Consider the following 115343-nt stretch of genomic DNA (forward strand, 5'->3'; position numbering starts at 1 on the left):
TACTGCAGGGGGGACCCTGTGGGAGAGTAGGACGCCGCCGAACAATTGTTGTGGGAATGCCCCGTACCAGTCATGGTACGGGGCATTCCTGCGTTTTAGAGCAATTTTCAGGAGATGTCCGGTTACCCCCTTGCGTCCAGGTGACGATGCTGAGGGTAAGGTCAGGAGGCATCGTCGGCATTTTCCACACAGGAGGCCCCCGGGTGGAGGTCCAGGAGACTCGCGTTCAGACGGACCGGGTGCTCACCATCCCGAACATTCTCAGCATGGCCCGCCTCATCGGCGTCCCGCTCTTCCTGTGGCTGATTCTTCGCCCCGAGTTCGGGGGGCCCAACAGCGACGGCTGGGCCCTGCTGGTGCTGATGCTGAGTGGTGTCAGCGACTACCTCGACGGCAAGCTCGCACGCAAGTGGAACCAGATCAGCAGCCTGGGGCGGCTACTGGACCCCGCCGCGGACCGGCTCTACATCCTTTCCACCCTCCTCGGGCTCACCTGGCGGGAGATCCTGCCGCTCTGGCTCACCGTGGCGCTGTTGGCCCGGGAACTGGTGCTTCTGGTGATGGTGGCAATCCTCCGCCGGCACGGCTATCCGCCTCCCCAGGTGAACTTCCTCGGGAAGGCGGCTACGTTCAACTTGATGTACGCCTTCCCGCTTCTGCTCCTCAGTGACGGAAGTGGATGGCTTGCGTCACTCGCCGAAGTTTTCGGATGGGCGTTCGCAGGATGGGGTACAAGTCTCTATTGGTGGGCAGGAATCCTGTATGTGGTCCAAGTCCGCCGGCTCGTCAAAGCGGACACCGTGGCCGATTGAGCTCGTCGCAGTGGTGCCATGCAGAGTCGCTGGTCCACACCTGACGCCAAGGGGCCACTGTCCGGACGGGTGAAGTCGGCGAGACCGTCTCTTCAAGGAGGACGCTTCCGACATGAAGGCCGTCGTGATGGCCGGTGGCGAAGGTACTCGACTTCGTCCCATGACCTCTAGCATGCCCAAGCCGCTCCTGCCGGTCGTAAACCGGCCGATCATGGAGCATGTGCTACGGCTGCTCAAGCGTCATGGGCTCAGCGAGACCGTCGTCACCGTGCAATTCCTCGCCTCCCTCGTCAAGAACTATTTCGGCGACGGAGAAGAGCTCGACATGGAGCTCACCTACGCCAACGAGGAGAAGCCGCTCGGCACCGCAGGGAGTGTGAAGAATGCCGAGGAAGCCCTCAAGGACGACACCTTCCTCGTCATTTCCGGTGACGCCCTCACCGATTTCGACCTGACCGATCTCATCGCTTTCCACAAGGAGAAGGGCGCACTGGTGACGGTGTGCCTGACCCGTGTGCCGAATCCGCTGGAATTCGGTATCACCATCGTGGACGAGGAAGGGAAGGTCGAACGCTTCCTGGAGAAGCCCACATGGGGTCAGGTCTTCTCGGACACCGTGAACACGGGCATCTATGTGATGGAGCCCGAGGTCTTCGACTACGTCGAAGCGGATGTCTCGGTGGACTGGTCCGGTGACGTCTTCCCTCAGCTGATGAAGGAGGGCAAGCCGATCTACGGCTATATCGCCGAGGGCTACTGGGAGGACGTGGGCACGCACGAGAGCTACGTCAAGGCCCAGGCAGATGTGCTCGAGGGCAAAGTCGACGTCGATATCGACGGCTTCGAGATGTCACCCGGTGTCTGGGTGGCCGAGGGCGCCGAAGTGCATCCCGACGCCGTTCTGCGGGGCCCCCTGTACATCGGTGACTACGCCAAGGTCGAAGCCGACGCCGAGATTCGCGAACACACCGTCGTCGGATCCAATGTGGTCGTCAAGACCGGCGCGTTCCTTCACAAGGCCGTCGTCCACGACAACGTCTACATCGGCCAGCACAGCAACCTCCGCGGCTGCGTGATCGGCAAGAACACCGACATCATGCGCGCGTGCCGGATCGAGGACGGCGCGGTCATCGGCGACGAGTGTCTCGTCGGCGAGGAATCGATCATCCAGGGCAATGTGCGGGTCTATCCGTTCAAGACCATCGAGGCCGGCGCTTTCGTCAACACCTCGGTGATCTGGGAATCCAGGGGCCAGGCACACCTCTTCGGAGCCCGTGGTGTCTCCGGCATCCTGAACGTCGAGATCACGCCGGAAGTGGCGGTGCGGCTGGCCGGCGCGTACGCCACGACCCTGAAGAAGGGGTCCACCGTCACCACGGCGCGAGACCACTCGCGTGGTGCCCGCGCGCTCAAGCGGGCAGTGATCTCCTCGCTCCAGTCCAGCGCCATCGACGTACGGGACCTGGAGAATGTGCCGCTGCCTGTAGCCCGGCAGCAGACCGCCCGCGGCAGTGCCGGCGGCATCATGATCCGTACCACCCCGGGTGTGCCCGACTCCGTCGACATCATGTTCTTCGACGAACGGGGCGCCGACCTGTCGCAAGGCGGTCAGCGAAAGCTGGACCGGGTGTACGCGCGGCAGGAGTACCGCCGTGCCTTCCCCGGAGAGATCGGGGATCTGCACTTCCCCGCCAGCGTCTTCGACTCGTACACCGGCTCGCTGCTCCGCAATGTCAACACGACGGGGATCGCGGACGCCGGGCTCAAGGTCGTGGTCGACGCGTCCAACGGCAGCGCCGGCCTGGTGCTGCCCAGTCTGCTGGGCCGGCTCGGCGTCGATTCGCTGACCATCAACCCGGGCCTGGACGAGTCCCGCCCGACCGAGACGGCCGAATCACGCCGCTCCGGACTGGTCAGGCTCGGCGAGATCGTCGCCTCAGCGCGTGCCGCGTTCGGTGTCCGGTTCGACCCCGTCGGCGAGCGGCTGTCGCTCGTCGACGAGCGGGGCCGGATCATTGAGGACGACCGGGCCCTGCTCGTGATGCTCGATCTGGTCGCCGCCGAGCGGCGCAGCGGGCGGGTGGCGCTGCCCGTGACCACGACGAGGATCGCCGAGCAGGTCGCGGCGTACCACGGGACACAGGTGGAGTGGACGACCACGTCGCCGGACGATCTGACCCGGGTGGGCCGGGAGGATTCCACGATCTTCGGCGGTGACGGGCGCGGAGCCTTTATCGTGCCGGAGTTCAGCAGCGTCCTCGACGGTACGGCCGCCTTTGTGCGGCTGATCGGCCTGGTGGCCCGTACACAGCTCACCTTGAGCCAGATCGACGCCCGGATCCCGAGCGCCCACGTGCTGCGGCGGGATCTGGCGACTCCGTGGGCCGTCAAGGGCCTGGTGATGCGCAGTGTCGTGGAAGCGGCCGGGGACCGGCAGGTGGACACGACGGACGGCGTACGGGTGGTGGAGGCCGACGGCCGGTGGGTCATGGTGCTTCCGGACCCCGCGGAGGCCGTCACCCATCTGTGGGCGGAAGGACCTGACGACGCGTCCGCCCAGGAGCTGCTCGACGAATGGTCGGCCGTCGTGGACAGCGCCGGTCACTGAGCACCCGCAACCGGTGTGCCGTAGGGCGGCTCATGCCGCCGTACGGCACACCGGTGGGGCCATTCGGAGGTAAGGTCGCCGACGTGCGACGATGTGCGGCATGTCGCAGCACCCCCCCAACCGGAGTACCGCCTCTCCGCCGCCGCGTCCCGACGCGTCGATGTCGCTGCTGAACAATGTGATGGACCACAGTCTCGACGAGGGTTACGCGGAGGCAGCGGCCCGCAGGGACGCCGAGGAAGGCGGACTTCCGCGTACGCTCCGGGCCAAGCTCGGACTCGCGGCGGGACTGGTACTGGCCGCCCTGGTGGTCACGGTCGGCGCGGCCCAGGCGCGGATCTCCGCCCCGGTGGTGGCGAAGGAACGCGAGGAACTCATCGACCGGATCGACTCGGAGACCTCCACGGCCGACTCGTTGGAACGGACGGTGGAGAAGCTCCGTACCGAGGTCGGCGAGCGTCAGCGCGCGGCACTGCGGGAGCACGGCGGCGACCAGGGCGAGTTGGTCGCTCTGCTCTCCGGAGCGACGCCCGTGCACGGTCCGGGCGTGAAGCTGGTCGTCGACGACGCCAAGAACTCAGAATCGGATGGCGGCGGACCGCGCGAGAGCAGTAGCTTCTCCGACACGGGCCGGGTGCGCGACCGGGACATGCAGCGCGTCGTCAACGGCCTCTGGGAGTCGGGCGCGGAAGCGATCTCGATCAACGGACAGCGACTGACCTCGCTGTCGGCGATCCGGGCCGCGGGTGACGCCATACTGGTCGACAACAGGCCACTGGTGCCGCCGTACACGGTGCTCGCGGTGGGGAACGGGAAAAAGCTGAGCACCAAATTCCAGGACAGCGCCGACGGCCAGTATCTGCACTCTCTACAGGAGAGCTTCGGCGTCCGTACCAGCATTTCCGAGCAGGAAGAGGTGCGTCTGCCGGCCGCGCCGAGCCTGATCGTACGTACAGCAGAGCCGAAGGCCACCGACGCCGGCAAGGGCAACGGGCAGAGCACGGCCGACAGTGGGAAGGGCACATCGTGATCGCCGTACTGGGCCTCGTCGTGGGAGTCGTGGTCGGACTGTTGGTCCGGCCCGAAGTACCGGCGGTGGTCGAGCCCTATCTGCCGATCGCCGTCGTCGCGGCTCTCGACGCGGTCTTCGGTGGCCTGCGGGCCATGCTCGACGGGATCTTCGTCGACAAGGTGTTCGTCGTCTCCTTCCTGTCGAACGTCGTGGTGGCCGCGCTCATCGTCTTCCTGGGCGACAAGCTGGGCGTGGGCGCGCAGTTGTCCACCGGCGTGGTGGTCGTGTTCGGTATCCGTATCTTCTCCAACGCTGCCGCGATCCGCCGGCACGTGTTCCGGGCGTGAGGCCGATGAGCAACGGAGAGACACCCAAGAACGAGGACGGCAACGCGGACGGCCCGGAGGGCACACCGCCCACCTCGCCGGAGCCGGAACCCCAACAGCTCACCGGACGCCAGCGGTTGGCGGACGGCCTGTGGCCGCCGCGTGTCACGCGGGCTCAACTCGTCGTCGCCCTGCTGCTGTTCGTGCTCGGTCTCGGACTCGCCATCCAGGTACGGTCCAACAACGACGACAGCGCCCTGCGAGGCGCCCGTCAGGAGGATCTTGTACGGATCCTCGATGAACTGGATGACCGTACTCAGCGTCTTGAAGACGAGAAGCAGCGCCTCGATGCCCAGCGCACCGAACTGGAGACCAGCTCGGACCAGGCCGAGGAGGCGCGTAAGCAGACGAAGGAGAAGGAGCAGCAGTTGGGGATCCTGGCCGGCACGGTCGCCGCGCAGGGGCCCGGTATCACGCTGACCGTCAATGACCCGAACGGCACGGTCGAACCGGACATGCTGCTCGACACGGTCCAGGAGCTGCGCGCCGCGGGCGCCGAGGCCATCCAGGTCAATGACGTACGGGTCGTCGCGAATACGTATTTCTCGGGTACGGGCGGTGACCTCCGGGTCGACGGCAGGGCGGTCAAGGCGCCGTACCACTTCAAGGTCATCGGTAAGCCGCAGGATCTGGAGCCCGCCCTGAACATTCCGGGCGGGGTGGTCCAGACGCTGGAGAAGGAGCAGGCCACGGCCACGGTGGCGCGGGCTGAGAAGATCATTGTGGATGCCTTGCGACCGGTGAAGCGCCCTGGCTACGCTCGGTCGTCATCGCAGTGAGGCGGGGGCGCATGGCAGCCGCCGGACGCGGGCATGAGGTTGCGGGGGGTCGCCGCACGAACAGTGCGGTGTGTGGTGGAAACTGTCCGGTGGTTACGGACGTTGTCAAGATGTCCGGGTCGGCAGGTGTGTTCATTCAGGGTTCGTCCTGCCCCACGGGCGGGTCTGTATCGGTCAAGGGGAATCGCCCGTGAAGTTGTTTGGGAAGTTGTTCGGCAAGAGTGCGCGTGAGGACAGTGGCGGCTCCGCCCGCCATCGCGCGTCGCGTCATGGCGGGAGCGAGGAACCGGGCGGCGAGCGTCCGCTCTTCCGTGACCAGGTGGGTGGTGAGGCCCCCGGCGCGTCGTCTGTTGACCCTGCCGGTCCCGGCCGCATAGGTTTCGGGGATTCATCTGCCCCTGGGGGGCAGCCGCGGCAGGAGGACCCGTCTATGTCGGCCTTGCCGGTCTGTACGAGGTGTGGGCACCGCAATGCGGAGGCCAGCCGGTTCTGCTCCAACTGTGGTGCGCCGCTGCGAGGCGGGGTGCCCCCGGAGCGTGCTTCGGAGACGACCTCGACGATCTCCATCTCGGGCATCGAGGCGTACGACTCCGAGGTGACCGGTCAGACGTCCGTTCCGTCGCTGACGCCGGAGGCGCAGGCCGCCGTCGACGCGCTGCCGCTCGGATCGGCGCTCCTGGTGGTGCGCCGCGGTCCGAATTCGGGCAGCCGCTTCCTGCTGGACGGCGAGCTGACCACGGCCGGCCGTCATCCGGAGAGTGACATCTTCCTGGACGACGTGACCGTGTCGCGTCGCCATGTGGAGTTCCGCAGGGGCGCGGACGGCCATTTCACGGTCTCGGACGTGGGCAGCCTGAACGGTACGTACGTCAATCGTGAGCGGATCGACTCGGTCCTGCTGGCGAACGGCGACGAGGTCCAGATCGGGAAGTACCGGCTGGTCTTCTACGCGAGCCAGCGGGGCGTGTGACCCTCAGGGAAGGTCCATGCTGCGAACACCGAAGGGCGGTGCCGATCACGGCACCGCCCCCACGGGCGACCCGCTGGTGAGTATCGGCGCGGTGCTCAACCGGCTGCGGGACGAGTTTCCCGAGGTATCCATCTCCAAGATTCGTTTCCTGGAGGCCGAGGGCCTGGTCGAGCCGCGCAGAACCCCCTCCGGTTACCGGAAATTCAGTCCCGAGGACGTCGAGCGCCTGGCACAGGTGCTGCGGATGCAGCGGGACCACTACCTGCCTCTGAAGGTCATCAAGGAGCACCTCGACGCGGTCGCCCGTGGCGAGCGTGCGCCGCTGCCGGGGCCGCAGCGGGAGCTGCTGCCGGAGGGCAGCTGGGAGGCGGAGCCCGGACTTCCCACGGCCGCGCGGATCGGCCGTGCGGAGCTGCTGGCGGCGGCCGAGGTCGACGCGGACGGTCTCGCCGAGTGGGAGTCGTACGGCCTCATCACACCGATGCCGGACGGCGGATACGACGCCGAGTCCGTCACGGTGGCGAAACTTCTCTCGGATCTGGGGAAATTCGGTCTGGAACCCCGGCATCTCAGAGCCATGAAAGCGGCCGCCGAACGTGAGGCCGGACTGGTCGAACAGCTGGTCGCGCCGCTGCGCCGACACCGTAATCCGCAGACCAGGGCCCATGCCGAGGAGACCTTGAAGGAGCTGGCGGCCCTCTCCGTGCGGCTGCACGCGGCACTGGTCAGATCGGCTCTCGGGGTCCATCAGCAGTGATCATGGTGGAGCCCGACTACCCAAACCGGCCGGGCACGTCCTAGGGTTGCTGTGTGAACGAGCTCGACGTTGTGGGTGTCCGGGTGGAAATGCCCTCCAACCAACCGATCGTGCTCCTGCGTGAAGTGGGAGGCGACCGGTACCTCCCTATTTGGATCGGACCGGGGGAAGCGACCGCCATTGCCTTTGCCCAGCAGGGCATGGCTCCGGCCCGGCCGCTGACCCATGATCTCTTCAAGGACGTGCTGGAAGCGGTGGGCCAGGAGCTCACCGAAGTCCGGATCACGGACCTGCGTGAAGGGGTCTTCTACGCGGAGCTGGTCTTCGCGAGCGGGGTCGAGGTGAGCGCCAGGCCGTCCGATGCCATAGCGCTCGCGCTGCGCACGGGCACGCCGATCTATGGCAGTGACGGGGTTCTGGACGATGCCGGCATCGCCATCCCGGACGAGCAGGAGGACGAGGTGGAGAAGTTCCGCGAGTTCCTCGACCAGATCTCTCCGGAGGACTTCGGAACCAACAGCCAGTGAGCGGCCGATGAGCGTTGCGCGGGGCTCCATCAGCGCATTCGATCAGCCTTTCCCCGCAATAGGGCACGGGAAACCACACTCAGGGTGATTATCACTCGGCGTGGCGAGTGTGGCGATCGTTGACGCACCCCTGGTGACTGCCTACCTTCGACAAGGCAGGTCAAGGACGGAGGGTCGGCGTGAGAAGCAGCGGCGACGGTACGGCGGCGAGCGGGCCGTATCCGCTTCACAGCAGTACGGCCGACCTCGGTGCGGATACGGTCGGATACCGGGGCCCGACCGCGTGCGCGGCGGCGGGCATCACCTACCGCCAGTTGGACTACTGGGCGCGTACGGGGCTGGTCGAGCCGAGTGTCCGTCCGGCATACGGATCGGGCACCCAGCGGCTCTACAGCTTCCGGGACGTGGTCGTCCTCAAGATCGTGAAGAGGTTCCTGGACACCGGGGTCGCTCTGCAGAACATCAGGGCGGCGGTCCAGCACCTGCGGGCCCGTGGTTTCCAGGACCTTGACCGGATGACGCTCATGAGCGACGGTGCGACGGTCCATGAGTGCTCCTCGCCCGACGAGGTCGTGAGCCTGCTCCAGGGCGGTCAGGGGGTCTTCGGGATCGCCGTCGGCGTGGTGTGGCGGGATGTCGAGGCAGCGCTGTCGCAGCTCCACGGGGAGCGGATCGACACCGGCGAGACGCTGGTCGGGAACAACCCCGCCGACGAACTCGCCAGGAGGCGCCGCGACCGGGCGGTCTGAGTGACCGGATCCGGGCGCCCAGGTTGGCGGGATCAAGCGGTTCGCGCGGGGACGCATGCGGCCCCGCGCCGATTCGTCGGCCGATTGTCAGTGGCGTGAGGCAACATCGGCAGTGTGAGACCCGCGCCGACCATTCTGCATCTGGACATGGATGCCTTCTTCGCCGCCGCCGAGCAGGCAGCGAAACCGAGTCTGCGCGGAAAGCCTGTGGTGGTCGGCGGGCTGGGCCCCCGCGGGGTGGTCTCGACGGCCTCGTACGAGGCGAGACGGTTCGGGGTGCATTCGGCGATGCCGATGGCTCAGGCCCGGCGTCTGGCGCCGAACGCCGCCTATCTCGTGCCGCGCTTCGCGCTCTACCGCACGATCAGCGAGCAGGTGATGGAGCTTCTGGGGAGGCTCTCGCCGTTGGTGGAGCCGCTGAGCCTGGACGAGGCCTTCGTGGACCTGGAGGCGGGAGGTTCGGCGGATGACACGGAGTCCGCGCTGGCGGCCGGTGAGCGGCTGCGCAAGGACATCAGGGCGACCACCGGGCTCTCGGGCTCGGTGGGGCTCGCGGGGTCCAAGATGCTGGCGAAGATCGGCTCGGATCAGGCCAAGCCCGACGGCCTGGTTCTGATAGAGCCGGGTACGGAACGGGAACTGCTCGGCCCCATGCCCGTACGGATCCTGCCCGGGGTGGGGCCGGCGACCGGGGAGCACTTGCGCCGGGCCGGGATGACCACGGTCGCTCATCTGGCCGAGGCGGGCGAGGACGAGCTCGTACGGCTCCTGGGGAAGGCGCACGGCGCCTCGCTGTACCGGATGGCCAGGGGGGACGACGACCGGCCCGTGGTGTCCGAGCGCGATGCCAAGTCCGTGTCGGTCGAGGACACCTTCGATGTCGACCTGCACGACCGGGCCCGGGTGCGGACCGAGGTGGAGCGGCTCGCGGACCGGTGTGTGGAGCGGCTGCGGGCGGCGGGACGTTCGGGGCGGACCGTGGTGCTCAAGGTGCGGCGGTACGACTTCTCCACGCTGACCCGCTCGGACACGCTGCGCGGGCCCACGGACGACCCGGGAGTGGTGCGGGAGGCCGCCGCGCGGCTGCTGGAGTCGGTGGACACCACCGGCGGGGTGCGGCTGCTGGGAGTGGGCGTGACAGGTCTCGCGGACTTCACGCAGGAGGATCTCTTCGCCCAGGCTGCGGCCGACGAACTCGCCACCACTCTTCGTGAGCCGGGCGCCGAGGCCGCGGCGGACATGGGGGCGCGGGACAAGGGCGCGGCGGATGCGGAGCAGGGGGTCGTGGGCGGGGCGGTGGCCACGGGCGGGCCCATCGTGGCGGAGGACGGGGTGGGCCCTGTGTCCCGGGCGCCGGAGACCGGGGGAGCGCCGCCCGCCGAGGTGTCCGTGGCGCCCGAGGAGCGACGATTCCCCGCCGGGCACGATGTACGCCACGCCGAGTTCGGGGCGGGCTGGGTGCAGGGCAGCGGGCTTCGGAGGGTCACCGTGCGGTTCGAGGAGCCGGGGTCCGCGCCGGGGCGGGTGCGGACGTTCTGGGTCGACGATCCCGATCTGGAACTCTCCGAGCCGCTGCCCCTGGTGCCGGCGGCGCCCGACGAAGCGGCGGACCGGGCGGACCGTAGGACGGGTCAGTCGTCCTGGCCGGCCAGGCGTCCGAAATCGCGCTGGGAGTCCTGATCGGACAGAGAGGCGGGCGGCTCCGGCGGCTCGGGATCAGGAAGAGCCAGACCGTAGTGGTGGTAGAGCTGGACTTCCTGCTCGGGAGAGAGGTGGCGGCCGACGCCGAAATCGGGGGCGTCCTTGATCAGCGCACGCTCGAACGGGATCCGTAGGCTGCCGTTCAGCAAGGAACTGGGCGCGAGGGGGACGAAGGCGTCGCGGCTGAAGAACCCGGTGCGGACGGCCGCCCACTCCGGTACTCCGGTGGCATCGTCGAGATACACCTCGTCCACCGTGCCGAGCTTGTGTCCGTCCTTGTCGAAGGCCTTGCGCCCTATCAGACTGCGCGGATCGATATCGGTCTCCACGGTCCCTCCAATTGGTCGCAACCGCTGCTAAACACTACAAAAGTGCAGAATGGGGGTGTCGGCCACTCGAAAGTTGTGGGCAAAGGTGCGCTGGTAGGCTGGCAAGCGGCTGCTGACCCCGTGCGGGAGAGTTCTCCGGTGAAATTGCCGGAGGCGCCGAAGGAGCAACTCCTCCCCGGAATCTCTCAGGCCCCCGTACCGCACGGACGAGGTCACTCTGGAAAGCAGGGCGGGCGCCGGACGGCTCCCGCTCTCACCGACGGTGAAAGCCGGACCGTTTCACGACGGACCGGTGAAGCTCTCAGGTCGAGATGACAGAGGGGGAGGCCATCCGGGCACCCGCGCCATGGTGCCCCTCGCAGGTCGTGACAGACCAGGAGGCCTCTCAATGACCGCCAACCGCATTCCGCTCTCCCAGCTGGAGCGAGGCACCCCCTTCGAGCAGCGCCACATCGGGCCCGACGCTGAGGCGCAGGCGAAGATGCTGGCGCAGGTCGGGTACGGGTCGCTCGACGAGCTGACCGCCGCCGCGGTGCCCGACGTGATCAAGAGCACGGAGGCGCTGGCGCTGCCCGATGCCCGTACCGAGGCAGAGGTCCTGGCCGAGCTGCGGTCCCTCGCGGACCGGAACAAGGTGCTGGCGCCCATGATCGGCCTCGGCTACTACGGCACCTTCACGCCGCCCGTGATCCTGCGCAACGTCATGGAGAACCCGGCCTGGTACACCGCGTACACGCCGTACCAGCCGGAGATCTCGCAGGGCCGTCTCGAGGCGCTGCTCAACTTCCAGACCGTGGTGGCCGAGCTGACCGGCCTGCCCACGTCGGGTGCCTCCCTGCTGGACGAGGGCACGGCGGCGGCGGAGGCCATGGCGCTCTCCCGCCGCGTCGGCAAGGTCAAGGACGGTGTCTTCCTGGTCGACGCCGACGCCCTGCCGCAGACCGTCGCCGTGATCCAGACACGTGCCGAGCCGACCGGCGTCGAGGTCGTGGTCGCCGACCTGAGCGAGGGAATCCCGGCCGAGGTCGCCGAGCGGGGCGTCTTTGGGGTGCTGATCCAGTACCCGGGCGCCTCCGGGGCCGTCCGGGACATCGGGCCGGTGGTCGAGCAGGCGCACGGTCTCGGCGCGATCGTCACCGTCGCCGCCGACCTGCTCGCGCTGACGCTCCTCACCTCCCCCGGTGAGCTGGGCGCGGACATCGCGGTGGGCACCACCCAGCGCTTCGGGGTGCCGATGGGCTTCGGCGGACCGCACGCCGGATTCATGGCCGTCCGGGAGAAGTTCGCGCGCAACCTGCCCGGCCGGCTCGTCGGGGTCTCCGTGGACGCCGACGGCAACAAGGCGTACCGGCTGGCGCTCCAGACCCGTGAGCAGCACATCCGCCGCGAGAAGGCCACCAGCAATATCTGTACCGCGCAGGTGCTCCTCGCCGTCATGGCCGGGATGTACGCGGTCCACCACGGCCCGGAAGGGCTGCGGGCCATCGCGCGGCGCACGCACCGGTACGCGGTGCTGCTCGCCGAGGGGCTGCGCGCGGGCGGCGCCGAGGTCGTGCACGGCGCGTACTTCGACACGCTGACCGTCCGGGTCCCCGGCCGGGCCGCCGAGGTGGTCTCCGCCGCCCGCGAGGGCGGGGTCAACCTCCACCTCGTGGACGCCGACCAGGTCTCCCTCGCCTGTGACGAGACCACCGGGCGGGCCCAACTGGCCGCCGTGTGGACCGCGTTCGGTGTCGACGGTGACATCGAGGAACTGGACGCGGCCACGGACGACGCCCTGCCGGACGCCCTGCTGCGGACCGACGACTATCTGACGCATCCGGTCTTCCACCAGTACCGTTCCGAGACCGCGATGCTGCGTTACCTGCGCCGGCTCGCCGACCGTGACTACGCGCTGGACCGGGGCATGATCCCGCTCGGTTCCTGCACCATGAAGCTGAACGCGACCACCGAGATGGAGCCGGTCACCTGGCCCGCGTTCGCGGCGCTGCACCCCTTCGCCCCGGCCGGGCAGGCGCAGGGCTATCTGACACTGATCCGTGAGCTGGAGGAGCGGCTGGCCGAGGTCACCGGTTATGACGCGGTGTCCCTCCAGCCCAACGCCGGTTCGCAGGGCGAGCTGGCCGGGCTGCTGGCCGTACGCGCCTACCACCGGGCCAACGGCGACACGGGGCGCACGGTCTGTCTCATCCCGTCCTCCGCGCACGGCACGAACGCCGCGAGCGCGGTGATGGCGGGGATGAAGGTCGTCGTCGTCAGGACGCGTGAGGACGGCGACGTCGACGTCGAGGACCTGCACGCCAAGATCGAGCAGTACGGCGACGAACTGGCCGTGCTGATGGTCACCTACCCGTCCACGCACGGTGTGTTCGAGGAGCACATCGGCGACGTCTGTGCCGCCGTGCACGACGCGGGCGGTCAGGTGTACGTCGACGGCGCGAACCTCAACGCGCTGGTGGGGCTGGCGAAGCCGGGCCGGTTCGGCTCGGACGTCTCCCATCTGAACCTGCACAAGACGTTCTGCATCCCGCACGGCGGCGGCGGCCCCGGTGTGGGGCCGGTGGGGGTACGGGCCCACCTCGCCCCGTACCTGCCCAACCACCCGCTCCAGCCCGCGGCGGGGCCCGAGACGGGCGTCGGGCCGATCTCGGCGGCTCCGTGGGGGTCGGCCGGCATTCTGCCCATCTCCTGGGCGTACGTACGGCTGATGGGCGGGGAGGGCCTCAAGCGCGCCACTCAGGTGGCCGTCCTCGCCGCCAACTACATCGCCAAGCGTCTCGAACCGCACTACCCCGTGCTCTACACCGGTCCGAACGGACTGGTCGCGCACGAGTGCATCGTGGATCTGCGGCCGCTGTCCAAGGCCACCGGCGTCAGTGTCGACGACATCGCGAAGCGGCTGATCGACTACGGCTTCCACGCGCCGACGATGTCGTTCCCGGTGGCGGGCACGCTGATGATCGAACCCACGGAGAGCGAGGATCTGACCGAGATCGATCGCTTCTGCGAGACGATGATCGCGATCCGTCGGGAGATCGAGAAGGTCGCGTCGGGCGAATGGCCCGCGGACGACAACCCGTTGCGCAACGCGCCGCACACGGCGGCCACGTTGGGCGGGGAGTGGGAGCACCCGTACAGCCGCGCGGAGGCGGTCTTCCCGACCGGGGTCGCTGCCGCGGACAAGTACTGGCCGCCGGTCCGCCGGATCGACGGCGCGTTCGGTGACCGTAACCTGGTCTGCTCCTGCCCGCCGCTGGACGCGTACGAGAACTGACGCGGGCCTGGTGCCGCCACGGCACCGCAACGGGCCGTTCGCACGGGGCCGTTCATGCGTCGGGGCCGGTGCGGAGGAGACTCTCCGGGCCGGCCCCCGTCATACCGGCGGCGGTTACGCCGCCGTCACCACCTGGTCGCCGCGCTGCGGCCGATGAGGGTCGATGATCTTCCCGTCGGGCAGCAGTTCTCCGGTGTCCTCGAAGAGCAGGACGCCATTGCACAGCAGGCTCCAGCCTTGCTCCGGATGGTGCGCCATCAGTCGTGCGGCGTCGTGGTCGGCGGAGTCGGCTGGCGGGCAGGCTGGTTGGTGCTGGCACATGGGCGGGTTCTTTCGCTGTGTCGTGGTGAGTGTCCTGCGGCTCGATGTGTTCATGGCCGCCCCCCGTATCTGTCTGGTCCAGTCCTAGTGTTGCCCTACGGACGGCAATCCGCAGGGATTTCGCGGCAGCACTTCCTTCTGCTTAAGGACGAGTCACCCGGCCGGACGGTTCAGCTCAACTCCGCCAACTTTTCGGGTGGTTCGGGGTGGCCGAACCGGGCTAGTCCGGATGGGTACGACCGTGCCCCGAGACCGCTGGGGCCCCGGGGCACGGGTGGTGCGGAACGTTCGGCTTCAGGCGCTTCAGGCGCTTCAGGCGCTTCAGGCGCTTCAGGCGGGAGTGCGCAGGAGCGGCGCGGGGGAGAGCCGTAGTCCGATCATCGGCAGCAACTCGGCCACCCGGTGCGGGCGGTGGGCCGCGATGCCCGGTGGGGCCGGTGCGAGAGGTACGAGGATGTCGGCCGGCGCGGGCGCCCCCGAAGAGGCGTCGGCTTCCGTGTCCCCGTGCAGCCAGAGCGTGAGCATGTACAGCTCGGGTACCGACAACAGCCGGGGCTGGTAAGCGGTTCCCAGGCTCTCGGCCTGACGCAGCGCGCGCTCCGTGGCGGTGATGTAGGGGCCTTCGAAGAAGCGCGAGAAGGCCCAGCCGTCCGCCGTGAGCATCGTGTCGGCGGCGGCCACGGCACGGTCGCCGCTGCGGATGACGAAGCGCCAGCCGGTCAGCCTGGTCCGTGGCGTACTGCCCGAGGCCGACGGCGCCCGGTCCACGGGGGTGACATGGTCGAGCACATGGACGGGCAGGGGCAGTTCGGGGCTCAGCGGTCCCTGGACGGACTGCAGAGCGGGGGTGCGGGCATCGCGCACGGCGGTGGGGGAACTGAGTGCCGCGAGAACGCTGCGCAGGGCAGGCGCGGGAGCCGGGGGAATATGCAGCGGCATGGTGGGTTGCCTCTCACTTCAGGAGACAGGGTGATGCGCGAAATGGAGCGTGAGCGGGTGCGGACGTCGCTGTCAGCGTGCGGGGTCAGAGGTGGGCTTGCGGGCCAAAAGGCCGGACGCCGACTCTCTGCCTCGTAGGCGGAGTTTATACGACATGTGTTCACACCATGTTTCTGCTAGCTCTCACAGATATTGCGAACAAGTCGCTATCCGGACCATCTCCCGCGGGTTTTCTGTTGATAAACAGTGAGCCCAGGCCGCTGGCCTGGGCTTACCCTTCTCCTGGGTACGGCCGAAACTCGTCGGTAACTCGGTGGAGTCTTTTACTGGCGGTCGGGCAATGGAAACAGAGTGCCCCGTCATGCCAAAGGAATGTGCCGAACGACCGAAGTCAACACTGTAGTGGTATCAGAGCGCCGACGGGGACGTTACGGATCACGCGGTGTGGGCATTATCGATCGTGACGCGAGCGCCCGTGCCGCGGGCCGCCCACTCGAGGAGGGACACTTCGATGGGGGAGAAGGTCGAGGCGGGCGGTTCCGACCTGTCCGATCGGCAGAAATACCGCAGGAAGTTGCAACAGTGCCTGGCGGTGCTGGAGCGGCTCCTGGCGGACGAGAGGTTCGACCGGCCCAAGAACCTGATGGGGCTGGAGATCGAACTCAATCTGGCCGGCTCCGACGGGATGCCGCGCATGATGAATGCGGAGGTGCTGAAGCGCATCGCGAGCGGTGATTTCCAGACCGAACTCGGAATGTTCAACATGGAAGTAAATGTCGCTCCGCACAGGATCGGCGGCCGGGTTCTCGATCAGCTCGCCGAGGAACTGCGTACCGGCCTCGGATATGCGCACCGCAAAGCCAGCGAGGTGGACGCGGGGGTCGTGATGATCGGAATTCTTCCGACCCTCACCCAGCACGATGTGGTCTCCGCGAATCTCTCCGATGTCCACCGCTACACACTGCTCAACGAGCAGATGGCCGCGGCGCGGGGCGAGGATTTCACGCTCGACATCGAGGGCGTGGAGCGGCTGTCGACCACGTCGGCGTCCATCGCGCCCGAGGCCGCCTGCACCTCTGTGCAACTGCATCTCCAGGTCACCCCCGACCGGTTCGCCGATGTGTGGAACGCCGCCCAGGCCGTGGCATCCGTGCAGGTGGCACTCGGTGCCAACGCGCCGTTCCTGTTCGGCCGGGAGCTGTGGCGGGAGTCGAGGCCGCCGCTCTTCGAACAGGCCACCGACACCCGGCCGCCGGAGCTGAAGGCACAGGGCGTGCGCCCACGGACCTGGTTCGGCGAGCGCTGGATCGACTCCGCGTACGACCTGTTCGAGGAGAACCTGCGCTACTTCCCGCCCCTGCTGCCGATCTCCGGCCATGAGGACCCGCTGCGTGTGCTCGACGCCGGCGGGGTGCCGGACCTCCAGGAACTGGCGCTGCACAACGGCACCGTCTACCGCTGGAACCGGCCGGTGTACGAGGTCGCCGACGGCGTACCGCATCTGCGGGTGGAGAACCGCGTCCTGCCCGCGGGCCCCACGGTCACGGATGTGATCGCCAACGCCGCCTTCTACTACGGCCTGGTGCGCGCGCTCGCCGAGGACGCCCGGCCGGTGTGGAGCAGGCTGCCCTTCGCCGACGCGGCCGCGAACTTCGACGCCGCCTGCCGCTACGGCATCGAGGCCGAACTGCGGTGGCCGCGTCCCGGGCGGGCCGCCGGGATCACCACGGTGCCGGTGGTGAAGCTCGTACGTGACGAACTGCTGCCCCTCGCGGCGGCCGGACTCGACGCGTGGCAGGTCGAGCCCATGGACCGCGACTTCTATCTCGGTGTGATCGAGGAGCGGTGCAAGCGGCGGGTGAACGGAGCGTCGTGGCAGGTGGACACCTTCCACCGGGCGCTGGAGGCGGGGCTGGACCGGGACGCCGCGCTCGCGGCCACCACGCGCCGTTACTGCGAGCTGATGCATCAGGGGGAGCCGGTGCACACCTGGCCGCTGGGATTCCCGTAGCGCTCCCGAGGGAGGCTGTGCCGCCGGGCCGGGTGGCTCATCGCGATGCGCGGGTCGTCGCGATGAGCCATCCCGTGCGGCCCGCCGAGCGGCGGACCGGCGCCCGGCGCCCGTCCGCCCCGGGCGTCAGGACTCGTGCGCGCGGCCCATCGCCATGATGGCCCGGAGGATCACGGCCTGGATGTCGGCGGGGTCGGTCACCTCGTAGCCCGAACCCTCGGTCGCCTCGGCGATCTCGCCGACCTCGCCCCGGTCGGCGTCCGGTCCCACGGCGACCGCGATCAGCGGCACCGGACGGCTGGGATCCGCGAGCTTGCGCAACTGCTTGATCAACGTGCCGCGTGAGATGGAGTCGTCGTCCTTGTTGGAGCCGTCGGTGAGGACGATGACCGCGTTGAACTTGCCGCGTACGTAGTCGGCCTGGGCCTTCTTGTAGGCGGCCAGCGTCGTGTCGTACAGACCGGTGTCACCGCCCACGATGGGCTCGAGCGCGTCGATGGCCTCCGACAGGCGTTCGCGGTGGGTGCCGCCGTCCGTCACCGGTGCGCCGAGCCGGGCCGTCCGCTCCAGCTCGCGGTAGTCCTTGGAGCCGTCCAGGCGCGTGCTGAACTCCCACAGGCCGATCTCGTCCTCGGCGGTGAACGTGGCGAGAGCCCGGAGCAGCGCGGCCTTGGTGAGAGCCATCCGGTTCTGGCCCTTGCGGCCCGGCACGGGCGCCGCCATCGAACCCGAGGCGTCCACGACCGTCGTCAGCCGCGCGCTCTGCACCGACACGGCCCACAGGCCGAGCGTCTGCTGGAGGCTCTCCGCGGACGGTGGTCCCGCGTCGCCCTTCTCGTACGGCTGGGGTGAACGGCCACCGGCCATACGGACCAGGGCGGGCTTGACTTGGCTGTCTCCCGTCCGGAAGCCGTGGCTCTCCAGTGTGCGGTACGACGGTTCCTCGCCGAGCAGGGCGATGAACCGCATGGCGGCGCGGCTCTGGTCGGTGGTCAGCTGGGTCTGGTCGACCAGGTTGTAGGGATAGTCGAGTACGGGCGCGCCGTCCGTCGGATAGAAGAGTTCGAGGTTCGCGGCGCCGTCGCTCTCGGAGTTGTGGGCGAACGCGGCCTGTTCGGAGAGCAGCACGGCACCGTTGCGGCGGGGGTTGTCCTTCTCCGTGACCGAGTCGTTCAGCGCCAGGGTCTGCGGCACCTGGGTGTCCGAGTCGGAGACGCGCCGGGTGAGGAGTTTGGCGGTGGCGGCGGTCCGGGTGTCACCGCCGGGGCCCTCCTGCCGTGCGGACTCGGCGATGCTGCTGAGCGCGAGGAGTCCCGTGGCGCTGCGGCCCGGGTCGGCCGAGCCGAGGAGGAGCCGGTCCGTACCGGTCGCCGCGCTCGCCACCTCGGCCCACGTGTAGGTCTTACGGGGCCAGCCCAGCGCCTGGGCGGAGGCGGGCACCGCCGCCAGTGTCACGGGAGAGGCGGCCACATTGCCGGCCGGGGTGAGCGGCACACTGTCACCGAAGTCGCCGGCGCGGTCCACCCAGACGTCGGAGTCGGGTACCCAGACCTGGAAGTCGGGGGTGCGCGAAGCGTTGGCGAGCGCGTCCGCGACCTTGTAGTTCTCGCGGGCCGTGACGCGGATGTCGAGGCACCGGTCGTCGGAGGTCACCCTGTCCCGCCTGGCCCGGTCGGCGACGCCGCGCAGGGCCGGGGCGATATCGGGGGACGCCACGAGGTCCAGCCGCACGGGGTCGCTCTCGCACGAGTCGGCTAAGGAGAGCAGTCCGCTCTGTGCCGCGATTCCTGTTCCCGCCGCCACGGCCAGCACGAGTGCGGTGGCGAGGGTGACGTGCTGACGGCGCGGCGAACGGGCCCTGCCCGCGTTCCTCGCGCGTCTGTCGGGCAAGCTGTGACGTCCCATGGTGGGGGAGCCCCTCCTTCGTGAAGGGTGAACAAGGGCCGGGAGGATGAACAAGTGCCGGGAGCATGGACAAGGGGCCGAAGGACGGACGGGCAGGGCTACGCCGCTGTACGGCGTCCGCCCCCGGCCTGTCTCGTGCGATCTTCGTACCTGCATTCGAGACCCTAGCGGCGCTGTGACGGGCATGATGGCGGGATTACTCAACTGGAGGCAGGTGTGCAGGCGGAGGCGGGCCAGATGGCCGGTTCTTTTCCCCAGGAGGCCATCTCACGGAAGACCTTGCGCTCCGAGACGGTGCTTGTGCTGGCGCTCTCGCTCGGCGCGAGCGGTGTGTCGGCGCTGATCAGTTTTATTGGTTCGCTGACGAAACCGGAGTCGCTGAACAGTCAGGCAGCCACGCTCAATTCGTCGGCGGCACCGGGCCGACCTTGGCTCGATCTCGCCTGGCAGCTGTTCGGCATCAGCACCGCGCTGGTGCCGGTCGCCCTGGTCGCGCATCTGCTGCTGCGAGAGGGCAGCGGCGTGCGCGACATCGGCTTCGACGGGCGCCGGCCCTGGCCGGATCTCGGCCGCGGAACGCTGGTGGCGGCCGGTATCGGCAGCGCCGGGCTCGCGTTCTACCTGGTGGCGCAGGCGGTCGGGTTCAATCTGACGGTGGTGCCGGAGTCGCTGCCCGACGTGTGGTGGAAGTTCCCCGTGCTGATCCTCTCCGCGGTGCAGAACTCCGTGCTGGAGGAGGTCATCGTCGTCGGGTATCTGCTGCGCAGGCTCGGACAGTTGGGGTGGACGCCGATGGCATCGCTGGCGGCGAGTTCGGTGCTGCGCGGCTCGTACCACCTGTACCAGGGGATCGGCGGCTTCATCGGGAACATGGTGATGGGCGTGGTGTTCGTGCTCCTGTACCGGCGCTGGGGGCGGGTCGGTCCACTGGTGGCGGCCCATGCTCTGCTCGACATCGGAGCGTTCGTCGGGTACGCGCTGCTGGCGGGGAAGGTGGGCTGGTTGCCCACGGTGTAGGTCCTGTCGGTGTGGTCGGCGGGGGTCGGTGTGGTCGGTGTGGTCGGTCGGGTCGGTGTGCGGGTGCCGGCGAGGGGCGTACGGGGCGCCTCGGTTCCGTACGCCCCTCGATGCGGCCGCGAGCAGGGATGTCCCGTTGTCTCAGGGCGAGCTGAACAGCTCGCCGTCGATGACCGTCACCGCCCGGCCCGTGAGCAGGGTCCGTTCGCCGCGCAGCGCGGTACGGACGAATCCCGTACGGGCGGAGGCCTGGAAGCCGGTCAGCTCGGCCCGGCCCAGCCTGGCGGACCAGAACGGGGCGAGTGCCGTGTGGGCGCTCCCGGTCACCGGGTCCTCGTCGATGCCGACACCGGGGAAGAAGCACCGCGAGACGAAGTCGTAGCCGGCGCCCGGATCGTCGGCGACGGCGGTGGCGATGACGCCGCGCCGGGAGAGCGCCGCGAGTGAGGCGAGGTCGGGCGCGAGGCCGCGCACGGTCCGCTCGTCGGCCAGTTCCACCAGCAGATCCCCGATGTCCTCGGAGGTGTCGTGCACCGCGACCGGCTCGGCGCCCAGTGCGGCGGCGATCCCGTCCGGGACCGGCACCGGGGTGAGTGCGGACGTCGGGAAATCGAGAGTGAGAGAGCCGTCGTCGTGTGTGGCGGCGCCGAGGATCCCGGGGCGGGCGGCGAAGCGCAGCGCGCCGGTCGCACGTCCGGTGGAGTGCAGCACATGGGCGGTGGCCAGGGTGGCGTGACCGCACATGCCCACTTCGGTGGCCGGGGTGAACCATCGCAGCGCCCAGTCGGCGTCGCCACCGGCGGGCAGGGGGTGGGCGAAGGCCGTCTCGGAGAGGTTCACCTCGGCCGCCACCTGCTGGAGCCAGGTGTCGTGGGGAAAGGCGTCGGAGTCCAGGAGCAGCACTCCGGCGGGGTTGCCCGTGAAGGGACGGTCGGCGAAGGCGTCGACGATTCGAATCCGCATGCCCGGAGCGTACGAGGCACGGGAACCCGCGCGCCAAGGCCAATCCGGAGCAGTTGGCCCCGCGACGGTGGCCGGCCGTGGCCGGATGGGAAACACCGGTCGGTGGCACGGCCGGCCACCACAGGGCACGAACGTCGGCGAGGCAGGGCCTAATACGCGTTGATCGACCGCAGCATGTTCAGGCGGGCCGCCCGCCGGGCCGGCCAGAGCGCCGCCGGCCCCCCGATCGCCAGGCCGAGCAGCAGGAACAGGCCGAGCCGCGGCCAGGGGAGCACGATCTCGTACTGCGAGAGCGAGGAGCCGGTGAGGCTGCCGCACGCCCAGGCCAGGAAGATCCCCGTACCGATACCCAGGGCCGCGCCGAACAGCAGGCCTTGGAAGGTGTCGCCCTTCGACAGGCCGGTCTCCTCGGCGAGCTTGCCGGTGACGCCGAAGAGCCGGGTGGTGACCGCCCCCGCGAGCCGGATCAGCGGCCGGGACAGCAGCGGTGCGATCACGATCATGCCCGTCATCGTGAGCACCGAGCCGAGCACGGCGCCGATGAGGTTGGCGTCGGCTCCGTCCGTGCGCGTGGAGACGTACAGCATGATCAGGACACCAGCGCCGGTGAGCAGCACACCCAGGCTGTTACGGAGCACCATGCCGCGCTTCGGCGGCGCCTGGTCGACGGTACTCAGTGCCTCCACCGGTGCGATCTTCGCGGCCTTGCGGGACGGCAGCCAGGCGGCGAGCACGGTGACGCCGACACCGACCACGAGGGACCACACGAGCGTGGCCGCGGAGATGACCAGGGGGCCGTCCGGCAGACCCGCGCCGCTCGCGTTGAGGAGCGGCCTGAGGCCGGTCGCGATACCGAGCCCGAGCGCGAATCCGGCCACGGAGGCACCGAGTCCCAGAAGCCCGGCCTCGATAAGGACCGCGCGGACGACCTGGCGGCGCGAGGCCCCTACGGCGCGCAGCAGCCCGGTCTCGCGGCTGCGCTGAGCGATCAGCATGGTGAAGGTGTTGGCGATGATGAAGACAGCGACGAACAGCGCGATCCCGGCGAAGGCCAGGAGCATCCGGGTGAGCCCCTTGGCTTCCTCGGCGATCTGCTTCGCCTGCTCGTCCGCGAGCTGAGCGCCGCTGGTGGCGGTGATGCCCTCGGCGGGCAGCAATTGGCGGATCTCGTCGGCGAGTTCCTGATCGTCGGTGCCGGGCGCGGAGCCGACGGCCAACTCGTCGAACCGCCCCGCCCGCAGGAAGAGCTGCTGGGCCGTCCTGGTGTCGAAGAGCGCGAGGGTGCCGCCCGCCGTCACGCGCGGGTCGTCGGTCTCGACGGTGCCGACCAGCCTTTTGGTGAGTGCGGGGCCCTCGACGGCGAAGCGGACGGAGTCACCGATGCCGTAGCCGGCCTTCTCGGCGGTACGGCGGTCCAGCGCCATCTCTCCGGCGGCGGTGGGGCCGCGTCCGGAGCTGACGGGGAAAAGGCTGTCCCGGTCGCTGTGGCGTGTGTCCGGTGCGTAGTTGGTCGCCAGGTTCTGCCAGCAGTTGTCGGCGTTCACCGGCCGGCCGTCCTTCGCGGCCAGGGTGGCGGTGCCGTTGACGACGGGACGCCGGGACGTGACGCCGGGAACAGCACGGACCCGGTCGGCGAGATCGTCGGTGAGTGCTGTGGACCGGCCGTCGTACGTCTGGCTGCCGGGGTCCCACGCGGACTCGGCCTGTACGGATACGGCGACGTCCTCGAGGTTCTTGGCGGAGGCACCGCGAAGGGCCTGGGTGACGGTGTCACCGAAGACGAGCGTGCCGGAGACGAAGGCGACGCCGAGCATGACCGCGAGGGCGGTCATGACCAATCGGGATTGGTGCGCGAAGACGTTGCGCAGGGCTGTACGCAGCATGGTGGTGGTCCCGCTTCTGGGGTGTGTCGCTTCGGAGTGTGTGGCGGAAGTCCGGGCGGAGAAGGGGAAGTTGGATCAGCTGGTGCGGTCCTTGGTGTCGAACTGCCTCATCCGGTCCAGGACGCTCGGGGCGGTCGGTGCGAGCAACTCGTCGGTGAGCCGGCCGTCGGCGAGGAAGACCACGCGGTCGGCGTAGGCGGCGGCCGCCCGGGTCATGGGTGACCATCACGACGGTCCTGCCCAACTCCCATACGCAATGGCGCAGGAAGCCCTCCTCGGGGCGGACGGCCGGGTCTGTCCTATGGCAGAGACGATGTGCGGGTGTCCTGCGGCAGGGACAGTGGGCGGGGCCGCTGCTCAGGACACCAGCCCCGTGCGGTACGCCAGTACCACCGCCTGGACCCGGCTGTCCGTGCCCGTCTTCACCAGGACGGCGCTGACGTGGGTCTTCACCGTGCCCACGCCGATGCCCAGGTGACGGCCGATCTCCGCGTTGGCCAGGCCCCGGCCCAGGAGCGCCAGGACATCGCGCTCCCGGCCGGTGAGTGCGGCCAGCCGCCGTCCGGGGACCGCACCGGACGCAGCTGCCGACGCGCCCCGCGTACCGCCAAGGCCGTTGAGCATCCGCTCGATGACGGCGCCGGTGACTCCGGGGGAGAGGACGGCGTCGCCCCCGGCGGCGGCCCGAACCGCGCTGATCAGCTCCTGAGGACCCTCGTCCTTGAGGTCCTTGAGGAGAAAACCGGTGGCCCCGGACCGTAGCGCGCGCGTCACGTTCTCGTCGTCGCCGAACGTGGTGAGCATGACGACCTGCGGCCGGGGCCGCAGAGCGAGGAGCCGCTCGATGGCGGCGAGCCCGTCGAGCACGGGCATCCGGACATCGATCAGCGCCACGTCGGGACGGGTCTCACCGGCTGTCCGCACGGCCTCCTCGCCGTTCGTCGCCTCGCCGACCACCTCGATGCCGTCGGCATGACGCAGGATCAGCCGGACGCCGTGCCGGATCATCTCCTCGTCGTCGGCGAGCAGGACCCGGATCGGGCGGTGGTCGGAAGCGGGAAACTCGGTCATGGGGACTCCCACGGCGGTGTCTGTGACACCACCGGTACGGGGAATCGGTCGATGGCGGCCAACGTATCGCCACGGAAGCAGTACCGGACGACCATGAGGTGACCGGGGCCCTCCTCGGCGTCCACGGCCTCGGAGCCCCCGGACCCGGGGGCCGCGTCGGCCAGGGGCCTGAAGTCCTCGTACGGCACCAGCGGGTACATGCAGCTCGTCGCGGACTCCGGGTGGGCCGGCTCCCGGCCGGTCGCCGCCGCGCGCACCGACGCGTGGTCCCCGTACACCGCCTCCTCCACCTTCGTACGGGACATCCCGATCCGGGGCTCCACGGGATCGGGATGGACGGGTTGCGGAAGGCCTGGGTGACCAGCAAGAGGCCGCCCATCATCAGCACGCCCACGCCCACGCCCGCGAGGCCGAGGAATCCGGTGAGGGCACTCACGCCACGGCCTCGGACACCGGTGGGCGCGTTCTCGGAGCGGGATTCGGACGACCTGGATGGTTCGGATGACTCGGATGGTTCGGACGACTCGGACCGTTCGGACGACGACGCACGCGAGGGGCCGCCCGCAGTGGCGAAGCTCGCTCCCGGGTCCGGCTGCGCCGGGATCCGTGCTGTCACCTGGAAGCCTCCGGCCGGCCTCGGGCCGGCCGTCGGGGATCCGCCGAGCAGTGCCACTCGCTCCCGCAGCCCGACGAGGCCGCGTCCCGAGCCCAGGCCGGTCGCCGCTTCCGGGGTCACGGGCGGAAGCCCGTTGCGTACGAGCACGTGCACCTGGTCGTCGGTGTGCGTGACCGCCACGGTGACCCGGGCTCCGGCGGCGTACCGGTGCACATTGGTCAGCGACTCGCGCACCACACGGTGCACCGCACGTCGCACCTGGGCCGCACGGTGCGTCAGGTCGGAGCCGTCCCAGGTGAGATCGACGGGTATGCCGCCGCTGCGCGACTCCTCGGCCAGCGCCTCGACGTCGGACCGGGTACCCGTCGTGTCGGTCAGGGCGTCGGTCCCGGTGTCCCGCCCCAACGGGCCCAGGACACCGAGCACTTCGCGCAGCTCCCGCATCGCGTCTCCGGCGGCCCGGCGCACCAGGGCCGCCTCGTCGCGCAGTTCCGGCGACTCCTTCTGCAGCGCCATCTCCAGGCCGCCCGTGTGCAGCGAGATCAGGCTGAGCCGGTGGCCGACCAGGTCGTGCATCTCAGCCGCGATCCGGGACCGCTCATGCATCCGGGACTCGCTCTCCGCGAGCCGGCGGGCCGCCTCCGCGACGGCGGCCCGTTCCCGAAGGGCCTCCAGCAGCCGGCTCTGCTGTCCGCCCGAGATGCCGAGAAGGCCCGGCACCAGAAGCGTGGTGGCGGCGAGTACGACACCGAGCGCGAGCCCGAACGGGTGGCTGCCGAGCGCGATTCTCGGAACGAAGACGGCGCCGGCCAGCGTCGCCAGAACGGTCGAGGCGAGCAGCACGGCGTTCCGCCGCCGGCGGGCCACCAGTTGCCTGGCCGTGGTGTACGCGATCACGGCGGCCGGCAGTCCGGCGGCGGGCAGCAGCCCCACGACGGCGGAGACGCCCAGCAGACTCACCGTGGGGAAGCGACGGCGGACGGCGAGCAGGGCGAGGACGACGACGGGGAGGAGGATTTGAGTCTCGCTCAACGGGTCGTCCAGGACGACCATGACGAGGAGCATCAGCAGCGCGCCGCCGGTCACCTCAGCGAGCGCGTGCCACCGCCGCCGGCCCTGCTCGCCAGGGGCCGTGAACGCGTTGGGGGACTTGGGCGCCATCGGTCAGTTGTCGGTGGGGGTGGTGTGTGTCTGCTGCGACCTGGGGATGAGGTGCCGCTCCGTCGAAAGTCAGAGGCCGAGAGCAAGAGGCGTGGAGCAGGCGTTGCTCGGGGGCGCCCGGGGGCCGGACGACTGCCAGGACCGCCGTGTTGTCCGTGAGGTCCGGGTCGAAGCCGAAGGGGTACTCGCCGAACTCGCCGAACGTGGGGTGGATGCTCACGGCACTGGTCACGTCGGGCACCGCGGTGTCGACGCGCACGGAGAACACGAACGTGCGCTGGGTGTCCTCCACCACCCGGTACCGCGGGTTGCAGTCGTGGTTTCACCGGAGTCCGGCACCGTCCAGCTCCTGCCTCTCCTGATCGTCCTGATCGCCCACCGCCGTCCTCCGCCTCGACCCTTGATTTACCTATCGATACTCGATAGATTTCCATCGCAACTCGATGGAAGGATGAGGTATGGGAAAGCTGGCAGTGCGTGCGCTTCGCGCCGTGCTCGTGGTGGTGCTCGCCGGCACCGTGCTCGTGCAGGCGTTGATGGTGTGGGTGTTGGTCAGCGGGAGCGATCCGGAGGACGGGTCGCTCCCGCTGACCGCGCTGCGCGTGATCGCGATCCTGGGCATGGGCTCGGTCCAGGTCGCCCTGGTCTGCGTATGGCGGCTGGTGACGATGGTGCGACGTGGAACCGTGTTCTCCCATGCCGCCTTCCGGTACGTGGACGGCGTGATCGGCGCGATCGTGGCGGCTGCCCTCCTGTGGTTCGCGGTCACGGCCTTCAATGCGCCGGGCCAGCGGGACGACCCGGGCGTCACCGTCATCATGGGCGGGGTCGGCGTGGCCATCCTGGGGGTCGCGCTCATCGTGCTCCTGCTGCGGATGCTGCTCGCCCAGGCTGTCGCGCGCGACGTCGAAGCGGCCGAGATGCAGGCCGAGTTGGACGAGGTGATCTGATGCCGATCGTCGTCGACATCGACGTGATGCTGGCCAGGCGGAAGATGTCCGTGGGCGACCTCGCGGATCGCATGGGGATCACGCCCGCCAATCTGGCGGTACTCAAGAACGGCCGCGCCAAGGCGGTGCGCTTCACGACCCTCGCCGCGCTCTGCGAGGTGCTCAAGTGTCAGCCGGGCGACGTGCTGCGCTGGGAGGCCGAGGACGCCGCGGGCGAATGACGTCCCCGGCGGGCGTGAAGGCGCCCGGTACCAGCGGCCCGCGACACGGCACGTGGACCGCATGGACGTGGATCGCCGATCACCCGCGGTGCCGTCCCGATGTTCCACGGAACGGATCAGCTGGGACATGGACCGGATCCCTTGAGGCGGGACAGCGCTCGCGGCCGTAGGGCTTGTCGTGCGATGCATTCCGATATATCGTTGACGCATCGCGACAGATCAACGATGAGGGGAGCGTAGGGATGCGTTCACATGGACACGAGCATGGACCGGGACCCGGTCACTGCGGGCCCGGCCATCCGGGCCGGGGCGACTTCGAGGGGCGGCGCGGGGCCTTCGGCCCGTTCGGTCCGCCCTTCGGGGGTCCGTTCGGCGGTGGCGGCCGGGGGCGCGGCGGCGGCCGGGGAAGGGCGCGGCGCGGTGACGTGCGTGCCTCGATCCTGGCGCTGCTGAAGGACCGGCCGATGCACGGCTACGAGATGATCCAGGAGATCGGCGAGCGCAGCGGCGGGGCCTGGCGCCCCAGCCCCGGGTCGGTGTACCCGACGCTCCAGCTGCTGGAGGACGAAGGGCTGATCACCAGCCGGAGCGAGGGCGGCAAGAAGCTGTTCACGCTCACCGAGGCCGGGCGTACGGAGGCCGAATCGGGCCCCGAGGCTCCGTGGGAAGAGGCCGGTCGTGGAATCGACTGGGACACGATGAACGAGATCCGTCAGGCCGGCTTCGGGCTGATGGAGGCGTTCGGACAGGTCTGGAAGACCGGCACACCCGAGCAGCGCCAGAAGGCGCTCGGAGTCATCAGCGAATCACGGAAGAAGCTCTATCTGATCCTCGCCGACGAGGACTGACCGAGGACTGACCGAGGACTGCCCCCGGTCCCGTCGTACGAGGGCTCTGCGGCCGGCAGCCGCAGGGCCCTCGCGCGTTCGGGGCGCGGCGCGCGTCCTCCCGGGGCGAAAGGAGGGTGATCTCATCCGTAAGGAGGAGAACCCGTCCAGATGTACCCAACTCCGGTGGGACGCCAAGATGCTCCCCGCCGGGGATGCCCGGAGCCGGGGAGGCTGATGGGGTGGGAGTGTGCAAAGCCCTTCATCGCGGATGCCGGAGCAGTTCGCGTCGACGCGTACCGATTCCGTACCCACGCCCGCTGGTTCCGTGGGACCCGCCGATACCGACGCCCGGCTGACCGCGGAGCTGGTGTCGGTTCTTTCCGGCGCGCGCCGCAGGGCGCTGCGCGACGGGGACGCCCAGGTCGACACGGCTCATCTGCTGCACTCGCTGATCGAAGCGGATCCCGAGGTGCGGGCCGCGTTCGACGGCGGCCACCAGGTGGCGCGGGTGCTCGGCTACCTCGTACAGCGCAGCATCGGTTATGGGCTGCGCTGGCAGGGGACGGTCGAGGACTCCGGGGCTGTCCCCGTCGTACGGGACCGTACCGTGCCGGGCTGGGCGCCACCGGCCGTCACCGCCCTGACAGCGGCGATGGAACGCGCCGCGCGCCGCGGTGACCCACGGGCCGGAGGGCTCGATCTGCTCGCCGCGCTGGCCGCCGACCGGCAGTGCCGGGCGGTCGAGGTGCTCGAACGGGCCGGTGTGGACGCACGGTCGCTGGCCGACCGGCTGGCCTGAACGTTTCGACAGGTGTCATCGGGGTGACGCTCCTGTCGCCAGCTGTCATGATGACGTCATGTACGCGACTAAGGGGAGGAGCGTCGGCCTGGGGCTTGCCCTGGGCTCGGCGTTCGCATTCGGTGGTTCGGGCGTCGCGGCGAAGCCGCTGATCGAAGCGGGGCTCGACCCGCTCCATGTGGTCTGGCTACGGGTCACCGGCGCGGCCGTGGTCATGCTGCCCGTGGCCTGGCGCCACCGTGACCTGCTGCGCCGCAAGCCGGCGCTGCTCGCCGGTTTCGGCCTGCTGGCCGTGGCGGGCGTCCAGGCCTTCTACTTCGCCGCGATCTCCCGTATCCCCGTGGGCGTCGCGCTGCTCGTCGAATACCTCGGTCCGGCGCTCGTCCTGCTCTGGGTCCGCTTCGTCCAGCGCCGCCCGGTCACCCGCGCGGCCGCGGTCGGGGTGGTCCTCGCGGTGGGCGGTCTCGCCTGCGTGGTCGAGGTCTGGACCGGACTGCGGTTCGATCCGGTCGGCGTGCTGCTCGCCCTCGGGGCCGCCTTCTGCCAGGTCAGCTACTTCGTCCTGTCCGACCAGGGCAGCGACTCGGCGGACTCCACGCGGGCGGACCCGCTGGGGGTGGTCGCGTACGGGCTGCTCGTCGGGACCGTGGTGCTCACCTTCGTCGCCCGTCCCTGGCGGATGGAATGGTCCGTGCTCGGCGGTGCGGCCGGGATGGGCGGTTCGCAGGTGCCCGCCGCCCTGCTGCTCGGCTGGATCGTGCTGATCGCCACCGTGCTCGCCTATGCGACGGGAGTGCTCGCCGTGCGCAGGCTCTCCCCGCAGGTGGCGGGGGTCGTCGCCTGTCTGGAGGCGGTCGTCGCCACCGTACTGGCCTGGGTGTTGCTGCGGGAGCACCTCTCGGCGCCCCAGATCATCGGAGGCGCGGTCGTGCTGATCGGCGCCTTCATCGCCCAGTCGTCGACACCCAAGGCACCGTCGGGGCCGGTGGCGGGCGGTACGGGAGCCGACGATCCGGCGCGGTTGTCCAGCGGGAGCCCCGCGGTTTAGCGGTTCTCGCGGAACCGGCGGCCGCCTCCCGTGGCTCAGCGCGCGGTTTCGGCCTGAGGCACGGCGGGGCCGGACCGGCCCCGCCGGACGGACCTCTTCTTCCCGCGGATCGCCTCAGCGCGCGGAGAGATAGTCGGGCAGGGCCACAGCAGGGTCGAGATCGTCGGCCGGGACCGGGGTGCCGTAGCCGCGCGTGACGGGGACGACGCCGGTCCAGTACGGGAGCGAGGCGTCTTCCGGTTCGTCGTTGGGGCCACCCGTACGGATCTTGGCGGAGACCTCGTCCAGATCGAGGCCGAGCACGGCGGTCGCCGCGAGCTCGCGGTCGTTGGCGCGGCGCGAGTCGTCGGAGCGGCCGGGCACCGCCTGGTCGACGATCGCGTCGAGTGCGATGCGGCGCTCGTCCGGGTCGGTCACCTGGCGGGCGATGCCATGGACCACCACGGAGCGGTAGTTGATCGAGTGGTGGAAGGCGGAACGCGCCAGCACCAGGCCGTCGACGTGGGTGACGGTCAGACAGACCGCGAGTCCCGGGTCCGCGGCGGCGGTGTCTTCCGTGCCGGGGGCCGCGCCGCCCGGGTGCGCCGACTCCGGCGTCCTCGCCATGCGCAGGGGGCGAGAGCCGGTCGATCCGTGGACGTACAGCCGCTCGCCCACCCGCGCGTAGAGCGTGGGAAGGACGACCGGAGCGCCGTCGCGGACGAAACCCAGATGGCAGATGTACGTCTCGTCCAGTATTCCGTGCACGGTTTCGTGGTCGTACGAGGCCCGCTCCCGGGCGCGGGTGGGGACGGTGCGTGCGGTGGGCCGGTAGGCGGCGGGGGATTCCGGCATGGCGTTCTCCATTGCACTAGTGCATAATGTTGTTTGTGCTAGGAGAGTATCGGATTTCAGGTCGGCGCGCGGCGGAGATTTCCGCCGACGTGGAGCGCGCGGTCGGCGCAGGCGCATTGGTGCCGGGGCAACTACTGCCTCCCATGCGGGAGTTGGCGGCTGATCTCGGGGTCAATCCGAATACCGTCGCGGCCGCCTATCGGACTCTGCGCGAGCGCGGGGTCATCGAGACGGCCGGCCGCAAAGGCAGCCGGGTGCGCCCGCGCCCGGCCAGTACGTCGCGCGGGTCGATCCGGGTCGACCCGCCGCCCGGCGTTCGGGACGTGTCGGAGGGCAACCCCGATCCGGCCCTGCTGCCTCCGCTGCACGACGCTCTCGCGGCCGCCGCGCTCCACAACGCGCAGCAGCCGGGGCTGTACGGACAGGACCCGGTCGACCCGGAGTTCGCCCGGCTCGCCCGTGCCGGGCTCGACGCCGACGGGGTGCCCGCCGGGCCGGTCGCCGTGACCTCCGGCTCGCTGGACGCGATCGAACGGGTACTGGCGGCGCATCTGCGGCCGGGCGACGCGGTCGCCGTCGAGGACCCGGGCTGGGGCAGCCTGCTGGACCTCGTGCCCGCGCTCGGACTGCGGCCCGTACCGGTACGGCTCGACGACGACGGACCGCTGCCCGGTGATCTGGAGCGTGCGCTGCGCTCCGGCGTCCGCGCGGTCATCGTCACCGACCGCGCGCAGAACCCGACAGGCGCGTCGGTGTCCTCGGCGCGCGCCGAGGAACTGCGCGCCCTCCTCGCCGAACGTCCCGAGGTACTGCTCATCGAGGACGACCACGGTCATCACATCGTGGATCTGCCGCTGCACCCGCTCGCCGGGGTGACGGACAGCTGGGTGCTCGTACGTTCCACCGCGAAGGCGTACGGACCGGATCTGCGGCTCGCGGTGGTGACCGGGGACGCACAAACCGTGGACCGGGTGACCGGACGCCAGCGGCTCGGACCCGGGTGGGTCAGCCGGCTTCTTCAGTACGCCGTCGTGCGGCTCTGGACCTCGGGAGCCGTGGACGTGTCAGAGGTGGCGCGGGCCTACGGGGAGCGCCGCGACGCCCTCGTACAGGCGCTGGCGGACCGGGGGGTCGACGCGCGCGGACGCAGTGGGATGAATGTCTGGGTGCCGGTGGCCGACGAGACCGGTGCGGTGGCGCGGCTGCTTCAGGCCGGCTGGGCGGTCGCGCCCGGGGCGCGCTTTCGGCTGACGACGCCTCAGGGCGTACGGCTGACGGTGTCGGCGCTGACGGCCGCCGACATCGAGGCGGTCGCCGACGCGGTGGCAGCCGCGGCGGGCCCGGCGCCCGCGCGCAGTTACGGCTGACACGGCACGGGCGCGTACATGCGGCCCGGCCGCCGTCGGGCAGCCGGGCCGCATGTACGCGGGCACGAGCGCAAGGAAGCGCGGGCGGTCGACGGCTGACAGACTTCACCCGCTGCCGACGAAAAGTGAAGTCTGCCAGCTGTCGGCCGCCCGCGCCCCTGTTACGCGAGTGTGATCGAGTCGCCCGAGACTTTGATGGCGGTGGCGGGCAGCGGCTTGGTCGCGGGCCCGGTCTGCACACTGCCGTCCGTGGCGCTGAACTTGCTTCCGTGGCACGGGCAGTTGATCACCCCGTCGCTGATGCCTTTCACCGCGCATCCCGCGTGGGTGCACTTGGACGAGAACGCCTTGAACTCGCCCGCCGTGGGCTGCGTGATCACCACACCCTGGTCGGCGAAGACCTTGCCACCGCCCTCCGGGATGTCGGTGGTCTTCGCGATGGCGGCTCCCGCTCCGGCTGCTGCACCATCACCACCGGTGGAACTGTCTCCGGTGGCTCCGGTGTCCGCCGAGCCGCCGTTCGTGGCGTCCGACTCCGACCCCGAGTCCGAGCCGCCGCACGCGGTGAGCGCGGCGCCCAGCCCCACCGCTCCCGCCGCGGCCACCACGGTCCTGCGTGCCACGATCCGAGCGGTCCCCTGCGTACCCGTCATCCCCAGCTCCGTTCCGTGCCGGCCCCTCGATCGACCGGGTTCATCAGAAGGTACGGGGAGGGACGCCGGGATGTTCAGATCCCAAGAGTTTTTTAAGAAAGTCCAGTTCGAGGAGGAGAAGGCTGTCGGCCGTCCCCTCCCGGGCGACGAGGTGTCCCGTTCCCGACAGCGGCAGTACGGTGTGCGGCCGGCCCGCGGCGAGCAGCGCGGCCGACAGGCGCAGTGTGTGGGCCGGGACCACATTGTCGTCCGCGAGCCCATGGACGAGCATCAGCGGCCGGGACAGCTGATGGGCGTACGGGGGCAGCGAACTGCGCTCGTACTGGTCGGGCTGGACGTCCGGATGTCCGAGATACCGCTCCTCCCAGTACGTGTCGTAGAGCCGCCGGTCGGTCGGCGGGGCCCCGGCGATCGCCGCGTGGAACACATCGGGACGGTGCAGCACGGCGCCCGCCGCCAGATAGCCGCTGAACGACCAGCCCCGGATGGCCACCCGTCCCAGGTCCAGGGCGTCGTACCGCGCGGCCGCCGCGTGCAGCGCGTCGATCTGGTCGTCCAGGACGGGCCCCAGCCGGTCGCCGACGATCGCCCGCTGCCACTCCACCCCGCGTCCGGGGGTGCCGCGCCCGTCCGTGACCAGGACGGCGAAGCCCTGCTCGGCGAACCACTGGCGCACCACGGTGTGCCACGCGCGCGCCGCGGTCACGACCTGCATGCCGGGGCCCGCGTACGGACTGAGCAGCACGGGCAGCTTGCCCGAACCCGGCTCGTACCAGGACGGCAGATGCAGCTGACTGCGCAACTCCCGTGCGCCCAGACTGAGATGGACCGGTCGAGGAGTGATCAGCGGCTCTTCGGCGAGGACCTTGATCCGGCCGGTCGGTGTGCCGTCGCGTACCACCGTGACGGTGTGTCCGGCCGCGGTCCGGCTGTCCAGCACCAGTGTGCCGCCTCCGGCGGTGGCGGTGTGCAGTCCCGGCTCGTCCGTCAGCCGGACGAAGCCGCTCCCGGAACCGTCCTGTGGTGTGTACGACCAGACATGGGTCTCGGTCGGCTCCTCGCTCGCGGTGAAGAAGACCCGCTCGCCGGCCGTCCCCAGTACTTCACGGACATGCAGTCCGGCCGGGGCGAAGGCGTTCCCGATCCGGATTGTGCGGACGTCGTCGCGTACCACGGACGTCACCGGCGTACCCGAGGCGGTGTGCAGCGGCGTGCCGGGCCGGCACTCCACCCAGTCCTTGTCGGTCGTCACGGACAGCGGCTCGAAGCCACCGCTCGCCGGGTCGACCGCGAGGACCCACATCGTGCGCTGGTCGCGGGTCTGGAGGGAGACGACCGGGCCGACGCTCTCCCAGCCGGCGGTCACGACGTACTCGAAGGCGGGATCGTTCCAGAGGCCGCGCGGGGAGTGCTCCTCGGGTGCCGCACGGGGCAGTTGGACGGGAGTGCGCGCGCCCTCGACCGTGATGAGACTCAGCGAGGTCTCCGCGTTGGGTGTGCCGGCCGCCGGGTAGGGGACCGACCGGGGCGGCCGGTCGGGGTTGGACGGGTCCCCGATGTACCAGCGCCGCACCATCGACGTGTCGACACGCGCCACCAGCAGCGCGTCGCTCTGCGGCGACCACCAGTAGCCGCGTGACCTGCCGATGGACTCGGCGGCGGTGTGGTCGGCCAGCCCGTAGGTCACGTCACGGGTCTCCGGCTCGGCGAGCGGCCGGTCCTCCGTCCTCCCCGTGGTGTCCGCCGGGTTCGCCGGGTTCGTTGTGTCCGCCGTATCCGTTGTGTCCGTGCCGCCGGTCCGTACGACGCGCAGCGCGCCGTCGGTGACATACGCGATCCATGTGCCGTCGGGGGAGAGCCGCGGGTCGACCGCCGGTCCCGCCGTGCTGATCAGCCAGGGAGCGCCACCGTCCGTACGTACCACCCACAGCGTCCCGCCCAGCGAGAACACCGCGAGCCGTGCCTCCCGGTCGGTGGCGTACGCGACCACTCCGGCCGTGTTGGCCCCGGCCCGCGCCCGGCGGATCTTCTCGGCGGCCGGAATCTCATCCGCTCCGGCCGTCGGCGGCAGTGTCCGGGGGTCGGCGAGGATCCGTTCCGCGCCGTTCTCGTACAGCCACAGCAGACCGCACGGATCGCCGCCGGAAACGGACCGTGTGAACAGCACGCGTTCGCCGTCGGGGGAGACGGTGAACTGGCGTGGCACACCGAGCGAGAAACGCCGGGTGCGGGCGAACTGGCGGGGAAGCGCGGTGTTTTCCATGGGCTCCACATTTCGGTTCGGGACAGAGCGAGGCCGGGTCGGTCGGGCGGGTGTGGGTGTGGGTGTGGGTGTGGCGTGATGGTTCTGGTCCCTCCCGTGCGCGAGAGGCGAAAAGCCGAGCGGGTGAGGGACCAAGGACACCAAGGGGACCGAACACGCGGCGGCCCGCGGCCGGGCCCGCGGGGAACTGGTTGTGCACACCACCATGGCGCTTGGATCACACCCGGAGTCGGTCTCTGTCGTCGCGAGCCGGTGTGTGGCGGTACGGGAGACCTACCAAAGGCCGTCGAGGAACTCCGCGACCAGGGCGCCGGCTTCGTGGCGGCATTCCTCGAAGTAGGCGTGGCGTGCCCCGCGGAAGACGTGTGTCCTGGCGTGAGGAATGCGGGCGGCGAGCAGGGAAGCGTTGTCCGGCGGTGTGAGGCGGTCCTCGTCGCCGTGGAGGATCAGAGTCGGGGCGCCGATGCCGGGGAGGACGTCCCAGGCGTTGTGTCCGTTGCTGGCCACCAGGTGGCCGCGCCGGGCGTGCGGGGGCATGTCGGGATCGCCGAGCGTTGTGTACGGACCGGGGTGACCGGCCAGCCAGGCCGGCGTGTACATCAGATCGATGAGCGCTTGCCGTGACGCCGCCGGGTCGGCCTGGACGAGGGACCGCCGTACCGCGATGTCCCGTTCGACGGCGTGCGGACCGCCGGGGGAGGTGCAGCCCAGGACCAGGCGCCGGACCCGCTCCGGACGGCGGGCGGCGATCCACTGGGCGACCCGGCCGCCCATGGACGTTCCGTAGACATCAGCCTTCTCGACACCCAGCTCATCGAGCACGGAGAGTGCGTCGTCGGCGAACTGCTGCGTGGAGTAAGGGCCTTCGGGCCTGCCGCTGGCGCCGGTGCCGCGGTAGTCCATGGTGATCGTGCCGTGCGTGGCGTGGAAGTCCTCGCGTATGCCGTCCCACCAGCGGTGGTTGTTCGCCTGACCGGCCAGGAGCAGGAGCGGGTGTCCGGAGCCTTGACGCTGGTACGCCAGGACAGTGCCGTCCTGGGCGCGGGCAGAAGTGTGCGGCTGTCGGTCGGAATCCGGCATGTGACCAGTCTACGAAGGCCGTCGGTGCTGGTGTCCGGACGGTGGTGTCCGTCCGGACCTCGGGGCGCCGGTCGGCGGAGACGGATCTTTGCGGCGGGGAGGAACGTTCAGCCGTCCGCGCTGGTCCCGTCATCGGTGCTCCCGTTCAGGCGACGCCCATTCCTCCCGGAGCGGCGCACCACCTTGGCCGCGGCGAGCGTCATGGCCGCCACGGCACGGACCCAACGGGCCCGCCACGGTCCGCCCACACCACACATACGCACCCGCCAACGGCGAGCGCCAAGACGCCGAGCAGCACAAGAGTCATTGTATTTCCACCTCTGCATTCGTTCGGTCCTGCTGATCATCGTTCGGATACCTGGGCGCAGCCGCACCGGCACGAGTTTCGAAGGTCCCCATGATCCAGGCGTGGTGAAGAGAGCCTTCTCCGGTCGCGGAGGGGACGTGCGGGTCAGCCGCCCTGACCGGCGCTTCCGATCGGGCCGACCTTCACGGGGGAGCCGGCGCCGTCCGTGACGGGAAGCGTGTCGGCGCCCGGCCAGTCGAGAGTGACCGACTTCGTCTCGTCCGGCGGGGTGACCACCAGCTCCGTGACGCGGACGCCGGAGCCGCCCGAGTCGTTGATCGGGTAATGGATGCCGAAGGCCACCGACTCCCCGTACTTGAGAACGCCCGGGACGACCTCCTCGCCACTGCGCTCCGCGGACAGCGGCCCCTCGCTCGTCTTCAGGCCGACGCCCGCGTACCCGGACAGCGCGCAGTCCCTGCCGCCGCCGTTCTTCAGCTCCACCGCGACCGTGCGATCGTCGTCGCCACCGACGGTGGCGTCGATCGCCGAGATCTCCAACTCGTCGGTGCGGCACTTGCCGGCCTCGCCGTTCTCGTCGGAGCCGGTCCCGGCGGCCGTGCCCTGACCGCCGGGGCTCTCCGCGGCGGAGTCCTTGCCGCCGCTCTGCTCCGAAGTGCCCGAGCCCGAACCGCCGCCCGAGGAAGACGCGGTGGAGGCGGACGACGGGTCGCTCTGTCCCGTGACGCCCTCGTCGTTCTGGCAGGCCGTGAGCGAGAGGCCGGCGGCAATGGCCAGGGCGGCGACGGTGAGCTTGTGAACGCGCATTTCCGCTTCCTCGGTATCGGTTGGGGCCGGCTGCTCGGTCCGAGTCGGTACGAGCGAGCGTTTCTGACTACAGCGAGCGTTTCTGACTACCAGGAGCCGCGCGGCGCGGCGAACGTTCCGCCCAACCGTCCCCTAATACATCCCTGTTACACGCACAGTCAGGCGCAACGCGCACCATCGCCGGGCACCACCGCCGGGCACCACCGCTGGGCACGGCCCCGTACGCACCTGTTCGCTGCCGTCGCCAACTGGGACGGTCCTGTAACCCGGCGCGGTTGACGGACGGGAAACCGCACGGGTGTCTTCCGAAGGAACCGATGCGGCTTGTTGACCGTCTCTCAACTCGTGCGGCGAATCTGAACTCGTGCGGCGAACCTGGCGGTTCCAAGGCCGAGGAAAGGCCAAAGCAGCTCTTTTGAAATGGAGCAGTGCCGCCATAGGATGCCGACGTCGCCGCGATCTTCGCGGATTCGAGCAGGTGCAATTCTGCCTGCCATTCTGTCACATGGAGAAAAAGTTGAAGAACATACGCCGTGCTCTGGCTGTTTCCGCTGTAGGCCTTATCTCCGCTTCGACTCTGGCGCTGGGGGCCGGTACGGCCTCCGCCTCGCCGGAGGGCCCGCGGGAGCCGCAGGAGCCGCGCCACTTCACCAGCGCCCTTGCTTGCCAGACCACCGGCAACACGTGGGCCCAGCAGGGAAAGCTCACGGGCTTCCGTTGTGTCCAGGAGGGCAACTCCTGGGCCCTTTACACCTGGTAGACCCGAGCTTGAGCCTGACGTTCCCTCACGCCTGATCGAGGTGACTGGAACAGGGCACTGAGTCGAAGGGGCGCCCCCTGAAGGGGCGCCCCTTTTGTGTGCGAACAATGTTGACGTGAGTAATGCGCGAACGAAGCGATGCGGGGCGGAGCCCGCGTTCCAGAGCTGTAGCAGTAAATGCGTCATGCCTTGCCTCCGTGGACGGAATCCTCCATCGCAGGTGAGTGTGGACGCTGTCATCGACAAAGAAGGATCGTCGCAGGCATCCACGTCCTGGCCTTGGCTCGCGGTGGCTCGGGCACTCCTCGGCGGCGGTCACCCTTGGTTACTATGCTCACTTCATGCCGGAAGCCGGAAGCCGGAAGCGAGGGGCGCACCGTCACCGACGGGATGCCGGGGAGGCAGGGGGTGCGGCATGGCAGTCGAAGCTCCTGAGATTCCCCAAGGCTGATCGCGCATACTCCCTGGAGTGTGCGTGTCTGGAGTTGACCGTGGATTGTACGGCTAGAGAGTCGGATGGCCTGGGAAAATGCTGACAGAAGTCGAGGCGACTCGCTACGTCACGCCTTTGCGTGAGGGGGGTTCGCTCCCGGGGATCGTCGAGGCCGACGATCTCGGTACGTACGTCATGAAATTCACCGGCGCGGGGCAGGGCCGCAAGACCCTTGTCGCAGAGGTCATCTGCGGTCAACTCGCCCGCAGGCTGGGCCTACGGGTGCCGCAACTGGTGACCATGCGGCTCGACCCCGTCATCGGACTCTCCGAGCCGGACCAGGAAGTGCAGGAGCTGCTGAAGGCGAGCGGTGGGCTGAACCTCGGCATGGACTATCTGCCGGGATCGATCGGCTTCGACCCGCTGGCGTACCAAGTGGGACCGGAGGAGGCCGGGCGTATCGTCTGGTTCGACGCGGTCATCAACAACGTCGACCGCTCCTGGCGCAACCCCAACATGCTGGTCTGGCACGGCGATGTGTGGCTGATCGACCACGGTGCCACCATGATCTGGCACCACAACTGGCCGGGTGCGCAGGCCTCGGCGGCCAAGCCGTACAACGCCTCCGACCACGTGCTCGCGCCCTTCGGGCCCAAGATCGCGGCGGCCGCCGGGGAGTTGGCGCCGCTGGTCACGGAGGAGCTGCTGGTTGAGGTCGCCGCCGACGTACCGGACGCGTGGCTGGCCGACGAGCCGGGCTTCGAGTCCGCCGACGCACTGCGCCGCGCGTATGTGGAGCCGCTGCTGGCGCGGGCCGCGACGATCCACGAGCGCATCACACTCGACGCGCCGGAACGGAGCAAGCCCTCGCAGGCCCCCGGCTGGCTGGTCGACCGCCTCACCCCCCGATCGCACACGAAACGGGAAGCGGGACGGGCCGGGCAGCGCGGCGCGGACGACGCGACGGCCATGGGTGATGCGAAGGGCAGTGGCCGGTGAGCGCGAAGGACGTCTACGAATACGCGCTGCTGCGGGTGGTGCCGAGAGTGGAACGCGGCGAGTACGTCAACGCCGGGGTCCTCGTCTACTGTCGCGCGCGGTCCTATGTCGCCGCCAGGACCCATTTGGACGAGGCCAGGCTGACGGCCCTCGACCCGCGGGCGGACGTCGTGGGGGTACGGGCGGCGCTCCGCGCCGTCGAGGGCGTCTGCCACGGCGGCGACGCGGCCGGACAGGCCGCGGCCGACGACGCGGGCCGGCGCTTCCGCTGGCTGATCGCGCCGCGCTCCACCGTCGTACAGCCCGGCCCGGTACACACCGGGCTGACGGCCGATCCGGCGGCCGAGGCGGAACGGCTGCTCGATCTGCTGGTCCGCTGAGGGGAAGGCGATCGGCCGACGGGTGGCGCGCTCGTCGGCCGCCCGGGTCGCCGCTCACTCCGTCGCCCGGTTCGCCGATCCGGGCCGCCGCCGCGTGTGACGTCCCCGCTGATCGGCCTGTCGGTCCAGGGGCCGTTGACACCGAGTGCCGGGGCTTCTAGCGTCTCGTCTGCTGAAGCTACTAAGCGGTTGCTCAGCGAGTGAGAGCCGCAGGTTCCCAGGGCGAGGAGATCAGGGATGTCCACCACCGAGCAGCGTGTCGCCGTTGTGACCGGGGCAGCGCGGGGCATTGGCGCCGCCACCGCGGTACGGCTGGCGGCCGAGGGCCGCGCCGTCGCCGTTCTCGACCTCGACGAGGCGGCCTGCAAGGACACCGTCGAGAAGATCACCGCGGCGGGCGGCACGGCACTGGCCGTCGGCTGTGACGTCTCCGACAGCGGGCAGGTGGAGGCGGCCGTCGCGCGGGTCGTCGCCGAGCTGGGTGCGCCGACGATCCTCGTCAACAACGCGGGTGTGCTGCGGGACAATCTGCTCTTCAAGATGAGCGAGTCCGACTGGGACACCGTGATGAATGTGCACCTCAAGGGCGCGTTCCTGATGGCCAAGGCGTGCCAGAAGCACATGGTGGACGCCCAGTTCGGCCGTATCGTCAACCTCTCCTCCAGCTCCGCGCTGGGCAACCGGGGGCAGGCCAACTACGCCGCCGTCAAGGCCGGCCTCCAGGGCTTCACCAAGACCCTCGCCAAGGAACTCGGCAAGTTCGGCGTCACCGCCAACGCCGTGGCCCCCGGCTTCATCGTCACCGAGATGACCGCCCAGACCGCCGCCCGGGTCGGCATGGCCTTCGAGGACTTCCAGGCCGCCGCTGCCTCCCAGATCCCGGTCCAGCGCGTCGGAAGGCCGGAGGACATCGCGAACGCCATCGCCTTTTTCACGGGCGACGACGCCGGATTCGTCTCCGGCCAGGTGATGTACGTCGCCGGCGGACCGCTCAACTGACGGCCGGACAGCGCGGCCTGAGACCCCGGCGGCGCGGCCGTGAGCCGAGGCCGGACAGTACGGCCCGCAGCTCGGAGCAAGGAACATGGCGGATCACATGGACGAGGCGAACATGACAGAGCAGCCGCAGGACAGTGGGAAGGTCGCCCTGGTCACGGGCGCGAGCCGGGGCATCGGATACGGCATCGCCGAGGCGCTCGTCGCGCGCGGCGACCGCGTCTGCATCACCGGACGCAATGAGGACGCCCTCAAGGAGGCCGTCGAGAAGCTCGGTTCCGACCGGGTGATCGGTGTGGCGGGCAAGGCACACGACGAGGCGCACCAGGCGGTCGCCGTCGAGCGCGTCATGGAGGCGTTCGGCCGGGTCGACTTCCTGGTCAACAACGCGGGGACCAACCCGGTCTTCGGCCCGATGGCGGATCTGGACCTGAACGTCGTCCGCAAGGTGTACGAGACGAACGTCATCTCGGCGCTCGGTTTCGCCCAGCGGACCTGGCGTGCCTGGCAGAAGGAACACGGCGGCGCGATCGTCAACATCGCGTCGGTCGCGGGGATTTCGGCGTCCCCCTTCGTCGGCGCCTATGGCATGAGCAAGGCGGCGATGGTCAATCTGACCCTCCAGCTGGCGCACGAGTTCGCGCCGGCCGTACGGGTCAACGCCATCGCGCCCGCCGTCGTCAAGACCAAGTTCGCCCAGGCGCTCTACGAGGGCCGGGAGGCGGAGGTGACCGCCTCGTACCCGCTGGGCCGGCTCGGGGTGCCGGAGGACATCGGCGGCGCCGCCGCCTTCCTCACCTCCGACCAGTCGGACTGGATCACCGGGCAGACGCTGGTGGTCGACGGCGGGGTCTTCCTCAACGCCGGAGTGGGGTGACGGTACGGTCGCCGATCTCCGCGAAGCCGCCTGGTAAGGGCCGTTGTCAGTGGTCACCGGTAGGTTCAGTGGCAGACAAGTGATCGCTTACCGGAGGTTGTTGACGTGACCGACACCGACATGCTGCCCGAGTCCTGGCGCGGCGTCCTCGGCGACGAACTGCAGAAGCCCTATTTCAAGGAGCTGACCGAGTTCGTCGAGGAGGAGCGGGCGAAGGGGCCGGTCTACCCACCGCGTGACGAGGTCTTCGCGGCGCTCGACGCCACTCCGTACGACAAGGTCAAGGTCCTGGTCCTGGGCCAGGACCCGTATCACGGCGCGGGCCAGGGGCACGGGCTGTGCTTCTCCGTCCGGCCGGGGGTCAAGACGCCGCCGTCCTTGCGGAACATCTACAAGGAGATGAAGGAGGAGCTGGGCCACCCTGTTCCCGACAACGGCTATCTGATGCCGTGGGCCGAGCAGGGGGTGCTGCTGCTCAACGCCGTGCTGACGGTCCGCGAGGGCGAGCCCAACTCGCACAAGGGAAAGGGCTGGGAGAAGGTCACCGACGCGGTGATCCGCGCGGTGGCCGAGCGGCCCGACCCGGCGGTCTTCGTGCTCTGGGGCGCCTACGCGCAGAAGAAGCTGCCGCTGATCGACGAGGAGCGGCATGTGGTGGTGAAGGGCGCGCATCCCTCGCCGCTGTCGGCGAAGAAGTTCTTCGGATCGCATCCGTTCACCCAGATCAATGAGGCGGTCGCCGCACAGGGCCACGAGCCCATCGACTGGCGCATCCCCGATCTCGGCTGATTCGCGTACGAGGGAGTCGCGGTACGGGGGATTCCCCGGGCCTGCCGACAGTCTCGGGCCGTGTGCCCGAGCCTGAGGGGGATTGCCGGTGACGGCGGCTACCGTCGGATCCGGATCATCCCGGTACGGGCGGCAGCGAAGGCGGCAGCGATGGAGCAGCAGGAGGCGTCGGAGGACGCCGTCATGACCAGGATCGGCCAGGCGGCCATGCTCCTCCACGGCGGTGACCGGGAAGAGGCGCGCAATCGCTTCGGCGAGCTCTGGACGGAGATCGGGGAGGCGGGCGACCCGCTCCATCGCTGCACGCTCGCGCATTACATGGCGGACACGCAGGACGACCCGGGCGATGAACTGGCCTGGGATCTGCGGGCGCTGACCGCTGCCGACGGGCTGACCGGGAGAGCGAAGGACAACGCCCGGGGCGAGGCAGGCGACGGCAGCGGGGAGAACGGGCAGAACGGGCAGAACGACTGGCGTGGGGAGAGCGACGAGGGTGGGGAGAGCGACGGGGGTGAGGCACGGCCGGTCAGGGCAGTTGGTGTCTCACCGGCCGTGCGTTCCTTCTATCCCTCGCTCCATCTCAATCTCGCCGCCGACTACATGAAGCTGGAGCGTCCGGAGGCGGCGCGGCTCCATCTGGACCGGGCGCGTGACGCGGCCGATGCCCTGGGGGACGACGGATACGGGGACGGAGTGCGGGCGGGGATCGACCGGCTTGAGCGCCGGCTGCGCGAGCGGTGAGGAGCATCCGGCCGCCGACGGGGGCGCGGCCGGTCAATTCCGGTATGTCTCGCGGCAGATACGGTCCTGGGGGCTGCCCGCCGGCCAGTCGCCGTACATCTCGCCGAGGGCGCAGACATCGGTGATGGCGGCCGAGGCCGTCGGGAGCCGGAAGGTCCACCGTTGCGCCGGCCGCTCGCCCGGACGCTCCTTCGGCGCGGGCGCGGCTGAGGTGCGTACGGTCCCGGGTGCCCGGTCGGGCGTCGTCCGGTGGACCTCCGGGGAGGGGCGCGGAGCCGGTCGCGGACTCCGGGCGGAGACGGCCGCCTCCAGTGCCTCGTCGGCCGGAGACTGGCCGAACTGCGGTTCGGCGGCTCCCGGCCTGAGGACCCCGCTGCTCGCCCCGGGCTTCGGTTCGGATCCTGGTGCGGGGCGTGGCTGCACGGCCACACACCCGGAGACGGCCGTGACCGCCACGCCCACCAGGACCATGGCTGCGCTTCTTCTTCGGTGCATCCACGCAACTCTGCTGGGTGTGGCAGCCGTTGGGGAGCGGAAGGGCGCCGATTGGCCCGGACGGGTGACGGCGGTCAATCACGCGGGTCCACTCGGTCGTCCACGGTCGTCCGCGGGGGAACCTGTTCCTGGACCGTCGCCTTGAAAGAACGGGTCGAGAAGGCGACCGGCCGGTCCCGGGCCACTCCCACCGGTTTCCGGCAACTCCCGCCCCTCGCCGGTCAACTCCCGCCGGTCTCCGGTCAGTCGCCGGTCACACCGTCGACCCGCTCACGGAGGAGGTCGGCGTGACCGTTGTGCCGCGCGTACTCCTCGATCATGTGGACGTAGATCCAGCGGAGGTTGTACGGCTCGCCCGTGATCCGGTGGCGACGGGGGCCGTCGCCGAGGTCGTCGAGGGCGCGTGAGGCGGCCAGTTCACGGGCGTGGGCGATCTCGGCCCGCCAGGCGGCGTGGGTCCCCTCCCAGGTGTCGTCCGCGCCGGGATGGAAGTCCCCGTCCGGGTCGGCATCGCTGAAGTAGAGGGGCGCGGCCTTCTCGTCGGCCAGTACGTTGCGGAACCAGCCGGCCTCGACCTCGGCCATATGCCGTACGAGGCCGAGCAGGGTCAGGTCCGAGGGTGGGACGGACGCCTCGCGGAGCTGCTTGTCGTCGAGCCCCGCGCATTTCAGGGCCAGGGTCTCGCGGTGGTACTCCAGCCAGCTCTCCAGCATGTCGCGTTCGCCGGCGACGGTGGAGGGTTCGTTGCGCTCAGGTGTCGTCATGCCGGTCATCCTCACGTACGGGCCCCCGCGCGGGCCACGGCTTATTCGCACGAGCGCCCGGCCCCGCCCCTGCTCCGTACCGCGTCACTCCGCGAGGATCGCCGGCCGCGGGCCGTCACCGCGCACGTATGCTTCCCGGACGGCACGGCACGGCACGGCACGGCACGGCACGGCACGACAGCGGACAGCGGTACCAGGCAGCAACAGGCAGTAGCAGGCCGCAGTGGCAGCAAGCGGCGGCAGGCAACGGATTGGCAGGGGAGGCCCTCGTGAAGGTCGGCTGCATCGGGCTCGGCGATATCGCGCAGAAGGCGTATCTGCCGGTGCTGACCACGCTTCCCGGGATCGAACCGCACCTGCACACCCGTACCCCCGCCACCCTGACGAGGACCGCCGAGGCCCACCGCATCCCGGCAGCGCACTGCCACGCCGGTCTCGACTCGCTGCTGGCCCAGGATCTCGACGCCGCGTTCGTGCATGCCCCGACCGCCGCGCACGCCGAGATCGTCACACGGCTGCTCGAGGCGGGCGTACCGACCTATGTCGACAAGCCCATCGCGTACGAACTCGCCGAATCGGAGCGCGTGGTGGGCCTCGCGGAGGAGCGGGGGGTGAGCCTGGCCGTGGGCTTCAACCGCCGTTACGCGCCCGGGTACGCGCAGTGTCTGGAGCATCCGCGCGAGCTGATCCTGTTGCAGAAGAACCGGGTCGGGCTGCCCGAGGACCCGCGCACCTTCGTCCTGGACGATTTCATCCATGTCGTCGACACCCTGCGGTTCCTGCTCCCGGGGCCGGTCGAACACACCGACGTACGGGCGCGGACGCGGGACGGGCTGCTGCACCACGTCGTGCTCCAGCTCTCCGGCGACGGCTTCACCGCCATCGGCATGATGAACCGGCTGAGCGGTTCCTCCGAGGAGATCCTCGAAGTGTCGGGCCAGGACACCAAGCGGGCCGTCCACGATCTCGCGACGATCATCGACCACAAGGGACAGCCGAGCGTGCGGCGGCGCGGCGACTGGGTTCCGGTGGCCCGCCAGCGCGGCATCGAACAGTGCGTCCTGGCCTTCCTCGACGCCGTACGGGCGGGGAAGACGCTCAGCGCGCGGGATGCGCTGCGGACTCACGAGTTGTGCGAGCGCGTGGTACGGGCGGCGTCGGACCAGGCCGCCTGAGCGACCGTACGCCCCTCACGGCGCAGAGCGTCACCAGTACGGCGAGGGCGCCGTGGACCGCCCAGTCGCCGAACCTGACGTACGGAGTCGTGCCCCGGGCCAGCGGGATGTCGTACACGGCGGCCGTGCCGCGGTCCGTCCCGATCGCGCCGCCGACCCGCTCGCCGTTCGGCCCGAAGACCGCGCTGACACCCGTGAGCGTGGCATGCACCATCGGCCGGCCGGTCTCCGCGGCCCGCAGCGCCGCCAGCGAGGCATGCTGCTCCGGCGCCCAACTGTGCTGGAACGACGAGGTGGAAGACTGTGCCACCAGTACCTGCGCACCGTCCGCGACCAGGTGCCTGCTCATGTCGGGGAACGCCGTCTCGAAGCAGACCAGCGGCCCGAACCGCAATCCGCCGCCTCCGGGTCCGGCCCCGTCCCGCTCCCCGCCCGGCAGGGTCATGATCTCTTGCCGGGTGCCGGACACCCGGTCCTCGCCCGCGGCCTTGCCCACCGAGGTGGCCCAGCCCAGCGCGGCACGGGCCGGTATGTACTCACCGAAGGGCACCAGGCGCATCTTGTCGTACGTATCGCCCGTGGGGCCGTTCGGACCGACGAGGACGGCACGTTTGAAGATGCCGACGCGGCCCGACGCGTCGGTGCTGCGGGCGTCCACATTGACCAGTATCTCGGCACCGACCGCGCGGGAGAGCGCGGCGAGGCGCGCTGCCAGATCGGGCCGCGCCGAGAGATCGGAGCTGACGCTGCTCTCGCCCCACACCACCAGATCCACGTCCTGCCCGGCCAGGCCGCGCGTCAGGGCCTCACCGCGGCTGAACCGGCGCTCCACGGCATCGGCCCCGGCGACAACACCCGGCTGCACGACCGCGATCCGTGCCTGGCCCGACTGCTCGGCCCTCGGCACCCAGGCCCAGACCGATCCCACGGTGACGGCGCACACCACGATGCCGATGGCCGCCGTGGTCCGTGCCCCGGTGGCCGCGACCAGCAGGGTGAGCGCGGTGTTCACCGCGACGACCAGCAGGCTCAACAGCCACACTCCGCCCACCGAGGCGAGCCTCAGGGCGGGGGAGACATCCCACTGGCTGGCGCCTATCAGCCCCCAGGGGCCGCCAAGTCCCTGCCAGGACCTGATCAGTTCGATCATCAGCCAGCCCGAGGGCACCACGGCGAGGGCGGCGGCGGCCCGTCCGGCGGCCGGTGCTCCGCCGAGCATGGACCGTACGAGCCATCCCCACGGCGCCCAGAGGAGGCCGAGCAGTGCGGCCAGCACGACGAGGAACACGTGCAGGCTCGGCATCAGCCAGTGATGTACGGCGACCATGAAGCCGAGGCCGCCCAGCCACCCGTCCAGTGCCGCACGACGGGCGGTGGGCGCGGAGCGTATGAGCAGCATCCAGGGCACGAGCGAGACGTACGCGAACCACCACAGCGACGGCGCAGGAAAGGCGAGGGCGGAGAGCGCACCGGCCACGACGGCCGCCGCGCCCCGCCACCATGGCGAGATCAGGCGACTGCGTATCCGTCCGTACCGCGCCCGCGGACGGGACGGCGGTCCCTGAGGCTCCTGTGGGCCGCGCGCCCCGGACCGCCCGAACGGGCCGGGGGGACTCAACTGGCTGTGCCCGTCGGACCGTCCGTGCCTGTCGGGCTGTCCGTGCCGACCGGCCGGAATCCGCATACCGCGCCCCCCTCGTCCTGCCTGATCAGCGCCTTGCCCGATCAGTCGCTCCAGGCTGTCCTTCCCCGGATGCGACGGCGCGAAGCGGGGTCAGAGCACGCCGGAGGAACCCGCGACGCGACGCCACCTCTCCTCGGCCACGACGGTACGGAGCTGCCAGCCCACATCGGCGCGCAGCAGACCGAACACGAACCTGCCGCCGGTCATCAGGTCCTCACCGGACTCGTGGCGCGACGGGTTGAGGTAGTCGGCCCGCATTTCGGCGCGGTCGCCCGGATAACCGCCGAGGTCCTGAATGGTCAGCCGCCGGTTGACGATCAGCTGCTGACGTACGGTGAACGGCCGTAACGTACCGGCCAGCCAGTCGGCGACCTCGGCCGCCGCCCCTTCGATGCCGCCCGCCGCGGTGTAGTCGGCGCGGCCGTCCGGTGTGAACAGGGCCCGGAAACCGGGCCAGTCGGCGTCGTCCATGGTCACCGCGTAACGAGTGATCACCTCATCGATGGCCAGCCGGTCCATCACGGTCGCGAGATCCACACGCTGTGTCATCGGCTCAGTCTCCGTGAGCGGAAGCCTCAAACCAAGAGCTGTGCACACCTGGCGATCACCAGCCAGCCGCGGTGCGATGAACGCCACGGACAGGGCGAGAAGAAGAGGCATACGGAGAGACGACGCGGGTCAGCATGATCGACGTATTGCCACACGAAGGAGTTGTTTGGAGATCACCCCTGTCCTCGGCCGCCACAACGCCTGGCAAGATCCTCGCTTGGCCGGACAATCCGGCTGATACCTATCAGGAGGATCCATGTCGTCAAACAGGCGGAATCGGGTGGGTACGACCTTCGCTGTCGTGGGGACCGCACTGGTCCTGGCCGCGTCGGGACCGATCGCCTCGGCTCAGCCGGATGCGGCTCAGCCCGGATCGAGCCGGGCCGACTCGGTCAGAGCGGTCACGGTGGACCGGCTCAGCCTGCGGCTCGCGTCGGCCCCGGCGCAGGGAGCCAACGTCAAGGGCGGCGGGAGCGAGAACGGTACGGAGGTCATCCAGTGGCCGTACTCCGGTACCGCGAACGAGCGCTGGGAAGCCACGGCGACGGGCGGCGGTTACTACCGGATCGCGTCGCAGGGGAGTGGCAAGTGTCTGAACGTGAGGGGCGGTGGAAGCGCGGACGGGACGTCGGTCATCCAGTACACCTGCGGCTCGGGCGGCAATGAGCAGTGGAAGTTCGTGCGCAAGGGCATCGGGTACCAGGTGGTCGTCCGGTCCAGCGACAAGTGCCTGAACGTCAAGGGCGGTGCCGGTAAGGGGAATCCGCTGATCCAGTACGCCTGCTCCGCCAGCGGCGGCGCCAACGACGTCTGGTTGCCCGTCTGGGAACCGGCTTCCTGATCCACGTCGCCTCCCGCACCGCTCCCCGCGTCCGTGGCGGTCACACTCTCTCCGGGAGCCCCCGCGGCGCGGGCCAGCGTCGGTGCAGGGAGTCGATGCGGTAGTCGTGGCCGTGTCGCCAGCCTTCGTGGGTGGGGACCGCGTCCTGTACGTGCGGGTGCCCGGCGGGGAGTTCGCTGTGCAGGTGGTCGAGACGGTCGGGGTCCGTGCGCGGCCAGATGGCCATGGCGCAGACCGCGGCGGCCAGTCCCACGACGGCCAGTACGGCGGACGCCACGGGCATTCCGGCCGCTGCCGCCAGCCAGCCCGCCAGCGGGTAGGTGAGCAGCCAGCAGCCGTGCGACAGCGAGAACTGCGCGGCGAACGCGGCCGGCAGGTCGCCGGCCGCCGCCGACCGTCGCAGCAGGCGCCCGCACGGGGTGAGGACCACCGAGGTGGCGGCGCCCAGCAGGGCCCAGGCGGCGAGCAGCGCCGGCCAGGCCCAGGGGCCGGGGGCGAGAGCCGTACCGAGGGAGACGGCGGCCAGTACGCAGGGCAGGGCGAAGGCCGCGGGCAGCATCACCGTACGGTCGCCGGCCCGGTCGAGCGCGCGCGGCAGCAGCAGGGCGGCGAGCATGGATCCGGCGCCGTAGGCGCCCAGCGCCAGCGAGACGTCGCCGGCGGCCCGGCCCAGGCCCTCGCGGACCAGGACCACCGTGTTGACGGTGACCATGGCGCCGCCCGCGGCGACCGCCAGGTCCAGGGCGAGCAGCGCGCGGAGCCTGGGGGTGGCGAGGAACAGCCGGGTGCCGAAAGACGCCTGCCTGTAAACGCCTCCCGCGCGTTCCACCGGTACGGGCCTGGGCAGCAGCACCGAGACCACCAGGGCGGCCGACGCCAGGAAACCCGCGGTGGTGCCCGCGAACAGCCAGTTGTACGAGATCAGCGACAACAGCCCGGCGGCCAGTGCCGGGCTGAACAGGCCCTCCAGGTCGTACGCCAGCCGCGACAGGGACAGGGCGCGTGTGTAGTCGGGCTCCTCGGGCAGCACCTCGGGAATCGTGGCCTGGAACGCCGGGGTGAAGGCGGCCGAGGCGCATTGCAGCAGGAAGACCAGGACGTAGACCTGCCACACCTCGGTGACGAAGGGCAGCGAGAGCGCGACGACGGCGCGGGTCAGGTCCATCGACACCAACAGGGCCCGACGCGGGATCCGGTCGGCGAACGCGCCGACGGCCGGGGCGACTCCTACGTAGGCGACCATCTTGACGGCCAGAGCGGTGCCCAGCACCGCGGACGCGTCCGCCCCAGCCATGTCGTAGGCCAGCAGACTCAGGGCCACGGTGGCCAGGCCCGTTCCGACGAGAGCGATGACCTGGGCGGTGAACAGGTGCCTGTACGTGCGGTTGCGCAGCACGGCGAGCATGCGAACGTCCTTGGCCGACGGGTGCGGGGTGCGGCCACCAATCTAATGCACATGTGCGCATTCATGCACACGTTGAGGTGAGGGGCGTGGACGGGCGCGTGAGACGACGGGGTGTCAGTCGTGCCAGGGTCTGCCGGTGACCTGATGGTCGGCGTGGCTGATCGCCTCGACCACCAGGCGGCGCAGGTGCCCGTCCGAGAGGGCGTAGACCACGCGCCGGCCGTCCTTGCGTGACTGCACCAGCTCGGCCAGCCGCAGCTTGGCCAGATGCTGACTCACGGCGGGCCGTGCCGCACCGCAGGCGGCCGCCAGCGCGGTCACATCGGACTCCCCGTGCGTGAGCAGCCACACCAGATGCAGCCGTGTGGGGTCGGAGAGCAGCGCGAAGACCGAAGCCGCGGCGGCGAGTTCGCGGACGCCGGGCGTGTGCTGATGCGCATCGCTCGCTGTTGAGGGTTCTTGGCGTCCGGACATGTACGTATCGTAGGCGCGCCCTCGCTCACCGGCGTCTTCGGCCTCCGGGGCGGCGGCCGGACGGTGGTGTCCGGCCTCCGGGGCGGCGGCCGGACGCCACCGCCCCGTACATCTTCGGGACTACGTGCGGGAGTTACTCGTCGCCACCCTCTTCTTCCTCGTCCTCGAAGGCGTCGCCGATCTCGTCGACGACCTCCGCGGCGACCATGCCGCCCACCACACCGACCGCCACGCCCGCGGCGACACCGGCCACCACGGCGCCGGTGCCCGGACCGGAGTGGTGATGCCCGTCAGAGTGTCCACCGCCGTGGTGTCCACCGCCGTGGTGACCGCCGCCGTGGTGCGCGCCGTGGCGGTCGACGAGCTGCTTGATCCAGGAGTCCACCTCGGCGTTCCAGTCCGTGCTCGCCACGTTGTGGTGGGAGACGGTGAACCGGTTGAGCACATCGTGCCCGTCCGAGAGGACTCCGCCGCGCTTGTCGGCCTCGATGATCACGTCCATGCCGCCGGATGTGGCCAGGAACGTCACCTCGATCTCGGTCACCACATGCGCGTACTGCGCGGGCGGGGTCAGTTCGAGCTCCTGGTAGAAGGGGAGTCGCTGGTCGGTGCCACCGATGCGGCCGAGTTCGAGATCGGCCGATTCGAAACCCCAGCCGAGCTGCCCGAACGCTTCGAGGACGGCCTCCTGGACCGGCAGGGGTGACACGTTCAGCTGGTCGAGATCGCCCTTGTCCTTCGCTCCGGCCACCTCCAGCTCGGTCCGTACCCCCAGGACCACGCCCAGGGCCTGACCGTAGAGCTCGGTCACCGGCGTCTCCCACGGCAGTGTCAGCGAGAACGGGACGGTGTGCTCCGCGTCCTCGGCCAGGCGGAAACCACCGCCGACCGTGACACGGTCGAAGACCACCGTGCCCTCGCTCTCCCCGTCCTCTCCCTCCGCCTCGACACGGGCGACCAGATCCAGCGTGATCCGCTCGATGTGTACGTCCGACTGGCCGCCGCGCAGGCGCACCTGGCCGGACAGGGTGCCGCCCGGTACGGCGGATCCGCCGTCCAGCACGGTGTCGACCGAGGGGCCGCCGACACCGAGGGCTCCGAGCAGTTTCTTGAACACCATTGTGGCCGTCCGCTCCTTCTTGGGCTGTACATCGTCGCTGTGCTGAACGTTCGGGGTTGCCGAGCGCACTCAGAACTACCGCAGAAGGTAAAGCGGTTCCCAAGAGGCGCGCGAAGTGAGCCCATTTTCAGCCACTCTCCGGCTACCTGCGGAACTGCCGTTCCCGGCGGGTGTGACGCACGCCGCTACGGACAGGGGCGGGCATTAATCAACGCGTTACGTTCTGGTTGGCGTGGTGTCACAGTGACCATTGAGGCTGTCTTTACATACGAAGCTCACAGAAACCCGAATCGACCACGGCCCAGAATTCGGTCCTCCCCCCACAATCCGACCAGGATGGGACCACATTTATGGATTTCGCGACACCGCCTTCCCATACGCGCTCCCGAGGGCCTTGCCGAAGAAGCCGAAGCACCGGCAGACCGATCCGCTCCTGACCGGTTGTTCGCACGCCTCCACGCATGGAAGGAAACCCCCAGGTGCTCACTTCGCACCCATCAAGCCCATCGGAAACGTCGGTGGGCTCAACGGCCACAGCTCCGGAACTCTCCGGTCCCGCGCCCGACATGCCCCCCGCGGTGCGTGTGCTGGCGGTCGGTGCGCCAGGGCCACGGCTCGAGTGGCTCACCCGGACCCTGCAGTCGACCGGGCACGAGATGAGCCACGCCGAACCCGGTCAGATCAACGCACAGGTACAGCAAGCTCCCCCGGACGCGATCGTCGCCCTGAACGACGAGCGCGACGGGGTCGATGTGATCCGCGAGGTCCGCGCCGTCCCCGCCGGCCGGGCGCTCCCGCTGCTCATGGTCACCGCCAACCCCGGCTCGTCCGATGTGGTGGACATGCTCCGCCACGGTGCCGACGACTGCGTGGCGGACGGATCGGACGCGGTCGAGCTCTCGGCCCGAATAGAAGCCAAGCTGCGCCGGGTGCCCGTACCGGTCGAGAGCCTGCTCCTCGACCCGCGCACCGGCCTCTACTCCAGCCCGCACTTCCACGAGGAACTCGACCGGGAGTTCCAGCGCCCCGAGGCCAGCCGCCGCGGTGGCGTCATGGTCATGGTCGGCGTGGCCGAGATGGTCGCCCTGGAAACCAGGCTCGGGCCGCGTGTGCGCCGCGAGGTCGCCGAACGGCTGGCCGCCGTGGCGGAGAAGCTCGGCAGTCCGTGCGACCGGCTCGGCTGGGACGACGACGGCCACCTGCTCATGCTGATGCCGGGCATCGACGATGAAGGGGCGCGCCGCAGCCTCGAGCGATTCGCGAGCGCGGTGGCCGGCACCCGGTTCGTCGTCGCCGACGAGAACGTACGGCTGACACCCGCGATCGGCTGGACCCCGCTGGACGGATGCACGGACCACACTCAGGCCGTCGAAAAGGCCCGGGACGCCGTCGACGAGGCGATCGGACACCGGGATCTGCGCCCGGTCATGTACGCGCCGTGGATGCGCGCGGCGCCGGTGCACCGGCGCCCGCGCCGCCTCGGCGGGGCCGTCCGCGCGCTGCTGTCCGCGGCGTCCCCGGTCGTGGTGCTGCTGATCGGGGTGGCCGTACCGTTCCTGCTGTACCAGCAGCTGTACCTGCTGGGCTGGGATCTCGGATCGGCCATGTACTGGGTCGTGGTGGCCGGGCTCGTGGTGTCCGCGGTGCTGATCGTGCTGGAGTGTGTGTACTCGCTCGACGCGACTCCCCGTCCTGACGGGCCGGGAACAGCGGACAGAGCAGCCGCGTCCAACCGGCCCGGAACGCTCACCGCGACCGGTGACTCCAAGGGGCAGAACCGCTCCGCCGGGCAGGAGGAGCGTCCCGAGCACCCCGGGCAGCCGTATCCGCCGGCGAGCGCGGTCATCGCCGCGTACCTGCCGAACGAGGCCGCCACCATCGTCGACACGGTCGAGTCCTTCCTGCGCTTGGACTACCCGAACGACCTGGAGATCATGCTGGCGTACAACACGCCGCACCCGCTGCCCGTCGAGGACACGCTCCGCGAGATCGCCCGCCGCGACCCGCGCCTGGTGCTGCTCCAGGTACAGGGCAGCACGTCCAAGGCACAGAACATCAACGCGGCGGTCACCCGCGTGCACGGCGAGATGGTCGGCATCTTCGACGCCGACCACCACCCGGCACCGAACGCCTTCCAGCACGCCTGGCACTGGCTGTCCAACGGCTACGACGTCGTCCAGGGACACTGCGTGATCCGTAACGGGGACAGCTCCTGGGTCGCGAAGCTGGTGGCCGTGGAGTTCGAGTCCATCTACGCGGTGAGCCACCCGGGCCGGACCCGGCTGTACGGATTCGGTGTGTTCGGCGGCTCCAACGGTTTCTGGCGCACCGACCTGCTGGCCCGGACCCGGATGCACGGGTCGATGCTGACCGAGGACATCGACTCCACCCTGCGCGCGCTGAACGAGGGCGCCCGGATCACCATGGACCGTACGCTCGTCTCGCAGGAACTCGCGCCCACCACACTGAAGTCGCTGTGGAACCAGCGTTCGCGCTGGGCCCAGGGCTGGCTCCAGGTCTCGCTCAAGCACCTGTGGCGCGGCCTGCGTTCGCCGGAGTTCACACCCCGCCAGAAACTGGGGCTCTTCGTCCTGCTCGGCTGGCGTGAGGTACAGCCGTGGCTGACACTCCAGATGCTGCCCATCATCGTGTACTCGGCGTGGAAGGCGGGCGGTGTGACGGAGCTCGACTGGGCGGTGCCGGTCTGCCTGCTGGCGACACTGTTCACGCTGTCGGCCGGAGTGGTCCAGGCCGCGTTCGCCTGGCGGCTCGCCGTACCGGAACTGCGGCGGCGCCGCAGCTGGTTCTGGCGGTACGTCTTCGTCACGACCTTCTTCTACACCCACTTCAAGAACATGCTGGCGCGCCAGGCGTGCCTGAAGGAGGCGTTGGGAGAACGGCAGTGGCGGGTCACACCCCGCGCCGCCGCGAAGAAGGGTGCGGACCGGTCGTGAGCACATCAGCGGTGAACGCCTCAGTGGTGAACGCGTCGGCGGTGAGTACGCCGACGGTGAGCAAGCCGTCGGCCGGGGCCGAGTCGGGGTCGGCGTCCCCGCCCCGCCCCGGCAAGGCGTGGTCCGCCGCCTCCGGTTCGGGGCCCGAGGGCGCACCGGCCCGCAGCAAGGCTCTGGAGATCCAGGGCTTCCGTGGTCTGGCCGCGCTGAGCACGGTCATCTTCCACGTCTGGCAGCTGTACTACCGCTACGACGCGAACGGTTCCCACCCGCCGGTGGACAACCAGTACGTGGGTGCGCTGCTCTCCCTGGAGGTGATCGACCTCTTCTTCGTGCTCTCCGCGTACCTGCTGACGCTGTCGTACGCGCGAGCCGCGATCGACGGCGGATCGACCCGCCCGGCCGGGGTGTTCCTGTTCCGACGGGCGATACGGATCGTGCCGCTGTACTTCACCGCGGTCCTGGTCGTGTGGTCGACCCGTAATTCGAGCCTGCCGGGCAACTGGCTGGATCTTGTCCAGCACCTCACCTTCACCCATGTGTTCAGCAAGGAACAGATCTTCTACACCCTGGGCCCGGTCTGGTCCCTGTCGCTGGAGGTCGTGTTCTACCTCGCGCTCGTGGTGCTCGGACCGCTCGCGGTACGGGTCTGCCGGCCGATCAAGCGCCGGAGCGCCCGGGTGGCCGTGTGCGCGGGAGGCTGCCTGCTGCTGTTCGTCATCCCGCTGGTCTGGATCTCGGTCGCCCACTACGGACTGGCGGTGCCGCACACCAACTGGCCCGTGTACTTCGGCCCGCAGGCCCGCTTCGGCGGTTTCGCCGCGGGCATGGGCCTGGCCGTGCTGATGGTCGCCCTCGGCGACCGGGGCAAGCTGCCGGCCCGCTGGGCGGTGGCCCTCTCGGTGGTCGCGGCGGCGGGCGCGTACTACGTCTCGTTGGACTCGACGGCGGTGAACTTCACGTACACCTTCTACCACCCGCTCACCAGCCTGATGTGGGCGCTGCTGGTCTTCAGCACCATCCACGTGTCCCAACAGGTGCGGTGGCACAGCCTGTTGAGGGCGCGCTGGCTCACCTATGTCGGGCTGGTCAGCTACAGCCTCTTCATCTGGCACGAGCCGGTCATGCTCCAGCTCCAGAAGTCCGGGCTGCTGCCCGCCGATCAGGCGGCCTTCCCCCTGGCGGTGCTGATCGTGCTGCTGGTCGCGCTCCCCGCGGCCGTGCTGAGCTACTGGGTCATCGAATACCCTTCCAGCCTGCTCGGCCGTCTCAAGGACCGCTCCGGGAAGCCGCGTGACTTCTACCCGGACGTGAGCAAGTAGCCCCTACGCGGGACTTCCGCCCCACGCCGAAGGCCCTTCCGCCCCGCACCGCGCCGGGACGGAAGGGCCTTCGGCACAACGGGTCCTGGGAAAGGGCGAGTTCAGGAAGACCGGGACGGGCCCTGCGGAAGGCGCAGCGGTACGACGCCGACACACCGCCCGCCCCGGTCCAGCAGCCGGCCCATGTGCTTGACGGTACGCAGCACCACCGAACGGTCATCGATGGCCAGCCGGGGCAGCCGACGGGACAGATGTGTCTCGAAGGCGTGCACGTCCGCCAGTGTGCGCAGCCAGACGTCGATCACCAGGTTGTGCGGGCCCGCCGTGATCGAGCACGACCGTACCTCCTGCACCCCGGACAGCACGCCGACGGTCTCCTGGAGGTGCTGGGCCGGTACGGACGCGAAGTACACGGCGGACAGCGGCCATCCGGACAGCGGCCGGGCCAGGTCGCAGCGCAGCCGTACCCGTGAGGCCAGCAGCGACCCGAGCCTGCGCCGGACCGTGGTGAGACCTCCGCCGGTCGCCGCCGCCAGATCCGGCACCGACATCCGGCCGTCGGTACACAGCAACTCCAGCAGCCGCGTGTCCAGGGCGTCCCCGCCGATAGCGCCGCCCGGCGAGTTGCGGGCCTGCTCGGCCACCGTCGCGTCGGCAGGGGCCGCCTCGTGCGGCCGGGCCTCTTCGAGCCGCGCGCACTGCGCCGCGTCGAGGCTGCGCAGCCGCCACCGGCTGCCCTCGGTGGGAACACCGGTCGCCACATGCGTACGGGTCGCCCGCACCCCCGGCGTACCCCGGAACAGCAGTGTGGTCAGGCGGGCCAGTTCCTCCAGGCCGCCGGCCTGGACGGCGGCCACCAGATCCCGGCCGCCGGCCGTGAGCTTGACGTTCGCCACCGAGGGGTCGGCGGCCAGGGCCTCGGCCACGTCCTCCCCGATGCCCGGCTCGGTGTCGACCTCGACGATGCCGGACACCACGATCCGGGGATCGGAGAGCTGCGGGTAAGCGGTCACCCAGGCCAGACCCGCCTCCTCCAGCCGCTGCCAACGCCGCGCCGCCGTCACCGGGTTGACCCCGAGCACCTCCCCGACCAGTGTCCAGGGCGCTCTGGGGTGGATCTGGAGCGCGTGCACCACGCCCCGGTCCAGCTCGTCCAGGGCAGCGGGAGAGGCCTGGGCCAGCCGTTGTGTGGCGGAAGACTGCATCTCCATGAGCGGTGTATCCCTGCGCATTCCGGTCCAATGGTGGCGGAAAGCTGCACAGTAACACGTGATTTACCTATACCTCCGACACTCCTTGTACCCGGGGACACAAGCTGCTCCCGGGCCGTACCGCGCCCGCATTTCTTTCACCTGATCGAGGAGTGACACCGATCCCATGACGGATCCCCTGACGACCGACATCCCCAGGACCGCGCTGCGCGTCGAGAACGCGACCCTCATCGACGGCACCGGAGCGGCCCCCGTGACCCCCGCTGTCGTCATGGCCGACGCCGACGGGACCATCACCTACGCGGGCCCCGCCGCGACGGCGCCCCCGGCGACGGACGCCGCACGGATCATCGACGCCGGCGGCCGTACCGTGCTGCCCGGCTTCTTCGACTGCCATGTGCACCTCGCGTACGCGCACGGCTCGCCGCCCAGCCGCCGGGCCGAACTCGACCCCGTTCTCGTCACGTTCGACACCGCCGCGCGGCTGCGTCAGACCCTCGACGCGGGCATCACCTCCGCCCGTGACCTGGGCGGTCTGAGCGCGGGCTACCGCACCGCCGTCGAGAGCGGGCGGATCGTGGGCCCGCGGCTGCACACCGCCGTACGCATCATCAGCCACACCGGCGGCCACGCCGACCTGCGCATGCCCGACGGCACCGACCTCACCGCCGGGATGTCCGAGATCGCCGACACCGCGGACGAGTCGCGACTGGCCGTACGCCGGGTGCTGCGCGAAGGCGCCGACCTGATCAAGGTCTGCGCCACCGGCGGCATGGGCAGCCCCTACGACCAGCCCGACGACGAGGGACTCCTGGAGGAGGAGATCAGGGCCGTCGTCGACGAGGCGCGGCGCCACGGCGGCAAGCCGGTCGCCGCCCACGCCCAGGGCAACGCGGGCATCCTGAACGCCATCCGCGGTGGAGTCACCAGCGTCGAGCACGGCTACGGCCTGGACGACCCGGCCCTGGACCTGGCCGGTGAGCGGGGCGTCTTCGTCGTCCCGACGCTCTCCACGGTGTACGCGGGCATCAACAAGGCCACGATGCCCGCCTACCACTACGAGAAGAAGGTCCGCTGGTCCGGCATCACCAAGGAGAACATCGCCCGCGCCATCGAGCGCGGCGCCCGGATCGCGCTCGGCACGGACGCCGCCGTCGGCCCGCACGGGGTGAACCTGATGGAACTCAGCTACCTGGTGGACCTGGGCATGGACCCCATGGCCGCCATCGTCGCCGGAACCCGCACCTCCGCCGAACTCCTCGGTGTGGCCGACCGGCTCGGCACGCTGGCCCCCGGCCGCACCGCCGACCTGGTGATCTGCGACGGAGACCCGCTCGCCGACATCGGGGTCCTCGGTGATCCCGCCAACATCCTGTGCGTCGTCCAGGACGGGATCATCCGCAAGGATCTGCTGCTCCCGGCCGCGCCCCCAACCGGCAAGGAGTCCTGATGCCCTCACTGGCCGATCCCGCCACCCAGGGCGGCGGATCCCCGGACCGGGGCACCCCGGACCACGACCCCTCCGGCTCCGAGCGGCCCGGCCGGCTCGATCGCGTGCTCTCCGTGATCGAGCGGGCGGGCAACGCGCTGCCCAACCCCATCGCCCTGTTCGCGTCGCTCTTCGCGGTCCTGGCCGCCGTCTCCACGGCGCTCGCCCTCGCGGGCGTCACCGTCACCGTCCCCGGCACCGACGACACCAAGGCCATCAACGGGCTGTTCAGCGGCGCGGGCCTGCGCTGGCTGCTGGAGAACCTGATCCCCAACTTCGCGACCTTCCCGCCCATCGCGGCCGTGCTGGTCATGATCATGGCGGTCGGGCTCGCGGAGAAGGCCGGCCTGCTGGAGACACTGATGCGGGCCACTCTGGCCCGCGCTCCCCGCTCCGTACTGCCGTACGCCGTGGCGCTGATCGCCTGCCAGGCCCACATGATGAGCGACGTCGCCTCCATCGTGCTCCCACCGCTCGCGGCCATGGTCTTCAAGAGCGCGGGCCGCCACCCCGTCGCGGGCCTCATCGGCGGCTTCGCCTGCGTCGGCGCCGGCTACGCCGCCGGATTCACCATCGGCTCGCTCGACGCCCTCTACGTCGGCATCACCCAGCAGGCGGCCTCGGTCCTGCCGGCCGCCGACGGACTCGACATCCACCTGCTCATCAACTACTTCTTCACCGCGTCCAGCAGCATCGTCCTCGGAATGCTCGGCGGATTCCTGATCAGCCGCGTCCTCGAACCGCGCCTGGGCACCTACCGTCCGGCCGACGACGAGCCCGAGAACGAGGACCTGACCCTCACCCCCGCGCAGCGCCGGGGACTGCTCCGCACCGGCCTCGTCCTGGCGCTCTACGCGGCGGCCGTTCTCGTCCTGTGGCTGCCTTCCGGGGCTCCGCTGCGCGGTGAGGGCGGCGCCTTCGTGCCCTCGCCTGTCCTCAGCGGCATCGTCCCGGTCCTGTTCGGCGCCTTCCTGCTGTCCGGACTCGTCTACGGCTATACGGTCAAGTCCCTGTCCGGCACCGAGGACGTGGTCGCGGCCATGTCCGCCTCGGTCAGGAACATGGCGGGCTATGTCGTCCTGATGTTCGTCGCCGCGCAGGTCATCGCCGTATTCAACTGGTCCAACGTCGGTGTGCTGCTGGCGGTGAAGGCCGCCGCGCTGCTCAACTCCATCGGCCTCACCGGCTTCTGGGCCGTCGTCGCCTTCGTCCTGCTGGTCGCCTGCCTCAACCTCTTCATCGTCTCCGGATCCGCCCTGTGGTCCCTGGTCGGGCCCGTCTTCGTACCGGCGTTCATGCTGCTCGGCATGACTCCGGCACTCAGCCAGGCCGCCTTCCGCATCGGCGACTCCGCCACCGGCATCATCACGCCGATGAACCCCTACGTCTTCCTCCTGCTGGCCATGCTCCGCCGCTATGAACCGGACGCCCGCCTCGGCACACTCATCTCCCGGCTCGCCGTGTTCGTCGTGCCGTTCCTGGTGGTGTGGCTGGCGATCCTCGGCATCTTCTACGGATTCGGCCTGCCGCTGGGGCCGGGGGCCGGCATCGAGATGCCCGGCCGCTGAGGGGGCCCTGCGCGATGAGCGGCCGGGCGTGCCGGCCGGGTCAGTACACGTCGCGGACGTAACGCTTGTCCGCCGAGAGCTGTTTGACGTACAGGGCCGCCGCTTCCTCGTCCAGGCCGCCATGGGCGACGGCGATGTCACGCAGCGCGCGGTCGACGTCCTTGGCCATCCGGGAGGCGTCCCCGCATACGTAGAAGTGGGCGCCGTCCTGGAGCCAGGACCACACCTGGGCGCCGTGTTCGCGCATGCGGTCCTGGACGTAGACCTTGGCGCGCTGGTCGCGGGAGAAGGCGGTGTCCAGCCGGGTCAGGGTGCCCTCGCGGCGCAACTCGTCCAGTTCGTCCTCGTAGTAGAAGTCGGTGGCGCGCCGCTGTTCTCCGAAGAAGAGCCAGTTGGGCGCCCGGTGGCCACGGGCGCGCCGCTCTTCGAGGAAGCCGACGAAGGGGGCGACTCCCGTACCGGGACCCACCATCACCATGGCAGTGGCCGGGTCCGCCGGTGGCCGGAAATGGGCCGAGCGCTGGACGTGGACCGGCACCGGGCTGTCGGGAGCGGCATCGGCGAGGAAGGTCGAGGCGACACCCTTGCGCGGGCGGCCCCGGTGGTTGTCGTACCGGACGACGGAGACCGTCAGACCGATACGGTGCGGGTCGGCCAGCGGGCTCGACGATATGGAGTACAGGCGCGGCTGGAGGCGTTTGAAGCAGGCGGCCCACTCCTCGGCCCCGGCGCGGACGGGGTGTTCGGCGATGATGTCGACGGCCTGCCGGCCCCAGGTCCACTGGGCCAACTCGCCCTTGTTGTCCGGGCGGAGCAGCTTCTTGACCGTACGGTCGTGGGTGCGTTCGGCGACCAGGCGCAGCAGGTCGGGGGTGACCCTCGCGATGTCCAGATGGCGGTGCAGGGCTTCGCCGAGCGGCACCTTCCCGAGGCCCGGGACCTCGATCGTGGAAGCGGGGGCGAGGCCGGTCACCGCCAGCCATTCCGCGACCAGGTCCGGGCAGTTCAGCGGCTGTACGCCGAGCGCGTCCCCGGCCTCGTACACGAGGGGGACGTCGCTGTCACGGGTGTCGAACGTGAACCGGCGTACCTCTTTTGCGGCCCCGGGGAGGCTGAGCAGCCGGTTGCCCACCAGCCGGGCGGTGGCGGGCGCGGCTTTGGAGGGGCGGGCGGTCGCTGGTGGTGCCTGTGCCTGTAGCGGGACGGATGACGCGGCAGGGGCATTCGTGGCCGGTTCCGCCGATGCGTCCAGAGCCGTGAGCACCTGGTCGAGCCACTGCCCTACGGGCTGTTCGTAGTCCGGTTCGCAGTCGGTACGGGGGACCAGGCGGACGGCGCCCAGTTCCGCGAACCGTTCGTCGATACGGCGGCCATGGCCGCAGAAGTCGTCGTACGAGGAGTCGCCGAGGGCGAGGACCGCGTACCGTACGCCGTCCAGCCGGGGGAGGCCCGGCGCGCTGAGGGCCGCCCAGAACCGCGAGCCGTTGTCGGGGGCGTCGCCGTCACCGAACGTGCTGGTGACGATGAGCAGGTCGGCCGCGCGCGGCAGGGCGTCCGGCGTGCCGTCGTCCATGCCGAGGAGCCGCGCCTCCCGCCCGTCGTCGGCCAGCCGTCGCGCGGCGGCCGCCGCCACCTCTTCGGCGTTGCCTGTCTGGGAGGCCCACAGGATGACGACCTCGCGTCCGGGCGTGGCACCGGAGGGTCCGTCGGCGGGACGGGGAGAGGCGGGCGCGGGGGAGGGCGGTGCGGCGTCGGGGGCGGGTCCGCCCGGGGAGCGGGAGAACATCCCGGCCAGGACCCCGTTGACCCAGAGGGCGTGATCGGGGGCGAGGGGCGCGTGCGGGGGCAGTACCGGCGTGCCGGAGGCCCAGGCTCCGTGCCCGGCCGCGGGCTCGTTGTCGATTCCCTTGCCGAGTCCGTCACCGAGTCCGGCGGCGCCCATCCCCGCGAGGAAGCCGGACAGGTAGCGGCGTTCCTCGTCCGCCAGTACCGGCGGTGTCGCGTCGGCGATCCCGAACAGACCGGCCAGCACCCCGATCGAGCCACCTGTGCCGGTGGTGCCTGCGGCGCCAGTGTCGTCTGTGCCGCCTGTGGCGGTATCGGTCCCCGTCCCGGACTCGGACCCGTCTCCCGTACGAGAGGCGTGCGGCACCGCCGCGACCCGCGTCAACGACACCGCGCAGACCTTGAACTCGGGCTGGAAGGAGACCGGATCGACCGCGTCGCTGGTGACCGCGTTGACGCTGAGGTACTCGCCGTACAGATCGTTCCAGTGGAAGGGCGCGAAGCAGTTCCCCGGCCGTACGCGGTCGGTCACGACGGCCGGCAGCACCGCCCGGCCCCGCCGGGAGGCGACCTCGACGCGGTCGCCCTCCGCGATCCCCATCGCGTCCGCGTCCCGGGGGTGGATCTCCACGAAGGGGCCGGGGTCGAGTTTGTTCAGCTTGGCGATCCTGCCGGTCTTGGTCAGGGTGTGCCACTGGTGCTGGAGCCGGCCGGTGTTCAGGACGTACGGGTGGTCGTCGTCGGGCATCTCGGCCGCCGGCAGATGCGGGCGGGGGAAGAACACGGCGCGGCCGGAGGCGGTGGGGAAGACCAGCCGGGGCCGCGTCCCGTCCGCCCGCTCGACCAGGGTCTGGCTGACACCGTCGTTGAGATACCTGACCGGGTTGCGGTCCGGGCCGTCCGCGGACGCGCTGGGCCACTGCACGGGGGTGCCGCGCAGCCGCTCGTATGTCACCCCGCGCAGGTCGTAGCCGGTCTTCGGGTTCCAGGCGCGCTTGATCTCCTCGAAGATCTCCTCGGCGCTGCCGTAGTCGAACGCGTCCTCGAAGCCCATCTCGCAGGCGATCCGCGCGATGATCCGCCAGTCCGGCCAGGCCTCACCCGGTGGATCCACGGCCTGCCGGCTCAGCGTGAGATTGCGTTCCGAGTTGATGATCACGCCCTCGGACTCCGCCCACAGGGCCGCGGGCAGGACGACATCGGCGTAGGCGTTGGTCTCGGTCTCGGCGAAGACATCCTGGGTGATGACCAGCTCCGCCGCCTCCAGGCCCTCGATGACCGTCCTGCGGTTGGCCACCGAAGCGACGGGGTTGGTGCACATGATCCAGCACGCCTTGATGTCCCCGTCCGCCATCCGTTGGAACATCTCCACGGTGCCCTTGCCGGACCCGTCCGCGCGCACGGTCCCGGGCCCGACGCCCCACAGGTCCTCGACGAAGGCCCGGTCCTCGTCCACCAGCACCGACCGCTGGCCCGGCAGGCCCGGCCCCATGTAGCCCATCTCGCGACCGCCCATGGCGTTGGGCTGTCCGGTCAGCGAGAACGGGCCGCTGCCGGGACGGCAGATCGCTCCGGTCGCCAGATGCAGGTTGACCAGCGCGTTGGTGTTCCAGGTTCCGTGCGTGCTCTGGTTCAGGCCCATGGTCCAGCAGCTCATCCACTCGCCCGCGGCGCCGATCGTCCGGGCCGCCTCGCGGATGGCGGACTCCGGGATGCCGGTGATCTCCGCGACCGTGCCGGGTGAGTAGTCCTGGAGGAAGGCGGGCATGGCCTCCCAGCCCTCGGTGTGCTCCGCGATGAAGGCCGGGTCGGTGTGACCGTTCTCGACCAGCAGCCGCAGCAGTCCGTTGAGCAGCGCCAGGTCCGTACCCGGCTTGATCTGGAGGAACAGATCGGCCTTGGCAGCGGTGGCCGTGCGCCGGGGATCGACCACGATCAGCTTCGCGCCCGCCTTGACCCGCTCCATGAGCCGCAGGAAGAGGATGGGGTGGCAGTCGGCCATGTTGGAGCCGATGACGAGGAAGACATCGGCGTGCTCGAAGTCCTGGTACGAGCCGGGCGGGCCGTCCGCGCCGAGCGACAGTTTGTAGCCGCTGCCCGCGCTGGCCATGCACAGCCGGGAGTTGGACTCGATCTGGTTGGTGCGGACGAAGCCCTTGGCGAGCTTGTTCGCCAGGTACTGCGCCTCCAGGGTCAGCTGGCCGGACACGTAGAAGGAAAGTGCGTCCGGGCCGTGCCGGTCGAGGATGGAGCGCAGCCGCCGCGCCGTCTCCTTGATCGCGGCGTCCATGGCGAGGGACGCCGGCTCGGCGCCGCGGTCCGACCGTACCGACGCGGTCGTCAGCCGTCCGGTGGCCGCGAGCAGGTCGGCGCTCGTCGCGCCCTTGGTGCACAGCCGGCCGCCATTGGCCGGGTGCGCCTTGTCGCCGGACGCCTTGCGGACGGTTCGCCTGCCGTCGGCACCCGTGCTGACGTCGAGGAGGATCCCGCAGCCGACACCGCAGTACGAGCAGACGGTCCGCACCTGGGCTGCGGTGCTCTCGGCCTGCTGATTCGGTGCGGTCACGGGCGGCCTCTTTCGCGCTCGGACGGTCACGGCCCAGGCCGGTTGGCCTGGGCCGGACTCCATTATTGGACTCGTGTTCGGTTTATCGTCGGACGCGTGTTCACGTACTCGGCTCCCGACCGTACGAAATGCCGGTTACCCAGGTGTCACGCCCGGCGAGTGCGAGCGGTTTCGGCCCCTGCACAGTGGTCCTGACCCCGGCGTGAGGACCGGATCCGTACCGTGCGCGCCACCCCCGCGGTGACCAGAGCCAGAGCCACCAGCAGGGCGCTGACCCACAGGGGCGAGCGGAAACCGAGCCCCGCCGCGATTCCGATTCCACCGAGCCAGGGACCGATCGCGCCGCCCACGTTGAAAGCGGCCGTGGCGAGCCCGCCGGCCAGGGTCGGCGCCCCGGTCGCCGCGTAGAGGGCCCGCGCGATCAGCGTGGACCCGACGGCGAAGGAGAGGGCCCCCTGGACGAAGACGAGAACGACCGCCGCCGCCGGGTGACCGGCCGTGAGCGCGAACACGACCCAGCCGACGAGCAGCGCCACCCCGCCGGTGACCAGGAACGGGACCGGCCGTACGTCGGCGATCCGGCCGCCCACGGCGACACCCACGAACGACCCCAGACCGAACAGCGCCAGCAGGGCGGGGATCCATCCGGAACCGAGTCCGGTGACGGTGGTGAGCAGGGGCGTGAGGTAGGTGAACGTACAGAATGTGGCGCCGTTCACCAGGGCACCCAGCAGCAGTGTCACGAGGAGGCGCGGACCGCGCAGGACCCGCAGTTCCTCACGCGCGCTCGTGCCGACGGAGCCGTCGGACCCGACGGAGCCGACGGAGCCGACGGAGCCGACGGAGCCGGGAGTGCCCGTCCCGGTCGGCACCGCCCGCAGAATCGCGAACACGGCCGGTACCGACACGACGGCCACCGCCCAGAACGCCGAGCGCCAGCCCCATAGTTGGCCGAGCAGCGCACCGGCGGGAACGCCCGCCACACAGGCGATGGTGACACCGCCGAGCAGGGCGGAGGTGGCGCGGCCCTTGGCGTTCGGCTCGACCATCGCGGTCGCGGTCACCAGGGCCACCGCCAGGAACCCGGCGTTGGCCAGCGCCCCGACGACCCGGGTGACCAGCAGGACCCCGAAGCTGGTGGTGACCGCGCCGAGGACATGGACGAGCAGGAAGGTGATCAGGAAGAACAGCAGCGAGTGACGTCGCGGCCAGCGCAGACTCAGGATCGCCATCAGGGGCGCCCCGATGACCATCCCGACCGCGAACGCCGAGGTCAGATACCCCGAGACCGGGATGGATACGTGCAGGTCGCGTGCGATGTCCGGGCCGAGGCCGGACAACATGAACTCGGACGTTCCCATGGCGAAGACCGCCAGTCCGAGCAGGTACAGAGCGAAGGGCATGACAGAACTCCCGCAGCCACGTGAGGAATCGAGAAGATCGACAGAGCGGGCCGGGCAGCACGGCCGGGACATCACGAAGACGCCACTCGGCGGTGGTGGAACACAGCCCGCGCTACGGCGGTTCGGTGGCAGCGCTCAGCGCTCAGCGATCGCGAGGGACCGCGCCCGTGGCCTCATGGGCGGGGGCGGGGAATGCGACGCGACAACGCGAGGAGGCCACCGGAGAGCCGGTGGCTAGAGTCTTGATGCCTCGGGACTGGACACAGGGGGAGTGTAGTCGAACGCCGCCGAGGTGTCGGTTCCGGTAGGTAATACGGTGGTTGAGCAGGCCGGACGTACGGAGATTCCGCCCGCACCCGGCACACCGAGAACGGCGGCCGCACACCGCCGAGCAAGGAGCACGACCATGACCCCCGCCACCCCCGCCGCCGCCCTCGCGCGGCTGCGCGCGACCTTCAACACCGGCCGGACCAAGCCGCTTTCCTGGCGGCTCGGACAGCTCGAAGCGTTGCGCGGACTGCTCACCGAGCGGAGCGAGGAACTCCAGGCGGCCCTCCTCACGGACCTGGGCAAGAACCCCGCCGAGGCGTACCGAGCCGAGATCGGGTTCACCCTCAACGAACTCGACCACACGGTCGCACACCTGGAGGAGTGGCTGCGGCCCAAGCCCGCCGCCGTCCCGGACGCCTTCCTTCCCGCCGGGGCGCAGGTGGTATGGGACCCCCTCGGCGTGGTGCTGATCATCGGCCCGTGGAACTACCCCGTACAGCTCGTCCTCGCTCCGCTGGTGGGTGCGCTCGCGTCGGGCAACACCGTCGTCATCAAGCCCAGCGAACTCGCGCCGGCGACCTCCGCCGTGCTCGCCGAGCTGGTGCCGAGGTACCTCGACAACGACGCGGTGGCCGTGGTGGAAGGGGCGATCCCGGAGACCACCGCCCTGCTGGAACAGCGCTTCGACCACATCTTCTACACCGGCAGCGGCAATGTCGGACGCATCGTCATGACCGCCGCCGCCCAGCACCTCACCCCGGTCACCCTGGAACTCGGCGGCAAGAGCCCGGTCGTGGTCGAGCCGGGCGCCGACCTGGCGGTCACCGCGCGGCGGATCGCGCGCGGGAAGTTCGCCAACGCGGGTCAGACCTGTGTCGCTCCCGACTATGTCCTCGCCATCGGTGACGCGGCGTCGGAGCTGGAGCCACACCTGGCCGCCGCCGTCCACGAGTTGTACGGGGAGGACCCGGCGGGCAATCCCAACTACGGAAAGATCATCAACGAGCGCAACTTCGACCGGCTGACCCCGTTCCTCGGTGACGGACGTGTCGTCCTGGGCGGTGGCCACGACCGTGCGGCCCGCCACATCGATCCGACCGTCCTGGCGGATGTCCCGCCGGACGCCCCCGTGATGCGCGAGGAGATCTTCGGGCCTGTCCTGCCGATCGTCTCCGTACCGGACCTCGACACGGCGATCGCGTTCATCAACGACCGTGACAAACCACTGGCGTTGTACGCGTTCACCGGGACCGAGGAGACCAAGCGGCGGCTCACGGGGGAGACCTCCTCCGGCGCGCTCACCTTCGGGCTCCCCGTGTCTCATCTGGCCATGCCCGAGCTGCCGTTCGGCGGTGTCGGCGCGAGCGGAATGGGGCGGTACCACGGTGAGTACTCGATCGACACCTTCAGCCACGCGAAGGCGGTCGTCGACAAGCCGCTGAACTGACCCCTCGTCCGGGCGCAGACGCCGCCTGAGTCCGCCTGAGTCCGCCTGAGCCTGCTTGAGTCCGCTTGAGGGAGGCGGGCTCAGGCGGCGGAGTCGCTCACGGCATCTCTTTTTTCTGCGCGATCCGCGCAATCTCCTGTGGTGTGACGGCTCTCAGGGGTGCGAGGCAGCTTGTCGACGCCCTCCCCGGGTGGCGCGTCCGAGCCGCGTCCTGTTGCTCCGAAGCGGGCGGCCTAGACAGCAGACGATGATAAAGACTGCGCACAACGCGCGATAACTCTTGCGCACTGCACGCAGGCATGTCATCTTTTCGGCGCGACGTCTTTAAGGCCTGCCAACCCTTCAGGCCTTCAACTGTTCCCGCCGAGCACCTCTGCCGCGTACCTCCGCCCGATCCCGCCCCGGCGGACCAGGAGACCCCCGTATGAGCACCACTCTCATCACCACTCCCACCTTCGCGCGCTTCTCCCGCGAGCCCTGGGTACTCCTCGAACAGGCCGGGGCGGGCCCGTCGCGGCCGTACGAGGACACGGCCCTGCCCGGCGGCGAACTGCTGGAGCGGGTCGCGGACGCCGACGCGCTGGTCGTCGGCATGGACCTGATCACCGCCGAGGTCATCGACGCCGGGGCCCGGCTCAAGGTCATCGCCAAGCACGGGGTCGGCGTCGACACCATCGACCTGGCGGCGGCCCACGCTCGCGGCATCCCCGTCGTGTGCGCGCCCGGCAGCAACTCCCGGGCCGTCGCCGAGTTCACGTTCGGCCTGATCCTGGATGCCTCCCGGCGTATCACCGCCTCGCACCAGCGGGTCCGCGACGGAGACTGGCCGAAGCTGTTCGGGCCGGAACTCGCCGGAAAGACCCTGGCCGTCATCGGCTTCGGCCGCATCGGCCGGCTCCTCACCGGCTACGCCCTGGCCTTCGGCATGACGGTGCTCGCCCACGACCCGTACGTAGGTGACGAGAACATCGCCGCTCAGGGCGCGCGGCCCGGCGGCCTCGACGACTGCCTCGCACAGGCGGACATCGTCAGCCTGCACCTGCCCGCCGACCCCGGCGCCGGCCCGCTCCTGCACCGTCGCCGCCTTGCGTCGATGAAGCCCGGCGCGCTCCTGGTAAACGCCGCGCGCGGTGGTCTCGTGGACGAGGAGGCGCTCGCCTCTCTGCTCAAGGACGGCCATCTCGGCGGGGCGGCACTCGACGCCTTCGCCCATGAGCCCCTCGGCGACAGCCCGTTGCGTACCGCGCCGAACGTGCTGCTCACCTCGCACATGGCGGCGTGCAGTCACGAAGCCAACCGGGCCATGGGCGTCATGGTCGCCGAGGACGTCGTACGGGTCCTGGCGGGGAAGCCTCCGCTGCGTCCGGTCCGCTGACCCTTCCCTTCCCCTCACCCCTTTCTGCTCCCTCTCCTCTTTCTTCTCCCTCTCCTCCCTGTTCCCGTGTCCGGCAACGATGCCGGGCGAACCCAAGGATCTGTCATGCCGAAAATGACGACACCGACAATGCCGGGAACCCCGGTCGAGCCCACCGTGCCGGCCGACCCGTACGCGCTGCGCGCCGAAGACGTCCGCGAAGCACCGACCGCCTTCGCCGGGCGGTTGCGCCACCTCGGCCCCGGATTCGTCCTGTCGGCCGCCGTGGTCGGGTCCGGCGAACTGATCGTCACCACATCCCTCGGCGCCAAGGCCGGCTTCGCCCTGCTCTGGCTGGTGATCATCAGCACCGGGGTGAAGGTCTGGGTCCAGATGGAACTGGCCCGCTGGACCATCCTCAACGGCCGTACCGCGCTGGAGGGTTACCGCGAGATCGGCCCCCGCATCGGACCCGTGAGCTGGATCAACTGGCTCTGGATCGGCATGGACTTCGCCAAGATGTTCCAGCGCGGCGGCATCATCGGCGGCACCGCAGCCGCCTGCTCCATCCTGTGGCCGATCACCGGCGAGGCACTGAGCTTCCGGTCGCTGGCCGTGTGGGCCGTTGTCGTCACCGCGCTCGCCATCGCCCTGCTGGGCACCAACAAGTACGGCATGGTGGAACGCCTCTGCGTCGCCTCGGTCGTCATCTTCACCCTCGTGACCGTGGGCCTCGCGCTCGGCCTCCCGCTCACCGAATTCGGTTACGGAACAAGCGAGTTGGGCGAGGGGCTCAGCTTCCTCATCCCGGCCGGCACTGCCGGAGTCGCCCTCGCCATGTTCGGCATCACGGGGGTCGGCGCCGACGAGATGACGACGTACACGTACTGGTGCCTGGAGAAGGGCTACGCCCGCTGGACCGGCCCGGACGACGGCACGGAGGACCGGGCGCGCCGGGCCGAGGGCTGGCTGAAGGTGATGCGCCTCGACGTCGCGGCGGGCTGGCTGATCTGCACGCTGTGCACCCTCTCCTTCTATGTCATCGGCGCCGCCGTGCTGAACCCGCAGAAGCTGGTGCCCGAGGGCAACTCGATGATCAGCACACTGTCGCGCATCTACACCGACACCATGGGCCCCTGGGCCGAGTACGTGTTCCTCGTCGGCGCCATCACGGTCCTCTTCTCGACGCTCATCGGCTCCACCGCGAGTGTGCCGCGCCTGTGGACCAACACCCTCGGGCTGCTCGGAGTCGTCGACTGGAAGGACGTGCGGGTCCGCCGCCGTACGATCCAGATCCTCACGTACTGCCTGCCCACCGTCTGGGCCGCGCTCTTCCTCTTCGTACAGTCGCCCGTCCTGATGGTGCAGGTCGGCGGACTCGGCGGCGGGGTCTTCCTGCTCGCGGTGGTGATCGCCGCGTGGCGGCTGCGGGCCACCGGAGTGGAACAGCGCTTCCGCGGCAGCGCCTGGCTGACGGTGGCGCTCGGCATCAGCAGCGCCGCCATCGTGTTCCTCGGTGTGTACGGGATCCTCGAAGTCTTCGGTGTCAGCCTCACCGGATCGTGAACCGCCCCTGATACAGCACTCCTTGTACCGATTCCTTGTGCCGCACTCCTTGTACCGACTCCTTGAAAACGGTGCGCGCCGCGCCCGCCCCGCCCCTGACGGGCGAGGGGGACGCGGCGCGCGCGTGGGGGAGGGTTACCGGCTCACCGGTAGGTGAGGTCGGAGGCCGCGTACTTGCAGTACGTGCTGTCGGGTCCGGTGCCGTTCTTCGTCGGCTCCGCACCGGTGTTGTTCCCGATGTACTTCTGACAGGGCACGATCTTCTTGCTGCTGTCCCCGACGATGCTGATACCGCGCAGGGTCAGCGAGTCGCCGTAGTTGGTGTTGATCCCGCCGATGACACTGCCCGGCGCGATGATCTCCGTGTTGGTCACATTGATCGTGCGCTTGTACTGGCTGGAGCAGTTGCCGCAGGAGCGGACGAAGGTCTTGAAGTCCTGGCCGGAGAAGTTGGAGATGTTCAGGGTGCCGCCGCCGTTGAACTGGAAGATCTTGTCCGCGGCCTTGCGCGCGCCACCACCGACGATGTTGAACGTCTTGCCCGTGCCCCGGAAGGTGGCCGCGTCCTCGCCGACGTCCTCCCACCACACGTTCTGGAGCGTGCAGCTGCCGGCGCAGTGGATACCGTCGGCGGCGGGTGCGCCGAGGATGACGTTCTTCAGCGTCGCGCCGTCAGCGAGCTGGAAGATCGGGTCCTGGCCCTCGCCCTGACCGTCGCCTCCGAGGTCGCCGGTGCCGTAGTAGCGCTTCATGCCACCGTCGACGGAACCACTGATGCTCTTGGTGGCGCCGACCGCCTCGCTGCCGTTGGCGGACGGCCAGGTGGCGGCCTCGGCGGTGGGCAGGTTCAGGCCGGAGGGGAGTGCGCCGAGGGTGAGGGCGATGGCGCCGATGCCGCCGGCGATCAACCGGCGCCTTCGCTTGAGGTTCTTGCCCTTGAGGTCGGTCATGTCTGTGGCTCCTTGTGATCCGAGGGTGAGAACTACGTGATTCGAGGGGGAACGTCCGAGGGGGAACTACGGGGTGGTGATGGTCGGTCGCGGCGGCGTGGGCATCTTGTCGCCGATGAAGAAACTGGGGTGCGGCGGCTGGTTGTAGGCGGTGTTCTGCCAGGCCAGCGCCGTCCGGTACTGCCGGTCGTGCAGCAGCGTGGTGATCTTCCGGTCGGTCAGGTGGGGCGTCGAGTAGATGCGCAGCGCCGTGTTGCCGGTGGTCGGCCAGATGACCTCTTCGCGCCAGTCACCGAGGATGTCGCCGGAGAGCGAAGGGGTGGCCTTGGTGCTGTTGTTGGAGTGCACCCCGGACGCGGTGAGCAGCCGGGTGTCCGAGGCGGTGCCGTATTTGTCGATACGGGTGCCGTCGAGCAGCTCGCGCACCGGGTCGCCGTCCCACCAGGACAGGAAGTTCATCGAGGACGGTTTGCGGCCCTTGGTGGCGCCGGACTTGTCGCGTATCGAGCCGTCGGCCGCCGACCACATCTCGGCGCCGTCGCTGCCCGCCCAGATGTCCGCGGCCACGCCACGGCCGTTGTCGCCGCTCGCCGCCGTCTGCCACAGGACCTGGCCGGTCCTGGCATCGGCGAAGTAGGAGGACGGCTTGGACGAATCCTCGTCGACCTTGAAGTATTCGAGACCGGGCCGGGACGGGTCGAGGTCGCCCAGGTGGGCGGCGTCGCCGTGGCCGTTCTTCGTCGTCCACAGACCGGAGCCGTTGTCGTCGACGGCCATCGAGCCGTAGACGATCTCGTCCCGGCCGTCGCCGTCCACGTCACCGATGCTCAGGGCGTGGTTGCCCTGGCCGTCGTAGCCCTTGCCGGTGTTCGTGGAACTGTTGGTGTCGAAGGTCCACTTGCGGGTGAGCTGGCCCCCGGTGAAGTCCCAGGCGGAGATGACCGTACGGGTGTAGTAGCCCCGCGCCATGATCAGCGACGGCTTGTTGCCGTCCAGATAGGCGGTCCCGGCCAGGAAGCGGTCCACACGGTTGCCGTACGCGTCACCCCAGGAGGAGACCGTACCGCGCGCCGGCACATAGTCGACGGTGCTGCGCACCGCGCCCGTCTGTCCGTTGAACACCGTCAGGAACTCGGGGCCGCTGAGCACGTAACCGGAGGAATTGCGGTAGTCGGCGGAGACGTTGCCGATCGCCTTGCCCGTGCCGTCGACCGTCCCGTCGGCGGTCTTCATCGCGACCTCGGACTTGCCGTCACCGTCGTAGTCGAAGACCTGGAACTGCGTGTAGTGCGCGCCGGAGCGGATGTTGCGGCCCAGGTCGATCCGCCACAGCCGCTGGCCCTGGAGGGTGTAGCCGTCGACGATGGTGTTACCGGTCGTCCCGGACTGCGAGTTGTCCTTGGCGTTGGTGGGCTGCCACTTCAGGACGATGTCGAGGTCGCCGTCCCCGTCGAGGTCGCCGACGGAGGCGTCGTTCGCCTCGTACGTGTAGTCCGAACCGGCCGCGGGGGGCGAGATCGGCACATCGAGGTAGCCGGCGCGGAACTGGATCGCGCTGGGGGAGGCGGCCTGTTCCGAACCGTTCACCACCGCGCGCACGGTGTAGTCGGCGGAGTTCGGCGCGTCCTTGTGCAGATAGTTGGTGGTGGTGATCGGCTCGGTGTTGACCTTGGCGGAGCCGCGGTACAGGTTGAAGGTGACGTTGTTCGCGTCCGTGGCCAGCCAGCGCCAGCTGACCAGATTGTCGTTGCCCGTGTGCACACTGACCAGCCCGCGGTCGAGCTGTTCCATCTGCGCGGCGGCCACCGCACGCCCGCCGGACCGCGAAGCGGCCGTCTCCGTGCGATCCCCGGGCTGCGCCGAGCCGGACGCCGCCGTCATCAGGCCGGCGACGACCGCGCAGGCCGTCGCGAGCAGACCCAGCGCCCCGCCAAGGACGCGCGGACGCCCGGGTCTTGGCGGGCGCCCCGGGGCCGCCTCGTACGAACTGACGTTGAACCGCACGGAATCCTCCAGGGGGTGGGGGGAATTGACTCGACTCGCCCCCTAGTCGCCGCCCGCACGGGAAAGGTTGCCGCTCGCGGCACGAGTTTTTCGCCGGTGCCCGGCAGCCTCGTACGGTCCTCGACTTCCGCGCGGCGCACCGTCGCAGACCGGCCGGATGCGGGCTCCGGAGGGTGGGGTGTTGCCCCGGGGGTATGTCACGTATGTCAGGCCGGACCGGTACCGCGACCGGGCAAGCATCGCCGGGAGGGGCGCACGGCCCGGTGGCGACGTGGGTATCGCGGCGGAGGGCGGCGGTCATCCTGGGCCAGGAGAGGGTCGGTATCAGCGTCGCGCACAGACGGGTGAACGGCTACCACGGATCCGAAGCGCCGTACTGGGCGCGGGAGCAGGTGGTGACGGTCGATTCCACTCGTCGGCAGAGTGTCGCCGTGTGGTGCGCTCTCTGCTCCCGGGAGGTACGGGTCATGGTGCGGGGAAGCGAGAACCGGCGGCGTGAATTCGCGCGCCGACAGGCCGCGTGGGTGTTCCCGGCTGCTCCCTTGGGAAGGCGGCGCATCGCGTACGGGGCCCGGCTGACCGCCTGGTTGTGGCTGTCCGCGTGTGTGGTGGGGATCGCCCTGCCGGCCGGGGCGTCGGCCAGTCTGGTGGCGGGGCTCGCGGTGGCGGCGGCTCTGATGGGCGGCACGCTCATTCCGATGGATTCGCTGTACGAGCCCGTGAGTCCGGGCCGGCCCGACATCGCGGACCTGCCGAACGATCCGCCGCACTGCCAGGTCCGGGCGCGTTACCTCTAAGGGCTGTCCCGCAATCCCCGGCGGGCGCACGACGACAGCTACGGCGCCTCGCCGCGTTGTCGGAACGTCCACATACATCCAGTGTGCGGACGCCTCTCCGCCTTGCGATGCACCGCATCTGACGCCGCACGCTGATCCACAAGAGATTACAGGACAGCCCTTAGTGCGCCTATCGGTGACCCGGAATTATATTCCGATGAGCGGGCGTGGTGTCGGTGAATAGTTCCGATGTGACTCCACGCCTTTCCCGGCGTCGGCTTCTGCTTTCCGGTCCGACCGCTCGGCAAACATGAAATATTCCCGCTCTATTGATTTCGGTCATTGAGGCCGACGGGCCGGTGTGTGCGTTCCATCGGCCCGGCGGGCGTGAAGTCATGGGGCGGAACGCCTGATTCCGTCGGCTGGAACCAGTTGTTCTCACCCACGGGCCGCTCTTGTCGCCGGGTAAGTCATCGCAGATCCGCGGCCGGTCGGCCCGCGGTGCGCAGGTCCGCGGTGGCCGGGGATGTTTGTCGGATGTTTGTCTCGATTGCTGGGGGTGGGTTGACAGAGAATCCGGGCGTGGGTGAAGCTCCGAAATGAAGCGCGATCAGCGAAAGAATGCGACAAAGCGGCGATCTGTCGGCGCCGACTGATTCGTATGATCTGAGGAAACGAGCCATCCTCCGCACCATCGTCAATTGGGAGAGGCCACGTGTCCGTCAGTCAGGTGTACGCACGAAAGAATGATGCGCGTCTGGTGAGTATCGTCCTGCCTTGCTACAACGAGGAGGACGTGCTCCGGGAGACGCACTCCAGGCTCATAGGTGTCATCGGCTCCGACCGGAGCGCGGAATACGAAGTGCTGTACGTGGACGACGGGAGCGTGGACGGCACCTGGTCCGTCATCCAGGAGTTCGCGGCGCGGGAACCGTCCGTACGCGCGTTGCGGTTCGGACGTAACTTCGGCCACCAGGCAGGCTGCCTGGCGGGCCTGCGGGAAGCGGTGGGAGACGCCGTCGTCATCATCGACGCGGATCTTCAGGACCCTCCTGAACTGATCCCGGAAATGGTCTCCTTATGGCGGCAGGGCTGGCCCGTCGTGTCCGCCAGGCGCAGTGGACGAGAGGGAGAGGGCTACTTCAAAAAGCTGTCCGCATTTGCTTATTATCGCATCTTGAAAGCGATCTCCGATCACCCGGTCGCGCTGGACACGGGGGATTTCAGGCTGCTCGACAGGAACGTGGTCGATCTGCTGACGGGGCTCGGTGACAACGAACTCTTCCTCCGGGGTGCCATCAGCTGGGCCGGATTTCCGGAGACGGCCGTGGAGTATCAGCGCGGTTCGCGGGCCTCGGGCGAGTCGAAATACACGCTCCGCAAGATGCTGGCGCTCTCGCGGCGCGGCATCATCTCCGGTTCGGCCGTACCGCTCCGGGCCCCCGCCTACCTGGGCCTTGTCTCGCTGGCCGGCGCCGGCGGCATCGCCGTTTCGCGCCGTGACCCCAAGGCTGCGATGACCGCGGCCATGTTCGGGTTCCAGACCCTGGCGATCGGGGTCCTGGGGGAGTACCTGCGCGGGGTGTTCCGGTATGTGGAGGACCGTCCCGCCTATGTGATCAGCGAACGGACTGCCAGCGTGCCGACGGCGGATTCGTCCCCGGTACCGGCCGTCGAGGAGGTGGCGTGATGAGCGCGGCGGCACAGTGGCGTCCGGACGGCGACCGTCCAGAAGAGGCCGGTTCGGCCGAAGCGCGCGCGGCGGACGGCCGTTCGGCGCGGGGCCGGGCGGCGGAGGAGCCCCTCGACGTACTGATCGTCGGGGCCGGATTCACCGGCCTCGCCGCCGCGTTGGAGCTGGCCTCGAAGGGGATCAGCTGCCGCGTACTGGAGCGGGAGAGCGAGGTGGGCGGCCTGGCGGGAAGCTTCGACGTCGGAGGACGGCGGCTGGAGCGCTTCTACCACCACTGGTTCGCCTCGGACGACGACATGCTGGAACTCTGCGCGGAGCTGGGAGTCTCCGACCTGATGGAGCCGCACCTCACCCGCACCGGAATGTATTACGCGAACTCCGTCTACCGGCTGTCCAAGCCGGTCGACGTCCTGCGCTTCGCGCCACTGCCGCTCCTCGACCGCCTGCGGCTCGGCCTGATGGCGCTGCGCGCGGGCCGGGTACGGAACTGGCGCGAGCTGGAGTCCCGTACCGCCGAGGAATGGCTGGTCTCGCTGGGCGGCCGCAAGGTGTACGACATCGTCTGGCGACCGTTGCTGGAAGGCAAGTTCGGCTCGTACGCACCACAGGTCGGGGCGACCTGGATGTGGACCAAACTGCATCTGCGCGGCGGCAGCCGGACGAAATCGGGCAGCGAGACGCTCTACTACCTGCGCGGCGGCAGCGAGGCGCTGCTGACGGCGCTGCGCAAGCGGCTGGCCGAACTGGGCGTGGACATCGTCACGGACGCGCCGGCCGAGACCGTACACACCGATCATGACGGTGTGTCGGGCGTCACCGCCGCCGGCCGGTTCCACCCCGCCCGCCAGGTGCTGGTCACCACCGCTCCGGCGCCGGCCGCCGAGCTGCTGTCCGGACCGGAGGGCGGCCACCCGGCGGTCCCCGCGCTGAACCGCCAGCTGCGGCAGGTGCCCTATCTGGCGAACGTCTGCCTGGTGCTGGAGAACAACCGCCGCCTGTCCGAGACGTACTGGCTGAACGTCAACGACCCGACCTTCCCCTACGTGGGCGTCATCGAACACACCAACATGGACGACCCCTCCCGCTACGGCGGACGGCACGTGGTCTATCTGTCCAAATACCTGCCGACCGACGCCGAGCTGTACCGGATGACGGACCAGCAGGTCTTCGAATACAGCCTTCCCCACCTGCGCCGGATGTTCCCCGGCTTCGACAGGAGCTGGGTCGAGGACTATCACGTCTGGCGCGCGGAGTACGCCCAGCCGGTGATCACGCCCGGCTACTCGCAGACGATGCCACCGCTGCGGACCCGGGTGCCGGGGCTCTATCTGGCCAGCATGGCGCAGGTCTTCCCCGAGGACCGAGGCACCAACTACGCCGTCAGGGACGGCCGTTCGGCCGCCCGGCTCATCGCCGACCGGCTGCGCCACCTGGGCCCTGTCCGGCCGATCTTTGCCGGGCCCGGAACGCCTGGCCCTGGCACGCCACCTCACCGCGTTGCCCAAACGCCCACAGGAAACCACCCTCCGGGCGCCCCGGCGCCTTGCGACGTACCGCCCCGCACGCCCCGGGCTGATCCGACAAGTGCGACCGGACAGGACCTGAGCGCCGACGAGGTGAACCATGGCTGACCTGATCACACTGGACGAGTGCGAGTCCCTCGGAATCGACCGGGTCCACGAGCTGTACCGCGACCACGTCAGCCGCAGCCAGGTGTCGCTCATCGGTTCCTTCGGCTTCGGGCGGGACCTGGTGGATCACGCGGAGGGAGCCTGGATCCACCTGCGGGACGGCCGCCGGATCCTGGACTTCACCGGAGGCGTGGGGGTGTTGAACCACGGCCACAACCACCCCCGCATCCTCGCCGTCCGCGAACGCTTCCAGCGGGAGCGGCGGATGGAGGTGCACAAGAACTTCTTCTCCCCCTACGTGGCGGCCCTGAGCCACAACCTCGCGACCCTCCTGCCCGGGGACCTGAACATCAGCTACTTCCCCAACTCCGGCGGCGAGGCGGTCGAGGGGGCCGTCAAACTCGCGTACAAATATCACGCCGGACACCGGGGCACGATCCTCCACACGGACATCGCCTTCCACGGCAAACTGCTGGGCGCCGGCAGCCTGACCGGCTCCCCCGAGATCCACTTCCCCTTCCCGCAGATACCCGGAACCGACGCGTTCGCCTACGGGGACCTCGACTCCTTCGCCCTCGCGCTGGAGCGGCACCGGGGATCCGACGGGACCAGCGATGTGTACGCGGTCGTCCTGGAACCCTTCAGCGCGTCCAGCCTGCGGGAGTGCTCGCCGGAATTCCTGCGGGAGATACGGCGGATCTGCACCGAACTGGACATCGTGCTGATCTTCGACGAGGTGTACACCGGCTGGGGCAAGACCGGTGAGCTGTTCCACTTCATGCGCCACCCCGGCCTGGTCCCCGATGTGGTGGCCATGTCGAAATCCTTCGGCGGGGGCAAGGCGTCCATCTCCGGCTATGTGGCCCGGGAAGCGGTCTTCCGCAAGGCGTACGACAACCTCGGCGACGCCACCTTGCACAGCACCACCTACTACGGCTTCGGCGAGGAGACCGCCACCGCGCTGGAGGCCGTCGCCGTCGCGGTGGAGGAGGACTTCCCCGGCCGGGCCCGTCGGCTCGGCGACCAACTCGGAGCCGGACTCGCCGACATCGCGGCCCGCCATCCGCGACTGGTGACCGGTACCCGCGGCCGGGGCGCGCTGCACGGACTGTTCCTCAACCAGGGGCCCGGAATTCCCGACCGGATCAGGGCCGCCCTGCCGACATCCCTCGCCAAGGACCCGCAGGCGGTGCCCAAGCTGCTCACCGGAGCCGTGATCGCCGCCCTCTACCGGGAGCACGGCGTGCTGACCTTCTTCGGTTCCAACCGGCGGATCGCCCTGATCGCCTCGCCGCCACTGGTCGCCGGGCCCGTGGAGACCGACGCCTTCCTGACCGCGCTCGACGCGGTACTGAGCAAGGGCGCGGCCCGCCTCCTGGCCGGGTTCGTGAAGGAGAAGGTGACCACCTGATGCGACTGACCCAGACCGTGCGCTCCCGCCCGACGCGATCGACCGCGACCGCACCCACGATGCCGACACGCGGAGGGGCGCTGAGGGCGAGCGGTCTGCCCGCGTACTGGGCACGCCAGTACAGCTGCCTGCGCGACCCGGACGCGGCGGCCGCGGCCGAGACGCATGTCAACAGCATCGTGAAGACCCTCCCGTTGCCGTACCGCCTGGGCTTCACCGTCGTACTGCGCCTGCTGCCCACGGCGTTCCGGCTGGTGACCGGCGCGCGCCTGGAGCGCGCCCCGGCGCGGACGGGCCGCAAGGGGATGGCCCGTCTGGGAGCCCTCCCCGGCTTCGCCGAGGTGGTACGCGCGAGCACCACACTGGCCCTGTACGGAGCACTGGACGGGCTGCCGGTACGGGAGAGGCCCGGAGGCGGGCCGCCGGTACGAAACGACGCGCCGCCGGTACGAAACGACGCGCCGCTGGTACGAAACGACGCGCCGCCGGTACGGGAGATGCCCCAGGACGGGCCGAAGAAGGGGACCGCATGATCCGCGAACTCCTCCGGCCCGGCACACGCGCCCGTGACCTGCCCGTCCACGACTGCGACGTCCTCGTCATCGGATCCGGCGCGGGCGGCGGCACCGCGGCTCTGGAACTGGCCGCGGCCGGGCGCCACGTCACGGTCCTGGAGGAAGGCCCCCGGGTCGGCACGGCCGAACTGGCCGCCGCCACCCCCGCCGAGAACATGCGCCGGCTCTACCGGCAGGGCGGGCTCACCCCCATCTTCGGCCGCCCCACCATCGCGTACGGCGAGGGCCGCTGCGTCGGTGGAACCACCGTCGTCAACGGCGGCCTGTTCTGGGAACCACCACCCGAACTGCTCGACGACTGGGCGAGTGCATCGGGCATCGACGGTTACCGGTCCCAGGACCTGGCCCCCCATCTGCGACGGATCACCCGGCGCCTCGGCGTCATCACCCAGCAACACGGCGACGGCAACCGGGACTCGGAGCTGCTCGCCGCCGGCGCGGACAAGCTCGGCTGGAGCTGGCAGCACGCCCGGCGCGCCGTACGGGGCTGCGCCCACCGCAACCGGTGCACCACCGGCTGCGTCAGCGGCGCCAAGCAGAGCATGGCGCTCAGCTACCTCCCCGAGGCCGAGGCACTCGGCGCCCAGATCGTCCCCGGCACGCGCGCCCTGCGGATCCAGCACGACGGCCGTGACGTACGGGGCGTCCTCACCGTCGACAGCCACGGCCGCCGGTCGCTCTACCGGCCGCGCGCGCTCTTCGTGGCCGCGGGACCGCTCGGTACGCCGACGCTGCTGCAACGCAGCCGGATCCACCCGGACCGCGCGGGGCGTGAGATCGCCCTGCACGTCAACCTGCGTACGGTCGCCCGTTTCGACGAGGACGTCCGGGCCCGCGAGGGCACCATTTTCACCGCCCAGGTACAGGAGTTCACGCACGGCGGTGTGCTGATGATGCCGTCCAACGTCACCCCGGGCGGCCTGGCCGCCGCCCTCGCCTCGCACGGGCCGGGCACCGTCGAGCGGCTGCTCGAACAGATCGACCGGCTGGGGGTGTTCACCACTCAGGTCCGGCCGGCCGGACACGCCCGCCTCACCACCCCGCTGGGCGGCACACTCCTGCGGCACGGGATGACGGCCGCCGACCACGCGGCACTCCGTACCGCCTTCCACGACACCGCACGACTGCTGTTCGCGGCAGGGGCCGTCGAACTCGTCCCGCCGGTCGCCACGGCCGGACCGCTGCGCGACATGCTCGACGTCGAGGAGTTCTGCGCCCGGGTCACCCCGGCGGACTGGGAGCTGGTGTCCGTGCACGGAATGGCCTCCTGCCGCATGGGCCTCGTGGGCCGGGGCGGTGTGTGCGACGCACTCGGCAGGCCCCACGGATACCGGAACGTGCGGCTGTGCGACGCCAGTGTGCTGCCGGGCGGGACCGGTATCAGCCCGCAGGGGACGATCATGGCGTTCGCCCAGGAGATCGCCACCCGCTTCATCGAAGGGGCCGGCAAGGACTGAACAGACATGCAGGGCAACCCCGTCCCCTGTCCTCGTATCTCGGCAGTACCTCGCCGTTCCTCGCCGTTCCTCGCCGTTCCTCGCACTTCGAACCGGAGACTTCATGAGCAGAGCCCCCGACCGCCTGCGGAAACCAGCCGACAGCGAGCGGTTGTTCAGTCCGTCGGCCGTGGTCGCCTCCTGCGTGGGATTCGTCCTCATCGGCGCGCTCCAGTCGCTGTACGGACCCGCCATCCCCGCCTTGCGGAAGGACTTCGGCCTCTCGCCGTCCGGGGCGGGACTCGGCCTGAGCGCTCACTTCATCGGCGGCGTCGTCGGGGTGCTGGCCTTCGACCGGATCCAGGGCCGGGTCGGCAACCGGATGCTGCTCGGCACCTCCTACTCGTTCATGGCGGTCGGCAGCCTGACCTTCGCCCTCGCCCCCAACTGGCCACTGGCCCTCCTGGCGGCGCTGGTGACCGGCTTCGGTTTCGGCGGAATCGACTACGGGCTGAACCAGCTCTTCGCCATCGGCTTCGGACGCCGCAGCCCCGCCATGCTCAACATCCTCAACGCGCACTTCGGTATCGGCGCGATCGCCGGACCCGCGGTGATCGGCCTGCTCGGGGCGGACCACTATCCGGCCGTCTTCGCGGGCTTCGCCGTTCTCGCCGCCTCGCTGCTGTTCTCCCTGCGAGGGGTACGGGACCGCGAGGCCCCGCCCGTGGACGCGGCCGCAGGAATCACGGAGGGAACCACCACGGCGGCCCGGCCGGGCCCGTCCAGGACGCGCCGGACGGGCCCGCTGCTGGGGGCCTTCGTCCTGCTGTACGTCTTCCATGTCGGTGTGGAGGCCGGCGTGGGCGGCTGGGAGCCCACCCACCTGGAGACGGTGGGCTACGGCACGGCCGTCGCCGCGTCCGCCACCTCCGTCTACTGGCTGATGATGACCGTGGGACGGTTCCTGGTCGCGCCGTTGACCCTGCGCTGGTCGGAGCCGGCGATCATCATCGTGAGCTGCGCGGGCATGACCGTATGCCTGCTGCTGGCCGTGGTCCCGGGCCTCGCGCCGTACGCGTACGCCGGTGTCGGTCTGTTCATCGCACCGATCTTCCCGACCGGGCTGCCCTGGCTGAACCGCGCGGTTCCGGCCGCCCGGCGAGGGGGCGCCCTGGTCATCGCCGCGTCGATGGTGGGGGGTGTGGCGGCGGGACCGGCGCTCGGCAAGGCCATCGAACTGTCGGGCGTGCGGGCGGTGCCCGTCGTGCTGGGGGTCCTGGCCGCGATCTGCCTGGTCACGACCTGGTGGCTGGCGCGGGTCACCCGGGGCGGCGGCGAAGTCCTGGTGGCCGCCTCGGCCTTGGCTTCGAGCCCCGCCCCGGACCTGCCGCCGGAGACCGGACCGCGACCGGAGGCGGTGGCAGGCGAAAGAGACCTCTGACCGCACATCACGGCGCTTCCCGATGCCGTACGGGCCCGGCTCGCGGCCACGGATCGGGAAGCGCCCGTCGCGTATCGCCTCGGTCTCAGTCCGCTCGCGGTACGTAGTAAGGCCGGTTGTGAGCGGCGACCGGAGGCGACTGGTACGTCCATGCCCCGGCGGCCGGAGCGTCGCCGATGAGGGTGGTCAGGTCGGTGCCGATCTCCGACGACGCGTCGTGGACACGCAGCCGCACGCGCTCGGCCGCGCCGTCGGCCAACGGCAGGTACTGGTACGGCTGGTAGACGTTCAGCGGGCCGGCCAGCGGGCGGCCCGTGGGGTCGGTGCCGTAGCCGGTGATCGGGGTGTTGTTGACCGGAAGACGGGGCAGCCCCTTCAGATCGGCCTCGAACGAGAACAGCGTCGACTCCCTTCGGTCGAGACCGTCACCGGACGGAGTGAGCGCGGCCTGTTTGCAAGTGACGGTCCATGTGTCGTCGCCGGCCGGGCCGTTGGGCGAGGGCATGACCGACTCGAACCACGCCGGGTACTTGGGCTCTCCGAAGAGCAGGGTGCCGGCCTCGATGGCCAGCGGGTTGTCGCACAGGACATGCAGCCGGGCGATGCCGAGCAGCTTGGTCTGGTCGAAGCCCTGGGCGAACTCCTCGTACGACAGGCGTGCGAGGCGGTCGCCGCTCGCGGTGGGGTGGGCGATGATGCTGTACTCGATCTCCTGGGTGATGCCGCCGCCGTTCGGATACTGGGCGAAGTACAGCTGGTAGTTGACGGTGACACACGCCCGGCCGCCGAAGTCCGCGGCGGTCAGGTCGGGATGGCGCTTGGCGAGCATGTCGCGCACCGGGCCGGGGTCGACCAGGTAGTCCAGACCGATGTTGTGCAGGGCGCCGTAGTGGAAGGGCAGCTGGTACGGGGCCGTGACGGGCGGCAGCGTGAGGTCATGGGCCATGGGGCGGGACTCTCCTCGGACGGGACCCTCGGTCGGGCCGTGAAGGGGACGGTGGACAGGGCCGTGGCCGGAACCCCGGCCGGAGCCGTGAGCGGGGCCGGGCCGCGCGGTTGTCGCGGGGGACCGCAGCCGCACCGCGTCGCGCAGCCCGGTCAGGTCGCGGTGGATCCGCTCGGCGCTGCGCAGGGTGATCGCGGCCATGGTGAGCGTCGGGTTGGAGGTGCCGAGGGAGGGCATGCTGCCGCAGCCCACGGCGTACAGATTGGGGTGGTCCCAGCAGCGCTGCCAGGAGTCGACGACGGAATCGGCCGGGCGCGCGCCCATGATGTGGGTGCCCGCGCCGTGGCCCGCGCCCCGGTAGGCGTACGGCCTGCCCTCGAACTCGAACCACCCGGGCTGGAACGGCCCCGGCTCGTACCGGCTGTGGTCCTCCGCCCCGGCGAGGGCGAAGATCTGGTCGGAGACCGCCTTGGCCGCCGCCATGCCCCGCTTCACATGGTCGGACACGTCGTACGTCAGGACGGGGCGCGGACCGCCCAGCGGGTCACGGTGCCGGTGGTCGAGGGTGACGCGGTTGGCGGGGTCGGCGCTCTGCTCCATCTCGAACTGGAGCGCGAACTGGCGTCCGACGCGGTCCCCGAGGGCCTGCCGTAACGCCGTGCCGAACAGGCCCCGGCCGCCGGGCGCCGCCGGGTCCCCCTGGCGCAGCATGCTCGCGACCTCGTGGTCGGGTGGCCCGACGGCCCACACCCAGCCCCAGTTGCCGATCTCGACACGGAAGGGCGCGCGGACGGCGCGGGCCGGTCCGAAGCGGAACCCCTCCAGGCCGGAGGTGGACCCCGGCCCTCGGTAGGGGCCGGTCCGCTCCGGCATGAGGCCCCAGGTGAGCAGGACCGGATGGTCCATCAGGTTCCGGCCGACCTGGTCGCTGGAGTTGGCGAGGCCGGAGGCGAGCAGCAGCCGCGCGTTCTCGATCGCGTGGGCGGCCAGTACGACAACGCTCGCGCGTACCGTTCCCCGTGTGACGGCGGCGGGGCGCGCGGGGCCGTCGTACCGCTGGTACTCGACGCCGGTGATCCGGCCGGTGGCGTCCGTGAGGACCCGGTCGACCACGGCGCGGGTGAGCAGGGTGACGGAAGGGGCCCAGCGGTCCTGGGTGCGCCGAGGTGTGTACTTCGCCCCGGTGGGACAGATGGGGATGCAACTCGCGCTGCCCTCGCAGACGGGCCCGTGTTCGTCGGTGGCCGAGCTGTTGCGCGCCTGAGGCGTCCCCACGACCCGCAGTGCGGTCGGGTGCGGCTGCGACGGGTCCTGGACGTGCTGTCCGTCGAGCCGTTCGGCCAGCATCCGGTCGAGGTGGCTGGCCGGGACCGGACGGTGCGGGAAGGAATAGCCCTCCGCGAAGGGCAGGTTGACGTGTTCCCGCTGCTCGGCCAGGTCACCGGCCACGCCGAGTTCGCGTTCCGCTGCGCGGTAGTACGGCTCCAACTCGTCGTAGCCGATGGGCCAGTCGCGGCCGTACCCGAGCCCGGCGGTACGGAAGTCCTCCGGGTGCATCCGCGGAGTGAGGCCCGTCCAGGCCGTGCCCGTACCGCCGTTGACCCGCAGATAGCCGCTCGAATAGGGGAGCGGGCCGTTCTGGACGAAGTACCCGTCGGCGCGGTATCCACCGCCGGGCGTGCCGCCGAGGTCCGGCACGTCGGGCGACGGGACGAGCGGATTGCGCGCGATCGCCGCACCGGGGACCTTCGCCGGCGCCGACCGGTAGCGGTCCACGTCCACCGCCCGCTCATGACCCTGGTCGCCGTCGCCCAGGCCGGCCTCCAGCACCAGCACCCGCCAGCCGCGCTCGCCCAGCCGCTTCGCGAGCAGCGATCCCGCGATGCCCGCCCCGACCACGATCGCGTCGAAGTGCTCTTCGCCGTTCGGCCCGCTGTCCTGTCCGCTGTTCCGTCCGCCGGTCACCGGGCCCCGCTCTCGGTCGGCACACCCGACGGTGGCCGGGCCCAGGAGCCGTGGCCGGGCGCCCCGGTCCCCGGTGCGTGGGTGTTGAGACAGCGCCAGACCAGGCCTTCCGCGTAGGAGCGCTCGGACACCACGTAAGAGGAATGACGTGTCGTCATGTTCTGTCCGGGTAAGCCGTGTTCGGGCAGTCCGGGCCAGACGCCCAGGTACCAGAGGTGACACACCGCCCGCGCCAGCTCGACCAGTTCCCCGTCCTCGCTCGTCAGGACCTCGGACAGGCACGCCGCGTCGGTCAGTGCCGCGACCAGCCTGCCGTACGACAGGGTGCCCGCCTCCCGGAGCACGGTCGCCCGGTAGATCTCCGCCATACCCGTCTCCGCGAGTTCGGTGGCGTCGAAGCCTGTCAGCGCGACGGAGAGGCCGATGAACCGCTCGGCGTCCTCTCTTTCGCTCGCGCGCGTGGCGCCGCTGGAATCCGTGCCGTTCATCCGGTGCCCCTGCCGTTCGCTGACGCCATCGGCCGAATCCCTCTCCTCGGGGTGCGCCACCCAGGCCACGTGTACGCGCTGCGATCTCTACCTCCCCACCTTCTCGTTCATGCGCCGACGGCGGGGCGCTTGGACGAAACAGCCACGAACAAGGGGTCTGTGGCGCTACGTTGCCCCGCAAACCACGAGCGGTGGTCACGAACGGCGTGTGATCATCTGCCCATGGATGTGAGCGCGAAGAACGAGATGATCGCCATACCGCCGGGGCAGGTGACGCTGTCGGACCGGCGAACGCGGCGCAGTTGGCCGGTCGAACTCGCGCCGTACCGGCTCGCGGCGGTCCCGGTCACCCAGGCGCGGTACGCGGAGGTCACCGGCCTGCGGCCGAGCACCGCGCGGGGCGACCGGCTGCCGGTCGAGGGTGTTTCATGGCTGGACGCGGTCCGGTTCTGCAACGACCTGTCCCGGCGCGAGGAGTTGACGCCCGCGTACCGTCTCCACGCCGACGCCGAGGGGATCGACTGGGACACGTCCGCCGACGGGTACCGGCTGCCGACCGAGGCCGAGTGGGAGCACGCGGGGCGGGCCGGGACGACCGGCGCGCGGTACGGAGAGCTGGACGAGATCGCCTGGCATCGCGGCAACTCGCAGGAACGCGTGCACGACGTGGGCGGCAGGCAGCCCAACGCGTGGGGCCTGTACGACATGCTCGGCAACGTCTGGGAGTGGTGCTGGGACACCTACGACGCCGAGGTCTACGGCACCTACCGGGTGCTGCGCGGCGGTGGCTGGTTCGACGAGCGCTGGAGCTGCCGGGCCTCGGTGCGGCGCCGCAGCCACCCGACCTTCCGGATCGACGACGTGGGGTTCCGCGTCGCACGTTCCCTCGTGCGCTGACGCGGGCCCCGAGGCCATCGCCGGGAGGGGGGGAGCCGGAGAAGAATGAAAGGGCGGCCGACAAGAAAGGAGTGACCGGGGCCGCCGACCGGTTCGCTAGGCGGCCTCGTCGATGTCGTCCTGAAGGGCCGCGGCCCACTCCAGCAGCAGTACTTCGTACGCCTCGGCAGGCCACGTTCCGTCGGCCGCGTCGACGAGCGCGCGGATCCGATCATTGGCCGCTACGGCACCGGATGCCGAGGAAGCGGATGCGGAAGTGAAGGACATGTGACAACCCTAGAGGCTGTAATGGCGCCGAAACACCGTTCTGGGCGCGTCCTTGCTCACACTTGACTCATACCTGACTACTCGCGGCCCGCCGCCCGGCCGTTCGTGGCCCGTTCCCCGGCCGGTGTCCGTCAGCCCGCCGACTCACCCGCGTGCGGGCTCAGGGTGTCCGTACCGACCAGCACGAACAGCGCGATCCCGAGCAGGACCCGGTAAATCACGAACGGCATAAAGCTCTTCGTCGTGATGAATTTCATAAACCACGCGATAACGGCGTATCCCACCACAAATGCGACGAGTGTGGCGAAAATCGTCGGCCCCCACGACACATGGCCCTCTCCCGCGTCCTTCAGTTCGAAGACGCCCGAGGCGAGCACGGCGGGGATCGCGAGCAGGAACGAATAGCGGGCCGCCGCCTCGCGGGTGTAGCCCATCAGCAGGCCACCGCTGATCGTGGCGCCCGAGCGGGAGACGCCGGGAATCAGCGCCAGGGCCTGGCAGAAACCGAAGATCAGACCGTCCTTGACGCCCAGATCCCTGAGCGACTTGCGCTCCTTGACGGCCCGGTGCCTGGCGGCGGTCTCGTCACGGGCCGCGAGACGGTCGGCGATACCGAGGACGATGCCCATCACGATCAGCGTGACCGCGATCAGTCGCAGATCACGGAAGGGCCCCTCGATCTGGTCCTTGAAGGTGATGCCGAGCACGCCGATCGGGATCGAGCCCACGATCACCAGCCAGCCCATCTGGGCATCGTGGTCACCGCGCATCTCCTTGTTCGTCAGGGAGCGGAACCACGCGGAGATGATGCGGGCGATGTCCTCGCGGAAGTAGATCAGGACGGCCGCTTCCGTACCGATCTGGGTGATGGCGGTGAACGCCGCGCCCGGATCGTGCCAGCCCGCGAAGGCCGCCGTCAGGCGCAGATGCGCGCTGGAGGAGATGGGGAGGAACTCGGTCAGCCCCTGGACGAGCCCGAGGATGAAAGATTCGAACCAAGACATGAAGTGCTACGCCGTCCAAGAAATGGGTGTGCACCGGCCGGCGGGACCACGGCGCGGTGGCGGATTGAGGGGCTGAGGATCGAGGTCGTGCGCAGCGTAACGCCCGGGGGTTACGGGACGGCGGCAGCTCGTGGAGCCACAGGGATACGTCAGGCATACGGCAGGCGTACGGCGGGGGCGCGAGGGCGAGCACGAACAGGCGTGCGGCCAGGGGCGGGAGAGAGCACCGGACAGCGGGCCGACCGGCGACACGTGGCGTCGTACACGGGGTACGCCTGGGGAAAACCTTGATCCAGTCACTAACGGCGAGGGATAGGTCACAGCCGTGTGCTCTGCTGCTCATTCGTTGCGCTGGCCTAAAATCTGGCCATGACGGTCCTGCCTGACGACGGGCTTTCCCTGGCCGCCGAATTCCCCGATGCGACCCGCGAACAGTGGCAGAGCCTGGTGGAAGGCGTTCTGCGCAAAACGGGTCGGGAAGCATCGGGACCGGCTGCCGAGGAAGCACTGTCCACAAAGCTCCAGGACGGGCTCATCACCCGTCCGCTCTATACCTCCGAGGACGCCCCGGGCGACTGCGGCTATCCAGGCTTCGCGCCCTTCACGAGAGGCGGGCGGCCCGAGGGCGCAGCGGTATCCGGCTGGGAGGTACGGCAGCGCCACACGCGGCCCGATCCCGTACGGACCAACGAAGCCGTGCTCAGCGACCTGGAGAACGGGGTCACCTCCCTCTGGCTCTCCGTCGGATCCCGCGGAGTCCCCGTGTCCGGACTGGCCACGGCACTCGAAGGCGTCTATCTCGACCTGGCGCCCCTCGCCCTCGACGCCGGTGACCAATTCGGGCCGGCCGCAGCCGAGTTGTTCCGGCTGTACGACGAGCGGGGCATCGAGCGGCACGCCGCCCGCGGCACCCTCGGCGCCGACCCGATCGGACAACTCGCCCGTACGGGCGAGGAATCGGCCGACCGCACGGAAGAGGCGGTCGAGGAAGCGGCCGGACTCGCCGCGCTCTGCCACCGCGCCTACCCCGGACTGCGCGCCATCTCCGTCGACGCGCTCCCGTACCACGAGGCCGGGGCCTCCGACGCGCAGGAACTGGGCTGCTCGCTCGCCACCGGCGTCGGCTGGCTGCGCGACCTCACCACGGCCGGACTCTCCGTCGAAGAGGCCTGCGCCCAGCTCGAATTCCGGTACGCGGCCACCGCCGACCAGTTCCTCACCATCGCCAAACTCCGGGCCGCCAGGCGCCTGTGGGCCCGGGTGGCCGAGGCCTGCGGCGCCCCCGCGCACGCCGGGGCGCAGCGCCAGCACGCGGTGACCTCACCGGTGATGATGACCCGGCGCGACCCCTGGGTGAACATGCTCCGCACCACGGTCGCCTCACTGGCCGCCGGACTGGGCGGTGCCGACGCCGTCACCGTACTGCCCTTCGACCACGCCCTCGGACTGCCCGACGCGTTCGCCCGCAGGATCGCCCGCAACACCTCCACGATCCTGCTGGAGGAGTCCCACCTGGGACGGGTCATCGACCCCGCCGGCGGCTCCTGGTACGTGGAGCGGCTCACCGACGAACTCGCCCACGCGGCCTGGGAGTGGTTCCAGGAGATCGAACGCGCGGGAGGCCAACGGGCCGCCCTGCGCGACGGAATGGTCGGCGAACGGCTCGCCGCCACCTGGGCGGAGCGCACCACCCGACTGGCCCGGCGGCGCGAACCCATCACCGGCGTCAGTGAGTTCCCCCAGCTCGCGCAGGAACCGGTCGAACGGGACACACCCCCCGAGCCGCCCCGCGGCGGACTGCCGACCGTCCGCCGTGACGAGGCGTACGAGAAGCTCCGCGCCCGCTCCGACGCGCATCTCGCCGCCACCGGCACCCGGCCGCGCGTCTTCCTGGCCGCCCTCGGCCCGGCCGCCGCCCACACGGCCCGCGCCTCCTTCGCCACCAGCCTCTTCCAGGCCGGCGGGATCGAGCCGGTCCACGACCCGGTGTCGGTCGACGCGGACACCGTGGCCGACGCCTTCACCCGCAGCGGCGCCACCATCGCCTGCCTCTGCTCCAGCGACGCGCTCTACGCCGACCGGGCCGCGCCCGTCGCCGAGGCGCTCAAGTCGGCCGGCGCGGCACAGGTGTTCCTCGCCGGCCGGCCCGGCGAACAGCGTGAGACCTATGTACGGGCCGGAGTCGACGAGTTCGTCGTCGCGGGCGGCGACGCGATCGCCGTCCTCACCTCCGTCCTCGACCGGATGGGAGTGGCGTGATGAGGATCCCGGACTTCTCCGAGATCGAGCTGGGCCCCGGCGACCACGCCGCGGCCACCGAGGACCAGTGGCGTACGGCCGTCAAGGAAAACACCGGCCGGGCGGACCACGACCTGTTCTGGGAAACCCCCGAAGGCATCGCCGTCAAGCCGCTCTACACCCAACAGGACCTGGCGGGGCTCGACTTCCTGGGCACCTACCCCGGCATCGCGCCCTATCTGCGCGGCCCGTACCCCACGATGTACGTCAACCAGCCCTGGACCATCCGGCAGTACGCCGGATTCTCCACCGCCGAGGAGTCCAACGCCTTCTACCGGCGCAATCTCGCCGCCGGACAGAAAGGCCTGTCGGTCGCCTTCGACCTGCCGACCCACCGCGGCTACGACAGCGACCACCCACGGGTGACCGGCGACGTCGGCATGGCGGGCGTCGCCATCGACTCCATCTACGACATGCGCCAGCTCTTCGACGGCATCCCGCTCGACCGGATGAGCGTCTCGATGACGATGAACGGCGCGGTGCTGCCCGTACTCGCCCTCTACATCGTCGCCGCGGAGGAACAGGGCGTACCGCCCGAGAAGCTGGCCGGGACCATCCAGAACGACATCCTCAAAGAGTTCATGGTCCGCAACACCTACATCTACCCGCCGACACCCTCGATGCGGATCATCTCCGACATCTTCGCGTACACCTCGCAGAAGATGCCCCGCTACAACTCCATCTCCATCTCCGGCTACCACATCCAGGAAGCCGGAGCGACGGCCGACCTGGAACTCGCCTACACCCTCGCCGACGGCGTGGAGTACCTGCGCGCCGGCCTCGGCGCCGGCCTCGACGTCGACTCGTTCGCGCCCCGGCTCTCCTTCTTCTGGGCCATCGGCATGAACTTCTTCATGGAGATCGCCAAACTGCGGGCCGCCCGCCTCCTCTGGGCCAGGCTCGTCAAGAAGTTCGACCCGCAGAACGCCAAGTCGCTGTCCCTGCGCACCCATTCGCAGACCTCCGGCTGGTCGCTCACCGCGCAGGACGTCTTCAACAACGTCACCCGTACCTGCGTCGAGGCGATGGCCGCCACCCAGGGCCACACCCAGTCCCTGCACACCAACGCCCTGGACGAGGCACTCGCCCTGCCCACCGACTTCTCCGCGCGCATCGCCCGCAACACCCAGCTCCTGCTCCAACAGGAGTCCGGGACCTGCCGGGTGACCGACCCCTGGGGCGGCAGCGCGTACGTCGAGAAGCTCACCTACGACCTCGCCCGACGCGCCTGGCAGCACATCGAGGAGGTCGAGGCCGCCGGCGGCATGGCCAAGGCCATCGACGCCGGAATCCCCAAACTCCGGGTGGAGGAGGCGGCGGCCCGCACCCAGGCGCGGATCGACTCGGGACGCCAGCCCGTCATCGGCGTCAACAAGTACCGGGTCGAGACCGACGAGAAGATCGACGTACTCAAGGTCGACAACTCCTCGGTACGCACCCAGCAGGTCGAGAAGCTCCGCCGTCTGCGCGCCGAACGCGATGAGAACGCCTGCCAGGACGCGCTGCGCGCCCTGACCTCGGCGGCCGAGGCCGGCTCCGGGCCCGGTCTGGAAGGCAACCTGCTCGGACTCGCCGTGAACGCGGCCCGCGCGATGGCGACCGTCGGGGAGATCTCCGACGCCCTGGAGAAGGTCTACGGGCGCCACTCCGGCCAGATCCGTACGATCTCCGGTGTGTACCGGACCGAAGCAGGCACCTCCCCGGCCGTCGAACGCACCCGCGCGGCGGTCGCGGACTTCGAACAGTCCGAAGGCCGCCGCCCCCGCATCCTCGTCGCCAAGATGGGCCAGGACGGCCACGACCGAGGCCAGAAGGTGATCGCCACGGCCTTCGCCGACCTCGGCTTCGACGTCGACGTCGGCCCGCTGTTCCAGACGCCCTCCGAAGTGGCACGCCAGGCGGTCGAGGCGGACGCGCACATCGTCGGCGTCTCCTCGCTGGCCGCCGGGCACCTCACGCTCGTACCGGCCCTGCGCGAACAACTCGCCGCGGAGGGCCGGGAAGACATCATGATCGTCGTCGGCGGGGTGATCCCGCCCCAGGACATCGAGGAACTGCACCGGGCAGGCGCCGCCGCGGTCTTCCCGCCCGGCACGGTGATCCCGGACGCGGCCCTCGACCTGCTGGTGGCGCTCGCCGCATCACTGGGCCACGAGCCCCTCGCCACCGGCACCGAGCGGTGAGCGCGTGCCACCACGGATCGACATCGACAGCTATGTCAAGGGCGTTCTGGACGGCTCCCGTTCGTACATCGCCCGTGCCATCACCCTTGTGGAATCCACCCGCCCCGACCACCGCGGACTCGCCCAGCAGCTCCTGACCGAACTGCTGCCGCACGCCGGAACAGCACGCCGCATCGGCATCAGCGGCGTGCCCGGCGTCGGCAAGTCCACCTTCATCGACGCGCTCGGGACCCTGCTCACCGGCCTCGGCCACCGGGTCGCCGTCCTGGCCGTCGACCCGTCCTCCAGCCGGACCGGCGGCTCCATCCTGGGCGACAAGACCCGGATGGAGCGGCTGGCGGTGGACCCGGCGGCGTTCGTCCGGCCCTCACCCACGGCGGGCACCCTCGGCGGGGTCGCCAAGGCGACACGCGAGACCATCGTCGTGATGGAGGCCGCCGGGTACGACGTGGTGCTCGTCGAGACCGTGGGCGTCGGCCAGTCCGAGACCACCGTCGCCCAGATGGTCGACTCCTTCCTGCTGCTCACCCTCGCCCGCACCGGGGACCAGCTCCAGGGCATCAAGAAGGGTGTGCTGGAACTGGCGGACGTCATCACCGTCAACAAGGCCGACGGCCCCCACGAACGCGACGCCCGCTCCGCCGCGCGCGAACTCGCGGGCGCGCTGCGGCTGATGCATCCGGCGGACGCGGCCTGGACGCCGCCGGTGCTGAGTTGCAGCGCGCGCGAGGGGACCGGTCTGCCGGACGTCTGGGAACGGCTCGAACAACACCGGGCGGTCCTCGACGCGGACGGCCGCCTGGAGCGCAAGCGCCGTGACCAGCAGGTCGACTGGACGTGGTCGATGGTCCGGGACCACGTCCTGGACCGGCTGCGGGAGGACCCGGGGGTACGGGAGCTGGCGCCCTCGCTGGAGCGGGAGGTACGGGAAGGGCGACTGACGGCGACGCTGGCGGCGGAACGCCTGATCGAGGCGTTGGCCGCGGGGCGCGGTGGTTGAGGGGTTGGTGGTTCGGGTGCGGGTTGTTGCCGGGTGCCGCTCCGGGATCATGTCCTGCACTGCATGATTTACGGCGCGTGCGGGTCTCGTAGTTGACGGACGGCCGGTGTGCGCCACACATCACGCTTTACGTTCCGGACACGCACCTCCGGAGGCCCCGGCACCCGCACCCACCACACACCGCGCACCCCCGGCCGGAAGTGGCCCGATACCGGCCGGGACGTGTCGGACGAGGGAAGGAACCGCATGGGTCACGAGGAACCGGTACTGATCGGCCGGGCGGGCCACCTCGCCCACATCACGCTGAACCGCCCGCGCGCTCTCAACGCCCTGACCCGTCCCATGGTGCGGATGATCGACGAGGCGCTGACGGAGTGGAAGCGTGACGACAGCGTCGCCGCCGTGATCATCTGCGGTGCCGGTGAGCGGGGGCTGTGCGCGGGAGGTGACATCCGGGTGATCTACGAGGACGCGCGCACCGGGGGCGACGCCTCGGTCCCCTTCTGGCGGGACGAGTACCGGCTCAACGCCCATATCGCCCGCTACCCCAAGCCGTATGTCGCGCTGATGGACGGCATCGTGATGGGCGGCGGAGTCGGTGTCTCGGCGCACGGTGACGTACGGATCGTCACCGAACGGTCCACCGTCGCCATGCCCGAGACCGGAATCGGCCTGGTCCCCGATGTGGGCGGGACATATCTGCTGTCCCGCGCGCCGGGCGAGCTGGGCACGCATCTCGCCCTGACCGGACGGGCGGTGGGCGCCGCCGACGCTCAACTGTGCGGGCTCGCGGACCACTTCGTACCCGCGGACCGGCTGCCCGAGCTGCGTACGAAACTCGCCGAGGGGGACGTACGGGAGACGGTGCGGCGGTACGAGTCGGTCGCGCCGGAGGGGCGACTCGCCGCGGACCGCGAGTGGATCGACGCCTGTTACGCGGCCGATTCGGTGGAGGAGATCGTCAGCGGGCTGTTCGGACACGGACACCCGGCGGCGAAGGAAGCCGCGGAGACGATCCTGACCCGGTCGCCCACCGCCCTCAAGGCGACCCTGGCCTCGCTGCGCCGGGCCCGGCGGATGAGCACCCTGGAGCAGGTCCTCGACCAGGAATTCCGTGCCTCGTGCGCCGCGCTGGCCACTTCCGATCTGCCGGAGGGCATCCGCGCCCAGGTCATCGACAAGGACCGGACGCCCCAGTGGTCGCCGCGAGAGCTGGAGCAGGTCACCGACACCGACGTGGCACGGTTCTTCGCCCTGCCGCCCGGCGGTGACCTCGGGCTCGCCACGTCCTCGCACGCCGTACGGCCCTGAGAAGACAGAACCCGGCACCGGGTTCGCGAGGTCAACGACCGCCGAGGTGGTGGCGCTTGCGCCAGGCGATCACCGCGGCGGCAAGGCCGGTGACCACGATGAAGCCCATCGCGAGCAGGAACGCGGGCGACGTCGGAGCCGTCGCCCGGCTTCCGGCGACCACGTACGCCGCCGTGTTGGGGACCGAACCGATCCCCGTCGCCAGGAGGAACGGCGCCCACCCCATGCGTGAGACGGCGGCGCAGTAGTTGGCGGCGGCGAACGGCACCCCGGGGAACAGCCGGATCGCCAGCATCGAGCGGAAGCCGTGGCCGCTCAACTGCCGGTCGGCGGCGGTCAGCCAGCGTCCCCGCAGCAGCGGGCGCAGCGCCTCCTGGCCCAGGAAGCGGCCGAGTCCGAACGAGATACCCGCGCCCAGCACCGTCCCCGCGAGCGCGGCGGCCAGTCCGAACTGTGAGCCGAAGAGCGCGCCCGCGGCGAGATTGAGCAGCGGGCGGGGGACGAACGCGACGGCGCACACTCCGTACGCCACGGCGAAGAGCACCACGGCGGCGCCTCCGCCCACCTCCGCCGGCCAGCCGTCCGTCAGCAGTCTCTGCGGCTCGTAGAGCAGCACCAGCGCCGCCGCCGTCCCCAGCACGGCGAGGAGAAGGGAGAACCGCGACCAGGGCGAGAGCAGAACCCGGACGCAGCGGACGGACCGGGCGGAACCCGGACTCGGAGACGGCCGGGCGGCGGTGTCGAGCATTTGGGGAGAGTAACCGACGCGCGCGCGTGATCGCCGTGATGCGCCTCCCGCGCGATCCGGAAAACCATTCGACGCCGCCCGCGCCATGGGCCAGGATCAGCGACATGTCCCGGTACGCCTTCCTCGCAGCGCCGTCCGCAGTCGCGGACGCGCCGAAGGCTGCCGCGTTCCTGGCCCACTCCGCGGCCGCGGCGCCCACCGGCGGCGCCCGAAGCTGACCCTTCCCGGAACGTCCGGCGGACCCCACAGGGGGAGGGTCGGCAAGGCTCAGGGGTCCCTCTCACGCTTCGAGTCCGAGTAGGGAATCATGCCCAAGACGGCATACGTGCGCACCAAGCCGCACCTCAACATCGGCACCATGGGCCATGTCGACCACGGCAAGACCACACTGACCGCCGCCATCACCAAGGTCCTCAGCGACCGGGGGACCGGCACCTTCGTCCCGTTCGACCGGATCGACCGGGCGCCGGAGGAGGCCGCCCGCGGGATCACCATCAACATCGCGCACGTCGAGTACGAGACGGACACCCGGCACTACGCGCATGTGGACATGCCCGGTCACGCCGACTACGTCAAGAACATGGTGACCGGCGCGGCCCAGCTCGACGGGGCGATCCTGGTCGTCTCCGCGCTCGACGGGATCATGCCGCAGACCGCCGAGCACGTGCTGCTCGCCCGCCAGGTCGGTGTCAACCACATCGTCGTGGCGATCAACAAGGCCGACGCGGGCGACGACGAGCTGACCGACCTGGTCGAGCTGGAGGTCCGCGAACTGCTCACCGAGCACGGGTACGGCGGCGACGCGGCGCCCGTCGTCCGGGTGTCGGGCCTGCGGGCCCTGGAGGGTGACCCGCGGTGGATCTCGGCCGTGGAGGCGCTGCTGGACGCCGTCGACACGTATGTGCCGATGCCCGTCCGGTACACGGACGCGCCCTTCCTGCTCCCGGTGGAGAACGTCCTCACCATCACCGGGCGCGGCACGGTCGTCACGGGCGCGGTGGAGCGCGGCACGGTACGGGTCGGTGACCGGGTGGAGGTGCTGGGCGCCGACACGCAGACGGTGGTCACCGGGCTGGAGACCTTCGGCAAGCCGATGGAGTCCGCGGAGGCCGGGGACAACGTGGCGCTGCTGCTGCGCGGCGTGCAGCGCGACACGGTCCGCCGGGGGCACGTCGTGGCGGCGCCGGGCAGCGTCGTCCCGAGCCGCCGTTTCACGGCCCAGGTCTACGTCCTCTCCGCGCGTGAGGGCGGCCGTACGACTCCGGTCACCAGCGGCTACCGGCCGCAGTTCTACATCCGTACGGCCGATGTGGTCGGTGACATCGACCTGGGCGAGGCGGCCGTCGCGCGCCCCGGCGACACGGTGGCCCTGACCGTGGAACTGGGCCGTGACGTACCGCTGGAGCCGGGGCTGGGCTTCGCGATCCGTGAGGGCGGCCGGACGGTCGGCGCCGGCACGGTCACGTCGCTGCTCTGACCCCGGAACGTTCGAGGGCGGGCCGCGCCCGTCTCCCGCACCCGAGGGAGACGGGCGTGGCCCGCCAGGCCCCTTCCCCCGTCCGTACAGGGCGCACAATGGGACGGTGAACGAACCGATCCCCGTCCTGCGTGCCGTGGACCGCGGCACCGCCAAACTGCTGCCCGACGTGGACCGGGAGCGGGCCTGGCTGCTGACGGTCGACGGTGCTCCGCAGTCGTATGTCGACCTGGACGAGCCGACCCATCTGGAGTTCGAGTACGTGCGGCGGCTTGCCCACGTCGTGGACTGCGCGGACGGGGAGGGGGAGCCGCTGACCGTGCTCCATCTCGGCGGCGGGGCGTGCACCCTGCCCCGCTATGTCGCGGCGACCAGGCCCGGCTCGGCGCAGCAGGTGGTGGAGGCCGACGCGGGACTGCTGGCGCTGGTCGCCGAGCGGCTGCCGATACCGGACGGCAGCGGAATCACCGTGCACGGCGCGGACGCCCGCCGCCGGCTCGAACAGACACCGGACGACTCGGTGGACGTACTGATCGCCGATGTCTTCGGCGGCTCCCGGGTCCCGGCCCACATCACCTCCGTCGAGTACGCCCGCGAGGCCGCGCGGGTGCTGCGGACCGACGGGGTCTACGCCGCCAATCTCGCCGACGGGGCGCCCTTCGACTTCCTCCGCTCCCAACTGGCCACCTTCGCCGCCGTCTTCGAGGAGCTGGCGCTGATCGCGGAGCCGTCCGTCCTGCGCGGACGGCGCTTCGGCAACGCCGTCCTGGTCGCCTCGCGCACCGCGATCGACACGGTGGCCCTGGCCCGCCGTACCGCCTCGGACGTCTTTCCCGCCCGTGTCGAACACGGCCGCTCGTTGCGCCGGTTCACCGGGGACGCGGTACCGGTACGGGACAGCGGCGCGGTGCCGTCACCCCGCCCGCCCGACGGCGCCTTCAGCATCGGCTGACGGGACGGGAGACACGGCGAGGGCGGGGGAGCCGGCGGGGCCCGCGATCTTCTCCGTCTCCGTACGGCGGGTCAGCCGGCGTACGTCCGGGACGGCCAGAACCGCGGCCGTCAGCAGCACGATCAGCGCCGCGGAGCCCCACAGCGCGGACGACCGCCCGAAGGCGCTCTCCGTCGGCCCCGCGAGGGCCGTGGCCAGCGGGATCATCCCGATCGAGCCGAACATGTCGTACGAGGAGACGCGGGAGAGCTTCTCCTCCGGGATCTCCTGATGCAGCGCGGTCATCCACGAGACACCGAACACCTCGATCGAGACGCCCGACACGAACATCGCCACCGCCAGGCCCGCGATCGGCAGGGGCACCGCGAGTCCGGCCGCCGGGAGGGCGTACGGGAAGACGCAGAGGGTGCCCACGAGCAGCAGGCGGCGCGGCTTCCAGCGCACCATCAATACGGCGCCGGCCACGGTTCCGGCGCCGAAGGCGGCGAGCGCCAGGCCCCAGGGCCCCGCCCCGCCGAGTTGGTCCCGGGCCACCAGCGGCCCGTACACCGCCTCGGCCGCCACGAAGACCGCGTTGACCACCGCGAACTGCACGACGATGGTCCAGAGCCAGGGCCGCCCGATGAACTCGCGCCAGCCGTCGCGCAGATCGGAGATCATGCCGTCGCCGGGTTCGCGCGGCGGAATGTGGCTGACGTCGAGGAAGGCGCGCAGCGCTCCGGCCACCAGGAAAGCGGCGGAGTCGACGGCCAGGACCCAGCCGGGGCCGATCACCGCGATGAGCGCGCCGCCCAGGGCCGCGCCGCCGATTCCCGCGCCGTGCATCGCCATCCGGTAGAGGGCGAAGGCGCGGCCGGCCTGTTCGCCGGTGACGCTGGACATCAGCATGCCCTCGGAGGCCGGGCTGAAGAAGGCGTGCCCGGTACCGCCCAGAGCGGCCAGCGCCATCATCTGCCACAGCCGGGGGTCACCGGTGAGGACGAGGGCGGCGAAGGCGCCCTGTGACACGCAGTTGAGGGCGTTGGCGGCGACCATCACCCGGTGCCGGGGCAGCCGGTCGGCCAGTGCGCCGCCGACGAGCAGGAAGAGGACCAGCGGAATCGTACGGGCCGCCGCCACCAGCCCCACATCGCCCGCGCCGCCACCGGACTCCAGAACCGCGAACGCCGAGGCGATCAGCGCACCCTGGCTGCCCAGATTGGTGGCGATCGCCGCGGCGGTCAGCAGTGTGTAGTTGCGTCCGGCCCAGGCGGGGCGGCGGGCGCGGAGGTCGTCGGCGGGAGAGGTCACCCGGGGACTATCGCGGCCCCATGCCCCGTTGCCAACCGGTTTTCCCCTCCGTCGCGCACGAGCCGGTCCGTCAGGAGGACGCGTCGGGAGTCAGAAGGACGAGAGGCCGGAAGGAGACGAGAGCCGGAAGGACGAGACGTCAGGACGCCTTCGCCAGCCGGACCGTGCTCATGATCTTCTTGATCGTCTCGTCCGGGAGTTCGTACGGCACACCCTTGCTGGTGTACAGCACCCACGTCGCGAAGTCGCCCTTGGCGTTGGTGAAGGTGAAGGCGATCGACTTGCCGTCGGTGTCGCACTTGTCCTCCTTGGCCACACCCGTGGCCGTGGCCGTCGCGAAGTGACCCTTGAGCCCCGACTTCGTCGTGTACGCCTCGGCCTTGCTCATCTTCACCTTGCCCTTGGCGGCGACCTCCGGAGTCTCCTCCTGGTCGTACGCCGCCCAGACCCAGGTCCCCGCCTCGCTGCGCGCCGCCGACGCCGTGTTCTCGGCGCCCTCGCCGCCCTTGGTGCCGGTGCCGGCGAGGCTGCTGTCCTCCATCTTGCCGTCCTTGTTGGTGTCCTGGGAGCACCACGTGGACTTGTAGAAGGCGGGCGCCGAGAAGGTGATGACGGGCGAGCCGTCCCCCTTCTTCTCGTCCTCGAATCCCGAGTGGACGCCGGTCCCCGAGACCTCCCAGTCCGCGGGAACGTCGAACTGCGTCCCGTGCTTGGGGTTGGTCACGACCTTCCAGCCCGCGATCAGCGGCTTGCTCACGGACGAGCCGTCCCGGGGGTTGTCGACGGGCGCGGAAGAAGTGGGCTCCTTGGACACGGAGGGCTTGGCGTCCTCGCCCGCCTTGTTGTTCTTGCCGCTCTCGTCGTCGTCCGTGTTCATCACGAAGAACGTCGTGCCCGCGGCGGCGATCACGACGACCGCGGCCGCGACGACCGCGACGACCGTCGTCCTCTTCTTGCCCGGTGCGGGGCCGGGCGGGCCCGGTACCGCGTACTGCTGCGGCACGGTCGGCTGCTGGTACGGGTTGGGCTGCTGCCCCGCCTGCCCCTGCTGCTGGTACCCCTGCTGCGGATATCCGGGCTGCTGCTGGTAGCCGGGCTGCTGGTACGGATTCGGCTGCTGATACCCCGGCTGCTGGTACGGATTCGGATTCTGGTCCTGCGGGTTTTGCTCGCCCCCGGGCGGCTGCTGTCCTGGCCACATGGCCAGTAACGATAGATGGGGTGTCCCGGCGCTGCTACGGCCGCCCTGTCAGGGGATGGTGAAACTCCCCTACTCGTGGGTAACATCGCGGCCATGAGTCCTGACCAGATGTCCGTCGGCGAGACACTCGCCGCCACCGTTCCCATGGCCCGCACCCTCGGGCTGGAGTTCCTGGAGACCACCGCCGAACGTGCCGTCGCCCGGCTGCCCGATCAGCCCGACTACCACAACCACGTCGGCGGACCGCACGCCGGAGCGATGTTCACGCTCGCCGAGGCCGCCAGTGGCGCGATCGTGCTCGCCGCCTTCGGCGACCAGCTCCAGCGCGCCGTTCCGCTCGCCGTCAAGGCGGAGATCGGCTACCGGAAACTCGCCATGGGGGTTGTCACAGCCACCGCGACGCTGGGCCGCCCGGTGGCGGACGTCGTCGCGGAGCTGGACGCCGGACAGCGCCCCGAATTCCCGGTGGCCGTCGCCCTCACCCGCGCGGACGGCGCGGTCACCGGTGAGATGACGGTCGTCTGGACGCTGCGCCCGCATTCCTGACCGTATCCACCCACCAGGTAGGCTTCCCGCGCACCCGCCTCACCGGCGGGTGCGCGGGAAGCGGCCCGGGGTGACCGGCCGACAGCGACCGGTGAACGACGGTCGAGGAACAGCGGGTCGGGGAACAGCGGCTCGGGGATTTTCGGGAGGAACCGGCGTTGCACGTCCAGGAGTGGCTCGAAACCGTCCCCGCGGTCAGCATCTATCTCCTGGTGGGGGTGGTCATCGGGCTCGAAAGCCTCGGTATCCCGCTGCCGGGCGAGATCGTCCTCGTCAGCTCGGCGCTGCTCGCCTCCCAGCACGGCGACATCAACGTCTACATCCTGGCCGCCTGCGCCACGGCCGGCGCGATCATCGGGGACTCGATCGGCTACGCCATCGGCCGCAAGGGCGGCAGGCCGCTGCTCGCCCGGCTCGGCTCGAAATTCCCCAAGCACTTCGGCGAGGCCCAGATCGCCATGGCGGAGCGGTCGTTCGAGAAGTGGGGCATGTGGGCCGTCTTCTTCGGCCGTTTCGTCGCCCTGCTGCGTATCTTCGCCGGGCCGCTCGCGGGCGTCCTGCGCATGCCGTACTGGAAGTTCCTGATCGCCAACGTACTCGGCGGAATCGTCTGGGCGGGCGGTACGACCGCCGTCATCTACTCGGTGGGCGTGGTCGCCGAGGCCTGGCTCAAGCGCTTCTCCTGGCTCGGCCTCGTGGTCGCCGTGCTGATCGGGCTGACCTCGATGCTCATCCTGAAGAAGCGCGCCAAGAAGGCCGCGGCGAAGGCCGAGTCGGCACCGGGCGAGCCCGACACCGTACCCGTCGTCGACTGACCCCCTGAATGTCCCACCGGCAGCCGGGCATCGGTGGACACGGCGGAACGCCACGCCTCCGGATCTGCTCCGGCCGGCCCCCGGAAGGCGTCAGCTCTCGTACGCCGCCCGATGAGTCTTCCCCAGCTCCAGGTACCCCGCCGCGTTCTGGCTGATCCCTTCGCGCTCCTCCTCGGTCAGCTCGCGCTTGACCCTGGCCGGTACCCCCGCGACCAGCGAACCGGGCGGCACCCGCATGCCCTGAGGTACAAGCGACTGCGCCGCCACCAGGGAGCCCGCGCCGATGTGCGCGCCGTTGAGGACCGTGGCGCCCATACCGATCAGCGCGTCGTCCTCGACGGTGCAGCCGTGCAGCACGGCATTGTGGCCGACCGATACGCGCTCGCCGACCGTCAGGGAGAAACCGGGGTCGGTGTGCAGGCTGCAGTTGTCCTGGATATTGCTGTCGGCGCCCACGGTGATCGGGCCGCAGTCGGCCCGGAGCACGGCGTGGTACCAGATGGAGGCCCCCGCGGCCAGGGTGACCTCGCCGAGCACCACGGACGTCGGTGCCGTGAAGGCCAGCGGGTCGATCCGGGGTTCCCTGCCGCTCACGCCCTTGATCAATGCTTGCTCCGTCATGCCGCTCCGTCTCCTCGTTGATCCCCCGGTCGCGCGTACAGGGCGCCGTAAGGGGCCACCACTATCGCATCGGTTGCAGGTAGCTCCCCGGTTGGCCTGTTTTTGGTGCTGGATGATCAATAGCCTTAGGGGCATTGCCCGTTATGGACTGGGCCGTACCGACCGAGGGAGCCCTATGGCCACCGCACAGCAGTTCCCCGACATCCTGTCGCCCGAATTCGCCGCGAACCCCTACCCGGCCTATCGCGCGATGCGGGAGAGCGCACCGCTCATCTGGCACGAGGCCACCCGGAGTTACCTCATCTCCCGGTACGAGGACGTCGAACGCGCCTTCAAGGACAAGGAGTCGGTGTTCACCACCGACAACTACGACTGGCAGATCGAGCCGGTGCACGGCAAGACGATCCTCCAGCTCAGCGGGCGTGAGCACGCCGTACGCCGGGCGCTGGTCGCCCCGGCCTTCCGGGGGAGCGATCTCAGGGACAAGTTCCTGCCTGTTGTCGAGCGCAACTCCCGAGAGCTGATCGACTCGTTCCGGCACACCGGGTCCGCCGATCTCGTACGGGACTACGCCACTCGTTTTCCGGTCAATGTCATCGCCGACATGCTGGGCCTGGACAAGGCCGACCACGACCGCTTCCACGGCTGGTACACGGCGGTCATCGCCTTCCTGGGCAATCTGTCCGGCGACGCGGAGGTGGCGGCGGCCGGTGAGCGGACGCGTGTCGAGTTCGCCGAGTACATGCTGCCGATCATCCGGGACCGGCGGGACAACCTGGGGGACGACCTACTCTCGACGCTGTGCGCGGCCGAGGTCGACGGCGTACGGATGAGCGACGAGGACATCAAGGCGTTCTGCAGCCTGCTGCTCGCCGCCGGTGGTGAGACCACCGACAAGGCGATCGCCAGCATCTTCGCCAATCTGCTGCTGCACCCCGAACAGCTGGCGGCCGTACGGGAGGACCGCACCCTGATCGACCGGGCCTTCGCGGAGACCCTGCGGTTCAGTCCGCCGGTACAGATGATCATGCGGCAGACCGCGCGGGACGTCGAGGTCAGCGGTGGGACCATACCGAGCGGTGCCACGGTCACCTGCCTGATCGGCTCCGCCAACCGCGACGGCTCCCGCTACCAGGAGCCGGACCGCTTCAATATCTTCCGCGACGACCTGACCACGACGACCGCCTTCTCCGCCGCCGCCGATCATCTGGCCTTCGCGCTCGGACGGCACTTCTGCGTGGGCGCCCTGCTGGCCAAGGCGGAGGTCGAGACCGGTGTCGGCCAACTGCTCGACGCGATGCCCGATCTGCGGCTGGCCGAGGGCTTCGACCCGGTCGAGCAGGGGGTGTTCACCCGGGGACCGCAGTCCCTGCCGGTGGAGTTCACACCCGTCCCGTCGTGACGGCAACCGCCGGGCCCGGTGTTTCCGGGCCCGGCGGCCGGCCATGCCACAAGGCCCGGATCCGCCGGTCCGGCAAGGGCGTTCGCTACCGCACGGCCGGCGTGAACCGCACCGGAAGCGCGGTCAGTCCCCGCATCCAGATCGAGGGCCGCCAGGTCAGTTCGTACGGTTCCACCGCCAGCACCACGTCCGGCAGCCGCTCCAGCAGGGTCTCGATCGCGGTCCGCGCGATGACGTCGGCCAGCAGCGGACCCGGGTAGAGGCAGCGGTGCTCACCGTTGCTGAACGACAGATGCGCGGAGTTCTCCGCCCCCACATGACCCTCGGGCCAGATCTGCGGATCCGTGTTCGCCGCGGCGAACCCCAGCACCAGGCAGTCGCCCGCCTTGATGTGCCGGCCACCGAGCTGTGTGTCCCGCGCCGCCCACCGGCCGACGAAGTTCTGCGTCGGGGTGTCCAGCCACAGCACCTCGTTCAGCGCCTGGCCGACGCTCAGCCGCCCGCCGGACACGTTCAGCGCGAACCGGTCGTCGGTCAGCAGCAGACGCAGGGTGTTGCAGATCCAGTTGGCCGTCGGCTGCTGCGCGGCGGCGATGACGGTGATCAGGTCCTGTACGACCTCCTCGTCCGTCAGCGCGGCCGGATGCGCCAGCATCCTGGACGTGACATCCGGGCCGGGGCTGTTCCGCTTGTCCTTCACCAGCCGCTCGATGCGCTCCTGCACCCGCAGATACGCGGCGACCGGATCGTCACCTTCGGCGGCGTCCAGCGAGATCTTCAGGTCCCGTACGAGATCCTCGGTGTCCACGCCGTCGGCGGGCATACCGCAGAGCCGGACCACGGCACGCATCGGCAGCGCGTGCGCGTACGCGGCCATCAGCTCGGCCTGCCCGCTGCCGGCGAACACGTCGATGAGACTCTCGGCGATCTCCTCGCACATATGGGCGAGTTCGAACTGGTCGACGGCCTCCAGCGCCTCGGCGATCACACCGGCCCGGCGCTGGTGCTCGACGCCCTCGGTGAACAGCAGCGACGGCTGGTAGCCGACGAACGGCATCAGCGGCCAGTCCGCCGGAATGTTCGGCCACTGGTTCCAGCGCCGCGAGTCGCGGGCGAACAGCTCGTCGTGGCTGGTGACGTAGGAGACTTCCGCGTAACCGAGCACCAGCCAGGCGGGAATGCCCCCGTCGAGCAGGATGGGTGCGATCGCGCCGTGTTCCCTGCGCAGCGAGCGGTACAGCTGGGAGGGGGTCTGCTGGTACTCCAGCCCGCTCAGCGGCACCGCGCCCGCGTGCGCGGGGCAGCCCGGGGGCGGGGCCTGGCCGGGTGCGGGTCCCGCGGCGTCGGTGGTGGGGTCGGTCACGGTGTCATCTCCCGGGCCATGGCCAGTTCGTAGAGGTGGTCCACGAGGGTGATCAGGACGTTCTTGCCGGACGAGCGCACCCGCGCGTCACAGTCGATCAGCGGAATGTGATCCGGCAGCGAGAGGGCCTGGCGGATCTCCGTCAGCGAGAACGCCGAGACGTCGTCGTCGAACCGGTTGACCGCGACCACGAACGGGGTCCGGTGGTGTTCCAGCCGGTCGATGGCGTACCAGGACTCGCTCATCCGGCGGGTGTCGACCAGGACGACCGCGCCGAGCGTGCCCGAGAACAGCCGGTCCCACAGGAACCAGAACCGCTCCTGGCCGGGCGCCCCGAACAGGTAGAGCACCATGCGTTCGTTGAGGCTGATCCGGCCGAAGTCGAAGGCCACGGTCGTGGTGGTCTTGGTGGTCAGCCCGGCGGTCTCGTCGACCCCGATCCCGGCCTGTGTCATGACCTCTTCGGTGTTGAGCGGACGGATCTCGCTCACCGACCGGACGAGCGTGGTCTTGCCGACGCCGAATCCGCCCACGACGACGATCTTCAGTCCGGTCTCGGCCGCGTCCGCCAACGGCGTACGGACCGGCAGTTCAGAGGTTGCGGAGTCCATGGAGCACCTCCTGCAAGAGGGCGGATTCGGGAAGGTCTGCGGAGCGTGCCGTACGGGGATGCCTGGCGGTGATCCGGCCCGTCGCGAGGAGGTCGCCGAGGAGGATCCGTACCACCATCACCGGCAGTCTCAGCTCAGCGGAGAGCTCGACGACCGCGGTGGGATGGCGGCACAGTTCGAGGATCCGGACATGCTCGGACTGCATCCCCGCGGCCGGCTCGCACTCGCTGACTATCAGGGTGACCAGGTCGAACGTGGTGTCATCGACCCGGCTGCGGCCTCCGGTCACGGTGTACAGCCGGTCGGGGTCCCCCATGTCGACGGGCCGGCGGGTCATGACGGTGAACTCTTCCCGGCCGAGTCGCGTGGCTCGGCCCGCAGATGCTCACCGATCTGCTCGACCAGCTCGGACATCTGATGGCCCACCACCCCGGGGTCGGCGCCGTCCTCGGCCACGACCGCCAGATGCGCGCCGTTACCGGCCTCCACGATGAACAGCAGCCCACCGTGGAATTCGGTCATCGAGTGCCGGACACCGCCGCTGCCGTTGCCGAACTCCACCGAGGCGCCCTGGGCGAGCGCCTGGATGCCCGAGCAGATGGCGGACAGCTGGTCCGCCTGATCGAGCGTGAGATGGCGGCTCCAGCAGAGCTTCAGCCCGTCACGGGAGAGCACCAGGGCGTGTCGCGTACCCGGGGTGCGTTCCAACAGGCTCTCCAAGAGCCAGGTCACGCTGTTGTCAGTGGTCTGCATGGTGTGCGTGGGGCGGGATGTACCTGAGAGTCCAGTCACCGGCCCGTGCCTCCGATCTCGCGTTCTGGGTGGGGGTGGGCGCCGAGACCCCGGGCGCCTTACGGGGAGAGCACAGTCCCTACTCGGACGGAGTACCGGACGGGCCGTTGGACGAACGGCGCGAGCGGTGGAAGGCACCGAACTGGGAGCCCGCGTCGCGGCGCGGCTTCGCGCTGTCGGTCTCCGCCTCCGGCTGGGGCCGGCCGCGGTCCGCCGCGGCCATGGTGCGGCCCGGCGGGCGAACCGGCAGCCCGTTGGGCGTCGCCAGCTGGGGACCGGCCGCCGCGGCGGTACGGGCGGGCGGAGGCGGCGAGGCGGCCGTACCCGACGAGACGGGCGGGTCGTACGAGACGGGCGGGGCGGGCGGGGCTGTTGAGGCCCCCGGGGTCCCTGAGGCCCCCGGGGCCTGTGCGCTCGCCGGGGCTGCTGGGGCCGGGACAGCCTCCGGGGCCGGGGCGGCAGGCGGTGTGGCGGGCGCGGGCACGGTCGCCTCCGGCGCGGGGCGCCGCAGGAAGTGCTCGGGAGCCGTACCGCGCTGCTGGGCGAGGAGCTGCGGCGGGAACAGCACCACCACGCCCGTACCGCCCCGGGAGGACGGCCGGTAGTTGACGCTGATGTGGTACTTGGCGGCCAGCCGGCCCACCACGGCCAGGCCGAGCCGGGTTCCCTGGAGCTTCGCGAGGTCGGTGACCCGCCCGGACACGGACTCCTCCGCCCGGCGCATCGCCGCGGGGGCCATCTTCAGACCGCTGTCCTCGATGGTCACCACGATGCCGGCGCTGCGCTCCTCGACATAGACATGGACCTCGTCGATCGGCGGGGAGAAGTTCGCCGCGTTGTCCATCAGTTCGGCGAGGAGATGCATCACCGGCTCCGCGGCGAACCCGGCGATCGCGGCATGGCTGGAGCAGTGCAGCCGGACCCGCTGGTAGGCGGCGATACGGCCCACCGCGCCGCGCAGGATGCTCTCCATGCCGATCGGCTTGTTCCAGGCGCGGCTCGCGCGGCCGCCCATCAGCAGGGCCAGCCGGTCGGTGAGCAGCCCGAGTTGCGAGGTGTTGTGGTCGAGCTTGAGGAGATCCCCGAAGACCTCCTCGCCGTGCCGGTCCTGCATCTCCCGCAGATCGGCCAGCATGCTCACGGCCTTCGCCTGCACCCGGCTCAGCGCCTTGGCACTGGCCGCCTGCGCGGCGGCTCCGCGCCGCTCGCTGAGGGCGAAGTCCCTGACCACCGCGTCGACCAGGACCCGCAGCCGCGGGTCCGAGGGTGCCTCGATGCCGCCGAGCACCGTGTCGGCGGAGCCGCCGGAGCGCAGCCCGCCGATCGCGGCGGGCAGTGTCTTCGTGGTCAGCAGGTCCAGATCGTCGGCGGCCCGTGCCAGCCGGTGTACGGCGGTCTCGCTGTCGGCCGTCGCTCGGGCCGCCCGCTGTTCGGAGTCCGCGAGTTCCGCGGTGAACATCTCCAGGATGCGGCGCACCTGCGGGTCGGACGGCGGGGGCGTGGCGGCGAGTGTCTCGTCGGCGCCCGCTCCGTCACGTACCCGCTTGATCACCGCGGGCAGGGCGACATTCAGCAGATGCGCGGACTCCGCGCCGCTCTGGGCCAGCTGCGTCCGCGCCGATCTGGCCTCGTTCTCCGCCGAGAGCGCGGCACGCCGGCCGCGGCGCAGCAGCAGAACGGCGGAGACGACGGCGATGGTGAAACAGGCCCAGGAGACCGCGGCGGTGGCCGCCACCCAGGCACGGGCCGGTTCGGGGGCGGTCACGGCCGCCGCGCCTCCGGCCGCTCCGGCAGCCACCACCAGGATCAGGGGTACGGCCGTCGACCGGGACCGTGGGGTGCGTATCCGGTGCGGATTGGGGGCGACAGGCACTGACATTCCGCGGTCCCTCGGTACTTGAGTGCAGGGGGAACATACCGGCCGACCTGCGCGGTTCGGCCGCACGGGCGGGATCGGACACCGATGGGGACGGTGATCTTCCGCACCACATGTGGCGCTCATGCTAACCACGTGCGGCCGTACCGGATGACACGGATCCGCCAGAGCCCACAGAACGGAGGAGTTCGTCCCGAAGTCACCCACGGTCCAAGGGGGTGTGATAGTTGGGAACGGCCGCATTTTGTTCTGTCATATGCGTACACCGTGTCTGTGCAGGGACTTTGCCTGCCCGTGGATCGCACGGTCATCTTCCGACGGAGCGTCAACGCTGTTGTGATCGGCGCGTTTCGGCCAAGTGAATGACACGGAGAGTGGCATACGGGGTGGCGACCATGCGGCGAACGTCACAGCACACCGGGGCCGTTCCCTCGCCCCGGTGCCGATTCGGGAGGGTAGGACGTCCGCACAGCTGACGGCTCTGGCCGAGCCGGACGCGGAGGCCCGAGCGGAGCCCCGGCGGCCGGCCGGGTCAGGGCATCGTGGAAGGGGCGGACCGATGGCGACGGCGAACGGTGCTGCGGGGGAGGGCCTCGCAGTACAGTGCGACGCATGATCGGGGCGCTCCACCATAGTGCGGTCTGTTGAACTCTTCCATTGAGAATATTGGACGGAATGTGTCGGACCTGGACCAGCTCACCCAGTCGCTCGCCCGCAACCTCAAGCGGTGGCGCGGTGAGCGGGGCTTCACGCTCGACGCCCTGGCCACCCGGTCGGGGGTCAGCCGCGGAATGATCATCCAGATCGAGCAGGCCCGTACGAACCCGAGCGTAGGCACCACCGTCAAACTCGCCGACGCGCTCGGCGTGAGCATCGCCACGCTCCTCGACTACGAACGCGGCCCCCAGGTCCGGATCGTGCCCGAGGACCAGGCCGTACGGATGTGGTCCACCGAGGCGGGCAGCCGGACCACACTGCTGGTCGGCACCGAGGCCCGCGGCCCGCTCGAACTCTGGTCCTGGACCCTGATGCCGGGCGATTCCATCTCCTCCGACCCGCATCCGGCGGGCACCACCGAGCTGCTCCACATCACCGCCGGTGAGCTGACCCTCGTCGTCGACGGCGACGCGCACGCCGTACCGGCGGGCGCGTCGGCGACCTTCGAGGCGAGCGCCCCGCACAGCTACCGCAACGACGGCGCCGGTCCGGTCGAGATGATCATGTCTGTCTCCATCCCGCCGGTGCGGTCGAGCTGACTGTCCGGGGCGAGGCCACTGCCTGGGCCCGCGGCCCCGGATCGTCGCCGAACTCGACCGCACCGGGCCGAACACGGCGGCCGGCCGCTGGTCCGTCCCGGATACCCCGGTGACGCCTCTTCGCCGTTTCTCCTGAAGCGTCGCCCGAGGCCGGGCCGGGTGACCACGGCCCCTCGTTTCAGACGGCCCGCACCGCCGTCACCGCTGTCACCGGGCCTTCGGCGCGAGGTTCTGCTCGCGCAGCCAGGCCAGTTGCTCGTGCGCCGTCGATCCGTATCCGCCGCCGTGGTCGGCGAAGCGCCAGACCCGGATGTCCTTGGCGCCCGCGTAGCGGTTGTAGGCGCCGTACACCGTGGACGGCGGGCAGATGGGATCCATCAGGCCCACGCTGAACAGCGCGGGGGCCGAGGCGCGGGCGGCGAAGTGGATTCCGTCGAAGTGATCGAGGGTGGCGAAGGCACGCTCCGGATCGTCCCGGGTGTGCCACCGCAGGTAGGCGGCGATCTCCGGGTACGGGCCCTCGGACGCGATCTCGACGGCGCGGCGGTAATGGCAGAGGAACGGGACGTCGGTCAGGACCCCGGCCACCAGGTCGCCGACGAGCCCCGCGACGGCGAGAGCGAGCCCGCCCCCCTGGCTGCCGCCCTGGACGACGACGCGCTCCGGGTCGACCTGCGGCAGCGCGCGGGCCGCGTCCACCGCGCGTACGCAGTCGGTCATCAGGCGCCGGTAGTAGTAATGGCGGGGATCCTCGATGCCGCGGGTCATGAAGCCCCCGTACCACTGGCTGCCCTCGCCCTCACCGTGGTCGGGAGTGTCGTGCCCCTGCCCGCGGCTGTCGACCACCAACTGGGCATAACCGGCGGCGGGGAAGACCAGGTGATCGGTCGGCAGGCCCCGGCCACCGCTGTAACCGATGTACTTCACGACGGTGGGCAGCGGCTCCTCGGCGCCACGGGGGACGGTCAGCCAGGCCGCGACCGGCTGCCCGCGCCACCCGGGGAACCGCACGTCGTAGACGTCGAACGCGGTGAGCAGTGTGTCCTGGCGCAGCGTCACGCTCGTGGCTCCGCCGACGGAACGGGCCTCGGCCAGAGTCTCCCGCCAGAAGGCGTCGAAACCGGCCGGCGCCGGTATGCCGGCCTGATAGTCGTGGAGCTGGTCGAGGGAGAGATCGGTGAGCGGCAAGGCTCGGGCTCCTTCTTCGCAGAGTTACAGAGTCATTGAGAACAATGTCAGCTCGCTGTATCGATTCGCCCCGCCCCGCGGCCGGTTCACAGCTGTCCCAGCGCGCCGATCTCGATCGCCGGGCACCGGTCCATCACCATGTCGAGACCGGCCGCGCGGGTCCGCTCGTACGCCTCCTCGTCGATCACCCCGAGCTGGAACCAGACGGCCTTCGCCCCGCGCGCCACCGCCTCGTCCGCGACCGCGCCCGCCAGCTCGCTCTTTACGAAGACATCCACGACATCGACGGGAAACGGGATGTCCGCGAGCGATGCGTAGCCCTGCTCGCCGTGGACCGTCTCGGCCTTCGGATGTACGGGGACGACCCGCTTCCCGAAGCGCTGGAGCACCGCCGCGACCCCGTACGCCGCGCGCGAGCGGTTGTTGGACAGGCCCACCACGGCCCAGGTGTCGCCGGACCGGGTGAGGATCTCGCGCACTGTCTCCGCGGTTCCGGCAGTGTCCGTATCTGTACCTGCGTCTGCGTGCATGACAGGAGAACGGGCCGCCCGCCCCGGCCATTCCCGTGCCCCGCCCCCGCATAGGGTGGGGGGATGCAGGAGCAGTACCGGACCGTCGCCCGCGCGGGCGTGCACGAGACCGAGATCAACCGGTCGCGCTTCCTCTGTGCGCTGGCGCCCGTGGCGAGCGAGCAGGAGGCACAGGACTTCGTCGCACGCGTCCGCAAGGAACACCCGACGGCCACCCACAACTGCTTCGCGTACGTCCTCGGCGCCGACGCGTCCGTACAGAAGGCGAGCGACGACGGCGAGCCCGGCGGCACGGCCGGGGCGCCGATGCTCCAGATGCTGATGCGCCGCGAGATGCGGTACACCGTCGCGGTGGTCACCCGGTACTACGGCGGGGTCAAGCTCGGCGCCGGCGGGCTGATCAGGGCGTACGGGGGAGCGGTCGGCGAAGCCCTGGACGCGGTCGGCACGCGGATCCGGCAGCGCTTCCGGCTCGTCACGGTCACCGTCGACCACCAGCGCGCGGGCAGACTGGAGAACGACCTGCGGACGACGGGCCGGGCGGTGCGCGAGGTGCGGTACGGGGACGCGGTGACGATCGAGGTGGGTCTGCCGGAGGCGGAGGTGGCCGGGTTCCGGGCGTGGCTGGCGGATGTGACGGCGGGGACGGCGGGGCTGTCGCTGGGCGGGGAGGCGTTTTCTTGACGGCGGGTTCGGTGTCCGGGGGTGCGGTGCGCCGTCCGGCGGGGCGGGGTTCGCGGAGCGGGTGCGCCGTGGGTGGTGCGGGGGCCGGGGCCTGCGCAGGCGCATGTGCGGACTGGTCGAAAGGGAGAGCGCGCCCGGGTTTGTGAGGTACGAGCGAACCGAGCACGGTCGACCGTCGGCAGTGCCCGCGGCCGGAGGCCGCTGATTGACACGGCAGGCGCCCGGAGGCGAACCGAGCCCTCGAAAAAGAGGTATGTCTTGAGGATTCTGCATACGTCGGACTGGCATCTGGGGCGGTCTTTCCACCGGGTGAGTCTGCTCGACGCTCAGGCCGCTTTCCTTGATCATCTCGTTGACACGGTCCGTGCCCGCGAGGTGGACGCCGTTGTGGTCGCCGGCGATGTCTACGACCGGGCCGTGCCGCCGCTCGCCGCCGTGGAGTTGTTCGACCGGGCGCTGCATCGGCTCGCCGAGGCCGGGGTGCCGACGGTGATGATTTCCGGCAATCACGACTCGGCGCGCCGGTTGGGCGTCGGCGCGGGACTGATCGGGCGCGCGGGGATCCACCTGCGGACAGATCCGGCTCACTGCGGTACGCCCGTACTGCTCTGCGACGCCCACGGCGAGGTGGCCTTCTACGGTCTGCCCTACCTCGAACCGGCCTTGGTACGCGACGAGTTCAAGGCGTCGAAGGCGGGCCACGAGGCAGTGCTGGGCGCTGCCATGGATCGGGTGCGGGCCGATCTCGCGGGGCGGGACGAGGGCACTCGTTCCGTTGTGCTCGCGCACGCCTTTGTCGCGGGTGGTGCGCCCAGCGAGAGCGAGCGGGACATCACGGTCGGTGGTGTGGCCTCGGTGCCCGCCGGTGTCTTCGACGGCGTCGACTATGTCGCCCTCGGCCATCTGCACGGTTCTCAGGCCCTGACCGAGCGGGTCCGTTACGCGGGTTCCCCGCTCGCCTACTCCTTTTCGGAGACCACCCACCGCAAGACCATGTGGCTGGTGGATCTCGGGCCGCGCTGCGAGATCGCGGCGGAGCGCATCGACTGCCCGGTGCCGCGTGCCCTGGCCCGGATCCGCGGGCCGCTCGACGGGCTTCTGGACGATCCGGAACTCGCCCGCCACGAGGACTCCTGGGTCGAGGCGACGCTGACCGACGCCGTACGCCCGGCCGATCCCATGGCGCGCCTCGCCGAGCGCTTCCCGCACACACTGAGTCTTCTCTTCGATCCCGAACGGAGCGACGACGACCCGCTCGCCTCGTACGCCCGGCGTCTCGCGGGCCGTACCGACCAGCAGATCGCGGAGGACTTCGTGGCGCATGTACGGGGCGGTGGCGGGCCCGACGAGGAGGAACGCACGGTGTTGCGGGGCGCGTTCGACGATGTACGGGTCGACGCTGCGGTGCGCGAGGTGACCCCGTGAGGCTGCACCGGCTCACCGTCACCGCCTTCGGCCCCTTCGCCACCACGCAGGAGGTCGACTTCGACGAACTGTCCGCCGCCGGGCTCTTCCTGCTGCACGGCCCGACCGGCGCCGGGAAGACGTCGGTCCTGGACGCGGTCTGCTACGCGCTGTACGGAGCCGTGCCGGGCGCCCGGCAGAGCCCCGGGGCCGGGCTGCGCAGCGACCATGCCCCGGCCGGTACGTACACCGAGGTGTGTCTCGAACTGACCGTGAGCGGACGGCGGTTGGAGATCACGCGGCGGCCCGCGCAGCTGCGCCCCAAGAAACGCAGCAAGGGCCTCACCACCGAGAAGGCGCAGAGCTGGCTGCGGGAGCACGACGCCGAGAGCGGCGAATGGCGGGCACTGAGCCGCTCCCACCAGGAGATCGGTGAGGAGATCGGTCAGCTGCTCGGGATGAGCCGGGAGCAGTTCTGCCAGGTGGTCCTCCTGCCCCAGGGCGACTTCGCGCGCTTTCTGCGCGCCGACGCCGAGGCACGCGGCAACCTCCTCGGCAGGCTCTTCGACACCCGCCGCTTCGCCGCCGTGGAGGAGCGGCTCGCCGAGCTGCGCCGTACCGCCGAACATCAGGTACGTGCCGGTGACGACAGGCTTCTCGGCATCGCCCAGCGCATCGCTCAGGCGGCGGGGGAGCGTACGGTGCCGCCGCTGCCCGAGCGGCAGCCGGGGGACGCGGGGTTCGCGGCGGCCGTTCTGGAATGGGCAGCGGTCGCCCGCGGCGTCGCCCACGAACGCGCTGACATCGCCGAGTCGGCGCTGTCGGCCGCCGAGAGCCGCCGGGCCGGGGCCCGGTCCGCCCTGGACTCCGAGCGTGAACTGGCCCGGCTTCAGGAGCGGTTCGCGCAGACGCGGCGGCGTGCCGAGGCCCTCGAAGCCGGCCGGCCCGAGCGCGAGCACGCTTCTGAGAGGCTGAAGCGGGGCCACCAGGCGGAGTTGGTCGCACCGGCGCTCGCCCTGCGAGACGACGCCGAGCGGGCCCGGCGCGGGGCGTCCGGCGCCCACGAGCACGCGCGCCGGCTGCTGCCCGCCGCTCTCACCGATGCCGGTGCCGAACAACTCGCCGCGCGGGAAAGGACCGTACGCCAGGAACTCGGCGCCCTCGACGCCGCCCGGCGCGCGGAACACCGTAATGCGGAGATCTCCGCCGAACGCGCCGACCTGGACCGGCAGGCGCGCTCCGACGACGACATCCTCCAGGAAACGGCGGGCTGGCTGGCCGGCTGGGAGTCCGAACGCCAGGCCCTGCGGGACCGTATCGAGGACGCGCAGGAGGCCGCGACCCGCGCCGAACAGCTCGCCGGGCAGCTCGAACCCGCCCGCCACCGGCTGGAGGCGGCCCGTCGGCGCGACACTCTGGACGTGGCGGCCACCGACGCGCAGCAGCGTCTCAACTCCGTGCGGGAACACGCGAATACCGCGCACGAGACATGGCTCGACCTGCGAGAACGACGGCTACGGGGCATCGCGGCCGAGCTGGCCGCCCGGCTGGAGGACGGCGAACCCTGCGCCGTCTGTGGCTCCGCCGTCCACCCCGAGCCCGCACGCGCCGCCGACGGCCATGTCGACCAGGCGGCCGAGGACGCCGCGCTCACCGCGTACCGGCGCGCCGACCGAGTCCGGAGCGACACGGAGCGTGAGCACGCCTCCGTACGGGAGCGGTACGCGGCGGCCGGCGCCGAGGCCGGTGTGTCGACCGTCGCCGAACTCACCACGCTCACCGAACGGCTGGAGCGGGAACACACGGAGGCGCGCCGCCTCGCCGCCGGTTCGCACGCGGCCCGCGAGGCTCTCGGCCGCGCCGAGCGTGAGCACGAGGGCCGGCTCTCCGCCCAGCGGCAGGCCGAACGGCGGGCTGCCGCCCGTACCTCCCGGCGCGAAGCAC

General features: G+C 70.3%; 96 protein-coding genes, 2 pseudogenes and 1 riboswitch (1 of these 99 running past the window's edge). Of the genes and pseudogenes, 56 read left to right on the plus strand and 42 right to left on the minus strand.

The features are described from left to right. The first annotated feature begins 203 nt into the window (after positions 1–203). The 10 genes from ACIOJD_RS12510 (at position 204) to ACIOJD_RS12555 (ending at position 10280) form a co-directional block, all read left to right on the plus strand. Entirely contained in the window at positions 204–812 is a 609-nt protein-coding gene (locus ACIOJD_RS12510; RefSeq protein ID WP_401911777.1) for a CDP-alcohol phosphatidyltransferase family protein, read from the plus strand. A 112-nt stretch (positions 813–924) separates the two neighbouring features. Continuing rightward, positions 925–3420, plus strand: a complete 2496-nt coding sequence (locus ACIOJD_RS12515; RefSeq protein ID WP_401911780.1) for a sugar phosphate nucleotidyltransferase — start codon at positions 925–927, stop codon at positions 3418–3420. A gap of 100 nt (positions 3421–3520) precedes the next feature. Further along, positions 3521–4450, plus strand: a complete 930-nt coding sequence (locus ACIOJD_RS12520) for a DUF881 domain-containing protein (protein WP_401911782.1) — start codon at positions 3521–3523, stop codon at positions 4448–4450. After that, positions 4447–4779 carry a small basic family protein gene (locus ACIOJD_RS12525; protein WP_023543062.1) on the plus strand — a complete coding sequence of 111 codons (333 nt, stop codon included), beginning with the start codon at positions 4447–4449 and terminating at the stop codon, positions 4777–4779. Before ACIOJD_RS12520 ends, ACIOJD_RS12525 begins: the two co-directional genes overlap by 4 nt. A 5-nt stretch (positions 4780–4784) precedes the next feature. Continuing rightward, a complete protein-coding gene (locus tag ACIOJD_RS12530; RefSeq protein ID WP_401911785.1) occupies positions 4785–5597 on the plus strand; it encodes a DUF881 domain-containing protein in 813 nt (270 codons plus the stop codon). A gap of 70 nt (positions 5598–5667) precedes the next feature. Further along, positions 5668–6567, plus strand: a complete 900-nt coding sequence (locus ACIOJD_RS12535) for an FHA domain-containing protein (RefSeq protein ID WP_401911788.1) — start codon at positions 5668–5670, stop codon at positions 6565–6567. Between the two features lie 16 nt (positions 6568–6583). Then, positions 6584–7324, plus strand: coding sequence for a MerR family transcriptional regulator (locus ACIOJD_RS12540; protein ID WP_401911791.1), 741 nt, complete (start codon positions 6584–6586; stop codon positions 7322–7324). A 53-nt stretch (positions 7325–7377) separates the two neighbouring features. Further along, the gene (locus ACIOJD_RS12545; RefSeq protein WP_006123076.1) at positions 7378–7851 is read left to right on the plus strand and encodes a bifunctional nuclease family protein; all 474 of its coding nucleotides are present in this window, start codon (positions 7378–7380) and stop codon (positions 7849–7851) included. A gap of 179 nt (positions 7852–8030) precedes the next feature. Next, positions 8031–8600: a MerR family transcriptional regulator gene (locus tag ACIOJD_RS12550; RefSeq protein ID WP_401911794.1), complete on the plus strand. Its 570-nt coding sequence runs from the start codon at positions 8031–8033 to the stop codon at positions 8598–8600. Positions 8601–8714: 114 nt separating this feature from the next. Next, the gene (locus ACIOJD_RS12555; RefSeq protein WP_401911796.1) at positions 8715–10280 is read left to right on the plus strand and encodes a DNA polymerase IV; all 1566 of its coding nucleotides are present in this window, start codon (positions 8715–8717) and stop codon (positions 10278–10280) included. Here the strand turns inward: ACIOJD_RS12555 and ACIOJD_RS12560 are convergent. After that, positions 10232–10630 carry a PRC-barrel domain-containing protein gene (locus ACIOJD_RS12560; protein ID WP_401887486.1) on the minus strand — a complete coding sequence of 133 codons (399 nt, stop codon included), beginning with the start codon at positions 10628–10630 and terminating at the stop codon, positions 10232–10234. The genes ACIOJD_RS12555 and ACIOJD_RS12560 overlap by 49 nt on opposite strands. A 113-nt stretch (positions 10631–10743) precedes the next feature. Next, a riboswitch (glycine riboswitch) is annotated at positions 10744–10841 on the plus strand. 177 nt (positions 10842–11018) lie between these two features. Between ACIOJD_RS12560 and gcvP the strand changes: the two genes are divergently transcribed. After that, the gene (gene gcvP, locus ACIOJD_RS12565; RefSeq protein ID WP_401911799.1) at positions 11019–13904 is read left to right on the plus strand and encodes an aminomethyl-transferring glycine dehydrogenase; all 2886 of its coding nucleotides are present in this window, start codon (positions 11019–11021) and stop codon (positions 13902–13904) included. Positions 13905–14018: 114 nt separating this feature from the next. Here the strand turns inward: gcvP and ACIOJD_RS12570 are convergent, their stop codons facing one another. Both ACIOJD_RS12570 and ACIOJD_RS12575 read right to left on the minus strand, forming a co-directional pair. Continuing rightward, positions 14019–14225, minus strand: coding sequence for a DUF5999 family protein (locus ACIOJD_RS12570; protein WP_401913842.1), 207 nt, complete (start codon positions 14223–14225; stop codon positions 14019–14021). Positions 14226–14555: 330 nt separating this feature from the next. Continuing rightward, complete coding sequence (locus ACIOJD_RS12575) at positions 14556–15164, minus strand: hypothetical protein (RefSeq protein WP_401911802.1); 609 nt, start codon at positions 15162–15164, stop codon at positions 14556–14558. 511 nt (positions 15165–15675) lie between these two features. Here ACIOJD_RS12575 and ACIOJD_RS12580 point away from each other — a divergent pair. Further along, positions 15676–17175, plus strand: a complete 1500-nt coding sequence (locus ACIOJD_RS12580; RefSeq protein WP_401911805.1) for a glutamate--cysteine ligase — start codon at positions 15676–15678, stop codon at positions 17173–17175. A gap of 126 nt (positions 17176–17301) precedes the next feature. Here ACIOJD_RS12580 and ACIOJD_RS12585 read toward each other — a convergent pair whose 3' ends face one another. Continuing rightward, a complete protein-coding gene (locus ACIOJD_RS12585) occupies positions 17302–19080 on the minus strand; it encodes a substrate-binding domain-containing protein (RefSeq protein ID WP_401911807.1) in 1779 nt (592 codons plus the stop codon). 237 nt (positions 19081–19317) lie between these two features. On the opposite strand from ACIOJD_RS12585, the gene ACIOJD_RS12590 reads away from it, so the two are divergent. Next, positions 19318–20097 carry a CPBP family intramembrane glutamic endopeptidase gene (locus ACIOJD_RS12590; RefSeq protein ID WP_401911810.1) on the plus strand — a complete coding sequence of 260 codons (780 nt, stop codon included), beginning with the start codon at positions 19318–19320 and terminating at the stop codon, positions 20095–20097. 141 nt (positions 20098–20238) lie between these two features. Here the strand turns inward: ACIOJD_RS12590 and ACIOJD_RS12595 are convergent, their stop codons facing one another. From ACIOJD_RS12595 to ACIOJD_RS12615, 5 genes and pseudogenes are all read right to left on the minus strand, one after another. Further along, entirely contained in the window at positions 20239–21060 is an 822-nt protein-coding gene (locus ACIOJD_RS12595; protein WP_401911813.1) for a PhzF family phenazine biosynthesis protein, read from the minus strand. A gap of 149 nt (positions 21061–21209) precedes the next feature. Then, positions 21210–22943: an ABC transporter permease gene (locus ACIOJD_RS12600; RefSeq protein WP_401911815.1), complete on the minus strand. Its 1734-nt coding sequence runs from the start codon at positions 22941–22943 to the stop codon at positions 21210–21212. Between the two features lie 75 nt (positions 22944–23018). Continuing rightward, positions 23019–23214, minus strand: a pseudogene (locus ACIOJD_RS12605) (ABC transporter ATP-binding protein); the annotation flags it as partial. 86 nt (positions 23215–23300) lie between these two features. After that, the gene (locus ACIOJD_RS12610) at positions 23301–23951 is read right to left on the minus strand and encodes a response regulator (protein ID WP_401913845.1); all 651 of its coding nucleotides are present in this window, start codon (positions 23949–23951) and stop codon (positions 23301–23303) included. Next, positions 23851–25791: a sensor histidine kinase gene (locus ACIOJD_RS12615; RefSeq protein ID WP_401911818.1), complete on the minus strand. Its 1941-nt coding sequence runs from the start codon at positions 25789–25791 to the stop codon at positions 23851–23853. Before ACIOJD_RS12615 ends, ACIOJD_RS12610 begins: the two co-directional genes overlap by 101 nt. Positions 25792–26249: 458 nt before the next feature. Here ACIOJD_RS12615 and ACIOJD_RS12620 point away from each other — a divergent pair, with 458 nt between their 5' ends. The 5 genes from ACIOJD_RS12620 to ACIOJD_RS12640 all read left to right on the plus strand — a co-directional run bounded on the left by ACIOJD_RS12620 (position 26250) and on the right by ACIOJD_RS12640 (position 29639). After that, positions 26250–26741 carry a DUF2975 domain-containing protein gene (locus ACIOJD_RS12620; RefSeq protein ID WP_401911821.1) on the plus strand — a complete coding sequence of 164 codons (492 nt, stop codon included), beginning with the start codon at positions 26250–26252 and terminating at the stop codon, positions 26739–26741. Further along, positions 26741–26962 (plus strand): helix-turn-helix domain-containing protein, encoded by a 222-nt coding sequence (locus tag ACIOJD_RS12625; protein ID WP_401911824.1) that lies wholly within the window; start codon positions 26741–26743, stop codon positions 26960–26962. Before ACIOJD_RS12620 ends, ACIOJD_RS12625 begins: the two co-directional genes overlap by 1 nt. A gap of 242 nt (positions 26963–27204) precedes the next feature. After that, on the plus strand, positions 27205–27810 hold the full coding sequence (locus ACIOJD_RS12630; RefSeq protein WP_401911826.1) for a PadR family transcriptional regulator: 606 nt from the start codon (positions 27205–27207) through the stop codon (positions 27808–27810). Between the two features lie 229 nt (positions 27811–28039). Further along, the gene (locus ACIOJD_RS12635; protein WP_401911828.1) at positions 28040–28591 is read left to right on the plus strand and encodes a Clp protease N-terminal domain-containing protein; all 552 of its coding nucleotides are present in this window, start codon (positions 28040–28042) and stop codon (positions 28589–28591) included. A 58-nt stretch (positions 28592–28649) separates the two neighbouring features. Further along, positions 28650–29639 (plus strand): EamA family transporter, encoded by a 990-nt coding sequence (locus ACIOJD_RS12640; RefSeq protein WP_401911830.1) that lies wholly within the window; start codon positions 28650–28652, stop codon positions 29637–29639. A gap of 114 nt (positions 29640–29753) precedes the next feature. Here ACIOJD_RS12640 and ACIOJD_RS12645 read toward each other — a convergent pair whose 3' ends face one another. Beyond that, entirely contained in the window at positions 29754–30473 is a 720-nt protein-coding gene (locus ACIOJD_RS12645; protein WP_401911833.1) for a pyridoxamine 5'-phosphate oxidase family protein, read from the minus strand. A 35-nt stretch (positions 30474–30508) separates the two neighbouring features. Between ACIOJD_RS12645 and ACIOJD_RS12650 the strand changes: the two genes are divergently transcribed. Next, the gene (locus ACIOJD_RS12650) at positions 30509–31840 is read left to right on the plus strand and encodes an aminotransferase class I/II-fold pyridoxal phosphate-dependent enzyme (RefSeq protein ID WP_401911835.1); all 1332 of its coding nucleotides are present in this window, start codon (positions 30509–30511) and stop codon (positions 31838–31840) included. 161 nt (positions 31841–32001) lie between these two features. Here ACIOJD_RS12650 and ACIOJD_RS12655 read toward each other — a convergent pair whose 3' ends face one another. The 5 genes and pseudogenes from ACIOJD_RS12655 to ACIOJD_RS12675 form a co-directional block, all read right to left on the minus strand. Continuing rightward, positions 32002–32493 carry a Rieske (2Fe-2S) protein gene (locus ACIOJD_RS12655; RefSeq protein WP_401911837.1) on the minus strand — a complete coding sequence of 164 codons (492 nt, stop codon included), beginning with the start codon at positions 32491–32493 and terminating at the stop codon, positions 32002–32004. Between the two features lie 43 nt (positions 32494–32536). Next, positions 32537–34756: a prolyl oligopeptidase family serine peptidase gene (locus tag ACIOJD_RS12660; RefSeq protein WP_401911839.1), complete on the minus strand. Its 2220-nt coding sequence runs from the start codon at positions 34754–34756 to the stop codon at positions 32537–32539. 273 nt (positions 34757–35029) lie between these two features. Further along, the gene (locus ACIOJD_RS12665) at positions 35030–35836 is read right to left on the minus strand and encodes an alpha/beta fold hydrolase (RefSeq protein ID WP_401911840.1); all 807 of its coding nucleotides are present in this window, start codon (positions 35834–35836) and stop codon (positions 35030–35032) included. A 107-nt stretch (positions 35837–35943) separates the two neighbouring features. Then, positions 35944–36143: pseudogene (locus tag ACIOJD_RS12670) on the minus strand (hypothetical protein). 144 nt (positions 36144–36287) lie between these two features. After that, entirely contained in the window at positions 36288–36950 is a 663-nt protein-coding gene (locus ACIOJD_RS12675; RefSeq protein WP_401911842.1) for a DUF4232 domain-containing protein, read from the minus strand. A 517-nt stretch (positions 36951–37467) separates the two neighbouring features. On the opposite strand from ACIOJD_RS12675, the gene ACIOJD_RS12680 reads away from it, so the two are divergent. The 7 genes from ACIOJD_RS12680 (at position 37468) to ACIOJD_RS12710 (ending at position 42925) form a co-directional block, all read left to right on the plus strand. Further along, a complete protein-coding gene (locus ACIOJD_RS12680) occupies positions 37468–37710 on the plus strand; it encodes a hypothetical protein (RefSeq protein WP_401911844.1) in 243 nt (80 codons plus the stop codon). Between the two features lie 529 nt (positions 37711–38239). After that, on the plus strand, positions 38240–39142 hold the full coding sequence (locus tag ACIOJD_RS12685; protein WP_401911847.1) for a HipA family kinase: 903 nt from the start codon (positions 38240–38242) through the stop codon (positions 39140–39142). Further along, positions 39139–39522 carry a DUF3037 domain-containing protein gene (locus ACIOJD_RS12690; RefSeq protein ID WP_401911849.1) on the plus strand — a complete coding sequence of 128 codons (384 nt, stop codon included), beginning with the start codon at positions 39139–39141 and terminating at the stop codon, positions 39520–39522. The genes ACIOJD_RS12685 and ACIOJD_RS12690 overlap by 4 nt, the downstream gene beginning before the upstream one ends. Positions 39523–39759: 237 nt before the next feature. Beyond that, entirely contained in the window at positions 39760–40521 is a 762-nt protein-coding gene (fabG, locus tag ACIOJD_RS12695) for a 3-oxoacyl-ACP reductase FabG (RefSeq protein ID WP_401911851.1), read from the plus strand. Positions 40522–40633: 112 nt separating this feature from the next. Beyond that, positions 40634–41395, plus strand: a complete 762-nt coding sequence (locus ACIOJD_RS12700) for an SDR family oxidoreductase (protein ID WP_401913847.1) — start codon at positions 40634–40636, stop codon at positions 41393–41395. Positions 41396–41500: 105 nt separating this feature from the next. Continuing rightward, on the plus strand, positions 41501–42184 hold the full coding sequence (locus tag ACIOJD_RS12705; RefSeq protein WP_401911853.1) for a uracil-DNA glycosylase: 684 nt from the start codon (positions 41501–41503) through the stop codon (positions 42182–42184). 150 nt (positions 42185–42334) lie between these two features. Then, entirely contained in the window at positions 42335–42925 is a 591-nt protein-coding gene (locus ACIOJD_RS12710) for a hypothetical protein (RefSeq protein ID WP_401911856.1), read from the plus strand. Between the two features lie 33 nt (positions 42926–42958). On the opposite strand, the gene ACIOJD_RS12715 is transcribed toward ACIOJD_RS12710, so the two are convergent. Then, on the minus strand, positions 42959–43420 hold the full coding sequence (locus ACIOJD_RS12715) for a hypothetical protein (protein ID WP_401911857.1): 462 nt from the start codon (positions 43418–43420) through the stop codon (positions 42959–42961). Between the two features lie 242 nt (positions 43421–43662). After that, entirely contained in the window at positions 43663–44184 is a 522-nt protein-coding gene (locus ACIOJD_RS12720) for a DinB family protein (protein ID WP_401911859.1), read from the minus strand. 269 nt (positions 44185–44453) lie between these two features. Here ACIOJD_RS12720 and ACIOJD_RS12725 point away from each other — a divergent pair, with 269 nt between their 5' ends. Then, complete coding sequence (locus tag ACIOJD_RS12725; RefSeq protein ID WP_401913849.1) at positions 44454–45359, plus strand: Gfo/Idh/MocA family protein; 906 nt, start codon at positions 44454–44456, stop codon at positions 45357–45359. Here ACIOJD_RS12725 and lnt read toward each other — a convergent pair. Both lnt and ACIOJD_RS12735 read right to left on the minus strand, forming a co-directional pair. Further along, on the minus strand, positions 45283–46836 hold the full coding sequence (gene lnt, locus ACIOJD_RS12730) for an apolipoprotein N-acyltransferase (protein ID WP_401911862.1): 1554 nt from the start codon (positions 46834–46836) through the stop codon (positions 45283–45285). The genes ACIOJD_RS12725 and lnt overlap by 77 nt on opposite strands. 297 nt (positions 46837–47133) lie before the next feature. Further along, positions 47134–47592, minus strand: coding sequence for a nuclear transport factor 2 family protein (locus tag ACIOJD_RS12735; RefSeq protein WP_401911865.1), 459 nt, complete (start codon positions 47590–47592; stop codon positions 47134–47136). Positions 47593–47848: 256 nt separating this feature from the next. On the opposite strand from ACIOJD_RS12735, the gene ACIOJD_RS12740 reads away from it, so the two are divergent. Continuing rightward, on the plus strand, positions 47849–48433 hold the full coding sequence (locus tag ACIOJD_RS12740) for an RICIN domain-containing protein (protein WP_401911867.1): 585 nt from the start codon (positions 47849–47851) through the stop codon (positions 48431–48433). A 40-nt stretch (positions 48434–48473) separates the two neighbouring features. On the opposite strand, the gene ACIOJD_RS12745 is transcribed toward ACIOJD_RS12740, so the two are convergent. From ACIOJD_RS12745 to ACIOJD_RS12755, 3 genes are all read right to left on the minus strand, one after another. Next, complete coding sequence (locus ACIOJD_RS12745) at positions 48474–49838, minus strand: MFS transporter (RefSeq protein ID WP_401911869.1); 1365 nt, start codon at positions 49836–49838, stop codon at positions 48474–48476. Positions 49839–49952: 114 nt separating this feature from the next. Next, complete coding sequence (locus ACIOJD_RS12750; protein ID WP_401911871.1) at positions 49953–50312, minus strand: ArsR/SmtB family transcription factor; 360 nt, start codon at positions 50310–50312, stop codon at positions 49953–49955. A 133-nt stretch (positions 50313–50445) separates the two neighbouring features. Next, positions 50446–51432, minus strand: a complete 987-nt coding sequence (locus ACIOJD_RS12755; protein WP_401911874.1) for a sporulation protein — start codon at positions 51430–51432, stop codon at positions 50446–50448. Between the two features lie 656 nt (positions 51433–52088). On the opposite strand from ACIOJD_RS12755, the gene ACIOJD_RS12760 reads away from it, so the two are divergent. Together ACIOJD_RS12760 and ACIOJD_RS12765 are read left to right on the plus strand one after the other, a co-directional pair. Further along, entirely contained in the window at positions 52089–54386 is a 2298-nt protein-coding gene (locus ACIOJD_RS12760; protein WP_401911875.1) for a glycosyltransferase, read from the plus strand. Continuing rightward, positions 54383–55708, plus strand: coding sequence for an acyltransferase family protein (locus ACIOJD_RS12765; protein WP_401911878.1), 1326 nt, complete (start codon positions 54383–54385; stop codon positions 55706–55708). Before ACIOJD_RS12760 ends, ACIOJD_RS12765 begins: the two co-directional genes overlap by 4 nt. Positions 55709–55809: 101 nt before the next feature. Here the strand turns inward: ACIOJD_RS12765 and ACIOJD_RS12770 are convergent, their stop codons facing one another. Continuing rightward, positions 55810–56919, minus strand: coding sequence for an Lrp/AsnC family transcriptional regulator (locus ACIOJD_RS12770; RefSeq protein WP_401911881.1), 1110 nt, complete (start codon positions 56917–56919; stop codon positions 55810–55812). A 166-nt stretch (positions 56920–57085) separates the two neighbouring features. Between ACIOJD_RS12770 and ACIOJD_RS12775 the strand changes: the two genes are divergently transcribed. Next, positions 57086–58369, plus strand: a complete 1284-nt coding sequence (locus tag ACIOJD_RS12775) for an amidohydrolase family protein (RefSeq protein ID WP_401911884.1) — start codon at positions 57086–57088, stop codon at positions 58367–58369. Then, the gene (locus ACIOJD_RS12780) at positions 58369–59976 is read left to right on the plus strand and encodes an AbgT family transporter (RefSeq protein WP_401911886.1); all 1608 of its coding nucleotides are present in this window, start codon (positions 58369–58371) and stop codon (positions 59974–59976) included. The genes ACIOJD_RS12775 and ACIOJD_RS12780 overlap by 1 nt, the downstream gene beginning before the upstream one ends. Before the next feature lie 40 nt (positions 59977–60016). Here the strand turns inward: ACIOJD_RS12780 and ACIOJD_RS12785 are convergent, their stop codons facing one another. Together ACIOJD_RS12785 and ACIOJD_RS12790 are read right to left on the minus strand one after the other, a co-directional pair. Then, positions 60017–64327 carry a molybdopterin-dependent oxidoreductase gene (locus tag ACIOJD_RS12785; protein ID WP_401911888.1) on the minus strand — a complete coding sequence of 1437 codons (4311 nt, stop codon included), beginning with the start codon at positions 64325–64327 and terminating at the stop codon, positions 60017–60019. 146 nt (positions 64328–64473) lie between these two features. Further along, on the minus strand, positions 64474–65730 hold the full coding sequence (locus ACIOJD_RS12790) for a Cmx/CmrA family chloramphenicol efflux MFS transporter (protein ID WP_401911891.1): 1257 nt from the start codon (positions 65728–65730) through the stop codon (positions 64474–64476). A 406-nt stretch (positions 65731–66136) separates the two neighbouring features. Here ACIOJD_RS12790 and ACIOJD_RS12795 point away from each other — a divergent pair, with 406 nt between their 5' ends. From ACIOJD_RS12795 to ACIOJD_RS12805, 3 genes are all read left to right on the plus strand, one after another. Beyond that, on the plus strand, positions 66137–67447 hold the full coding sequence (locus ACIOJD_RS12795; RefSeq protein WP_401911894.1) for an aldehyde dehydrogenase family protein: 1311 nt from the start codon (positions 66137–66139) through the stop codon (positions 67445–67447). A gap of 424 nt (positions 67448–67871) precedes the next feature. After that, the gene (locus ACIOJD_RS12800) at positions 67872–68822 is read left to right on the plus strand and encodes a phosphoglycerate dehydrogenase (protein WP_401911896.1); all 951 of its coding nucleotides are present in this window, start codon (positions 67872–67874) and stop codon (positions 68820–68822) included. 114 nt (positions 68823–68936) lie between these two features. Continuing rightward, positions 68937–70367 carry an Nramp family divalent metal transporter gene (locus ACIOJD_RS12805; protein ID WP_401911899.1) on the plus strand — a complete coding sequence of 477 codons (1431 nt, stop codon included), beginning with the start codon at positions 68937–68939 and terminating at the stop codon, positions 70365–70367. Between the two features lie 143 nt (positions 70368–70510). Here the strand turns inward: ACIOJD_RS12805 and ACIOJD_RS12810 are convergent, their stop codons facing one another. Together ACIOJD_RS12810 and ACIOJD_RS12815 are read right to left on the minus strand one after the other, a co-directional pair. Continuing rightward, a complete protein-coding gene (locus ACIOJD_RS12810; protein WP_401911900.1) occupies positions 70511–71317 on the minus strand; it encodes a pectate lyase in 807 nt (268 codons plus the stop codon). 66 nt (positions 71318–71383) lie between these two features. Further along, a complete protein-coding gene (locus tag ACIOJD_RS12815) occupies positions 71384–73198 on the minus strand; it encodes a rhamnogalacturonan lyase (RefSeq protein WP_401913850.1) in 1815 nt (604 codons plus the stop codon). A 386-nt stretch (positions 73199–73584) separates the two neighbouring features. On the opposite strand from ACIOJD_RS12815, the gene ACIOJD_RS12820 reads away from it, so the two are divergent. The 7 genes from ACIOJD_RS12820 (at position 73585) to ACIOJD_RS12850 (ending at position 82284) form a co-directional block, all read left to right on the plus strand. Continuing rightward, positions 73585–74118: a hypothetical protein gene (locus ACIOJD_RS12820; protein ID WP_401911902.1), complete on the plus strand. Its 534-nt coding sequence runs from the start codon at positions 73585–73587 to the stop codon at positions 74116–74118. A gap of 739 nt (positions 74119–74857) precedes the next feature. Further along, positions 74858–75787, plus strand: coding sequence for a glycosyltransferase family 2 protein (locus tag ACIOJD_RS12825; protein WP_401911906.1), 930 nt, complete (start codon positions 74858–74860; stop codon positions 75785–75787). After that, positions 75787–77421 carry an FAD-dependent oxidoreductase gene (locus ACIOJD_RS12830; protein ID WP_401911909.1) on the plus strand — a complete coding sequence of 545 codons (1635 nt, stop codon included), beginning with the start codon at positions 75787–75789 and terminating at the stop codon, positions 77419–77421. Before ACIOJD_RS12825 ends, ACIOJD_RS12830 begins: the two co-directional genes overlap by 1 nt. Beyond that, positions 77414–78832: an aspartate aminotransferase family protein gene (locus ACIOJD_RS12835; protein ID WP_401911912.1), complete on the plus strand. Its 1419-nt coding sequence runs from the start codon at positions 77414–77416 to the stop codon at positions 78830–78832. The genes ACIOJD_RS12830 and ACIOJD_RS12835 overlap by 8 nt, the downstream gene beginning before the upstream one ends. Next, positions 78832–79365, plus strand: a complete 534-nt coding sequence (locus tag ACIOJD_RS12840; protein ID WP_401911914.1) for a hypothetical protein — start codon at positions 78832–78834, stop codon at positions 79363–79365. Before ACIOJD_RS12835 ends, ACIOJD_RS12840 begins: the two co-directional genes overlap by 1 nt. After that, entirely contained in the window at positions 79362–80864 is a 1503-nt protein-coding gene (locus ACIOJD_RS12845) for an FAD-dependent oxidoreductase (protein ID WP_401911917.1), read from the plus strand. The genes ACIOJD_RS12840 and ACIOJD_RS12845 overlap by 4 nt, the downstream gene beginning before the upstream one ends. 103 nt (positions 80865–80967) lie before the next feature. Beyond that, positions 80968–82284: an MFS transporter gene (locus tag ACIOJD_RS12850; protein WP_401911919.1), complete on the plus strand. Its 1317-nt coding sequence runs from the start codon at positions 80968–80970 to the stop codon at positions 82282–82284. Positions 82285–82369: 85 nt separating this feature from the next. On the opposite strand, the gene ACIOJD_RS12855 is transcribed toward ACIOJD_RS12850, so the two are convergent. Then, positions 82370–85195: a GMC family oxidoreductase gene (locus tag ACIOJD_RS12855; RefSeq protein WP_401911922.1), complete on the minus strand. Its 2826-nt coding sequence runs from the start codon at positions 85193–85195 to the stop codon at positions 82370–82372. Beyond that, positions 85192–85683 carry a hypothetical protein gene (locus ACIOJD_RS12860; RefSeq protein ID WP_401911925.1) on the minus strand — a complete coding sequence of 164 codons (492 nt, stop codon included), beginning with the start codon at positions 85681–85683 and terminating at the stop codon, positions 85192–85194. Before ACIOJD_RS12860 ends, ACIOJD_RS12855 begins: the two co-directional genes overlap by 4 nt. 222 nt (positions 85684–85905) lie before the next feature. Between ACIOJD_RS12860 and ACIOJD_RS12865 the strand changes: the two genes are divergently transcribed. Beyond that, positions 85906–86580: a formylglycine-generating enzyme family protein gene (locus ACIOJD_RS12865; protein ID WP_401911928.1), complete on the plus strand. Its 675-nt coding sequence runs from the start codon at positions 85906–85908 to the stop codon at positions 86578–86580. A gap of 96 nt (positions 86581–86676) precedes the next feature. Here the strand turns inward: ACIOJD_RS12865 and ACIOJD_RS12870 are convergent, their stop codons facing one another. Both ACIOJD_RS12870 and ACIOJD_RS12875 read right to left on the minus strand, forming a co-directional pair. Beyond that, positions 86677–86847, minus strand: coding sequence for a hypothetical protein (locus ACIOJD_RS12870; RefSeq protein ID WP_401911930.1), 171 nt, complete (start codon positions 86845–86847; stop codon positions 86677–86679). A gap of 131 nt (positions 86848–86978) precedes the next feature. Further along, complete coding sequence (locus ACIOJD_RS12875) at positions 86979–87851, minus strand: undecaprenyl-diphosphate phosphatase (RefSeq protein ID WP_401911932.1); 873 nt, start codon at positions 87849–87851, stop codon at positions 86979–86981. A 369-nt stretch (positions 87852–88220) separates the two neighbouring features. Here ACIOJD_RS12875 and ACIOJD_RS12880 point away from each other — a divergent pair, with 369 nt between their 5' ends. From ACIOJD_RS12880 to ACIOJD_RS12895, 4 genes are all read left to right on the plus strand, one after another. After that, positions 88221–90110: a methylmalonyl-CoA mutase family protein gene (locus ACIOJD_RS12880; protein WP_401911933.1), complete on the plus strand. Its 1890-nt coding sequence runs from the start codon at positions 88221–88223 to the stop codon at positions 90108–90110. Further along, complete coding sequence (scpA, locus tag ACIOJD_RS12885) at positions 90110–92332, plus strand: methylmalonyl-CoA mutase (protein ID WP_401911935.1); 2223 nt, start codon at positions 90110–90112, stop codon at positions 92330–92332. The genes ACIOJD_RS12880 and scpA overlap by 1 nt, the downstream gene beginning before the upstream one ends. Before the next feature lie 4 nt (positions 92333–92336). Continuing rightward, entirely contained in the window at positions 92337–93332 is a 996-nt protein-coding gene (gene meaB / locus ACIOJD_RS12890) for a methylmalonyl Co-A mutase-associated GTPase MeaB (protein WP_401911937.1), read from the plus strand. Between the two features lie 246 nt (positions 93333–93578). After that, positions 93579–94643, plus strand: a complete 1065-nt coding sequence (locus ACIOJD_RS12895; RefSeq protein WP_401911939.1) for an enoyl-CoA hydratase/isomerase family protein — start codon at positions 93579–93581, stop codon at positions 94641–94643. Positions 94644–94674: 31 nt separating this feature from the next. Here the strand turns inward: ACIOJD_RS12895 and ACIOJD_RS12900 are convergent, their stop codons facing one another. After that, the gene (locus ACIOJD_RS12900) at positions 94675–95391 is read right to left on the minus strand and encodes a TVP38/TMEM64 family protein (protein WP_401911941.1); all 717 of its coding nucleotides are present in this window, start codon (positions 95389–95391) and stop codon (positions 94675–94677) included. A 307-nt stretch (positions 95392–95698) separates the two neighbouring features. Between ACIOJD_RS12900 and tuf the strand changes: the two genes are divergently transcribed. Together tuf and ACIOJD_RS12910 are read left to right on the plus strand one after the other, a co-directional pair. After that, the gene (gene tuf, locus ACIOJD_RS12905; RefSeq protein ID WP_401911943.1) at positions 95699–96868 is read left to right on the plus strand and encodes an elongation factor Tu; all 1170 of its coding nucleotides are present in this window, start codon (positions 95699–95701) and stop codon (positions 96866–96868) included. Positions 96869–96974: 106 nt separating this feature from the next. Beyond that, the gene (locus tag ACIOJD_RS12910; RefSeq protein WP_401911946.1) at positions 96975–97820 is read left to right on the plus strand and encodes a spermidine synthase; all 846 of its coding nucleotides are present in this window, start codon (positions 96975–96977) and stop codon (positions 97818–97820) included. Here the strand turns inward: ACIOJD_RS12910 and ACIOJD_RS12915 are convergent. Further along, complete coding sequence (locus ACIOJD_RS12915) at positions 97782–99110, minus strand: MFS transporter (RefSeq protein WP_401911948.1); 1329 nt, start codon at positions 99108–99110, stop codon at positions 97782–97784. The genes ACIOJD_RS12910 and ACIOJD_RS12915 overlap by 39 nt on opposite strands. Positions 99111–99249: 139 nt before the next feature. Beyond that, the gene (locus tag ACIOJD_RS12920) at positions 99250–100311 is read right to left on the minus strand and encodes a hypothetical protein (RefSeq protein WP_401911949.1); all 1062 of its coding nucleotides are present in this window, start codon (positions 100309–100311) and stop codon (positions 99250–99252) included. 93 nt (positions 100312–100404) lie between these two features. Here ACIOJD_RS12920 and ACIOJD_RS12925 point away from each other — a divergent pair, with 93 nt between their 5' ends. Both ACIOJD_RS12925 and ACIOJD_RS12930 read left to right on the plus strand, forming a co-directional pair. After that, positions 100405–100857 carry a DUF4442 domain-containing protein gene (locus tag ACIOJD_RS12925; RefSeq protein ID WP_401911952.1) on the plus strand — a complete coding sequence of 151 codons (453 nt, stop codon included), beginning with the start codon at positions 100405–100407 and terminating at the stop codon, positions 100855–100857. 158 nt (positions 100858–101015) lie between these two features. After that, on the plus strand, positions 101016–101672 hold the full coding sequence (locus ACIOJD_RS12930) for a DedA family protein (protein WP_401911955.1): 657 nt from the start codon (positions 101016–101018) through the stop codon (positions 101670–101672). Between the two features lie 90 nt (positions 101673–101762). On the opposite strand, the gene ACIOJD_RS12935 is transcribed toward ACIOJD_RS12930, so the two are convergent. Continuing rightward, positions 101763–102293, minus strand: coding sequence for a gamma carbonic anhydrase family protein (locus tag ACIOJD_RS12935; protein WP_401911957.1), 531 nt, complete (start codon positions 102291–102293; stop codon positions 101763–101765). A 175-nt stretch (positions 102294–102468) separates the two neighbouring features. Here ACIOJD_RS12935 and ACIOJD_RS12940 point away from each other — a divergent pair, with 175 nt between their 5' ends. Next, entirely contained in the window at positions 102469–103695 is a 1227-nt protein-coding gene (locus ACIOJD_RS12940) for a cytochrome P450 (protein WP_401911960.1), read from the plus strand. A gap of 85 nt (positions 103696–103780) precedes the next feature. Here the strand turns inward: ACIOJD_RS12940 and ACIOJD_RS12945 are convergent, their stop codons facing one another. The 5 genes from ACIOJD_RS12945 to ACIOJD_RS12965 form a co-directional block, all read right to left on the minus strand. Then, positions 103781–105058, minus strand: coding sequence for a cytochrome P450 (locus ACIOJD_RS12945; RefSeq protein WP_401911962.1), 1278 nt, complete (start codon positions 105056–105058; stop codon positions 103781–103783). Next, positions 105055–105669, minus strand: coding sequence for a GTP-binding protein (locus ACIOJD_RS12950; protein ID WP_401911964.1), 615 nt, complete (start codon positions 105667–105669; stop codon positions 105055–105057). The genes ACIOJD_RS12945 and ACIOJD_RS12950 overlap by 4 nt, the downstream gene beginning before the upstream one ends. Next, a complete protein-coding gene (locus tag ACIOJD_RS12955; protein WP_401911966.1) occupies positions 105650–106006 on the minus strand; it encodes a DUF742 domain-containing protein in 357 nt (118 codons plus the stop codon). The genes ACIOJD_RS12950 and ACIOJD_RS12955 overlap by 20 nt, the downstream gene beginning before the upstream one ends. Next, a complete protein-coding gene (locus ACIOJD_RS12960; protein ID WP_401887250.1) occupies positions 106003–106422 on the minus strand; it encodes a roadblock/LC7 domain-containing protein in 420 nt (139 codons plus the stop codon). The genes ACIOJD_RS12955 and ACIOJD_RS12960 overlap by 4 nt, the downstream gene beginning before the upstream one ends. A 118-nt stretch (positions 106423–106540) precedes the next feature. Continuing rightward, the gene (locus ACIOJD_RS12965; RefSeq protein ID WP_401911968.1) at positions 106541–108340 is read right to left on the minus strand and encodes a sensor histidine kinase; all 1800 of its coding nucleotides are present in this window, start codon (positions 108338–108340) and stop codon (positions 106541–106543) included. Between the two features lie 674 nt (positions 108341–109014). Here ACIOJD_RS12965 and ACIOJD_RS12970 point away from each other — a divergent pair. Continuing rightward, the gene (locus ACIOJD_RS12970; RefSeq protein WP_401911970.1) at positions 109015–109593 is read left to right on the plus strand and encodes a helix-turn-helix domain-containing protein; all 579 of its coding nucleotides are present in this window, start codon (positions 109015–109017) and stop codon (positions 109591–109593) included. 207 nt (positions 109594–109800) lie between these two features. On the opposite strand, the gene ACIOJD_RS12975 is transcribed toward ACIOJD_RS12970, so the two are convergent. Next, positions 109801–110781, minus strand: coding sequence for an acetylxylan esterase (locus ACIOJD_RS12975; protein ID WP_401911973.1), 981 nt, complete (start codon positions 110779–110781; stop codon positions 109801–109803). Between the two features lie 86 nt (positions 110782–110867). Next, positions 110868–111311 carry a CoA-binding protein gene (locus ACIOJD_RS12980; protein ID WP_401911974.1) on the minus strand — a complete coding sequence of 148 codons (444 nt, stop codon included), beginning with the start codon at positions 111309–111311 and terminating at the stop codon, positions 110868–110870. Positions 111312–111374: 63 nt separating this feature from the next. On the opposite strand from ACIOJD_RS12980, the gene ACIOJD_RS12985 reads away from it, so the two are divergent. The 3 genes from ACIOJD_RS12985 to ACIOJD_RS12995 form a co-directional block, all read left to right on the plus strand. Further along, on the plus strand, positions 111375–111995 hold the full coding sequence (locus ACIOJD_RS12985) for a YigZ family protein (protein ID WP_401911976.1): 621 nt from the start codon (positions 111375–111377) through the stop codon (positions 111993–111995). A 258-nt stretch (positions 111996–112253) separates the two neighbouring features. Continuing rightward, on the plus strand, positions 112254–113420 hold the full coding sequence (locus ACIOJD_RS12990) for an exonuclease SbcCD subunit D (protein ID WP_401911978.1): 1167 nt from the start codon (positions 112254–112256) through the stop codon (positions 113418–113420). Continuing rightward, positions 113417–115343 carry the 5' portion of an AAA family ATPase gene (locus tag ACIOJD_RS12995; RefSeq protein WP_401911981.1) on the plus strand. It continues 1088 nt past the right edge of the window, so only the first 1927 of its 3015 coding nucleotides appear in the window; its start codon is at positions 113417–113419; its stop codon lies off the right edge, out of view. Before ACIOJD_RS12990 ends, ACIOJD_RS12995 begins: the two co-directional genes overlap by 4 nt.

It is taken from the genome of Streptomyces sp. NPDC088116, assembly GCF_044741745.1.
Lineage (GTDB): Bacteria > Actinomycetota > Actinomycetes > Streptomycetales > Streptomycetaceae > Streptomyces.

Bases quoted from the DNA above. Each gene is read 5' to 3' on its own strand.
- ACIOJD_RS12515 (WP_401911780.1), top strand. From the start codon at position 925: ATGAAGGCCGTCGTGATGGCCGGTGGCGAAGGTACTCGACTTCGTCCC.
- ACIOJD_RS12685 (WP_401911847.1), top strand. From the start codon at position 38,240: ATGCTGACAGAAGTCGAGGCGACTCGCTACGTCACGCCTTTGCGTGAG.
- ACIOJD_RS12710 (WP_401911856.1), top strand. From the start codon at position 42,335: ATGGAGCAGCAGGAGGCGTCGGAGGACGCCGTCATGACCAGGATCGGC.
- ACIOJD_RS12875 (WP_401911932.1), bottom strand. From the start codon at position 87,851: ATGTCTTGGTTCGAATCTTTCATCCTCGGGCTCGTCCAGGGGCTGACC.
- ACIOJD_RS12880 (WP_401911933.1), top strand. From the start codon at position 88,221: ATGACGGTCCTGCCTGACGACGGGCTTTCCCTGGCCGCCGAATTCCCC.
- ACIOJD_RS12570 (WP_401913842.1), bottom strand. From the start codon at position 14,225: ATGTGCCAGCACCAACCAGCCTGCCCGCCAGCCGACTCCGCCGACCAC.
- ACIOJD_RS12980 (WP_401911974.1), bottom strand. From the start codon at position 111,311: ATGCACGCAGACGCAGGTACAGATACGGACACTGCCGGAACCGCGGAG.
- ACIOJD_RS12790 (WP_401911891.1), bottom strand. From the start codon at position 65,730: ATGCCCTTCGCTCTGTACCTGCTCGGACTGGCGGTCTTCGCCATGGGA.
- ACIOJD_RS12940 (WP_401911960.1), top strand. From the start codon at position 102,469: ATGGCCACCGCACAGCAGTTCCCCGACATCCTGTCGCCCGAATTCGCC.
- ACIOJD_RS12595 (WP_401911813.1), bottom strand. From the start codon at position 21,060: ATGCGGATTCGAATCGTCGACGCCTTCGCCGACCGTCCCTTCACGGGC.
- ACIOJD_RS12615 (WP_401911818.1), bottom strand. From the start codon at position 25,791: ATGGCGCCCAAGTCCCCCAACGCGTTCACGGCCCCTGGCGAGCAGGGC.
- ACIOJD_RS12665 (WP_401911840.1), bottom strand. From the start codon at position 35,836: ATGCCGGATTCCGACCGACAGCCGCACACTTCTGCCCGCGCCCAGGAC.
- ACIOJD_RS12935 (WP_401911957.1), bottom strand. From the start codon at position 102,293: ATGACGGAGCAAGCATTGATCAAGGGCGTGAGCGGCAGGGAACCCCGG.
- ACIOJD_RS12715 (WP_401911857.1), bottom strand. From the start codon at position 43,420: ATGCACCGAAGAAGAAGCGCAGCCATGGTCCTGGTGGGCGTGGCGGTC.
- ACIOJD_RS12810 (WP_401911900.1), bottom strand. From the start codon at position 71,317: ATGACCGACCTCAAGGGCAAGAACCTCAAGCGAAGGCGCCGGTTGATC.
- ACIOJD_RS12700 (WP_401913847.1), top strand. From the start codon at position 40,634: ATGACAGAGCAGCCGCAGGACAGTGGGAAGGTCGCCCTGGTCACGGGC.
- ACIOJD_RS12955 (WP_401911966.1), bottom strand. From the start codon at position 106,006: ATGACCCGCCGGCCCGTCGACATGGGGGACCCCGACCGGCTGTACACC.
- ACIOJD_RS12655 (WP_401911837.1), bottom strand. From the start codon at position 32,493: ATGACGGGTACGCAGGGGACCGCTCGGATCGTGGCACGCAGGACCGTG.
- ACIOJD_RS12960 (WP_401887250.1), bottom strand. From the start codon at position 106,422: ATGCAGACCACTGACAACAGCGTGACCTGGCTCTTGGAGAGCCTGTTG.
- ACIOJD_RS12720 (WP_401911859.1), bottom strand. From the start codon at position 44,184: ATGACGACACCTGAGCGCAACGAACCCTCCACCGTCGCCGGCGAACGC.
- ACIOJD_RS12580 (WP_401911805.1), top strand. From the start codon at position 15,676: ATGGGGGAGAAGGTCGAGGCGGGCGGTTCCGACCTGTCCGATCGGCAG.
- ACIOJD_RS12630 (WP_401911826.1), top strand. From the start codon at position 27,205: ATGCGTTCACATGGACACGAGCATGGACCGGGACCCGGTCACTGCGGG.
- ACIOJD_RS12775 (WP_401911884.1), top strand. From the start codon at position 57,086: ATGACGGATCCCCTGACGACCGACATCCCCAGGACCGCGCTGCGCGTC.
- scpA (WP_401911935.1), top strand. From the start codon at position 90,110: ATGAGGATCCCGGACTTCTCCGAGATCGAGCTGGGCCCCGGCGACCAC.
- ACIOJD_RS12640 (WP_401911830.1), top strand. From the start codon at position 28,650: ATGTACGCGACTAAGGGGAGGAGCGTCGGCCTGGGGCTTGCCCTGGGC.
- ACIOJD_RS12520 (WP_401911782.1), top strand. From the start codon at position 3,521: ATGTCGCAGCACCCCCCCAACCGGAGTACCGCCTCTCCGCCGCCGCGT.
- ACIOJD_RS12965 (WP_401911968.1), bottom strand. From the start codon at position 108,340: ATGTCAGTGCCTGTCGCCCCCAATCCGCACCGGATACGCACCCCACGG.
- ACIOJD_RS12900 (WP_401911941.1), bottom strand. From the start codon at position 95,391: ATGCTCGACACCGCCGCCCGGCCGTCTCCGAGTCCGGGTTCCGCCCGG.
- ACIOJD_RS12600 (WP_401911815.1), bottom strand. From the start codon at position 22,943: ATGCTGCGTACAGCCCTGCGCAACGTCTTCGCGCACCAATCCCGATTG.
- gcvP (WP_401911799.1), top strand. From the start codon at position 11,019: ATGACCGCCAACCGCATTCCGCTCTCCCAGCTGGAGCGAGGCACCCCC.
- ACIOJD_RS12530 (WP_401911785.1), top strand. From the start codon at position 4,785: ATGAGCAACGGAGAGACACCCAAGAACGAGGACGGCAACGCGGACGGC.
- ACIOJD_RS12755 (WP_401911874.1), bottom strand. From the start codon at position 51,432: ATGGTGTTCAAGAAACTGCTCGGAGCCCTCGGTGTCGGCGGCCCCTCG.
- ACIOJD_RS12675 (WP_401911842.1), bottom strand. From the start codon at position 36,950: ATGCGCGTTCACAAGCTCACCGTCGCCGCCCTGGCCATTGCCGCCGGC.
- ACIOJD_RS12740 (WP_401911867.1), top strand. From the start codon at position 47,849: ATGTCGTCAAACAGGCGGAATCGGGTGGGTACGACCTTCGCTGTCGTG.
- ACIOJD_RS12735 (WP_401911865.1), bottom strand. From the start codon at position 47,592: ATGACACAGCGTGTGGATCTCGCGACCGTGATGGACCGGCTGGCCATC.
- ACIOJD_RS12540 (WP_401911791.1), top strand. From the start codon at position 6,584: ATGCTGCGAACACCGAAGGGCGGTGCCGATCACGGCACCGCCCCCACG.
- ACIOJD_RS12645 (WP_401911833.1), bottom strand. From the start codon at position 30,473: ATGCCGGAATCCCCCGCCGCCTACCGGCCCACCGCACGCACCGTCCCC.
- ACIOJD_RS12610 (WP_401913845.1), bottom strand. From the start codon at position 23,951: ATGATCCGGCACGGCGTCCGGCTGATCCTGCGTCATGCCGACGGCATC.
- ACIOJD_RS12920 (WP_401911949.1), bottom strand. From the start codon at position 100,311: ATGTGGCCAGGACAGCAGCCGCCCGGGGGCGAGCAAAACCCGCAGGAC.
- fabG (WP_401911851.1), top strand. From the start codon at position 39,760: ATGTCCACCACCGAGCAGCGTGTCGCCGTTGTGACCGGGGCAGCGCGG.
- ACIOJD_RS12860 (WP_401911925.1), bottom strand. From the start codon at position 85,683: ATGAACGGCACGGATTCCAGCGGCGCCACGCGCGCGAGCGAAAGAGAG.
- ACIOJD_RS12925 (WP_401911952.1), top strand. From the start codon at position 100,405: ATGAGTCCTGACCAGATGTCCGTCGGCGAGACACTCGCCGCCACCGTT.
- ACIOJD_RS12750 (WP_401911871.1), bottom strand. From the start codon at position 50,312: ATGTCCGGACGCCAAGAACCCTCAACAGCGAGCGATGCGCATCAGCAC.
- ACIOJD_RS12795 (WP_401911894.1), top strand. From the start codon at position 66,137: ATGACCCCCGCCACCCCCGCCGCCGCCCTCGCGCGGCTGCGCGCGACC.
- ACIOJD_RS12815 (WP_401913850.1), bottom strand. From the start codon at position 73,198: ATGACGGCGGCGTCCGGCTCGGCGCAGCCCGGGGATCGCACGGAGACG.
- ACIOJD_RS12850 (WP_401911919.1), top strand. From the start codon at position 80,968: ATGAGCAGAGCCCCCGACCGCCTGCGGAAACCAGCCGACAGCGAGCGG.
- ACIOJD_RS12870 (WP_401911930.1), bottom strand. From the start codon at position 86,847: ATGTCCTTCACTTCCGCATCCGCTTCCTCGGCATCCGGTGCCGTAGCG.
- ACIOJD_RS12950 (WP_401911964.1), bottom strand. From the start codon at position 105,669: ATGGACTCCGCAACCTCTGAACTGCCGGTCCGTACGCCGTTGGCGGAC.
- ACIOJD_RS12865 (WP_401911928.1), top strand. From the start codon at position 85,906: ATGGATGTGAGCGCGAAGAACGAGATGATCGCCATACCGCCGGGGCAG.
- ACIOJD_RS12660 (WP_401911839.1), bottom strand. From the start codon at position 34,756: ATGGAAAACACCGCGCTTCCCCGCCAGTTCGCCCGCACCCGGCGTTTC.
- ACIOJD_RS12985 (WP_401911976.1), top strand. From the start codon at position 111,375: ATGCAGGAGCAGTACCGGACCGTCGCCCGCGCGGGCGTGCACGAGACC.
- ACIOJD_RS12745 (WP_401911869.1), bottom strand. From the start codon at position 49,838: ATGCTCGCCGTGCTGCGCAACCGCACGTACAGGCACCTGTTCACCGCC.
- ACIOJD_RS12585 (WP_401911807.1), bottom strand. From the start codon at position 19,080: ATGGGACGTCACAGCTTGCCCGACAGACGCGCGAGGAACGCGGGCAGG.
- ACIOJD_RS12760 (WP_401911875.1), top strand. From the start codon at position 52,089: ATGAGCCACGCCGAACCCGGTCAGATCAACGCACAGGTACAGCAAGCT.
- ACIOJD_RS12805 (WP_401911899.1), top strand. From the start codon at position 68,937: ATGACGACACCGACAATGCCGGGAACCCCGGTCGAGCCCACCGTGCCG.
- ACIOJD_RS12770 (WP_401911881.1), bottom strand. From the start codon at position 56,919: ATGGAGATGCAGTCTTCCGCCACACAACGGCTGGCCCAGGCCTCTCCC.
- ACIOJD_RS12575 (WP_401911802.1), bottom strand. From the start codon at position 15,164: ATGCCGCTGCATATTCCCCCGGCTCCCGCGCCTGCCCTGCGCAGCGTT.
- tuf (WP_401911943.1), top strand. From the start codon at position 95,699: ATGCCCAAGACGGCATACGTGCGCACCAAGCCGCACCTCAACATCGGC.
- ACIOJD_RS12835 (WP_401911912.1), top strand. From the start codon at position 77,414: ATGGCTGACCTGATCACACTGGACGAGTGCGAGTCCCTCGGAATCGAC.
- ACIOJD_RS12620 (WP_401911821.1), top strand. From the start codon at position 26,250: ATGGGAAAGCTGGCAGTGCGTGCGCTTCGCGCCGTGCTCGTGGTGGTG.
- ACIOJD_RS12590 (WP_401911810.1), top strand. From the start codon at position 19,318: ATGGCCGGTTCTTTTCCCCAGGAGGCCATCTCACGGAAGACCTTGCGC.
- ACIOJD_RS12830 (WP_401911909.1), top strand. From the start codon at position 75,787: ATGAGCGCGGCGGCACAGTGGCGTCCGGACGGCGACCGTCCAGAAGAG.
- ACIOJD_RS12840 (WP_401911914.1), top strand. From the start codon at position 78,832: ATGCGACTGACCCAGACCGTGCGCTCCCGCCCGACGCGATCGACCGCG.
- ACIOJD_RS12625 (WP_401911824.1), top strand. From the start codon at position 26,741: ATGCCGATCGTCGTCGACATCGACGTGATGCTGGCCAGGCGGAAGATG.
- ACIOJD_RS12845 (WP_401911917.1), top strand. From the start codon at position 79,362: ATGATCCGCGAACTCCTCCGGCCCGGCACACGCGCCCGTGACCTGCCC.
- ACIOJD_RS12780 (WP_401911886.1), top strand. From the start codon at position 58,369: ATGCCCTCACTGGCCGATCCCGCCACCCAGGGCGGCGGATCCCCGGAC.
- ACIOJD_RS12895 (WP_401911939.1), top strand. From the start codon at position 93,579: ATGGGTCACGAGGAACCGGTACTGATCGGCCGGGCGGGCCACCTCGCC.
- ACIOJD_RS12800 (WP_401911896.1), top strand. From the start codon at position 67,872: ATGAGCACCACTCTCATCACCACTCCCACCTTCGCGCGCTTCTCCCGC.